The sequence below is a fragment of the Mycolicibacter acidiphilus genome, from assembly GCF_018455725.1.
In the GTDB taxonomy this organism is placed as follows: domain Bacteria; phylum Actinomycetota; class Actinomycetes; order Mycobacteriales; family Mycobacteriaceae; genus Mycobacterium; species Mycobacterium acidiphilum.
The window spans coordinates 1-99,674 of record NZ_JAHCLR010000020.1 but is presented as its reverse complement, the minus strand read 5'-3'; the positions used below and the strand labels follow the sequence as shown (position 1 = coordinate 99,674).

Here is a 99,674-nt window from a genome sequence, read left to right as displayed (position 1 = left end):
TGTTTGTGAAGGACTACCCCGATCTATATCAACCGCCCGGTAGCCTCTGGCGTGTGAATTCCCGCGAACGTACCCGGGTGGCCGTCGTGTTCGGCGGCCGCAGCAGCGAGCACTCCATTTCCTGCGTCTCGGCGGGCAGCATCCTGCGCAACCTGGACCCGGACCGCTTCGAGGCGGTCGCGGTGGGCATCACCGTTGAAGGCTCCTGGGTGCTGACCGACGGCGACCCGGACGTGTGGGCGATCAGCGGGCGGGAACTTCCGGCGGTGACGTCGGCGTCCGGCACTGAGTTGGCGCTGCCCGCCGACCCGCGGCGGGCCGGCCAACTGGTGGCTTTATCTGCCGGGGAATCGTCCGGGGACGCCGGCGCGGTGCTGAGCTCGGTCGACGTGGTGTTCCCGGTGCTGCACGGCCCGTACGGCGAGGACGGGACGGTGCAGGGTCTGCTCGAACTGGCCGGGGTGCCCTATGTCGGAGCCGGGGTGCTGGCCAGCGCGGCCGGGATGGACAAGGAGTTCACCAAGAAGCTGCTGGTCGCTGAGGGCCTGCCGATCGGACCCTACGCCGTGCTGCGGCCGGCCCAGGAGACGCTGGAACCCGCCGACCGGGAGCGGCTCGGGCTGCCGCTGTTCGTCAAGCCCGCCCGCGGCGGATCCTCGATCGGGGTCAGCCGGGTGGCGAGCTGGGACGAACTGCCCGCCGCCATCGCCGAGGCGCGCCGCCACGACCCGAAGGTGATCGTCGAGGCTGCCATCGTCGGGCGCGAAGTGGAGTGCGGCGTCCTGGAATTCCCGGACGGCACCGTGGCGGCCAGCCCGATCGGGGAGATCCGGGTGGCCGGGGTGGGCGGCCGGGACGACTCGTTCTACGACTTCGCCACCAAGTACCTCGACGACGCGGCCGAACTCGATGTTCCCGCCAAGGTTGATGATGACACCGCGGATGCATTGCGGCAGTTGGCGATCCGGGCGTTCGCCGCGCTCGATTGCCAGGGCCTGGCCCGGGTGGACTTCTTCCTCACCGAGGACGGCCCGGTGATCAACGAGATCAACACCATGCCGGGGTTCACCACGATCTCGATGTACCCGCGGATGTGGGCGGCCAGTGGGATGGACTACCCGACCCTGCTGGCGACGATGATCGACACCGCACTGGCCCGCGGGACCGGCCTGCGCTGATCCACCTGCCGGCTAATGCGGCGGACCGGGCTTGATCGCCGCCGCGGGCATCGTCGTCGCGACCAGCGCGGAAAGCTCCTGGATCGGCGTCGGCCCGGACCCCGGCGGCAGCGTCAGCGCGATGTAGACGGGCCGGTCGACGGCGAACCAGGTGGCGCGGTCGGCTTCCCGGACCGCGAACCACTGCACCTGGTCGACCACTTGGATCGGTGACCCCACGACGAAGTCGGCGGGCCGGTCCAGCCCGCAGCGCAGCACCACCGGTTCGCCGTCACCGGTCCAGGCCGCCGCCCCGTCGGGGGCCGGGGGGAGAAGCGCGCTGCGCTGATAGTCGCCGAGACGCGGCGGCAAGGCGCTCAGCAGCGCATGGCAGGCCGGGTCGTCGGCGTGCGGGGCGGGCACCGCCGCCAGGGCGACCGGTTGCCGTGCCGGCCGGTGTGCGGCCGCGAACGCCACCGCGGTGCCGACCGCCGCGACGGCGAACACCAGGGCGGCGATCAGCACGGCGCGTGATGGTCCGTCCGAACCCGACTCGGGGGCCGTCTCCGGTTCGGTCACTGCCTGGACTCCTTCTACACTCCACGGGTGAGCGGTGACGGGCCCACCCTGGGCCAATTGGGAGAGTTTCCCATGATCGATCGGCTGGTGGCCGGTCGCCGTCAGCCCGACACCACCCTGCTCGGTCCCGGCGACGACGCCGCGGTGGTCGCGGCGGGCGACGGCCGGGTGCTGATCTCCACCGACATGCTGGTGCAGGGCCGGCACTTCCGGCTGGACTGGTCGACGCCGAACGATATCGGCCGCAAGGCCATTGCGCAGAATGCCGCCGACATCGAGGCGATGGGGGCGCGGCCCACGGCGTTCGTCGTCGCGTTCGGTGCTCCGGTCGACACCCCGGCGGCGGCGGTGGGTGCGCTGGCCGACGGGATGTGGGCGGAGGCCGGGCGGTTCGGCGCCGGCATCGTCGGCGGTGACCTGGTGCAGGCGGACCGCTGGGTGGTGTCGGTGACGGTGCTGGGCGACGCATGCGGTCGGCCGCCGGTGCTGCGGTCCGGTGCGCGGGCCGGGGCGACGGTGGCGGTGACCGGGGAGCTGGGGCGCTCGGCGGCCGGATATGAACTGTGGCGTAACGGCATCGACGACTTCGCCGACCTGCGGCAGCGGCACCTGGTGCCGGAGCCGCCCTACGGGCAAGGGGCGGTGGCCGCCGCCGCCGGGGCGCAGGCGATGACCGACGTCTCCGACGGGCTGATCGCCGACCTCGGCCATGTCGCGGTGGCATCGGCGGTGACGATCGATGTGTCCACCGCGGCACTGTCTTCCGACCAGGCGGCGCTGACCGGGCCGGCCGAAGCCACCGGCGTCGACCCGTGGTCGTGGGTGCTCGGCGGGGGAGAAGACCATGCGCTGGTCGCGGCGTTCCCGGGCGCGGTCCCCGCCGGGTGGCGGGTGATCGGGCGGGTGCTCGACGGGCCGGGGCGGGTGCTGGTCGACGGCGTGCCGTGGGCCGGTCGGCAGGGCTGGCAGTCGTTCGACGACTAGTGCCCGATACGTTGGGACGCTATGAGCGCACGACCACTCCCCGAACTCGTCGAGCCGGGCTGGGCTGCGGCGCTTGCGCCGGTCAGCGATCAGGTCGCAGCGATGGGGCGGTTTCTGCGCGATGAGGCGGCCCAGGGGCGCGGCTACCTGCCCGCCGGGCCTAATGTGCTGCGAGCGTTCACGTTTCCCTTCGATCAGGTTCGGGTGCTGATCGTCGGCCAGGACCCCTATCCGACACCCGGCCATGCGGTCGGGCTGAGTTTCTCGGTGGCCCCTGAGGTGCGCCCGCTGCCGCGCAGCCTGGACAACATCTTCGCCGAATACGGCCGGGATCTGGGCTATCCCAAGCCGTCGTGCGGCGATCTCAGTCCCTGGTCGCAGCGCGGGGTGATGCTGCTCAACCGAGTGCTCACGGTCGCGCCGGGCAACGCCGCCTCTCACCGCGGCAAGGGGTGGGAGCCGGTCACCGAGTGCGCGATCCGGGCGCTGGTCGGCCGCGACCGGCCGCTGGTGGCGATCCTGTGGGGCCGCGACGCGCAGACGCTCAAGCCGATGCTGGTCGACGGCGGCTGCGCGGTGATCGAATCCGCCCACCCGTCACCGCTGTCGGCGTCGCGCGGGTTCTTCGGCTCGCGACCGTTCAGCCGGGCCAACGAACTGCTCGGGCAGGCCGGAGCCGAACCGATCGACTGGCGGCTGCCGTAGTCAGGCCATAGTCAGGCGGTGGTCCGCAGCTGCGCCCGGTGCGCAGCCAGAAACGGCTTGATCAGGTCGACGACCAGCCAGTGTCGATCGTTGTCGACGGCGACGACGATGCCCAGGTTCTGCCGGATGCCGCCCACTTCGGCGATGACGGCCGATCCGCGGGTCATCGGGTAGAGGGGCTCGCTCGGGTCGTCGGCGGCGATCACCACCCGGTCGACACCGGCCGGGATGCTCGCCAACTCCGAGGTGGACGCCGGATCGAGCACCCGGCCCGTGACGACGTAGCCGAAGTCGTTGGTCCAGGACGCCGGTGCGCCCCAGACCGAGCGCGCCGATGTGACCAGCCGATCCGTCGCCGGTTCCCCGTCGATCTCGGTGCTGACCGGCAGTGGCCAGTCGGATCGGTGGGTGAGCACGGCCAGTGGTGAGGTCGGCATCGTCCACGGCCGATCGTCGGCCGCGGGCTGCCCGTCGCCGGCTGCGAGGTAGCTGATCTCACCGATCTGGGTCTGCTCGAAGATCTCCTTCGGGACGAACGTCTTCGTCACGAACACCGGGGTGTGCACACCGCGGCCGGCGCAGGGGCCGGCGGTGAGGAAACCCGGCCGGAGTTGCCCGTCCGAACCCGGGAAGTCGATGTAGAAACCGAGCTGACAGGGCGTGACGTCGTAGCCGCCGCCGTCGGAGGTGTCGGCGCCGACCATGATCGGCGCCCCGGGGTGCAGGACCGACACCGGTGCCGTCGCCACCCGAGCCTTGTTGACCGGCGGCGGTAAGGGACCCAGCGTGACCGTCGGGGTGACGTCGGTGTCCGGGTCACCTGCTGCGATCGGGGCGCAACTGAGGACACCCAGCGCGGCCAGTGCGGCGACCAGTGCGCGGGTGGTGAGACGAGATGTCATCTTCGCGGCGGGCGAACCCTAGCCGCGGACGACCTTGCCGGCCTTGATGCACGACGTGCAGGCGTTCAGGCGCTGCTTGTTGCCGCCCGGACGCACCGCGTGCACGACCTGGATGTTCGGGTCCCACCGCCGGCTGGTCCGGCGGTGCGAGTGGGACACCGACTTGCCGAAGCCGGGCCGCTTCCCGCAGATATCGCACACGGCAGCCATATGTGACACTCCTCAAAACGTTTACTTGAGGGCCAACAACCGCAGGGGGTGGCCCGACAACCTGATCAGGATACCCGGCCGGTTGGGGAACCACCAAAACGCCTCCCCAGCACTGTGACGCCACGTGACCTGTGCCGTCGGTGGCAGTGGCTAGGCTTGCTCCCAGCGGAGGTGATGCGAGGAAGGCGGGCCCGGGTGACGCAGCAGGCGGGTGGACCCGAACGTCTGCTGGACGCCGGCGCGCTGCGGGACTGGGCGCACACGTGCGTCGGCGACCTCATCACCCACACCGATGAGATCAACCAGCTCAACGTCTTCCCCGTCGCGGACTCCGACACCGGCACCAACATGCTGTTCACCATGCGTTCGGCGCTGGCCGAGGCCAATACGGAGGCGGCCTCGGGTGAGGTCGCCAACGTCGCCGCGGCACTGTCGGCGGGCGCGCTGCACGGGGCGCGGGGCAACTCCGGCGTGATCCTGTCGCAGATCCTGCGTGGCATCGCCGACGCCGCCGCCGATCAGTCCACCGACATCGACGCGGTCACCCTCGGCTCCGGGCTGCGGCACGGCGTCGACCTGGTCGTCACGTCGATGGGCGGTCAGGAGATCTCCGGCACCATCGTCTCGGTGCTGGCAGCCGCCGCCGACGCTGTCGAACAGTGCGCCGCCGACGGGCTGGCCGCCGCGGTCACCGGTGCCGCCGACGCCGCGGCAGTGGCACTGGAGAAGACGCCCGCCCAGCTGGAGGTGCTCGCCGATGCCGGGGTGGTCGACGCCGGCGGTCGCGGACTGCTGGTGCTGCTCGACGCGCTGCGCAGCACCATCACCGGGCAGCCGGTCAGCCGTCCGGCCTACACACCGGCGCCGCGCCGGCGGACCGCCGAGACGGTCGTCGCCGCACCGGTCCCGCACTTCGAGGTGATGTACCTGCTCGGTGAGTGCGATCCCACCGGTGTCGAGGCACTGCGGGAACGGCTGGGCCAGCTCGGCGAATCCGTGGCGATCGCCACCGCGGGAGTGGTCGGCGGCTACTCGGTGCACGTGCACACCGACGACGCCGGCGCCGCCGTCGAAGCCGGCCTGGAGTTCGGCCGGCCGCGGCGCATCCAGATCTCGGCGCTGGTCGGCGCGGCCGGTCCGGCGCCGGGCAGCTGGGCCCGGGAGCGGGCGGTGCTGGCGGTGGCCGACGGCGACGGCGCGGCCGCACTCTTCGACGGCGAAGGCGCCTGCGTGCTGCGGCCCGACCGGCACACCGTCGACCTGCCCGCCACGATCAGCGCCCAGCAGCTGCTGCGTGCGGTGGTCGACACCGGCGCCGCACAGGTGATGGTGCTGCCCAACGGTTACGTCGCCGCCGAGGAACTGGTCGCGGGCTGCACCGCCGCGATCGGCTGGGGTATCGAAGTGGTGCCGGTGCCGTGCGGGTCGATGGTGCAGGGACTGGCGGCGCTGGCGGTCCACGATCAGGACCGGCCGGTGGTCGACGACGGCTACATGATGACCCGGGCCGCCGGCGCCACCCGGCACGGTTCGGTGCGGATCGCCACCGAGGCCGCGCTGACCTGGGCGGGTTCCTGCCGGCCGGGCGACGGACTGGGCATCGCGGGGGATGAGGTGCTGATCGTTGCCGACAGTGTCGACAAGGCCGCCACCGGTCTGATCGACCTGCTGCTGGCCGCCGGCGGTGAGTTGGTGACGGTGCTGTTCGGCGCCGACATCGACGGTGCGACGGTCGACGGCCTGACCGCCGTGCTGGCCCGGCACGTGCACGATCGGCATCCGGGCTCCGAATTGATGACCTACCGCACCGGGCACCGCGGCGACGCCCTGCTGATCGGAGTCGAGTAGTGGCGGTGACGCTGGCCGACCGGCTGGACTTCATCGTCGGCGCCGATGCCGCCGGCAAGCTCGACGAGGCGCTCGGTATCCGTACCGTCGGTGATCTGCTGCGGCACTACCCGCGCAGCTATGTGGAGGGCACCGGGGTGCGCGGTCCCGCCGACGCCCGCCCCGCCGAGGGCGATCACATCACGGTCGTCGACACGATCAGTTCCGCGGTGGTCAAGGAGATGCAGCGCCGCAAGGGTCAGTACCTCGTGGTCACCGTCGGCAGTGACCAGACCAAGGTCACTGCGACGTTCTTCAACCCCCGGGGTCTGCGCTGGCGGCTCACCAAAGGCACCCGGGTGATGCTGTCCGGGGAGGTGAAGTTGTACCGGGGCGCCGTGCAGCTGACCCATCCGGACTTCCTGGTGCTCAAAGAAGCCGACGACGCATCCCAGCAGCGGAATTTCGGCAGCCAGTCGCTGCGCAACATCGCCAATGCCTCCGAGGCGGTCAGCGGCACGGTGCTGCAGTCGGAGTTCGAACGCAGCTGCTACCCCATCTACGCGGCCACCACCAAAGTGCAGAGCTGGGACATCTTCCGCTGCATCCGGCAGGTTCTCCAGGTGCTCGATCCGGTGCCCGAGACGCTGCCCGAGGCGGTACTGCGCGAGCGCGGGCTGATCGGTGAGGATCAGGCGCTGCGCGACATCCATCTCGCCGAGACGAAGGAGCGCCGCGACCGTGCCCGGGACCGGCTGACGTTCGACGAGGCCGCCGGTCTGCAGTGGGCGCTGGCCGTCCGGCGGCACGGCGAACTGTCCGAGACCGGTCCACCGGCACCGCGCCGTGACGACGGGCTGACGGCGGAGTTGCTGCAGCGGTTGCCGTTCGAGCTCACCGACGGACAGCGCGAGGTGCTCGCGGTGCTGCAGAGCGAACTGGCGGCGACCCGCCCGATGAACCGGCTGCTGCAGGGTGAGGTCGGCTCCGGCAAGACGATCCTGGCGCTGCTGGCGATGCTGCAACTGGTCGATGCGGGCTACCAGTGCGCGCTGCTGGCACCCACCGAAGTCCTTGCGGCCCAGCATGGCCGGTCGATCCGAGACATGCTGGGTCCGCTGGCGCTCGGTGGCCAGCTGGGTGGCGCCGAGAACGCCACCGCGGTCACCCTGCTCACCGGGTCGATGCCGGCGCCGGCCAAGAAGCAGGCGTACGCCGAGATCGCTTGCGGGCAGGCCGGAATCGTCGTCGGCACCCACGCGCTGCTGCAGGATGCCGTCGCGTTCCACCGGCTGGGCATGGTGGTCGTCGATGAGCAGCACCGGTTCGGGGTGGAACAGCGGGATCAGTTGCGCGCCAAGGCCCCCGACGGTGTCACCCCGCACCTGCTGGTGATGACTGCGACCCCGATCCCGCGCACGGTCGCCCTCACCGTGTACGGGGATCTGGAGACCTCCACGCTGCGGGAGCTGCCCCGGGGGCGTCAGCCGATCTCCACCTCGGTCATCTTCGCCGCCGAGAAGCCGGCCTGGGTGGACCGGGCGTGGGCCCGCATCCGGGAGGAGGTGGCCGCCGGCCGCCAGGCCTACGTGGTGGCACCCCGCATCGACGAGACCGAACCGGACGGCAAATCCGGTCAGCCGGCGGAGAACACCCGCCCGTCGGAGACCGCCGTCGGGCTATACCAGCGGCTGCGCGCCGGGGAGTTGTCCGGCCTGCGACTGGGGCTGATGCACGGCCGGCTCTCCGGCGAGGAGAAGGACGCGGTGATGACCGCGTTCCGCGCCGGCGACGTCGACGTGCTGGTCTGCACCACCGTCATCGAAGTCGGCGTCGACGTGCCTAACGCGACCGTCATGCTGATCGCCGACGCCGACTGGTTCGGCATCAGCCAGCTGCACCAGCTGCGCGGCCGTATCGGCCGGGGTGCGCATGCCAGCCTCTGCCTGCTGCTGACGTCGAGCAAGTCGACCTCGCCGGCCGCCCGGAGGCTGAAAGCCGTGGCCGGCTCACTCGACGGGTTCCTGCTGGCGGATTTGGACATGAAGGAGCGTGGTGAGGGAGATGTGCTGGGCCGCAACCAATCCGGCTGGAAGGGTGGGCTGAAGTTGCTGTCGCTGTCCGAGCATGGGGAGGTCATCGAGGCAGCCCGCACGTTCTGCATCGATCTGTTCGCCGCAGATCCCGACGATCCCGGATTGGCGCTGCTGGCGACGCCGTTCAACGACATCGAATACTTGGATAAATCATGAAACCGAGAACGCTGGTCTGGCTGGCGGCAGCGGCGGTGGTGGCCGTGCTGGTCGCCTATCAGGCGGTGTCGACCACCGGACACCGCAGTCGCGACTTGGCCGCGGCGGCCGGTGTCCCGACGGTGCAGCCCGGCACCGACGTGCTGGCCGGCATCACCGTCGTCCCGGAGCGGGTGCGGCGCAACGACTATCACCGGTCGGCATACGGTGACGCCTGGGACGACGACAACGACGCACCCGGCGGCCACAACGGGTGCGACACCCGCGACGACATCCTCAACCGGGACCTCGTCGACATCACCCATGTGTCGACGAAGCGCTGCCCGGAGGCCGTCGCGACCGGAACCCTGCACGACCCGTACACCAACGCCACGGTCGCGTTCACCCGCGGCGCGAAAATCGGTGAGGCAGTGCAGATCGACCACATCGTGCCGCTGGCCTACGCCTGGGACATGGGTGCCTCGGGCTGGCCGTTCCGCAAGCGGCTGCGGTTCGCCAACGATCCCGCCAACCTGCTGGCGGTCGCCGGTCAGGGCAACCAGGACAAGGGCGACGCCCAACCGGCGCTGTGGATGCCGCCGAATAAATCGTTCGACTGCCAGTACGCGATGGCCTACATTGCCGTGGTGCGCGGCTACGGGCTGCGGTTGGACCGGCCGTCCGCCGATGTGCTGCGCCGGGCGGCGGCAACCTGCCCGGCCGGATGATTTGATCGGAGTGTCGATGACGGTCAGATGCGTTGCGGCCTGCGGTGCTTCGTTGATCGTCGCCGCGCTGGCGATCGCGCCGCCCGCCGCTACCGAGCCGCAGTTCCCGGATCTGGGCCGGTTCACGGCGGTGAACGCGGCCGAATACGGGATCCCGATCCCGAGCGACGGGCCGTATCCCGGGGCGCAGACGGGTGTGGCATTCGGCACCCCGTCCGGGCAGAACTGCAGTATCTGGATCAACGTTCGGGGGATGTGGGCCGCCGCGTACTGCAATGGGCCGATTCCAGGACGATCCCAGACGAGTGTCAGCGTCGGGACCACAGCGGCCGGCGAGTTTAGGGATAGCGCCGGTTCCGGAGATGGCCAGTCCACATTGCTGCCGGTCGGCCACAAGATCGAGTTCACCCGCCGTGGCTATGTGGGCACGTGCGCCGCCGACACAGCGATGACGGCCTGTGTCGTCGACTATGACCCGCCCAGTTCGCCTGCTCGGCACGGCTTCGTGCTGGGCCCGCAGGAAAGCTGGACGTTCTGATGACGGACCACTGGGCTACCACCCCGACCCTGTGCGGCGACCATGTGCTGCTGCGGCCCACCGTGCTCGATGACACCCCGGCGTTGGCACGCGCCTACGACGTGGAGACCACCCGCTATTTCCTCTACGGCAGCGAGTCCGGCCCGCCGACCGGGGAGACCGTGCAGCACGCGCTGGGTTCCGGCCGTCAGGTGCTCACCCAGATCGAGACCGCGACCGGTGCGGTGGTCGGCACGACGTCGATCTACAACATGAACGAGGTGCATCGCCGGGTCACCGTCGGCTACACCTGGCTGACGTCGCGGGTCCGCGGGTCGGCCGTCAACTCCGAATCGAAGCTGCTGCTGTTCGACCACTGCTTCGGCACGCTCGGGGCTGTGCGGGTGGAGCTCAACGTCGACGAGCTCAACGAGCGGTCCCGCCGCGCGGTGACCGCTATCGGGGCGACGCAGGAGGGGGCGCTGCGCAAGCACGCCCGTCGCCGCGACGGCAGTTGGCGCACCACGATCGTCTACTCGGTGATCGACGACGACTGGCCGGCGGTGCGGGCCCGGCTGGTGCAGCGGATCAACCGACCGCGGTGAGCCGGAATCTCACGACGCGACACGCCGGCGCGGCGTCGTGGGATTCCGCCTCGGCGGGAGGGGGTGGCTAGGCGCCGGCGTAGGTCAGCGGGTCCTCGCAGACCCGGGTGCCGTCGTTGAGACCGTTGAGTGTCGCCATGTGCTCGTCGGCGAGCTCAAAGTCGAACACGTTGAGGTTGGCCGCGATCCGCTCCGGCTGCGATGAGCGGGGGATCGTCACGTTGCCCAGCTGCAGGCTCCACCGGATCAGCACCTGCGCGGGGGTGCGGCTGTACTCGGCGGCGATGCCCGCCACCGTCGGGTTGTCCAGCAGGCGGCCCTTGGCCAGCGGGCTGTAGGCCTCGGTGACGATGCCGCGCTCGGCGTGGAAGGCCCGCAGTTCGGCCTGGTTGAGCAGCGGGTGCAGTTCGATCTGGTTGACCGCCGGGGTCTCGAAGCTCAGGTCGATCGCGTCGTCGAGATGCTGCTCGGTGAAGTTGCAGACCCCGATCGAGCGGGTCAAGCCCAGCTCCTTGGACTGGATCAGCCCGCCGAAGCTGTCGACGTACATGCCCAGCGCCGGCGCCGGCCAGTGCACCAGGTACAGGTCCACGTACTCCAGGCCGAGGCGCTCCACGCTCGCCTTGCAGGCCTCGATAGCGGCGGTCAGGCCCTGATCGGCGGTGGCCAGCTTGGTGGTGATGAACAGCTCGTCGCGGGGGATCCCCGACGCGGCGACGGCCCGGCCCACCGCGGCCTCATTGCCGTACACCTTGGCGGTGTCGATCAACCGGCAGCCCGCCTCCAGTGCGGCCGACACCGCGCGCTCCGTCTCGGCGTCGGACAACTCCGCCGTCCCGATGCCGAGCGTCGGCATCGTGTTGTCGTCGTTGAGCACGACGGAGGGGATCGGGGTCGGCGTCATCTCACCTGCCTGTGTAGTCGAATATGCGTGGATCGGGGCCCAAGCGGGCGCCATCGTCGAGAGAGGATAGCGCGGCCATCTCCGCGGCACCGAGTTCGAAGTCGAACACTTCGAAGTTGCTAACGATCCGCTCAGGGTGGACCGACTTCGGGATGACGATGTTACCGAGTTGCAGGTGCCACCTGATCAGCACTTGCGCCGGCGTCTTGTCGCAGCCGTGGCGACCGCGGTGACGGCCGGGTCGCTCAGCAGCGAACCCTGCCCCAGCGGCGCCCACGCCTCGGTGGCGATGCCCAGCCGCGCGTGCGTTTCCCGCAGTTCGGCCTGGGTGAACCTGGGGTGCAGTTCGATCTGGTTGACGACGGGCACGATCCCGGTCCCGTCGATGAGCAGCTTGAGGTGCTCGGGCTCGAAATTGCTCACCCCGATCGACCGGATCCGGCCCTGATCGCGCAGGTGGGCGAAGGCCCGGAACGTCTCGACGAACTGATTGCGGCCGGGCAGCGGCCAGTGGATCAGGTAGAGGTCGAGGTAGTCCAGGCCGAGGCGGTCCATGCTGGCGTCGAATGCGCTCAACGTGGATTCGTAGCCCTGGTCGGCGTTCCAGAGTTTGGTGACCAGGTAGATCTCATCGCGCGGCACGTCGCTGGCCCTGATCGCCCGGCCGACTTCGCGCTCGTTGCCGTACAGTGCGGCAGTGTCGATGTGGCGGTATCCGGCCTGCAGCGCCGTGGTCACCGCCTGTTCGGCATCCGCCGGCGGAACCTTGTAGACCCCGAAACCGACGCTGGGGATCGAATTACCGTCGTTGAGCGTGACCGAGCGCAAGTTACTGGGAGCAGCCATGACACGAAGTCTGCCAGGCGGATCTGACCGGGCGGCGACGGCGCGGTTCGCCGACCGGTTGCAGAGCACCGCCGTCAGTGTGGGAATGAAGGTCACCCCGTTTCTGCCGCTGCCGGTGAAGCGGCTGATGACCGGCGGCCGGTCGGTGAGCATCGACGGCAACACCCTCGATCCCACGCTGCAGTTGACGCTCGCCGGGCAGCGGGTGCTGGGCATCGACGGCCTCGTGATCGACGACGACGTCGAGGCCTCCCGGGCACAACTGCGTGAACTGCTGTCCGGATTGGGTGGTGAGGACGTCCACGTCAAGGTCCGCGACGTCACCGTGCCCGGTCCGGCGGGAGACATCGGCGCCCGGCTGTACCGCCCGCCCGGCGGCCGGACCACGGCACTGCTGGTCTTCTATCACGGCGGCGGGTTCGTCATCGGCGACCTGGACGCCTACGACGCGGTGTGCCGGCAGGTCTGCCGGGACGGCGACGTGGCGGTGCTGTCGGTCGATTACCGGCTCGCACCGGAGCATCCGGCTCCGGCGGCCCTCGACGACGCCTACGCGGCGTTCCGCTGGGCGGCTGAGCACGCCGCCGACCTCGGTGCCGTTCCCGGACGCATCGCCGTCGGCGGCGACAGCGCCGGTGGCAACCTGGCTGCGGGGGTGGCGCTGCTGGCCCGTGACGAGGCCCGTCGCCAAGCCCCTGACAAGGGCGCACCGACGCCGATCCTGCAGTGGCTGCTCTACCCGGTCACCGACTGTGCTGCGACCACCCGGTCTCGGACGCTCTACGCCGACGGTTTCGTGCTGACCAAACACGACATCGACTGGTTCACCGCCCAGTACGTCGGTGGCTCCGGTGTCGACCCGACCGACCCTCGGGTGTCGCCGCTGCGGGCGTCGGATCTGTCCGGTCTGCCGCCGGCACTGATCGCCCTGGCCGGTTTCGACCCGCTGCACGACGAGGGGGCGAGCTTCGCGGCGGCGCTGCAGGAGGCCGGGAACGTGGTGGACCTGCGGGTGGCGGGGCCGCTGACGCACGGCTTCGTCAGTCTGGCTGCGCTCGGCGGCGGCAGTGCCACCGCGACGACACAGCTGATATCCGCGTTGCGCGCCCACCTCAGCCGCGGCGCGACGGGCTGAGCCCGACGGTACGCTAGGCGGCGAACCAACCACCGAACACGAGGAACGACGCACCTGTGGCCAGCAAACCCAAACGCCCCGGCGCCTCCGGCTTGAAGGCCGCCGACCAGAAACGTAACGCCGTCATGCAGTTCGGGCTCATCGGGCTCGTGCTGGTGTTCGCGGTCGGCCTGATCGGGTACATCGTGTTCTCCAACACGCACGGGAAGACGGCGGCCAACGCCGGCACCGCGGTCCGGGTGACGTCGGACAAGCTGATCACCCAGGACGGGACCACCGAGCCGAAGGCCGTGGTCTCGTTCTACGAGGACTTCCTCTGCCCGGCCTGCGGGAATGTGGAGCGGGCGTTCGGGCCGACGATCTCGCGGATGATCGACATCGGTGCGATCGCCGCGGATTACCACATGGTGGCGATCCTGGACCGACCTGAGTACGACTACTACTCCAGCCGGGCTGGGGCCGCGGCCTACTGCGTCGCCGACGCGAGCATCGACGCGTTCCGCCGATTCCACACTGCGCTGTACACCAAGCAACTACAGCCGATTGAAGGCGGACCGAGCTACCCCGACAACAACCGCCTGATCGAGACCGCGCGCCAGGCGGGTGTCGTCGGCGACGTTCCGGCCTGCATCAACAGCGGCAAATACCTGAAGATGGTGCGCGGCGCGGCAAAGGCCGGCGGTATCAACGCCACCCCGACGCTGCGGATCAACGGCGCGGACTACCGGCCGTCGACACCCGAGGCGCTGGTCGCCAAGATCAAGGAGATCGTCGGCGACGTGCCGGGGCTGGAAGCGGTCAACCCGCCGGCCGAGGAGTCGTAACCATCACGGCCGCGCTCTCCCCGGAGCAGACCGAGGTGCCCGGCGCCCCGGCCGGCGGCACGCCGGTGTCGGCGGGCGCCGCGTGGCTGGTGCTGCTCGCCGGGGTGATCGGGCTGGCCGCGTCGATCACGCTGACCGTCGAGAAGATCCGGCTGCTCGCCGATTCGGGCTACGTGCCGTCGTGCAACCTGAACCCGGTGCTGTCCTGCGGGTCGGTGATGGCCACCCACCAGGCGTCGGTGGTCGGGTTCCCCAACCCGATCCTGGGCATCGCCGGCTTCACCGTGGTGTTGGTCAGCGGTGTACTCGCGCTGGCGAAAGTGCCACTGCCACGGTGGTATTGGGCAGGCCTGACGGTGGGGGCGGCGATCGGGACGGCCTTCGTGCACTGGCTGATATTCCAGAGCCTGTACCGGATCGGCGCCCTGTGCCCGTACTGCATGGTGGTGTGGTCGGTGACGATTCCGCTGCTGGTGGTGTCCGCATCCATCGCATTCGCACCGGATTCCGGACACAAGAATTTGCAGATTTTGCACCGGTGGCGCTGGACCTTCGTTGCGTTATGGTTCATCGCGTTATTCATGTTGATATTCATCAGGTTTCAGGATTACTGGGTGACGTTGATCTAAGGGGTGGCGTGTGATTTCCAAGGTGCTGGTCGCCAACCGCGGGGAAATCGCGATCCGGGCGTTTCGCGCTGCCTACGAACTAGGCATCGAGACCGTCGCGGTCTATGCCTACGAGGACCGCAACTCGCTGCACCGGCTCAAGGCCGACGAGTCCTATCAGATCGGCGAACCCGGCCACCCGGTGCGCGGCTACCTGTCGGTGGACGCCATCGTCGGTGCAGCGAAGCGTTGCGGTGCCGACGCGATCTACCCCGGTTACGGTTTCCTCTCCGAGAACCCGCGTCTGGCGCAGGCCTGCGCCGAGGCGGGCATCACCTTCGTCGGCCCCAGTGCAGCGGTGCTGGCGTTGGCGGGCAACAAGTCCCACGCCGTCGCGGCCGCCCGCGAGGCCGGCCTGCCGGTGCTGGCGTCGTCGGCGCCGTCGACCTCGGTGGACGAGTTGCTCGCGGCGGCGTCCGGCATGGCGTTCCCGCTGTTCGTCAAAGCGGTCGCCGGCGGCGGCGGCCGCGGCATGCGTCGGGTCGGAGACATCGATGGGCTCGCCGAGGCCATCGAGGCCGCCAGCCGGGAGGCGGAGTCCGCGTTCGGGGATCCGACGGTCTACCTCGAGCAGGCGGTGATCAATCCGCGGCACATCGAGGTGCAGATCCTCGCCGACACCCACGGTGACGTCGTGCACCTCTACGAACGGGACTGCAGCGTCCAGCGCCGGCACCAGAAGGTCGTCGAACTGGCGCCGGCACCCAACCTCGACCCGGCGCTGCGGGACAAGATCTGCGCCGACGCCGTCGCCTTCGCCCGGCAGATCGGCTACAGCTGCGCGGGCACCGTCGAGTTCCTGCTCGACGAGCGCGGTAACTACGTGTTCATCGAGATGAACCCGCGAATCCAGGTGGAGCACACCGTCACCGAGGAGGTGACCGACGTCGACCTGGTCTCGGCCCAGTTGCGGGTCGCGGCGGGGGAGACGCTGGAGGATCTCGGCCTGCGCCAGGAGACCATCGTCGTGCATGGCGCCGCGCTGCAGTGCCGGATCACCACCGAGGATCCGGCCAACGGCTTCCGTCCCGATACCGGTCGGATCACCGCCTACCGCAGTCCCGGCGGCGCCGGCATCCGCCTGGACGGCGGCACCAACCTCGGTGCGGAGATCAGCCCGCACTTCGACTCGATGCTGGTCAAACTGACCTGCCGGGGAAGGGATTTCACCACGGCGGTGAATCGCGCGCGCCGGGCGATCGCCGAGTTCCGGATCCGTGGCGTGTCGACCAACATTCCGTTCCTGCAGGCAGTGCTCGACGACCCCGATTTTCGGGCCGGTCGGGTCACCACGTCGTTCATCGACGAGCGCCCGCAGCTTCTGACGGCGCGCTCGTCGGCCGACCGCGGCACCAAGATCCTCACCTACCTCGCCGACGTCACGGTGAACGCGCCGCACGGATCGCGGCCGTCGAAGGTGCGGCCGCGCGACAAGCTGCCCGCACTGGATCTGACGATCCCGCCGCCGCCGGGATCCAAGCAGCGGCTGATCCAGTTGGCGCCGGAGGGATTCGCGCGCTGGCTGCGGGAGTCACCGGCGGTCGCGGTGACCGAGACGACGTTCCGCGACGCGCACCAGTCGTTGCTGGCGACCCGGCTGCGTACCAGTGGCCTGCTCAACGTGGCGCCCTACATCGCCCGCACCACCCCGCAGTTGCTGTCGATGGAGTGCTGGGGTGGTGCGACCTACGATGTGGCGCTGCGGTTTTTGAAGGAAGACCCGTGGGAGCGGCTGGCCGCACTGCGCGAGGCGATGCCGAACATCTGCCTGCAGATGCTGCTGCGGGGCCGCAACACCGTCGGCTACACCCCGTACCCGGAGTTGGTGACGTCGGCGTTCGTGGCCGAGGCGACTGAGACCGGTATCGACATCTTCCGGGTGTTCGATGCCCTGAACAACGTGGGCTCGATGCGCCCGGCGATCGACGCGGTGCGTGAAACCGGTTCCGCGGTAGCCGAAGTCGCGATGTGCTACACCGGGGATCTGACGAATCCGGCCGAAGACCTCTACACCCTGGACTACTACCTGCGGCTGGCCGAGCAGATCGTCGACGCGGGTGCGCATGTGCTGGCGGTCAAGGACATGGCCGGGCTGCTGCGGCCCGCGGCGGCCACGGCGTTGGTCGGGGCGCTGCGAGCCCGGTTCGATCTGCCGATCCACGTGCACACCCACGACACCCCCGGCGGTCAGCTGGCGACCTACGAGGCGGCCTGGCAGGCCGGGGCGAACGCCGTCGACGGCGCCGCGGCACCGCTGGCCGGCACCACCAGTCAGCCGTCGCTCAGTTCGATCGTCGCCGCCGCGGCGCACACCGACTACGACACCGGACTGTCGCTGGCCGCGGTGTGCGACCTGGAGCCGTACTGGGAGACCGTGCGAAAGGTGTACGCGCCGTTCGAATCCGGGCTCACGGGACCGACCGGTCGGGTCTATCGCCACGAGATTCCCGGCGGGCAGCTGTCCAACCTGCATCAGCAGGCCAAGGCGCTGGGCCTGGCGGACCGGTTCGAACAGATCGAGGACAACTACGCCGGCGCCGACGCGGTGCTGGGCCGGCTGATCAAGGTCACCCCCAGCTCGAAGGTGGTCGGGGATCTGGCGCTGGCCCTGGTCGGGGCCGGGATCAGCGCCGAGGAGTTCGCCGCCGACCCGGCGCGCGTCGACATCCCCGACTCGGTGATCGGTTTCCTGCGCGGCGAACTCGGCGAGCCGGCCGGCGGCTGGCCGGAGCCGTTGCGCACCAAGGCGCTTGAAGGCCGCGGCCCGGCCCGGCCGGTGCAGCCGCTGTCGGCCGAAGACGAGGCGGTGCTCGCGCTGTCCGGGCCGAAGCGGCAGGCCACCTTGAACCGGCTGCTGTTCCCCGGCCCGACAAAGGAATTCGAGGCGCACCGCGAACTCTACGGCGACACGTCGCAGCTGTCGGCGAATCAGTTCCTCTACGGCCTACGGCAGGGGCAGGAGGAGCGGGTCCGGCTGGAGCGCGGCGTGGAACTGCTGATCGGGCTGGAGGCCATCTCCGAGCCCGATGAGCGCGGCATGCGCACGGTGATGTGCATCATCAACGGTCAGTTGCGGCCGGTCGAGGTGCGCGACCGCAGCATCGCCAGCAGCGTTCCGGTGGCCGAGAAGGCCGACCGCAGCAAGCCCGGCCACATCGCCGCACCGTTCGCCGGTGTGGTCAGCGTCGTTGTGGCCGAAGGCGATCAGGTCGCGGCCGGGCAGACCGTCGCCACCATCGAGGCGATGAAGATGGAGGCCGCCATCACCGCCCCGACCGCCGGTACGGTGGCGCGGGTGGCGGTGTCGCAGACCGCCCAGGTCGAGGGTGGCGACCTACTGGTGGTGGTGAGCTGACCCGGATCGTCGGTGGTGCCGCGGGTGGGCGGCGGATCGCCGTGCCGCCGCGCGGAACCCGGCCGACTACCGACCGGGTGCGCGAGGCGCTGTTCAGCGTGCTGGATGCGCGCCTGGACCTCGACGGGATGGCGGTGCTGGACCTGTACGCGGGCTCCGGGGCGCTGGGGCTGGAGGCACTGTCGCGGGGTGCGGGCTCGGCGCTGTTCATCGAATCGGACCGTCGGGCCGCCGATGTGCTGGCCGGCAACATCGCCACGCTGGGGCTGGCCGGGGCGATGCTGCGTCGCGGAACCGTCGCGGCGGTGTTGTCGGGTGAGGTGTCCGAGCCGTTCGACCTGGTGTTCGCCGATCCGCCCTATGAAGTCAGCGCGCGCGACGTCGACGCGCTGCCGGCGCTGTTGAGCACCGGTGGCTGGGTGGGCCCGGGCAGCGTGGTGGTGATCGAACGGGCGGTGTCGAGTCCGGCGGTGGCCTGGCCGGAGGGCTGGGAGGCGTGGCCGCTGCGCAAGTACGGGGACACCCGGTTGGAGTTGGCCGAGGTCGGCTGAGGCTGCTGCTAGCGTCGTCGGTTATGAGTGGCGCGGTGTGTCCTGGTTCGTTCGACCCGGTGACGCTGGGGCACGTCGACATCCTGGAGCGCGCCGCCGCCCAGTTCGACGAGGTGGTGGCTGCGGTGCTGGTCAACCCCGCCAAGAAGGGCCTGTTCTCCCTCGAGGAGCGCATCGAACTGCTGGAGGAGTCCACCGCGCACCTGCCCAACGTGCGGGCCGAATCCGGCCGCGGCCTGGTGGTGGACTTCGTCAAGGAGCGCGGCCTGACCGCGATCGTCAAGGGACTGCGTACCGGCACCGACTTCGAATACGAACTGCAGATGGCCCAGATGAACAAGCACATCGCCGGGGTGGACACCTTCTTCGTGGCGACCACCCCGCGGTACTCGTTCGTGTCGTCGTCGCTGGCCAAAGAGGTCGCGTCGATGGGTGGGGACGTCTCGGACCTCCTGCCGGAACCGGTGAACGTGAGGTTGGCGGCGAAACTGCGCGGATAAGCGCATGGCAGGGCATGTACAGTGTGTACATGCCTGCCGTCTGGTTCAACAGCGTGACGGAGGGTCGCGCGAACCTGCGGAACCTCCTTGACGCCGCAGCGCACGGCTTTCCGGCAGGGCTTCGTCGCGACCGGGACGGTTTTGCAGTGCTCGACGCGAAGCGACTCCGGGCGCTACTCGCCACCCAGGCACGCCGCCCGGAGGTGATCGCCGAGGCCGATGGCTGGTCGGTGCTCATCCCCGACACCCCGGTAGCCGCCGACGGTGCGACGCTTGCGGAGGCGGTGGCCGAGATGGTCGATGCGTTGCGCGAGTACGCCGCCGACTGGATCGACCACCTGTCGACGGCCTCCAACCATGCGGACAACTGGTGGCTCGTTCAATTGACCGCTCTGTCCGATGACCGCGAATTGGCCGACTGGCTGACCGCCGGACAACTCGCATCGCAGTCATGAGTTGGCCGGCTCCGACGCGAGCCGACCACGACAAGTTCTGCCGCGTCGAGGGTTGGACGCGAGTCCGCGATGCCGCTGGACGTACCGGAACACATCACGTCACTTACGAATTCGTCCTGCCCGACGGCCGGATTCTCCGCACGCGGATCTCACATCCGCCGAACCGGACCGGCTACGGCGCGCGGATCTGGGCCCACATTCTGCGCGATCAACTGTGTGTCGACGAAGCCACGTTCTGGGCGGCGGTGCGTGATGGGGCGGTCCCGATGCGCAGTCGCGCCACCCTGCAGGCTGACCCACTTCCCACTGAAGTGGCTGTGCTGCTGGTGAACCGAGTTGGCCTGACCCGCGAGCAGGTGGCGGCGATGTCACGTGCGGAGGCCATCGAGCAGCTGAATCGGTTCTGGAGCGAGGGAGGTTGACCGCGTCTGGCGTCGCGTGTCCGACGGTCAGAAGACGATCGTCTCGCCCGCCACCCGCAGCACCCTGTCCTGGCAGTGCCACTGCACCGCCCGGGACAGCACGGCCCGTTCCACGTCGGCGCCCAACCGCACCAGATCGGTGACACTGTGCGTGTGGTCGACGCGCACCACATCCTGCTCGATGATCGGCCCCTCGTCGAGCACCTCGGTGACGTAATGCGCCGTCGCGCCAATGAGTTTCACGCCCCGATCCCGGGCCCGCTGGTACGGCGCCGCACCGATGAACGCCGGCAGGAACGAGTGGTGGATGTTGATCAGCGGCACTCCGAGCGCATCGATGAAGTCGCCGGTGATGATCTGCATATAGCGGGCCAGCACCACGAGATCGACGTTGCCGCACAGCAGTTGGAGTTGACGCTGCTCGGCCTCGGCCCGGATGTCCTTGTTGGCCGGGATGTGGAAGAACGGCACCCCGAATGGGCGGACCTGCTCGGCCAGGTCGGCGTGATTGGAGATCACCATCGCGACCGTCATCTCCAACTCGCCGCGTCGGTTGCGCCACAGCAAATCCAGCAGGCAGTGGTCCGTCTTGGAGACCATGATCGCCACCCGCTTGGGTTTGGCGGCCTCGGCGAACCGGTAGTCCATGCCGAACTTCTCGGCCACCGTAGCGCCGAACCGCTGCTGCAGATCGTCGACCGCGGCCGTCAGACCCGGCAGGTGAAAGATCGCCCGCTGCACGAACGTGCCGTCCTCCGGGGCGGTCGAGTGCTGGTCCAGCGAGACGATGTTGGCACCGGCGTCGGCCAGAAACGCGCTGACCGCGGCGATGATGCCGTGGCTGTCGGGGCAGCGCAGCAGCAACCGGCCGATGTCGGCCGTCGGGTGCCGGTCGGGCGCGTGCGGATAGCTCTGCTGCGCCGACGCCGTTGCCGGGGAGCGTGTCATGGTCGTCCTTCGCTGCTCGGGATCCGGGATACCACCGGGTCAGGGTACTCAAATCCCGACACACCGGGCCGCAAAACGCAGTCACACGCGTAACACAAGGCACACTGGCAACAACAACTAGGGCTGGAGGGTGTCGCCGTGTACCGAGTGTTCGAAGCGCTTGACGAGCTGGGGTCGATTGTCGAAGAAGCGCGCGGTGTGCCGATGACCGCCGGCTGCGTGGTGCCCCGCGGTGACGTGCTGGAGCTGATCGACGACATCCGCGACGCGATCCCGGGTGAGCTCGACGACGCCCAGGACGTCCTCGATGCCCGCGACTCGGTGCTGCGGGAAGCCAAGGACCACGCCGAATCGATGGTCAGCACCGCAACCAGCGAATCCGAGTCGATGGTCGGCCACGCCCGCGCGGAAGCCGACCGGCTGCTCGCCGACGCCAAGTCGCAGGCCGACCGGATGGTGGCCGAGGCCCGCGGGCACAGCGAACGCATGCTGACCGAAGCCCGCGAAGAGGCCGCCCGGCTCACCGCAAGCGCCAAGCGCGAGTTCGAGACCGCGACCAGTCGCGCCCAGGCCGAGTGCGACCGGTTGGTCGAGAACGGCAACGTCGCCTACGAGAAGGCGGTGCAGGAGGGCATCAAGGAGCAGCAGCGCCTGGTGTCCGCCAACGAGGTGGTCGTGTCGGCGAAAGCGGAGTCCACCCGGCTGATCGACTCGGCGCACGCCGAGGCCGACCGGATGCGCGGCGAGTGCGACATCTACGTCGACGCCAAGCTCGCCGAGTTCGAGGATTTCCTCAACGGCACGCTGCGCTCGATCAACCGCGGACGTCACCAGTTGCGCACCGCCGCCGGCACGCACGACTACGCAACCCGCTGACTCCGGGCCCGCCGGGCCACCCGCACCGTAGACTGCCTGGCATGGCGAGGCACCCGGACACCGCACCCAAGGCGTCCCCGCGACATCCGCGTTCGCCGTTCGTCATCGACGTGTCCAGGCTGGGGCGGCGTCCCGGCGCGATGATCTCGGTCCATGAGCAGCGCACGAGCCCGACGGGCATCGGGCTGGATCTGGTCGCGATCCCGCCGGGGGCCGCAGTGGACCTGGATCTGCGGGTGGAGTCGGTCTCCGAGGGCGTGCTGGTCACCGGGACGGTGGCGGCGCCGACCGTCGGTGAGTGCTCGCGGTGCCTGAACCCGCTGACCGGTGAGATCGACGTCGACCTCACCGAGCTGTTCGCCTACCCGGACAGCACCACCGACGCCACCACCGACGACGAGATGGGCCGGGTCAGTGACGACGCGGTCGACCTGGAGCAGGCGATCGTCGACGCCGTCGGACTGACCCTGCCACTGGTGCCGCTGTGCCGACCGGACTGCCCCGGACTCTGCCCGGACTGCGGGATCGCGCTCGCCGACGCCGAACCCGATCATCACCACGACAAGATCGACCCGCGCTGGGCCAAGCTGGTCGGGATGGCCGGTCCGCAGGCAGCCGACGACGGTGACCGGTGAGTCGGCCACGACAACCCGTACTCGACGCGCTCGGGGTGGATCTGCCCGAGGAGTTGCTCACCCTGGCCGTCACCCACCGCAGCTACGCCTACGAACACGGCGGCCTGCCCACCAACGAACGACTGGAATTCCTCGGGGACGCGGTGTTGGGGCTGACCATCACCGACGAACTGTTCCACCGGCACCCGGACCGGCCCGAGGGCGACCTGGCCAAGCTGCGCTCCAGCGTCGTCAACACCCAGGCACTGGCCGACGTGGCGCGCGGGCTCACCGACGACGGACTCGGTGCGCATCTGCTGCTGGGCCGCGGTGAAAGCAACAGCGGCGGCGCCGACAAGTCCAGCATCCTGGCCGACGGGATGGAGTCACTGCTGGGCGCGGTGTACCTGCAGCACGGCATCGACGCCGCACGCGAGGTGATCCTGCGGCTGTTCGGCCCGCTGCTCGACACCGTGGCCACCCTGGGCGCCGGCCTGGACTGGAAGACCAGCCTGCAGGAGCTCACCGCCGACCGGGGCATCGGGGTTCCGGCGTACCGGGTCAGTTCCACCGGCCCCGACCACGACCGGGAATTCACCGCCGCCGTCGTCGTATCCGACGTCGAATACGGCTCCGGTGTCGGCCGAACCAAGAAAGAGGCCGAACAGAAGGCGGCGGCCGCCGCATGGAAGGCACTGACGGCGCTCGACCCGCAGGGCGACACCCCGCGCGGGTGAGCTCGCATGCCCGAACTTCCCGAAGTCGAGGTGGTGCGTCGCGGCCTGGACGCCCATGTGGTGGGCCGGACCATCACCGCGGTGCGGGTGCACCACCCCCGGGCGGTACGCCGGCACGAGGCCGGCGCGGCTGATCTGACCGGCCGGCTGCTGGGGGCGCGGATCACCGGCACCGACCGGCGCGGCAAGTACCTCTGGCTGCTGCTGAGCACCGGCGAGGCGCTGGTGGTGCATCTCGGGATGAGCGGGCAGATGCTGATCGGTCCGGCGCCCAACCCCAACCATCTGCGGATCGCGATGCTGCTCGACGACGACACCACGGTCAGCTTCGTCGACCAGCGTACGTTCGGCGGATGGCAGCTCACCGACCTGGTGACGGTGGACGGCAGCGTGGTGCCGGAGCCGGTGGCGCACCTGGCCCGCGACCCGCTGGATCCGGGGTTCGACGCCGAGGCGGTGGTGAATGTGTTGCGGCGCAAGGATTCCGAGATCAAACGTCAACTGCTGGATCAGACCGTGGTGTCCGGGATCGGCAACATCTACGCCGACGAAGCGCTGTGGCGGGCCGGGATTCGTGGCACCCGGATCGCGTCGTCGCTGAGCCGGCCGAAGCTGCGCGCGCTGCTGGCGGCGGCCGCCGAGGTGATGACCGGCGCGCTGTCGGTCGGTGGCACCTCGTTCGACGCGCTCTACGTCAACGTCAACGGTGAGTCCGGGTACTTCAGCCGGTCGCTGGACGCCTACGGTCGCGAAGACCAGCCGTGCCGGCGCTGCGGAACCCTGATCCGGCGGGCGAAGTTCATGAACCGCTCGTCGTTCTACTGCCCGAAGTGCCAGCTCTGACCCCGCACTTCTTCCCGTGACCGTGCATAACTCTCCGGCCCCACCTGGGGTTTTGGCGGTCAACCCTGCACGCTCACCGGAGGGGTCAGTGGCGCCGGCCGAAGTACTCCAGGGCGCGGGCTTTGGTGGCCGCGTCGGCCTTGGCCGGTGATCCGCTGTCGAACGGCGGCTGCGGGTCGTATTCGATCATCAACTGGGCGGCGCGGGCGGCGTCGGCGTCCACCAGCAGTTCGACCAGGCGCAGCGCCATGTCGATCCCGCTGGACACTCCGGCCGCGGTGATGATCCGCTGCGGCAGATGCTCGACCACCCGGTCCGGTGTGTAGCGGGCACCCAGCGAGTTCAGCAGATCGGCGGCGCGCCAGTGCGTGGCCGCCGTCAGCCCGTCCAGCAATCCCGCGGCGGCCAGCACCAGCGCGCCGGTGCACACCGATGTGGTGAATGCGGTGTGGGCGTGGGCGTTTCGCACCCAGTCGAGGACCTCGTCGTCTTCAAGCAGTGCCCGGGTGCCGTGCCCGCCGGGGAAGACGACGACGTCGGGCCGGGGCAGTTCGGCGAAGGCGGCGTCGCAGACCATCCCGAGCATCGCGTTGTCGCTGCGCACCTCGCCGCGCCGGTGGCCGACGAACGTGACGTCGATGTCCGGGATCCGCTGCAGCACCTCATACGGCCCGACCGCATCCAGTGCGGTGTAGCGCGGAAACAGTGGGATCACGACGTGCATGACGCAGACCGTACGCGCCCATAAAACCAGGAAGCCAGTGAACTGGCTTGCATGAAGACGACGCTGGAACTCCCCGACGACCTGATGCGTGCCATCAAGGTCCGGGCGGCGCAGCAGGACCGCAAGATCAAGGACGTCGTGACCGAACTGCTGCGCCGTGCGCTGTCACAGCCGGAGAGCGCCGCGACGGCCGCGGCCCCGCGTCGGGTGCGACTCCCACTCGTGCAGTGCGATACCGCGTTCGGGTCGGACATGACACCGGACCGCGTCGCCGCCGTTCTGCTCGGCGAGGAGGCGGATTGGTCGGGCAGGTCCGGCGATGCTGCTGTGTGACACCAATGTCTGGTTGGCGCTGGCGCTGTCCGGTCACGTCCATCACGGGATCGCACGCGCATGGCTTGACACGGTCGACGAACCCGGCGTCATCCATTTCTGCCGGGCGACCCAGCAGTCGTTGCTGCGGTTGCTGACCAATCGAAGGGTGCTAGGGGCGTATGGAATTCCACCGCTGACCAACGCTGAAGCGTGGGCCGCATACGCCTCCCTCCGCGGTGATGACCGGATTGCGATGACGGACTGCGAACCCGACGGGCTGGAATCGCAGTGGCAGGCCTTCGCAGTCCGGCAGTCGGCCGCGCCGAAAGTCTGGATGGACGCCTATCTCGCCGCGTTCGCACTCACCGGCGGTTTCGAGTTCGTCACCACTGATTCCGATTTCGCTCAGTACCAGGGGCTGAACCTGCGGTTGCTCACTGCCGGGTAGATCGCCGTCCGGTCAGTCGAAAATCTCCCGGCGCAGGATCCCCTGTGGCGCTGTCGGATCGACGAACCATTCCCGGCTGAACATCGTCCCGAACACCTGCGGAGGCAGGTGCTGCACCACTGCGAACAGTCGCGCTGTGGCTCCGTTGATCTGCGAGCGGTGCGCGGCGAGGGCATCCCGTTTCTGACGGGCATAGTCGAACACATCGATCCGGTGGGTGATCGTCGCGCGGGGAGCGTAGGCGGCGCGGACGATCTCCGGCGGATACGGCGGCGGCAGTCGCAGCAGCCGAGCGAAATCAGTCATGCGGCACAGCGTTTCGCGGGGCATGGTCACCTCCAGAACCCGAGGTGTCGCCGCGAGTTCCGCCGCGCGCTTGCCTACGTGATGCACCTGCACGTGATCGCGGTGGAAGTAGCCGCCGTTGGCCTGGTAGGAGAGCAGCAGATCCGCTTCCTCATCGCGGAGGATCGCGGCGAGTCGTTCCGCCGCCTCCTCGACGTCGGCGCGGCCGAACCGGACCCGCCCGGGCGGGTCGGGGTAGAACTCCGGGCCGAAACCACTGTCGGCGTAGCCCAGGCACTCGACCCGATGCGCGCCGAGAATCGCTGTGCTCGAACGTAGTTCATCCAGGCGGTACGGGTCGTCGTCGTGCACCCGGCCATCGGTCGCCACCACCACGACGACCCGGTGGCCCTGAGTCACCAGCCGGGCCAGCGTCCCGCCGGTGAGCACCACCTCGTCGTCGGGGTGGGCGTGGAATGCGACGACGGTGGCCATGGAACTGCAGTATTCCCCGGTCTCATCGTTGCGTCGAGATCCGCGGTAGCGCGGGGGCCACTCGAGGTTTGGCACGGCACCGTCGATCTCGGCGCAGGGTCTGTTCAGGGTAGAAATATCAGCATGACGAAACTGTGGGTCGAACGCACCGGGGTCCGCCGTTACACCGGACACAGCTCACGCGGCGCGCAGGTCCTGGTCGGCAGCGAGGACGTCGACGGCGTGTTCACCCCCGGTGAACTGCTGAAGATCGCCCTGGCCGCGTGCAGCGGGATGTCCAGCGACGCCCCGTTGGCCCGCCGGCTCGGGGACGACTACCCGGCCACCATCCACGTGTCGGGCCCCGCCGACCGGGAGCAGGAGCGCTACCCGCTGCTGGAGGAGACGCTCGAACTGGACCTGTCGAGTCTCACCGAGGCCGAGGCGCAGCGCCTGCTCACCGTGGTGAGCCGGGCCATCGACCAGGTGTGCACGGTGGGCCGCACATTGAAGTCCGGCACCGAGGTGCGTTTCGAGGTGGCCGGACATGAGCGAGCCTGACGCCCGGCTCACCGCCTGGGTGCACGGCCGGGTTCAGGGCGTCGGCTTCCGCTGGTGGACGCGCTCACGCGCCCTGGAACTGGGGCTGACCGGTTACGCGGCGAACCGGCCGGACGGCCGGGTGCAGGTCGTCGCGCAGGGACCGCGGGACGACTGCCAGCGACTCCTCGACCTGCTGCAGGGCGACACCACCCCCGGGCGGGTGGACACCGTCGTTGCCGACTGGTCGCAGACACGAGAACCGATCAGCGGCTTCAGCGAACGTTGACCCCCGGTAGTCTCTGACCTCGTGCACCTCAAGAGTCTGACGTTGAAGGGCTTCAAATCCTTCGCCGCGCCGACGACTCTGCGTTTCGAACCGGGCATCACCGCCGTGGTCGGACCCAACGGCTCCGGCAAATCCAACGTGGTCGACGCCCTGGCCTGGGTGATGGGGGAGCACAGCGCCAAGACCCTGCGCGGCGGGAAGATGGAGGACGTCATCTTCGCCGGTACGTCCTCGCGGGCGCCGCTGGGCCGCGCCGAGGTCACCGTCACCATCGACAACTCCGACCACGCGCTGCCGATCGAATACGCCGAGGTGGCGATCACCCGCCGGATGTTCCGCGACGGCGGCAGCGAATACGAGATCAACGGCTCCAGCTGTCGGCTGATGGACGTCCAGGAGTTGCTGAGCGACTCCGGCATCGGCCGGGAGATGCACGTCATCGTCGGCCAGGGCCGGCTGTCGCAGATCCTCGAGTCCCGCCCCGAGGACCGTCGCGCCTTCATCGAAGAGGCCGCGGGCGTCCTCAAGCACCGCAAACGCAAGGAAAAAGCCGTCCGCAAGCTGGACGCGATGGCAGCCAACCTGGCGCGGCTCACCGACCTCACCACCGAACTGCGCCGTCAGCTCAAACCGCTCGGCCGGCAGGCGGAGGTGGCACGTCGCGCCGCCACCATTCAGGCCGATCTGCGCGACGCCCGGCTGCGGATCACCGCCGACGACCTGGTCAACCGGCAGGCCGAGTTCACCGGCACGACCGACGCCGAGGCGGTGCTGCGCCGCGAACACGACCAGATCACCGAGCGCCTGACGATCGCCGCCGACGAACTCACCGCCCACGAGTCTGCGGTCGCCGCCCTGACCCAGCGGGCCGAGGCCGCCCAGCAGACCTGGTTCAAGCTCTCCGCGCTGGCCGAGCGGGTCAATGCGACGGTGCGGGTCGCCAGCGAACGCGCCCAACTGCTGGATGAGGAGCCGATCACGGCCAGCGGCGTCGACCCGGACGCCCTGGACGCCGAAGCCGAACAGGTCGCCGCCGCCGAGCAGCAACTGCTCGCCGAACTGGACACCGCCCGAGCCCGGCTGGAAGGCGCCCGCGCTGAACTGGCCGACCGGGAGCATCGCGCCGCCGAGGCCGAGAAGGCGCACCTGGCGGCGGTGCGCGCTGAAGCCGACCGTCGCGAGGGCTTGGCGCGGCTGACCGGTCAGGTGGAGACCATGCGCGCCCGAGTCGAGTCCATCGACGGCAGCGTCGCGCAGCTCTCGGAGCGCATCGAGGAGGCCGCGGCCCGCACCCAGGCGGCGCAGGCGGAGTTCGAGACCGTGCAGAGCCGGGTGGCCGAACTCGACCAGGGCGAACTGGGCCTCGACGAACACCATGAGCGCACCGTGGCGACGCTGCGGGTCGCCGATGAGCGGGTCGCGGAACTGCGCGATGCCGAACGCGCCGCCGAACGCCAGGTGGCGTCGCTGCGGGCCCGAATCGAGGCGCTGTCGATGAGCCTGGAGCGCAAGGACGGTGCCGCGTGGCTGGCGGAGAACCACGCTGACGCAGCACTTTTCGGCTCGATCGCAGAACTGGTCAAGGTGCGCTCCGGCTACGAGGCGGCACTGGCGGCGGTGCTCGGCTCGGCCGCGGACGCGCTGACGGCGACAGACTCCGGTGCGGCGCGCTTGGCGCTGACCGCGCTGAAGGACGCCGACGGCGGCCGGGTCGCGATCGTGCTGGGGGACTGGCCGGAAGCGGTTGACCGGAACCACACCGCCCCACTGCCGACCGGGGCGGACTGGGCGCTGGATCTGGTCGACGTGCCCGACCGGCTGCGCGGTGCGATGACCGCGATGCTCTCGGATGTGGCGGTGGTCGTCGACCTGGCTGCGGCGCTGAGTCTGGTGGCCGACCGCCCCGGTATGCGCGCGGTCACCGTTGACGGGGACCTGGTAGGCGCCGGATGGGTGAGCGGGGGCTCCGACCGCAAGCCATCCACCCTGGAGATCAACGGTGCGATCGACAAGGCGCACGCCGAACTGACCGACGCCGACGAGCGGGTCGGCCAGCTCGGTGCGGCGCTCTCCGGCGCGCTGGCCGAGCAGACCGCCCGCCACGATGCCGCCGAGCAGGCTCTGGCCGCGCTCAACGAATCCGATGCGGCGATCGCCGCGACCTACGAGCAGCTGGGCCGGCTCGGCCAGGACGCCCGCTCCGCTGAGGCCGAGTGGCAGCGTCAGCTGCGGCAGCGCGAGGAGCTGGAAGCCGGCCGCACCCAGACCGTCACCGAACTCGGCGACCTGGAGGCGCGGCTGGCGGGCGCCGAGCAGAGCGAGCCGGCCGACGAGGTTCAGCCGGTGGACCGCGCTCAGATCACCGCCGCCGCCGAGGCCGCCCGCGGCATCGAGGTGGAGGCCCGCCTGGCGGTGCGCACCGCCGAGGAACGCGCGAGCGCCGTTCGCGGCCGGGCGGATTCGCTGCGCCGACAGGCCGCCGCCGAACGAGATGCGCGGGTGCGCGCCGCGCAGGCCCGCGCCGCCCGCCAGCAGGCCGCCACCACCGCGGCCGCCGTTGCCGATGCGGGGCGGCTGCTCGCCGAACGGCTGGCACTGGTGGTCGCCGCGGCGTCACGGATCCGCGATGGGCTGGCCGGTGAGCGTCAACAGCGGGCGGCGGCGCTGTCGGCCGTGCGCGACGAGGTGAACTCGATGAGCACCCGCATCACCGCGCTCACCGAGTCGCTGCACCGCGACGAGGTGGCCAAAGCGCAGGCGCAGTTGCGTATCGAGCAGCTCGAAGCGCAGGTGCTCGAACAGTTCGGGATGGCGCCGGCCGACCTGATCGCCGAATACGGCCCCGACGTGGCGCTGCCGCCGACCGAACTGGAGATCGCCGAATACGAGCAGGCCCGCGACCGCGGCGAGCTGGTGATGGCCCCGGCCCCGATGCCGTTCGACCGCGCCACCCAGGAGCGCCGGGCCAAGCGCGCCGAGCGGGAGTTGGTCGAACTCGGTCGGGTGAACCCGCTGGCGTTGGAGGAGTTCGCGGCGCTGGAGGAGCGCTACAACTTCCTGTCCACCCAACTCGAAGACGTCAAGGCCGCCCGCAAGGATCTACTCGACGTGGTCTCCGACGTCGATGCCCGCATCCTGCAGGTGTTCACCGAGGCTTACGCCGATGTGGAGCGTGAGTTCGTCGAGGTGTTCGCGACGCTGTTCCCGGGCGGGGAGGGCCGGTTGCTGCTGACCGACCCCAACGACATGCTGACCACCGGAGTGGAGGTGGAGGCCCGCCCGCCCGGCAAGAAGGTCAAGAGGCTGTCGCTGCTGTCCGGCGGCGAGAAGTCGCTCACCGCGATCGCCATGCTGGTCGCGATCTTCCGGGCCCGCCCGTCGCCGTTCTACATCATGGACGAGGTGGAGGCCGCGCTCGACGACACCAACCTGCGGCGACTGCTGGCGCTCTTCGAGATGCTGCGCGCCAAATCGCAGCTGATCGTCATCACCCACCAGAAGCCGACGATGGAGGTCGCCGACGCGCTCTACGGGGTGAGCATGCAGGGCGACGGCATCACCGCGGTGATCTCGCAGCGCATCCGCGGTGAGAACCTGGCGACTGCTTCGGGCTAGCGGGTCAGTTCGTCGAGGCGGAACCGCATCTGGACCGGCTGGTGGACCTCAGCACAATCTCCGTCGAGCACCGCGACCGACCGGTACACGTCGCCGTCGAGGCGGTAGGCCAGGAACCACTCGCCCGTGGGCGCCTCGGCGTCGACGATCCAGTAGTGCTCGATACCTGCCTTGGCGTATTCGTACAGCTTCATGACGTGATCGGTTCCGCGCGATCCCGGCGACACGATCTCGACGACAAGCACGACGTCGGCGGCGGGAACCCGGCTGGAAGCGTGGTCGAAGGCCCGACTGGAAGCCACCACGATGTCGGGGTGCCGCACACTCGGCGGGAATGACGCGCTTGTCGTGACTTCCATTTCGGGAAGCACCTCCAGTCCGTCGACCAGGTTCGCATCGAGGAGCTGGACAACACGCTTGGAAATGCGCTGGTGCGGTGCCTGCGGGCGCGGTGACATGACGAGGTTCCCCTCACTGAGCTCCCACCGGCGGGTGTGTGCGACCTCAAGTGCATCCCACTGCTCTAGTCCGATCGAGCCGGGCGGCAGGTCTGCCAGTTCGGACATTGCACCTCCTCCCGATGGCAGTTCAAGTAGTTGCAGGTTACGCCCGAAGACGTCTTGGTCGCAGTCTGCCGAGCCCCACCGACAACCCGTGCCCACCGAGCTCCTGAAACAATGGCCGGGTGTCGTCTGAGCAGATGTGGATCGCCGTTGCGGTCATTGCGTTAGCGGTCGTCATCTCTGCGCTGGTATTCGGCCTGGTCCGGTACCGGCGGCGGCGGATCCGGCTCACCGCGCCCGAGCAGGAATCTCTGGACCGCTCCGGCGGCTACACGGCGTCGTCGGGCATTACGTTCAGCCGCGCAGAACCCGGCGTGCCGACGGTCGGCGACGACGCCACCGTCCCGCGGGATTCGCTGAAGCGGCCGATCGAGAACGTCGCGCTGCCCGAACCCGAGACGGTTGTGCCCGCCGAACCGGAGACCGCCCCGGTCGTCGAAGCCGCCCCGGCGGTCGAGGAGATCGCACCCACCGAAGGGCGGCTGGAGCGACTGCGGGGCCGGCTGGCCAAATCCCAGAACGCCCTAGGCCGCAGCATGCTCGGCATGCTCGGCGGCGGCGACCTCGATGAGGACTCCTGGCAGGACGTGGAGGACACCCTGCTCGTCGCCGACCTGGGCCCGGTGGTGACCGAGGCCGTCGTCACCGCGTTGCGCAGCCGGCTGGCCAGCGAGACCGTGCACACCGAGGACGACGCCCGCGCGGTGCTGCGCGACGTGCTGATCAACGAACTGCACCCGGGCATGGACCGCTCGGTGAAGGCGCTGCCGCACGACGATCACCCGTCGGTGCTGCTGGTCGTCGGGGTCAACGGCACCGGCAAGACCACCACCGTGGGCAAACTGGCGCGGGTGCTGGTGGCCGACGGCCGACGGGTGGTGCTGGGCGCCGCGGACACCTTCCGGGCCGCCGCGGCCGACCAGCTGCAGCTGTGGGGGTCGCGGGTCGGCGCCGACGTGGTCCGCGGCGCCGAGGGCGCCGACCCGGCCTCGGTCGCGTTCGACGCGGTCGACGAGGGCATCAAGACCGGATCGGATGTCGTCGTCGTCGACACCGCCGGGCGACTGCACACCAAGACCGGGCTGATGGACGAACTCGGCAAGGTCAAGCGGGTGGTGGAACGCCGGGCAGCCGTCGACGAGGTGCTGCTGGTGCTCGACGCCACCATCGGGCAGAACGGCCTGGCGCAGGCCAAGGTGTTCGCCGACGTCGTCGACATCACCGGGGTGGTGCTGACCAAACTCGACGGAACCGCCAAGGGCGGCATCGTGTTCCGGGTCCAGCAGGAACTGGGGGTGCCGGTCAAACTCGTCGGCCTCGGGGAGGGGCCCGACGACCTCGCGCCGTTCGAGCCGGCCGCGTTCGTCGACGCGCTGCTCGGCTGAGCGGGGGCGCTACCCCCAGGGCTGCGGCGGCGGCAGGCCCGAACCGGGCGGTTCGATGAGGTCGCGGTACTGCGGGCAGATCCGCGATATCGAGTCCACCACCACGATCTGGGCGTCCTCGGTGGACAGCGCGGCGTAGTCGCGCACCGCGGCGATCGACGTGAGCACCTCGTCGTGGCTGGGATTGCGGTTCATCGCGTCGCAGATCTCCCGACCGTACTTGTCGACGTAGGGGCCGGCCGGGCCGGCCGCGGCGGGTCCCGACAGCAGGCCGGCCGCGACGGTGAGTGCTCCCAGAACAGCCGCCGATCCGACTGCCCGGCGTTGGCCTGTGCGCATCGGTCCGTCCCTTCTCCGACCGCGGTCGGTCCTACCCGGCGTCCGCCCCGTCGCCGCGGTGGACGACGTCGTGGAACAGCACGTAACCGGCCAGGCTGCCGAGCAGTCCGGCGCAGTGTTCGGCGAACTGGTCGGCGGTGTAGGGCAACTCCCCGTCGATCCAGCGGTGGAACACTTCGAACAGCCCGCCGACGCCCATCACCGCCGACAGACGGGTCAGGTCGGCGGCGTCGTCGGAGATGTCCAGGTGCAGACGAGCCTGGGTTACGACGAGGTCCGCGAAGCTCGCCATCACCTCGTTGCGCAACTGACGCAGCACGGGGTCGGTGCCGGACTCGACGAACAGGATCCGGCCGAGGCGGGCGTCGTCGTCGATCATCTGCACCAGGGCGCGCAACGGCGCCGGGGTCAGGGTTTCCGGCGTCGAACTCGCCTCTGGAATCGCAGCGACGATGGTGGCCTGCAGGGTGGTGTTGAGCCGTTCGGCGACCGCCCGCAGCAGGGCGCTGCGGTCGGAGAAGTGCTGGTAGAAGTACCGGGAGGTGACGCCGGACTCGGCACACACCGCGGTCACGGTCGTCTCGGCCGCGCCCCGGGTGCCCAGGATCTCGATGGCCGTGTCGAGCAGTCGGGTCCGGCGGAGCGCATCGCGCTCCTGGCCGGTCAGACCGCCGTACACCCGGGTTGTCGTCACGAAATTCAGTCTGGCATCAATCATCTGACTATTGGTAAAGTCAGATTATTGCGTTCGTCCGAGAACCACGCATTCGAGGAGGAGAGTTCAGATGACCGGCACACCGGCGAAGCGAACCGACCAGAACATCACGCTGCGGGCGCGGCGGATGAAATTCACCTTCCCGTCCGGGACCAAACGCCAGCATTTCGTCGACGACGACCTGGTCATGAGCCACTTCACTGCGGTGCTCTCCTCGGTGTTCCCGGAGGGGGAGGACTTCTTCATCCGCTCGGTGCGCAATTACCGGGACCAGATCACCGACCCGAAACTGCAGGAGGCCATCAAGGGCTTCATCGGGCAGGAATCCACCCACAAAACGCAGCACCGGATGCTCAATGAGCGACTGCAGGCGATGGGGTACCCCACCGCGCGCATCGACCGCCACGTGACCTGGCTGCTCGGCAAGGTGGACCGCATCTTCTCCACCGAGATGCGGCTGGCCGGAACGGCGGCCCTGGAGCACTACACCGCCACCTTCGCCGAGATCCTGCTCAACAGTCCGGACTGGCTGAAACTGCTCGACGGCTCCGACGTGCGCGAGATCCTGCTGTGGCACGCGTTCGAGGAGGCCGAACACAAGGCGGTCGCGTTCGACGTGTACGAAGCCGTGCACGGGACCGAGAAATCGCGCGTGCGCGCCATGCGGATCGCCACCACGATCTTCGCCCTGGAGATGATCGTGCTCACCGCGATGTCGCTGGCCGGCGATCGTGCCACCTACAACCCGGTGCGCCTGCTCAAGAGCCTCAACCAGTTCCGCAAATCCCCGCTGTTCAGCCGGGATGCGATCCGGCGCTACCTGTCCTACAACCACCGGGGCTTCCACCCCGACGAGTGGGACAGCTCGGCGACGCTGGAGCACTGGGCCGCCGAACTCACCGACGCCGGCGGCAACCACATGTACGCCAACGGGTGAGCGCCGCGAGCGGATCGGCCAACCACTAGGCTGACGGCGTGTTTGAATCGCTCTCCGACCGGTTGACCTCCGCTCTTTCGGGCCTGCGCAGCAAGGGCCGGCTCACCGACGCCGACATCGACGCCACCGCCCGGGAGATCCGGCTGGCGCTGCTGGAAGCCGACGTGTCACTGCCGGTGGTGCGCGACTTCATCGGCCGGATCAAGGAGCGGGCGAAAGGCGCCGAGGTCTCCGGCGCGCTGAACCCGGCACAGCAGGTCGTCAAGATCGTCAACGAGGAGCTCATCGGCATCCTCGGCGGGCAGACCCGCCAGCTGGCGTTCGCCAAGACCCCGCCGACGGTCATCATGCTCGCCGGTCTGCAGGGTGCTGGTAAGACCACGCTGGCCGGCAAGCTCGCCGTCTGGCTGCGCGGGCAGGGCCACACCCCGCTGCTGGTGGCCTGCGACCTGCAGCGGCCCGGTGCGGTCAACCAGCTGCAGGTGGTCGGCGAGCGGGCTGGCGTGGCGGTGTTCGCCCCGCACCCGGGCACGTCGGCGGCCGGTGACGAACTCGGCGCCGGCGTCGGTGACCCGGTGGCGGTGGCCGCGGCCGGCCTGGCCGAGGCGAAGGCCAAGCACCACGACGTCGTCGTCGTCGACACCGCCGGCCGGCTCGGCATCGACGAGGAGATGATGGCGCAGGCCGCGGCGATCCGCGCCGCGGTCAACCCCGACGAGGTGCTGTTCGTCCTCGACGCGATGATCGGTCAGGACGCCGTCACCACCGCCGACGCCTTCCGCGAGGGTGTCGGTTTCACCGGTGTCGTGCTGACCAAGCTGGACGGTGACGCCCGCGGTGGCGCCGCCCTGTCGGTGCGTGAAGTCACCGGCGCGCCAATCCTTTTCGCGTCCACCGGTGAGAAACTGGAGGACTTCGACGTCTTCCACCCGGACCGGATGGCCAGCCGCATCCTGGGCATGGGTGACGTGCTGAGCCTGATTGAGCAGGCCGAGCAGGTCTTCGACGCGCAGCAGGCCGAGGCCACCGCGATGAAGATCGGCACCGGGGAGCTCACCCTCGAGGACTTCCTCGAGCAGATGCTGATGATCCGCAAGATGGGGCCGATCGGCAACCTGTTGGGCATGCTGCCCGGCGCGGGTCAGATGAAGGACGCGCTGGCCGCTGTCGACGACTCCCACCTGGACCGGCTGCAGGCGATCATCCGCGGCATGACCCCGGGCGAACGGGCCGACCCGAAGATCATCAACGCCTCCCGGCGGCTGCGGATCGCCAACGGTTCCGGGGTTGAGGTGTCCGAGGTGAACCAGTTGGTGGACCGGTTCTTTGAGGCCCGCAAGATGATGTCGTCGATGATGGGCGGCATGGGCCTGCCCGGGCTGGGCCGCAAGAGCGCCACCCGCAAGGCCGCCAAAGCCAAGGGCAAGAAGGGCGGCAAGAAACGTGGCCCGACCCCGCCGAAGGTGCGCAACCCGTTCGGTGGGATGCCGGGTATGCCCGCCGGCTTCCCCGACCTGTCGCAGATGCCGGAGGGGCTCAACGAACTGCCGCCGGGGCTGGCCGACTTCGACCTGTCCAAGCTGAACTTCCCTGGGAAGAAATAACTTTGGTCCTGCATCTGCGGGGCCGCGGGCTGCCCGACGGCGAACCGGTGCAGTACTGGATCGTCGGTGGGCAGATCAGCGTCGAACCGGTCGGCGGAGCCGACACCGTCTTCGACGGTGGCTGGATTCTGCCCGGCCTGGTCGATGCGCACTGCCACGTCGGGATCGGGCCGGATGGGCCGGTCGACCTCGATGAGGCGATCACGCTGGCCGAGGCCGAACGTCGCGCCGGGGTGCTGCTGATCCGAGACCCCGGCTCACCGATCGATACCCGCGAGCTGGATTTGCGTCCCGACCTGCCGCGTATCATCCGCGGCGGCCGGCACCTGGCGAAATCCAAGCGCTACATCCCCGGCTACGCGATCGACGTCGACGACGAGGCGGACCTGCCCGCGGCAGTGGCCGAGCAGGCGCGCCTGGGCGACGGCTGGGTGAAGCTGGTGGGGGACTGGATCGACCGCGGGGTGGGGGATCTGGCGCCGCTGTGGTCGGATGCCGTGCTGGTGGAGGCGATCGCCGCCGCGCACGCCGAAGGGGCTCGGGTCACTGCGCACGTCTTCGGTGAGGATGCGCTGCCCGGGCTGGTCAACGCCGGCATCGACTGCATCGAGCACGGCACCGGCATCACCGATGACATCATCGAGGCGATGCTGGCGCACGGCACCGCGCTGGTGCCGACGCTGATCAACATCGACAACTTCCCGGGCATCGCCGACTCGGCCGCCAAGTACCCGACGTACGCCGCGCATATGAGGGCACTGCACGCCACCAGCCGGCAGCGGATTTCCGCGGCGTGCGAGGCCGGGGTGCCGATCTACGCGGGCAGCGACGCCGGCGGGATGGTCGCGCACGGTCGGGTGGCCGACGAGGTTTTCGCGCTGACCGGGGTGGGTCTCAGCGCCACCGACGCGCTGGGCGCCGCGTGCTGGGACGCCCGGCGCTGGCTGGGCCGACCCGGGCTGGAACACGCCGCGCCGGCCGACCTGGTGTGCTTCGCCGAAGACCCGCGCACCGGCCCCGAGGTGCTGCGGGCGCCGGATCTGGTGATGCTCGGCGGGCGGGTGTACTGACCGGCTCCCCTGGTAGCGCCTCTGAAATTGGTGCCAGGACCGCGGTGTCGGCCGCTTTACGATGAACGGGTGGCACCCACCCTGCGAGTGAATCCACCGGTGTTGCGTGACGTTGCCGCCCGGGAGAGGGCAGTGGCTGCCGCCGTCTCAAACACCGGAGCCAACGAGGCGTTGGCCGATACTGCAGCCGGCCTGTTGGGGTTGCGTAGTGCCGGCGGATGCCACGCTGCCCGGGCGGCGCTGGAACCGGCCAACCGGTCCGTCAGCACGGCCCTGGACGGTCACGCGGACAAGCTCGACGCAGCCGCCCGACAGTACGACGCCACCGACGAGACGTTCGGCCGACGGTTGCAGCAGTCCGGCCGATGACCATCACCATCCCGCAAGTCGAGGCCGCCCATCCCGACGCGTTGACCCAGGGTGCCGCCCAGATGAGTGTGGCCGCAGTGGTCTACCAGGCCCAGATCGAGCGGCAGCGGGCCAACCTGGCCGCGCTGACGGCCGGGTGGCAGGGCGCGGGCGCGGATGCGGCGATCGTCGACGGACAACGAACCCTCGTGCAGATGCAGACCGTGCACGACGCCCTGACTAGGCTGCAGGCTGCTATGGCCGCGGGCGGCGAGCAGCTGACGCAGCTGCGCACGTCGCTGCTGCAGGCAGTCGCGCAGCTGGAGGGCCAAGGCTGGCAGGTCGCCCCCGACGGGGCCGTGTCGGTGCGTCCCGGCAGTCCGCTGGACGTGCTCGCGCGGATCAGCCCGAGCAATGCGCTGACGATCCGCATGCTGGCGACCCGCGAGACCATCACCCTCAAGAGGATGCTCACCGACTTCGACGCCGCCGATCAACGCACCGATCAGACGCTGCGGCAGGCGGTTTCGGCGCTGGACAGTACCCGGGACACCGGGGGTGGCGGGACGCCGGCGCCCGGCGACAAGGCCACACCGCCGACCCCGAGTGAGCTGAAGAGCGAGGCGAATCTAAAGATCCAGCAACAGGATCTGGCCCGGGTCACGTCAGCGGCCGAGAAGCATCATGTCAGCGTCGAGGAGGTCCAGGCGCATCCGGAGCAGTACGGTCTGACCGCCACCGACATCGTGCGCTACCACAATGCGAACGAGGTCCAGAAGGCTCTGAAGCGCTACCGAGACGACGCCATCGGCAGCAATAACGAGCACCCGCCGATTTATCTATTGAAGTACGACCCGGAGGCGTTCGGCGGCAAGGGTTCCGCGGCGATCGCGATCGGCAACCCCGACACCGCGGACAACACCACAGTGAAGGTCTCCGGTCTCACCACGTCCGTGAGGGCCGGGTCTATGGACAACCCCGATCCGGTCAACCTCTACAACGAGACCAGCTTGGCCGACCCCGGCAAGTCGAACGCAGTGGTGATGTGGATGGGGTACGACGCACCGAACGATCAGGCCGTCGCGGTGCCGAACATGGCGCGTCACGGCGCCGAACTGCTGGCCGCCGATGTCAATGCGCTGAGGGCGGACCATCAAGGCACTCCGTCGCATTTGACGGTGATCGGCCATTCCTACGGCTCCACCACGGTTGCCGATGCAGCGGCGAGATATGGCATGCGCGTCGACGACATCGTGCTGATCGGCAGTCCCGGCACCGATCTGGCGAAATCCGCGGCCGATTTTCATCTGCCGCCGGGCGGGCATCTGTATGTCGGGGCAGCGAGCACCGATCCGGTCACCTACTTCGGCCGGGAACACGTCAACGGCCCCGGTCTCGGCCTGGGCAAGGACCCCTCGATCGACGGGTTCGGTTCCACTCGGTTCCACGCCGAGTCATCGCGGCACGACTTCAGCACCGATCACAGTCGATACTTCGAGAAAGGATCGGAGTCCCTCTACAGCATGGCCGACATCGCCTCGGGCCACGGTGATCAGTTGCAGCAGCACGGGATGACCGCCGAGCACCGCGCGGATCACTGGTACACCAAAGCGCCGATCCGAATTCCGGGGACACTGATCCCAATCCCCGGCACGTCGGCCACCCCTCTGGGTCTCGACCAGGCCTTGGATCCGGAGAGAGGCCGGCATGCGCACGACAATCACAGTCATACGAACTAGAGGTAGGAGTATGAGGATTGAGTACTTGCTGGCGGCGCGTGCTCAGTGCGATCGGGGCGTTGGCGCTGGGTGCTGTGATGGCGGGGTGTGGTGATGTGGTGACGAATCCGATGACGCCGCAACAGGCGCGTGCGCAGGTAATCGATGCCGGTAAAGAATTAGTCCAGGACCTGGGATTGCGTGGCTCTCTGGTTGAGACGAGGTTCACCTACGAATCGTGCACCGACAACAACAAAGGCCCGTACCGCGGCAAACTCATGCTGGTCTTCTGGATGCCGGAGGTCGACCGGTCCGGTCCAGCGGACTCGGCGACGTTAACTACCGCGTTGCAGCAGCACGGATGGCAGGGTGACCCTGACTTTCATGCACACGGCGTGACGTTGGAGAAGAACCACGTGGACGCGGTGGTGCATGTGGTCAAGGCTTATCCGCCCCCGGCAGGACACGCGCGCATTGAACTGTACGGGCAATGCCGGGACACCTACGACCACTCGAAGGACCCGTACGACCGCGGTGACGTGATGGCGGAGTTGGAATCGCCCTAACGTTCACCCGGATGGGTTGCGCGCCAAGGAACATCGAGGAGCATGACCGTTGAGTACTCGCTGGAGACGCGTGATCGGGGCTGTTGGCCTGCCGGTGTTTGCCGCGATGTTGGCCGGCTGTGGTGACGCGGTGACGAATCCGATGACGCCGCAACAGGCCCGCGCGCAAGTGATCGATGCCGGTAAGGGTTTGGTTCGGGACCTAGGTCTACAGGGCAGCTTGACGAGGACGACGTTCACCTACGAATCCTGCACTGACAACAACAAAGGCCCGTTCCGCGGCAAACTCGTACTGGTGTTCTGGATGCCGGGGGCCGACAGGTCGAGTCCAGTGGCCCCGACAACGGTGATCTCCGCGTTGCAGCAGCACGGGTGGCAGGGGGATCCTGACTTTCATTCGCACACAACGGCTCTGAGAAAGAACGACGTGGACGCGGAGGTGGACTTCATGTATGTCGTGCCGTTGCGAGCTCACGCGCGTATCACACTCTACGGCCAGTGCCGGGACACCTACGACCACGCGAAGGACCCCTTCGACCGTGGCGACGTCACGGCGGAGTTGGAATCGCCGTAGCGTCCGACCGCAATCCCGCGACCGTGCAGAGTTGACCGGCCCCACCAGGGGAAATGCCGGTCAGCTGTGCACGGCCGGCGATTAAAGCGTGCCGACGCCCGACTGCGGGTTCTGCGCGAAACCCCAGTCCAGCAGGGTGGCGGCCTGATCCCAGTAGGTGGGGCCGCCCTCATGGATCAGGCCGAACATCATCGCGATCACCAGTCGCCGGCCGTCGCGCGCCGCGGCGCCGACGTAGGTCTTGCGGGCGGCATCGGTGAACCCGGTCTTGCCGCCGATCGCGCCAGGGTAGCGGAACAGCAGTTCGTTCATGTTGCTGATCGACTTCTCGCCGGTGTCGGTGGGGAACATCGCCGACGGCTGCGCAGTGATCTGGGCGAACACCGGGTTGGCCATCGCCGCCCGGAAGATCGCGGCCAGGTCGTGCGGGGTGGTGCCGCCCGGACCGCCGGGGCCGTCCAGCCCGGACGGAGTGGACGCATGGGTGGCGGTGGCGCCGACCTCGGCGGCCTTGGCGTTCATCTTGGCCACCGCGGCGTCCGGCCCGCCGAGCATGTCGGCCAGGGTGTTGGCGGCGTCGTTGCCGGACACCAGCAGCACCGCGTCCAGCAACTGGCGGGCGGTGTAGGTGTGGCCGGGTTTGATGCCGACGCAGTTGCACTCCACGTGGGTGTCGGCCGGGGTTGCGACCACGGTGGCGTCCAGCGGCAGCTCATCGAGGGCGGTCAGCGCCAGCAGCACCTTGATCGTGCTGGCCGGCGGGTGCACCGCGTAGCCGTCCCGCTCGGCCAGCACCTGGCCGCTGTCCAGGTCGGCGATGATCCAGGCCGGGGCCGGGCCGTCGGGAATCGGTGCGGAACCGAACGGTTGGGCGACATCGGCTGCGGCCGGGGGAGCGCAGGGGGAGAGCAGGCCGGTCAGCAGCAGGGCGGTGCAGGCGAGGAATCTCCGCATGGCGGTTCAGCCTAGCCAGCCCCGGCCGGTCGTGTTGAATCGAACGATGGTGAGCCAGGCCGAGATCTCCGACCGGTGGCAGATTCAGCAGCTGCTGGTCGACTACAGCACCGCGATCGACACCCGCTGCTTCGATGACCTCGACGCGGTGTTCACCGCGGACGCCTACATCGACTACCGCGCGATGGGCGGCATCGACGGGTACTACCCGCAGGTGAAGGCGTGGCTGGCGCAGGTGCTGCCGAACTTCGTCGGCTACGCGCACATGCTGGGACTGCCGTCGATCCGGGTGGACGGTGACGCGGCCACCGCGCGCACGTTCTGCTTCAACCCGATGGTCTTCGCCACCGAGACCCCCGAGAAACCCGCCACGATGCTGCTCGGGTTCTGGTACGACGACGAGTTCGTCCGCACCGCCGACGGTTGGCGGATGAGTCGCCGGGTGGAGACTAAGTGCTTCGACCGGACCTGACGGCGACGACTCCTGCCGATTTCTGCTGACCGGGGGCCTTCTGGCACAATCGGTGGCTGTCCGCCGCCCGACCACGGTCGTACGGTGCGCCAGACACGCGAGGCAAAACCGGATCCGGGCAAACCCGCCCGCATCGCTGAATTGCAGCGTGATACCCAGGAGTGACTCATGGCTGTCAAGATCAAGCTCACCCGGCTTGGCAAGATCCGCAACCCCCAGTACCGCATCGTCGTCGCCGACGCGCGCACCCGCCGCGACGGCCGCTCGATCGAGGTCATCGGCCGCTACCACCCGAAGGAAGAGCCGAGCCTGATCGAGATCGACACCGAGCGCGCCCAGTACTGGCTGTCCGTGGGCGCGCAGCCCACCGAGCCGGTCGCGAAGCTGCTGAAGATCACCGGTGACTGGCAGAAGTTCAAGGGCCTGCCCGGCGCCGAGGGTCGCCTGAAGGTGAAGCCGGCCAAGCCGAGCAAGCTGGAGCTGTTCAACGCCGCACTGGCCGAGGCCGAGGGCGGCCCGACCACCGAGGCCACCACGCTCAAGAAGAAGAAGGCCCCCAAGAAGGACGAGCCGAAGGCTGACGAGGCCAAGGCCGAGGCCGAGCCCGCCGCCGAGCCGGCTGAGCCGGCCACCGAGAGCTGACACCGCCGATGAGTGCGATGGTGGCGGACGCCGTCGAGCACCTGGTGCGCGGCATCGTCGACAACCCGGACGACGTGCGCGTCGACATGGTGACCAACCGGCGTGGACGCACCGTCGAGGTGCACGTCCACCCCGATGACCTGGGCAAGGTGATCGGCCGCGGCGGCCGTACCGCCACCGCGCTGCGCACCCTCGTTGCCGGCATCGGTGGACGCGGTATCCGCGTGGACGTGGTGGACACCGACCGGTAGCGAGCCGCTCATGGAGCTGACCGTCGGGCGGGTGGTCAAAGCCCACGGCATCGCCGGCGAGGTCGTCGTCGATGTGCGCACCGACGACCCGGAGGACCGGTTCGCGCCCGGCACGGTGCTACGTGCGAAGAAGCGCGGCGAAAAGCCGCGGGACTGCGTGGTCGAGTCGGCGCGCCAGCACGGCGCCCGGCTGCTCGTCCGGTTGGCCGGGGTGACCGACCGGGACGCGGCCGACGCGATCCGGGGCAGCCTGCTGGTGATCGACTCGGCGGATCTGCCGCCGATCGACGAGGACGACACGTTCTACGACCACCAGTTGGAGGGCCTGCGGGTGCGCACCGTGGCGGGGGAGGATCTCGGCACGGTGACCGAGGTGCTGCACACCGGCGCCGGTGAGCTGTTATCGGTTAAACGCACCGGCGGCGGCGAGCTGCTGGTGCCGTTCGTCGCCGCGATCGTCACCTCGGTGTCGCTGGAAGACCGGGTGGTGCAGATCGATCCGCCGGACGGGCTGCTGGACCTGCCATGAGGGTCGATGTCGTCACGATCTTCCCGTCGTACCTCGACCCGATCAGAGAATCGTTGCCGGGCAAGGCAATCGAGTCCGGCCTGGTCGAGCTGGTGATCCATGACCTGCGCAGCTGGACCCACGACGTGCACCGTTCGGTGGACGACACCCCCTACGGGGGCGGGCCCGGGATGGTGATGAAGGCACCGGTGTGGGGTGCGGCGCTCGACGAGATCTGTTCGGACAGCACGGTTCTGGTGGTGCCGACGCCGGCCGGTATGCCGTTCGCCCAGGCGACCGCAGAACGTTGGAGCCGCGAACAGCACCTGGTGTTCGCCTGCGGGCGCTACGAGGGGATCGACCAGCGGGTCGCCGATGACGCCGCCCGCCGGATGCGGGTCGAGGAGGTCTCGATCGGTGACTATGTGCTGGCCGGCGGTGAGGTCGCGACCCTGGTGATGCTGGAGGCCGTGCTGCGGTTATTGCCCGGCGTACTGGGCAATCCGGTGTCGCACGTTGATGATTCGCACTCCGCCGAGCGGGATCACCTGCTGGAGGGGCCCAGCTACACCCGGCCGGCGAACTGGCGTGGCCTGGACGTGCCCGAGGTGCTGCTCTCCGGCGACCACGCGAAGATCAACGCCTGGCGGCACGAGGCCGCGGTGCAGCGCACCCGGGAGCGTCGACCGGACCTGCTGGGCTAGGTGTTCTCCTCCGGCGACCGTGCACAATTGTCCGGCTCCACCAGGGGTTTTCCCGGAGGATTGTGCACGCTCGCACCAGCAAGGGGCAGGGTCTAGATCCGCCCGCCGGGGAAGATGGTCTTGACCGCCTGGGTGATCGTGGTCCGGGCGACGGCGTCGGTGCTGGGCTGCAGCGACTCGATCACCACCACGTAGCGCCGGTCCGGGCCGACCAGGCCGGTCGACAGGTGCATCCAGTTGTTGCCGATGCAGCACATCCAGCCCTGCTTGACCGCCACCGGCTCGTTGTAGAGCCCCTCCGGGATTCCGAACCGCTGCGGGTAGCCGTCGATGCCGTTCGGGGTGGATGCCGCCAGGTCGTTGATCATGATGTCGGCTCGCTCGGCCGGCAGCCCGCCGGAGCCGTTGAGCAGCATGTCGTAGTAGCGGGTCAGATCCGGGGCGGTGCTGATCGTGTTCCACCACGCACCGTTGGATGGCGGCCCGGTTCCGCTCAGGCCGTAACGGCCGGCGACCCGGGTGATGATCGCGTTACCGCCGTTGCGGTTCCAGAACGTCTCCGCGGCGCCGTCGTCGGACGACTGCAGCATGACGTCCAGCGCGGCCCGCTCATCGGTCGACAGGCCCGCCTCCGTCTGGCGGAACAGCAGATCGTCGGCGATGAACAGCTTCGCCACCGACGCCGTCGCGATCGGGCGGGTGTTGCCGTTGGTGACCAGCTGGTGGGTGACCCGGTCGAGCACGGCCACCGAAATGTTCGCACCGGCCGTCGCTGCCTCATCGGTGGCCTGCTTCATCCGCACCTGTAGGCCGTCGAGCACCGCCACCGGCGGTACCGCCGGGGCAAGCGGCGCATCGATCGCGGTGACCACCGGCGTCACGTCAGCCGCCCGGTACTGAGTCGCCCGGACCGGGGAGGCGCCGTAGACCTTTTCGTCGCAGCCGAACACCACGGTCGATATCGCCATCACGATCGTCAGGAGCAGTACCGATGGCCGCACAGCGACGAGACCTCCTCGACATGGATGACGCTGGTAATTGGGTTGCTGGCTCACCACAGTGCCGTCGGCCCGCGGAATACGTTACCGCGTGGACCCACGAATCGTGCAGTTCGACCACTTTCAGAATTACCATGATGCGACGCGTTCCAGTGGTAGCGACCAGCGGTGATTTCCACGATTTCACTGGCCGCGCCCCATCTGGCACAATTAAGCAGTTGTCCGCCGCAGTCGACCCGACGGTTGCGAGGGTGCCCGGCACCGCACGGCGCGACAACATGCCCGAATCCATCGGCTCGGTCACCGTCCGTGCGCACTCAGCTCGCGTACGGACAGGCCTGCAGCCGCGACCCGCGAGGAAGTGTTTTCGCATGAACACGCTGGACATCGTCGACAAGGCGTCGCTGCGCGACGACATCCCGGCCTTCTCACCCGGTGACACGGTCAACGTGCACGTCAAGGTGATCGAGGGCACCAAGGAGCGCATCCAGGTGTTCAAGGGCGCGGTGATCCGCCGGCAGGGCGGCGGCATCCGTGAGACGTTCACGGTCCGCAAGGAGAGCTACGGCGTGGGCGTGGAGCGCACCTTCCCGGTGCACTCGCCCAACATCGACCACATCGACGTCCTGGTGCGCGGTGACGTCCGTCGGGCGAAGCTGTACTACCTGCGCGAGCTGCGCGGCAAGAAGGCCAAGATCAAGGAGAAGCGCTGACGCTCGCCGCGTCAGGGCTCGCCCGGTCGGTTCCGGGCACCGCCGGCGCGGTCACTACCCTGTTCTCGTGACGGAAACCACGGGCTCGCAGCCCGAGAACTCGTCCGATGCGGAGACCTCGCCGGCGGTCGACTCGAGCGTCGCGGAGACCGCGACCGAGCCGAGCGCTGACGAGAAGAAGCGGACCACGCTGCGCGAGTCGGCCACACTGGTCGCGATCGCGCTGGTGCTCTACTACCTGACGTTGACGTTCGTGGCGCGGCCGTATCTGATTCCGTCGGAGTCGATGGAGCCGACGCTGCACGGCTGCCATGGATGTGTCGGCGACCGGATCATGGTTGACAAGATCACCTACCGGTTCGGTTCGCCGCAGCCTGGCGACGTGATCGTCTTCCGCGGGCCGCCGTCGTGGAACAAGAATTACCGGTCGATCCGGTCGGACAACACCGCGGTGCGCTGGGTGCAGAACGCGCTGTCGTTCATCGGTTTCGTGCCGCCGGACGAGAACGATCTGGTCAAGCGCGTCATCGCGGTCGGCGGTCAGACCGTGCAGTGCCGCAACGACACCGGTCTGACCGTGGACGGCAAGGAACTCGACGAGCCGTACCTGAATCCCGCCACGCTGATGGTCGACCCGGTCGTCTACCCGTGCCTGGGCAGCGAGTTCGGCCCGGTGACCGTCCCGGCCGGGCGGCTGTGGGTGATGGGCGACAACCGCACCCACTCCTCGGATTCCCGCGCGCACTGCGACAACACCCCGGAAGGCTATCGGGAGCGCCTGCTGTGCACCGGCGACGACGCCGACGCGGGCACCGTGCCGGTGGACAACGTGATCGGCAAGACCCGGTTCATCGCCTGGCCGCCGTCCCGGTGGGGGCTGGTGCGGGCGATCAACCCGCAGAAGATGTCCGAGCAGGGCCCGTAGCAATGCCCTCGGCCTGGCCGCCGCGCACGGCGATCCGCCGATCGCCGGGGCTGCGCACGCTGGAGTCGGCGCTGTACCGCGGCGGCCTGGGGCCGGTGGCCGGCGTCGACGAGGTCGGGCGGGGCGCCTGTGCCGGACCGCTGGTGGTGGCGGCATGTGTGCTCGGCCCGGGCAGGGCCGCGGTGCTCGAGGCGCTGGACGACTCCAAGAAACTCACCGAGAAGGCGCGCGAAACCCTGTTCCCGCTGATCCGCCGGCACGCGTTGGCCTACCACGTGGTGTTCATCCCGCCGGCCGACGTCGACCGCAGCGGGGTGCACGCGGCCAACATCGAGGGCATGCGCCGGGCGGTGGCCGGGCTGACGGTGCGGCCGGGATACGTGCTCTCCGATGGGTTTCCGGTGCCGGGGCTGCCGATGCCGTCGTTGCCGGTGGTTGGCGGTGACGGCGCCGCGGCCTGCATCGCCGCGGCGAGTGTGCTGGCGAAGGTGAGCCGGGACCGGTTCATGGCGACGCTGGACGCCGACCACCCGGGCTACGGCTTCGCCGACCACAAGGGTTACGGAACGGCGCGACACACCGCGGCGCTGGCGCGGCTCGGGCCGTGCAGCGAACATCGATACTCCTACGCCAACGTGCAGAAGGCGCGGCGCAACCGAGCAGAAGGACGGCTGACCAGATGAGCGCTGAGGATCTCGAGAAGTACGAAACCGAGATGGAGCTCTCGCTGTACCGCGAATACAAGGACATCGTGGGGCAGTTCAGCTACGTCGTGGAGACCGAGCGGCGGTTCTATCTGGCCAACAGCGTCGAGATGGTGCCGCGCAACGCCGACGGCGAGGTGTACTTCGAGTTGCGGCTCTCCGACGCCTGGGTGTGGGACATGTACCGGCCGGCGCGGTTCGTCAAACAGGTGCGGGTGGTCACCTTCAAAGACGTCAACATCGAGGAAGTCGAGAAGCCCGAACTGCGGCTGCCGGAGTAGCCCGAAAAATCGCCGCGCGCACTGGCCGCCGCCGGTCTAGGCTTGGCAGCATGACCGCTGTCGACCGTGCCGTTTCCCGCCGTGAGATCACCGATGCCCTGCTCAAAGCCATGGAGCGCCGCCATGAGGTGCTCGACGTAATCGTCGATTCCGATGATCGCGCGTCCGCGGTGAAGGCGATCGCCGAACTGCTCGGCACCTCGCACCTGGGCTGCGAGGCCGTGATCGGCATGTCGTTGGATCAGCTCACCAAGGATTCCCGTGACCGGATCCGTGCCGAGCTGGAGGATCTGAACAACGAGCTGACGTTCACGCTCGGGGAACGGCCGGCCAGCGTCGGCGAGACACTGGCGCTGCGCCCGTTCACCGGATCCGACGACCGGGACATCTTCGCGCTGCGGACCGAGGACGTCGGCGCCAGCGGCGACGGCTCCGGCTCGCCGGCCCGCGGCCTCGACGACGAGATCCGGGCTGTGCTGGGCCGCATCGACGACGAGGACGCCGCACTGTTCGTCGCGATCGACGGCGGGCAGAAGATCGGGCTGGTGTTCGGTGACCTCAACCACGGCGAGGTGAACGTCCGCATCTGGATCGAACCGCAGCAGCGCAAGAAGGGCTACGGCACCGCCGCGCTGCGCCGGGCCCGCTCGGAGCTGGCGGCCTGTTTCCCCGGTGTGCCGCTGGTGGTTCGGGCACCGGGCGCGCACGCCGGGTAGACCGTCAGCCCGCCGCGGGCGAGCGCGGCACGATGCTCGGCCGCCGAAGCTTCGCGGCGGTGCTGTTGACGCCACGACCGGCCATGGTGCCGAGCATCGACTCCCCGAACATGCCGGGTGGCAGAGCGCCGGAACTCAGCGACGCGGTTGTGGCCCGGGCCGGCGGTACGGCTGCGGCTGTATCGCCGGTCATGGCCGGAACGGTCGCCGCCCAGGCCTGCGGCACCGACAGGGATCCGGCGATCGTGGCACGCCCTATCAGTGCCACCGCCGGTGGCCGTTCCAGCGCCGGTCGTGCAACCGGTGTGGTGCCGAGCCCCAGGAAGGGGCCGACACCCTGGTGCTCGTCGCGCTCGGCGTTGACCGCGATGGCATGGTTTGTCGTCCCGATGGACGCGCCCCCGAATGACGAACTACTGACCGACGCGGCCCCGCTGAGAGAGCTCACCGTGTCGTTGAATACGTCGACCGCGGTGAACGACGCGAGTGGGGCAGCGCTCTGCGCGGCCGCTGCCCCAACCGGGTTGGTGGTGGCCGGCGGCGTGGTGAACGGGGTCAGCGCCGAGGCCGCCGCCGATGCCGCCGCATAACCGTTCATCACGGCGGTGTCTTGTGCCCACATCGCGTCGTACTGCGCCTCGGCGGCGGCGATTGCCGGGCTGTTCTGTCCGAAGAAATTGGTCGTCACCAGCATCAGCCAGTGGATGCGGTTCGCGGTGATCATCGCCGGCGGCACGATCGTGGTATGCGCAGTCTGGTAGGCGCTGGCCGCGGCCTGCGCCTGGATGGCGCTCTGCTCGGCTTGTGCGGCGGTGCTGTGCAGCCATGTCACATAGGGCATGGCGGCCTGCGCCATCATCGTCGACGACGGCCCGCGCCAGCCGTCGGTGGTCAGTCGGGCGACGACGGACAGGTAGGCCGACGCCAGCGAGTTCACCTCCTCGCTGAGCTTCCGCCAGGCGGAGGCCGCGGCCAGCAGCGGACCGCTGCCGGGGCCGCTGTACATCCGTGTGGAATTGATCTCCGGTGAGAGAGTCCCGAAATCCATGAGTGACAACCCTTCTCAAACTTGTGTTGGTCGGATGGCCGCTATCCGGCGGCAGGGGAGCGGACGATGATGGGCTTGCTCTTCTGCCGTGGCCGGTCGGGTCCGTCGCGGGACAGCGTGCCCAGCACCGATTGGCTGAACACACTGCCGGAACTCGGGGGGAGACTGGCCGAAGTGTCGGCGGCGAGTGCGGAAGTGGTCGTCGGCGTCCCCGGCGCGACCGTCGCCCATCGTGTCGGCGCCGACAATTTCCCGACCAGCGCCGCCCGCCCCATTGCAGCGGACGCTGTGCGTGATGCTGTTGCGACCTGTGGCGGCGGACCGGCCGGCATCGGGAGAGCGACGAGGACGCCCTCCTCAGCGGCGGCCCCGCCGGACGCGAGTCTCTCGTTGACGATGAGGATGCCGCGCCCGGAGACCGCACTCGACATCGTCGACATCACCGTGTTGATGACCTTCGTGGCGGAGAACGCCGTGGTGAACAGGACTGATGCCGACAGTGGATTCGTCACCGCAGCCTGGCCGGGCCTAGCCGCCGCGTTGGTGGTCGGCCGGGGTTCGGTGAACGGGGTGAGTTTGCTCGCCGTGGCCGAGGATGCGGAGTAGGTGTACATCGCGAGGGCGTCCTGCGCCCACATCTGCGCGTAGTGCGCTTCGGTGGCCGCGATCGCCGGGGTGTTCTGCCCGAAGAAATTCGTCGCGACCAGGGCTGTCAGCAGGCTGCGATTGGCGGCGATCACCGGCGGTGGCACGGTCATCGTGAACGCCAACTCATGGGCTGCGGCGGCCGCCCTCGCCTGCATCGCGGTCTGCTCGGCGACGATCGCGGTGCTGTGCAGCCAGGTGACATGGGGCGCCGCGGATCGGGCCATCGACACCGACGCCGGACCGTGCCAGTCGTAACCGACGAGGTCGGCGATCACGGAGCCGAATCGTGTTGCGGCGATGGTGAGTTCGGTGGCGAGTGCGCCCCACGCCTCGGCGGCCGCCAGCAGCGGCGCCGCCCCCGGACCGAGATACATCCGGGCAGAGTTGACTTCCGGCGGCAAGGAGCCGAAGTCTGGGAATGGTGACATCTGAGCGCACACCGCCTCTACCGTGAATTCCCCACTGGTAGAAGCCATCAGCCGAGGCGGCGGTTAAGGTGAGCTTCATCACCTGCTGCAGACGGTACCCCGCAGCGAGGTGATCCGCCACAGGTTTTCTCGGTCTCTGTCAGCGCACCCCGCTCGGCGCTGTGGATGGACTCGGGACTGGGGATAACCGACCGGTGAAGCCGTGATCCGGGGCTGATCGGGCAAACCGTTGTCGCCCGTCGTCGCGACACTGGCGCCATGACAACATTGACACCGGCCGAACTGGGCGCATTCGGGGAACAGGTCGCCGTGGATCACCTGATCGCACAGGGCTTTCGGATCCTGGCCCGCAACTGGCGCTGCCGGTACGGGGAACTGGATGCGGTGGCCGTCGACCCGACCGGATCCACCGTGGTCTTCGTCGAGGTGAAGACCCGCAGTGGTGACGGATTCGGCGGCCTGGCGTACGCGGTGACCGAGCGCAAACTGCGACGGCTGCGCCGGCTGGCCGGATTGTGGCTGGCTGGCAGTGCGACCCATGCGCCGCATGTCCGTATCGACGTGATCGGGGTGCGGGTCGGCCGGCGACGGACCCCGGAGATCACTCACCTGGCGGGGGTCGGCTGATGACGCTGGGTAGGGCATTCTCGGTCGCGGTGCGCGGCCTGACCGGTGAGATCGTGGAGATCGAAGCCGACATCAGCGGCGGCCTGCCGGGTGTGCACCTGGTCGGGCTGCCGGACGCGGCGCTGCAGGAGTCACGAGATCGGGTGCGAGCGGCGATCACCAACAGTGACCAGGACTGGCCCCAAACCCGCCTGACGCTGGCGCTTTCACCGGCCACGCTGCCGAAGATGGGTTCGGTCTACGACCTGGCGCTGGCCGTCAGCGTGCTGTCGGCGCACCGCAAGCAGAGCTGGGCGCGGCTGGAGAAGGTCGTGCTGCTCGGTGAGTTGGCACTCGACGGGCGGGTGCGGCCGGTGCGCGGGGTGCTGCCCGCGGTGCTGGCGGCCAAAGACGACGGCTGGCCGGCCGTCGTCGTCCCGATGGACAATCTGGCCGAGGCGAGTCTGGTCGCCGGCGTCGAGGTCCTCGGTGTCGAGACCCTGCGCCAGCTGCTGAGTTGGTTGGGCGGTGGCACTCGACTAGCGGAGCGGGTGAGTGTTGTGCCCCCGGCAGCGGAACCGCCCGCGGAACTGGCGGAGGTGGTAGGGCAGGCCCAGGCGCGTTTCGCGGTCGAAGTCGCCGCAGCCGGCGCACATCACCTGATGCTCACCGGGCCACCGGGAGTCGGCAAAACCATGCTGGCACAGCGGATCCCGGGTCTGCTACCCCCGCTGACCGAGGATGAGTCGCTGGAGGTGACCGCGATCCACTCGGTGGCCGGGCTGCTGTCGGAGGACACCCCGCTGATCACCCGGCCGCCGTTCATCGCCCCGCACCACACCTCCAGCGTGGCGGCCCTGGTCGGCGGTGGTTCCGGTCTGGCCAGACCGGGCGCGGTCAGTCGGGCACACTGCGGGGTGCTGTTCCTCGACGAGTGTGCCGAGATCGGGGTCAGTGCGCTGGAGGCACTGCGGACACCGTTGGAAGACGGCGAGATCCGGTTGGCCCGCCGCGACGGGGTGGCGTGCTATCCGGCGCGGTTCCAGTTGGTGCTGGCGGCGAATCCCTGTCCGTGCGCACCGGCCGATGAGCGGGACTGTGTCTGCAAACCGATGGTCAAACGCCGCTACCTGGGTCGGCTGTCAGGGCCGCTGCTGGACCGGGTGGACCTGCGGGTTCAGATGCACCCGGTGCGGGCCGAGGCGTTCGCAGGCTCTGGTGGTGAGTCGACGGAGGATGTGCGCAGCCGGGTCGCGGCCGCGCGGGCGGCCGCTGTGGACCGGTGGCGGGGCTACGGTGCCCGCACCAACGCCGAGATCAGCGGGCCGCTGCTGCGCCGCCGGTTCCGTCCGGACGCTGCGACCATGGCGCCGCTGCGCACCGCATTGGACCGCGGTCTGCTCTCGATCCGCGGCGTCGACCGCACTCTGCGGGTTGCGTGGACCTTGAGCGACCTAGCCGGCCACACCTCCCCGGGGCCGGATGAGGTTGCGGTTGCGCTGAGTTTCCGGCAGTCGGGTGCCGACGTATGAGCCCGCAATGGTCAACGGCGGAGCTTCATGCGTGGGCCTACCTGTCCCGGGTCGCCGAGCCGCCGTGCCCGGAATTGGCTGCGCTGGTGCGTAGGGTCGGCCCAGTGGAGGCGACCGACCGGGTCCGCCGCGGTCAGGTGGACGACCGGTTGGGCAAGCGCACCGAGGGGCGACGCGAGATCGACCGGGCCGCAGCAGATCTGGAACTGCTCGACCGATGCGGTGGTCGGCTGGTGACCGTCGATGACGACGAGTGGCCGCTGCTGGCATTCGCCGGATTCGACGGTGTGGGGGTGCCGGTGAAACCGGACTGCCACCCGCCGATGGTGCTGTGGGTGCGCGGACCGGCCCGGCTCGACGACACCACCGGGCGGTCGGCGGCCATCGTCGGCACCAGAGCGGCGACCGCCTACGGCGAGCATGTGGCTGCCGACCTGGCCGCCGGTCTGACCGAGCGGGACGCAGCGGTGATCTCCGGGGGCGCCTACGGCATCGACGGTGCGGCGCACCGGGCGTCCCTGGCCTGTGACGGACTGACGGTGGCGGTGCTCGCCGGGGGCATTGACGTCCCTTATCCGGCAGGCCATTCGGCGCTGCTGCACCGAATCGGCGGCAACGGGCTGCTGATCACCGAGTACCCACCGGAAACCCGGCCCGCACGGTCCCGGTTCCTGACCCGCAACCGACTGGTCGCGGCGCTCGCCGGGGCGACAGTGGTCGTGGAGGCGGGGTTGCGCAGTGGTGCGGCGAACACGGCCTCCTGGGCGCGACTGCTGGGCCGGCCGGTCGGTGCGGTGCCGGGACCGGTGACCAGTGCGGCGTCGGCGGGCTGTCACGCACTGCTGCGCGCCGGTGGCGAGTTGGTCACCCGGGCCGACGAGATCATCGAACTCGTCGGTCGGATGGGTGAACTCGCCGATGAACCTGCACACCCCGAAACCCCGCTGGACGGTCTCGACGCGCTCGAACGCCAGGTGTACGAGGCGCTGCCCGGCCGTGGGATGACGACGGTCGATGAGATCGCGGTTGCGGCCGGACTGGCACCGGCGCGGGTGCTGGGGCCGCTGGCGATGCTGGAAGTAGCCGGTCTGGTGCAGCGCTGTGACGGGCGCTGGCGACTCGCCCGCCGCAGCAAGCGGATCGCGCGATGACACCGGCGACATTCCCGTAATGTCTCGCAGTCCGAGATATCCGGGCGTAGGCTCGGCCAAAGCGATGAGGCTCGCTGCACGTGCCATGTTGGCTGATGGCTTCTACCCGTTCGATGACGCACGCGGTTAGAGGACTGGGAGTGGCGCAATGACCATCACCTGGAACCCCGAGGACACCGCCGCATGGGAGGCGGGGAACAACGCCGTCGCGCGTCGCAATCTGATCTGGTCGACGGTGACCACCCACATCGCCTACTCCGTCTGGTCCCTGTGGTCGGTGATGGTGCTGTTCATGCCGGAGGCGGTCTACGGCATCACCACCGGTGACAAACTGCTGCTGACGGCCACCGCGACCCTGATCGGCGGGGCGGTGCGCATCCCCTACGTGGCGGCGACGACACGATTCGGTGCCCGCAACTGGACGGTGATCTCCTCGCTGGTGCTGGTGATCCCCACCGTCGCCACCATCGTGCTGCTGGCCGACCCGGGCCGGCCGCTGTGGATGTACCTGGTGTGCGCGGGGCTGACCGGGCTGGGCGGCGGCAACTATGCGGCATCGCTCGCCGACGTTGAACGCTTCTACCCGCAGCGGCTGAAGGGTCTGGCGCTGGGAGTGGCCGGGGGAATCGGCAACCTCGGGGTGGCAGTGATCCAACTGGTGGGGTTGCTGGTGCTGGCCATCGCCGGTTTTGGTCAACCGTACTGGGTGTGCGCGATCTACCTGGTGCTGCTCGCCGTGGGCGGCGTCGGCGCCGCGCTGCGCATGGACAACCTGGATCGTGGGACGGCCCGGGCGGGTGCGGTCCGGGCGATTCTCGGGCTGCCGGACACCTGGACGATCACGCTGCTGTATTGCGCGACATTCGGTTCGTTCATCGGGTTCGCGTTCGTGTTCGTCCAGGTGCTGCACGTCACCTTCGTCGAGGGCGGGCAGAGCCCCGCGCAGGCCGCCTTGCATGCCGCCGCGATCGCATTCGTCGGGCCACTGCTGGCCGCCGTGTCCCGCGTTTATGGCGGACGGTTGTCCGACCGGTATGGCGGCGGGCGCATCACACTGGCGGTGTTCACCGCGATGATCCTGGCGACCGGGTTGCTGATCGCCGCCAGCGCCTACGACGACCGTACGGTCGGCTGCCTGTCGGCGGTCAACATCGCCGGCTACATCGCCGCATTCCTCGCACTGTTCGTCCTCGCCGGCATGGGCAACGGTTCGGTGACGAAGATGATCCCCTCGATCTTCGACGCCCGCAGTCGCTCACTCGATGGCAGTGCCGAGGACCGCCGGGCCTGGGCGAGTTCCCGGTCCGGCGCACTGATCGGTCTGGCCACCTCGATCGGCGCCCTCGGCGGGGTGGCGATCAACCTGACCCTGCGGCAGGCCTACGCCGTCAGCGGCACCGAGACACCCGCGTTCTGGATCTTCCTGGCGGGCTACGTCGGGGCGGCGCTGCTGACCTATCTGAGTTACGTCCGCCCGAGTGGCGCCGGACCCGGTCGGTAACACCGGAATTTGGAGGGAGTGATGAGCGTGGCTGGTGAATCGTCTTCGGGCCGCAGCGCCGCGTCGTCGCTGGAAGCGCTGCTCGATCAAGGCCCGCGCCAAGGGATCCTGGACCGCCGCGTCGAGGTCGGCCACTGGGCCGGGTCGATACCGGAGGAGATGGCCCAGGTCCCGTCGGTGCGGATCGGTCGCCGCTGGGTCTCCTCGCTGTGGTTGATCCCGATCACCGTGGCCGGTCTGCTGGTCGCGGTGGCGCTCGCACAGCAGTTGCGCCGGTACGGCTGGATGCAGGATTTCATCGCCGCCTACCCGGGAACCCCGGGCACCCCGTCGGCCTTCACCCCGGCGATCCGCACCGGGTTCCCCGCCTGGCTGCGCTGGCAGCATCTGTTCAACATCGTGTTCATGATGTTTCTGATGCGGGCCGGGTTGCAGATTCTGGCCGACCACCCGCGGCTGTATCTCAACCAGGGCTGCCGGCCGGGCAGCGCGTGGCTCCGGATGCGTCCGCCGGTGCCGGCGGACCGCATGGATCAGAACCGGCCCGCGGAGGTGTGGACAGCCAAGGATGATTCGGTGGGCCTGCCGAAATGGCTTGGCATTCCCGGGGTTCGGCACACCGTTGGCCTGGCGCGGTGGTGGCATTTCGGCTTCGATGTGCTGTGGCTGCTCAACGGGGCGGTGTTCTACGTGCTGCTGTTCGTCACGGGGGAGTGGCGGCGGATCGTCCCGCAGTCGTGGGAGGTGCTGCCCAATGCGCTGTCGACCGCCGTGCAGTACCTGTCACTGGACTTCCCCGCAAACGAGGGCTTCACCAACTACAACGGGCTACAGGTGATCGCCTACTTCACCACGGTGTTCATCGCCGCACCGCTGGCGTTCGCCACCGGGCTGCTGCAGGCGCCGTCGATCGCGGCGAGGTTCGGCCTGGATCACGGCCCGTTCAACGAACAGGTCGCCCGCACTGTGCATTTCGCGGTCCTGGTCTGGATGGTGGTGTTCATCGCGATGCACACCGTCATGGTGTTCACCACCGGCCTGGTCGACAACCTCAACCACATCGTGCTGGGAACCGACACCCAATCGTATTGGGCGGTAGTCGTTTACGTGATCGCGATGGTCGTCATCGCCGCGCTGTGGCTGGCCGCCTCACCCGTCACGCTGCGGTACCCGGCGGTGGTCCGCCGAGTCGGGGTGGCGACGATCGGCTGGATCAAGGGACTGATGGAGCGGCCGCATCCGAGCGCGACCTACGCCGAGGCGGACATCTCGCCGTACCTGTGGCCCAACGGGACCCTGCCCGACTCGGAGCGCTACCGGGCGCTGCAGGCCGGTGGCTGGGCGGACTACGCGCTGCGCATCGAAGGCCTGGTGGAGAACCCGGTCAGCCTGACCTACGCGCAACTGCTCGCACTGCCCAAACACGAACAGATCACCGGGCACCATTGCATCCAGGGCTGGACCGGGATCGCCAAGTGGGGTGGGGTGCGGATGTCGGACATCTGCGAGATCGTGCGACCACTGCCGTCGGCGCAGTGGGTGGTGTTCTATTCGTTCGCCGAGGGATCCGGGCCGTCGACGGAGGGCCGGTTCTACGACTGCCACAAGATCGCCCACATGAGTGAGCCGACGACGATCCTGGCCTACGAGATGAACGGCGCCCCGCTCACCGAAGCGCACGGTGCACCGCTGCGACTGCGCAACGAACACGAACTCGGGTTCAAGATGGTCAAGTGGGTCGAGGCCATCGAGTTCGTCGAGAGCTTCGCCCACCTGGGTCTCGGGATGGGTGGCTACAACGAGGACCACGAGTACTACGGCTACCGGATGCCGATCTGACCCGATGACCGGTCGGCGGCGGCTCGTATAGTCGAACAGTCAGCCGATGGGCAGGAGGCAGTGTGGCGGGTCGACCAGTGCATTCGTTCGAAGTCATCCGCACCGAGCGCCGCTCCGCACACCTGATTCGGGTGGTGTTGGGCGGCAACGGGTTCGATACGTTCACCCCGAGCGACTACACCGACTCCTACGTCAAGGTGATCTTCATTCCGCGCGGCGTCGACGTGGCCGGATTGCCCCAGCCACTGACCCAGGACAGTTTCGCGGTACTCCCGGACGAACAGCGGCCGGTGATCCGGACCATGACCGTGCGGCATGCCGACCCGGTCGCCCGCGAGATCAGCCTCGGTGTGTCGGTGCACGGTGACCACGGTGTCATCGGCCCGTGGGCGTCGAACGCCCAACCCGGCCAGCCGGTCTACCTGATGGGGCCGGGCGGGGCCTACGCACCCGATCCGGCGGCCGACTGGCACCTGTTGGCCGGCGACGAAAGCGCGCTGCCGGCTATCGCCGCCGCGCTGGAGGCGTTGCCGGCGGATGCGGTCGGCAAGGCGTTCATCGAGATCGCCGGCCCCGAGTACGAGATCGCCCTGCACGCTCCGCCCGGGGTGCAGGTGAGTTGGATCTACCGCGGCGGACGCGCCGACCTGGTCGGCGCCGACCGCGCCGGTGACAACGCACCGCTGATCGAAGCCGTCACCGGCGCTTCCTGGCTGCCCGGTCAGGTGCAGGTGTTCATCCACGGTGAAGCCCAGGCCGTCATGCACAACCTGCGGCCATACATCCGCAAGCAGCGCGGCGTCGACCCGAAATGGGCGTCGATCTCCGGCTACTGGCGGCGGGGACGCACCGAGGAGAGCTTCAAGCAGTGGAAGCGCGAACTCGCTGCGGCCGAAGCAGTGACGGCGGGCTGACGGGCATGGCATTCGGCGACTACCAGTTCGAGATCTACCTGCAGGGTCTGGCCGGTGTGCTGCCGACGCTGCCGATGACGTATTCGGAACTGGAGGCCAAGGCGGCCGCGGCGATGTCGCCGTCGGTCTGGTCTTACGTCGCCGGGGGCGCCGGTGATGAGCGCACCCAGCGACTCAACGTCGAGGCGTTCGAGCGTTGGGGGCTGATGCCGCGGATGTTCGTCGGTGCCACCGAACGCGACCTGTCCGTGGAGATGTTCGGGATGACACTGCCGTCGCCGGTGTTCCTGGCCCCGATCGGGGTCGCCGGCATCTGCGCGCAGGACGGCCACGGCGACCTCGCCGCGGCGCGGGCCGCGGCGCGCACCGGGGTGCCGATGATGGTCTCCACCCTGACCGCCGACCCGCTGGAGGACGTCGCTGCCGAATTCGGTGACACACCAGGGTTTTTCCAGCTGTACACACCCAAGGATCGGGACCTGGCCGCCAGCCTGGTGACCCGTGCCGAGACGGCCGGCTACCGGGCCATCGTCGTCACCCTGGACACCTGGGTGCCCGGCTGGCGACCGCGAGACCTGGCCACGGCGAACTTCCCGCAGTTGCGCGGGCACTGCCTCGCCAACTACACCAGTGACCCGGTTTTCCGAGCCGGCCTGGCGCAGCCGCCGGAGGACAACCCGCAGGCCGCGACGCTGGCCTGGGTGCAGACTTTCGGTCACTCGCTGACCTGGGACGACCTGCCCTGGCTGCGGTCGCTGACGCGGCTTCCGCTGATCGTCAAAGGCATCTGCCACCCCGACGACGCCCGCCGCGCCCTCGACGTCGGCGTGGACGGCGTCTACTGCTCCACGCACGGCGGCCGCCAGGCCAACGGCGGCCTGTCCGCTCTCGACTGCCTGCCCGGCGTGGTCGAGGCCGCCGCCGGCGCGCCGGTGCTGTTCGACTCGGGCATCCGCACCGGCGCCGACATCGTCAAGGCACTGGCGCTAGGCGCAACCGCGGTCGGCATCGGCCGGCCCTACGCCTACGGGCTGGCGCTGGGCGGCGCCGACGGAGTGGTGCACGTGCTGCGCTCGCTGCTGGCCGAAGCCGACCTGATCATGGCCGTCGACGGCTACCGGTCACGCGCCGATCTCATCCCGGACACACTGCGGCGCGTCACCTGAACCCGCGGCGGGCGTCTGCCACGGTGAAACCGTGGAGGCGATCCTCGCGCAGTTCGACGACTACCTGGCCCTGGAGTGCGGCCGGTCCGCGCACACCCGGCGGGCCTACCTCGGCGACCTCCGCTCGCTGTCGGCGTTCCTCGCCGAGCGCGGGCAACACGGCCAGTACGGCTTGGAGGGCCTGAACCTGTCACTGCTGCGCAGTTGGCTGGCCACCCAGGCCGGTGCCGGTGCGGCCCGCAGCACGCTGGCCCGACGCACGTCGACGGTGAAGACGTTCACCGCCTGGGCTGCGCGACGCGGGCTGCTCACCTCGGACCCGGGTACCCGGCTGCGGCTCCCCAAACCGCAGCGGATCCTGCCGGCGGTGCTGCGCCGAGACCAGGCGCTCGAAGCTATGAACGCCGCGGAATCCGGTGCCCAGCAAGGCGATCCGCTGGCGCTGCGAGACCGGCTGATCGTCGAGATGCTGTATGCGACCGGGATCCGGGTCAGTGAGCTGTGCGGGCTCGACATCGACGACGTGGACACCTCACGTCAGGTGCTGCGCGTGCTCGGCAAGGGCGACAAGCAGCGGACCGTGCCGTTCGGCGGGCCCGCGGTGACGGCGCTGCGCTCCTGGCTGACCGGTGGACGGCCGGAACTCGCCACCGTCGAATCCGGACCGGCGCTGCTGCTGGGCGCCCGCGGGCGCCGGATCGACCCCCGGCAGGCGCGCACGGTCGTGCACCAGACGCTGACCGCGGTGCCCGGCGCGCCGGATATCGGCCCGCACGGGCTGCGGCACAGCGCCGCCACCCACCTGCTCGAAGGCGGGGCGGACCTGCGGATCGTGCAGGAACTGCTGGGGCACTCCAGCCTGGCCACCACCCAGCTGTACACCCACGTCAGTGTCGCCCGGCTGCGTGCGGTGCATGACCAGGCACACCCGCGGGCTTAGCTCAGCAACTCACCAATTGCCGCGAGATCGATGGCGAGCGGGAATGGTGCATCGGTGGCATAGGTGTGGACGACTCCGCCGTCGTCGACGTACCCCGAGGCTCCGGTCCGATGGCAGGCCCGCAGGCTGACCGCGCCGGCCGGCTCCAGATCAACGATCCAGTAGTAAGGGATTCCCGCGTCGGCGTACTCCGCGCGCTTGATCATGTAGTCGGTGCGGCGGGAGCCGGGTGAGACGATCTCGATGACCAGTATCGTCTCCGCTGCAAACAGCAGCCCGCCTTCGGTATCCACCCGAATCACAGCAGACCGCTCGACCACCACCAGATCTGGACGGCGTGACGTCCCAGGGCGATCCGCCCGATCCAGCTGCAAGTCGATGTCGATGTCTTGGATCACCACGAAGCGTGCCGGAAGCTGAGTTTTGAGCTGGTCACGCAGCACACCGGAGGCGATCATGTGACGGGGTGACGGCGACGGCGACATGACGAGGTTGCCCTCCTGTAGCTCCCAGCGGCACTGATCGTCCTCGCCGAGTGCGGCATACTCGGCCACGGTCAACAACCGGCCGGGCGGTTCTACCAGGGCCGTCATCGCCAACTCGCTGTTCGGCGCATGGTGCCAGTCTCGCACGGCAACGCCGAACGCGTCTTCGTCAGAACGCTTCCTGTGTGGCGATGATCAGGGCGATGGTGGGAACGACCGATGCGATAAGCCAGAAGTACCCGATGATCAGGCCCGCCGGTGCCATCCCGCCGCCTTGCTCACCGGTCCGGCGGATCTGGGAGCGAGCGACATGCCCGAAGACGACCCCGAGTAGCGGCATGAGAAATGAACAGATCAGCGACGTGATCGCCATCGAGTTGGTGCCGGAGCCGGGTGCGGCCATACCCACCGCACGGTCCGCGGTGACCGGTCGACCGCCCTGGGGGCACCCGACAACGGGATAGGCGGCCGGCCTTCGGTGATATAGCCGCTCGCCATGACTGGAGTCGGCGCCGGGTTCGAGAGGAGCCCACTCCGCCGTGCGCTCGTGCTGCCTGCCTATCTGCGGGGCCCTTGATATCCCGGAGGAACCTGCTGAGTAGGCGCCGGCAGCCTGCTGGGCGGATATCCAGCCGGGTTGAGTGGCTGGCTGAAGCCCGGATATCCGATGCCGGGGTTGATCGGGGGACCGAAGGCCAGATAACCGGCTTGCGCCCAAGGCGCCACGGCACGGTTGTGATTCTTGCGAACGTACACGCAAATGATTGCTGACACCATGACCACGACTGTCAGGACTGGAACAGCGCACCAGCGGCGAAGCAGGTACAAAAGTGCGACCAAGCCGTTGTCATCGTAGTACCAGGAATCGTCGAAGGTACTGTCGAGAGCCGCGAAACAGACAAGGCCGACGAATGGTGCCAGGGTCGCAATTAGGGTGTACGGAGTTGGTGGCACGAAGGTCTGCTGGCTCCAAGATCGAGCTCCCAGTACCTCGCGCGTGATCATGCCGACGGAGCCGGCAATCACCAGGATGGAAACGATCAGCAACACCTCATTGCCCCTATAGCGGACGTGTGGATGCAGCGGATCGAAATGGTCCAGATTCGCCCAAATTGCAGCGATCGGGACAGGCAGTGTAGCGGTCAGAATGAACGGCCAGGCAGGCTTGATCTTCGGCTGTGACGCAGCCGGCCATCTGCCAGGTTGTTGGGGATAATTGTGGTATCCAGCCATGTAGGGACCGGTCATTGGCACCTCCGAGTTGTACGGCGAGCCTAAAATTTCCGTGGGTTCGCCCGATATCCTCCGAACGACTGACACCCGATTCCGATAGTCCCGGAGGCGGGATTCTCACCCGCCCAGCGGCTTGAGCCGGATCGGCGTGGCGGCCAGCAGCCCCAGTGGATCGACGTAGTCGGCACGGGAGGACGGACCCCACATCGCACCCCAGTGCAGGCAGGAGTCGCACCCTGGATGCCCGGCGGTCAGCCGGCCGATCAGCGCGCCGGCACCGACCCGCTGCCCGACCCGGACCACCGCCTCGACCGGTTCGTAGCTGGTGTGCAGGCCGCCGGGATGCGCCAGTGACACCACCGGGCGTCCGGCCAGCAGGCCCGCGAACACCACCGACCCGTCGGCCGCGGCGTAGACCGGTTGCCCCGGCGTCCCGGCCAGATCTACGCCCCGATGCCCGCGCTGCCAGTTCGGGGTCGGGGCGTCAAACACCCGCAGCACGGCTGGACGCGGCCGCAACGGCCAATCCAGCCGGTCGGTGCCGGCATGGGCGGATACGGGCCAGAACAAGCTCGCGACCAGAATCAACACCGCCGCACGCATCCATCGAGTTCAGCGTCGGATGGGGAATCCGGCCAGTCACCGCTGTGGACAAAGCACCTGGTTCATGGGGCGGTCCCAGCTTCGCCTCTCCTTCGTCGAGGCTCGCTAAACCACCCGCCTGCACGGTGTAAACTGCTACCCGCAGTCTGCGTATGCGGGCTGACTTCGCGTGTCTGCAGCACAACCGGATGCCGGACGGTCCCTCTTGAAGGGCTCGGCATCTCCGCAGACACCAGGGCCCGGCCTCACCCGATGCCGGGCGTCAACCGACACAATTTAAGGACATGGCTGACTATGGCCGTCGTTACCATGAAGCAGCTGCTCGACAGCGGCGCTCACTTCGGGCATCAGACCCGACGCTGGAACCCCAAGATGAAGCGGTTCATCTTCACCGACCGCAACGGCATCTACATCATCGACCTGCAGCAGACGCTGACCTTCATCGACAAGGCCTACGAGTTCGTCAAGGAGACCGTCGCGCACGGCGGCACCGTCCTGTTCGTCGGCACCAAGAAGCAGGCGCAGGAGTCCGTCGCCGAAGAGGCCACCCGGGTCGGGATGCCGTACGTCAACCAGCGCTGGCTGGGCGGCATGCTCACCAACTTCTCCACCGTGCACAAGCGCCTTCAGCGGATGAAGGAGCTGGAGGCCATGGAGCAGACCGGTGGCTTCGAGGGTCGCACCAAGAAGGAAATCCTGATGCTGACCCGCGAGAAGAACAAGCTGGAGCGCAGCCTCGGCGGTATCCGTGACATGGCCAAGGTGCCCTCGGCCGTCTGGGTCGTCGACACCAACAAGGAGCACATCGCCGTCGGTGAGGCGCGCAAGCTGGGTATCCCGGTCATCGCGATCCTCGACACCAACTGCGACCCGGACCTGGTCGACTACCCGATCCCGGGCAACGACGACGCGATCCGCTCGGCGGCGCTGCTGACCAAGGTGATCGCCTCCGCGGTCGCCGAGGGCCTGCAGGCCCGGTCCGGTGCCGGCAACGGCGCGGGCAAGACCGAGGGCGAGGGCGTCGAGCCGCTGGCCGAGTGGGAGCAGGAGCTGCTGGCCGGCGCCACCACGGCGACGCCGGACGCCACCACCGAGACCACCACCGAAACCGCGTAGGGAGAGCTGGAACATTGGCGAACTACACCGCCGCTGACGTCAAGCGGCTCCGGGAGCTGACCGGCTCCGGGATGATGGACTGCAAGAACGCGCTGGTCGAGACCGACGGCGACTTCGACAAGGCTGTCGAGGTGCTGCGGATCAAGGGTGCCAAGGACGTCGGCAAGCGCGCTGAGCGCGCCACCGCCGAGGGCCTGGTCGTCGCCAAGGACGGCGCCCTGGTCGAGCTGAACTCCGAGACCGACTTCGTCGCCAAGAACGACGAGTTCAAGGCGCTGGCCGACGAGGTCGTGACCGCCGCGGCGGCCGCGAAGACCTCCGACGTCGAGGAGCTCAAGGCGGCGAAGGTCGGCGACCGTACTGTCGGCGAGGCCATCGAGGCGCTGTCGGCCAAGATCGGCGAGAAGCTGGAGTTGCGCCGGGTGGCCTACTTCGACGGCACCGTCGAGGCCTACCTGCACAAGCGGGCCTCCGACCTGCCGCCGGCGGTCGGGGTGCTGGTCGAGTACAGCGGCGACAACGCCGAGGCTGCGCACGCGGTCGCACTGCAGATCGCGGCGCTCAAGGCCAAGTACCTGACCCGCGACGACGTGCCCGCGGACCTGGTGGCCAACGAGCGGCGCATCGCTGAGGAGACCGCCAAGGAAGAGGGCAAGCCCGAGGCTGCGCTGCCGAAGATCGTCGAGGGCCGGGTCACCGGCTTCTTCAAGGACTGCGTGCTGCTGGAGCAGTCGTCGGTGTCCGACTCGAAGAAGACGGTCAAGGCGCTGCTCGACGAGGCCGGTGTGACCGTGACCCGGTTCGTCCGGTTCGAGGTCGGCCAGGCCTGACCCCGCCAGCGATTTCGGCGCGGTTCCTGTCGCTCAGCGGCAGGGACCGCGCCGAAGTCGTTTTGCTAGCGTCGGCGTCATGCGACACGTACACGCTTTCACCGACGACGCCCTGGGTGACGACGACACCGTCGGCCTGGTCGAGCGGTTGGCTGCCGGGACGGTGTCGGCCGCCGAGTTGGTCGATGCGGCGATCGCCCGGACCGAGGCGGTCAACCCGGAACTGAACGGCCTGGCCTACCGGGCCTTCGACCGGGCCCGCGCGGAGGCGACGGCACCGCACGGCGGCTACTTCGCGGGCATCCCGACGTTCGTCAAGGACAACTGCGACGTGGCCGGCATGCCGACCATGCAGGGCACCGACGCCTGGCAGCCGCACCCGATCGAGGCCGACGGCGACTTCGCGCGCCTGTACCGGGCGACCGGGCTGATCCCACTGGGCAAAACCCAGCTCTCGGAGTTCGGGTTCAGCGCGGCCGCTGAACACGCCCGGATCGGGGCGGTGCGCAACCCCTGGGACACCGACTACACCGCGGGCGCCTCGTCGTCCGGGTCGGCGGCGTTCGTCGCGGCCGGAGCGGTGCCGATCGCCCACGCCAACGACGGCGGCGGCTCGATCCGCATCCCCGCCGCCTGCAACGGACTGGTCGGCTTGAAGCCGTCCCGGGGCCGGATCCCGCTGGACAAGGTCATGCACCAGATGCCGGTGCGCATCGTGCACAACGGCGTCGTCACCCGATCGGTCCGGGACACCGCGGCCTTCCTGCGGGAGGCCGAACGTATCCAACCGGCCCCCAAGCTGGCACCGATCGGCGACGTCCGCCGCGCCGGCACGCAGCGGCTGACGGTCGGCGTCCTCACCCGTTCGATCTTCCGCGACGCCAGCCCCGAGGTGTGCGCGCTGACCCTGAAGACCGCAGCGCTGCTGGAGGAACTCGGCCACCGCGTCGAGCACATCGACACACCGCCGATCCCGCGTTCCTTCGCCGACGACTTCCTGGAGTACTGGGGATTCATGGCGACCGTCCTGGTGCACCGCGGACGGCACATGTTCGGCCCGTCCTTCGACCGCAGCAAGCTGGACAACCTCACGATCGGACTCGACCGGCATGCCCGGCGGCACCTCTACCGGCTGCCGCTGGCGACGGCCCGGCTGGCCGCATCCCGGCGCCACACCGCGCGACTGTTCCGGGAGTACGACGTCGTGCTCACCCCGACCACGGCCGACGAGCCGCTGCGGGTCGGCTACCTGGATCCGACCGCCGGCTACCGCCAGATCATCGAGCGGTTGATGGGGTGGGTGGCGTTCACGCCGCTGCAGAACGCCACCGGCGAGCCGGCGATCTCGCTGCCGCTGGCGCAGTCCGCGGCGGGCCTGCCGGTGGGCATGATGTTCAGCTCCCCGATGGGGACCGAGGCCCGATTGCTGGAGCTCGCCTACGAACTCGAGGAGGCACACCCGTGGGCGCGAATCCAGTCCGCTTCGCGCTGATCGGAGTTCGGCGACAGTGGGGCCGGACATCGGCGGCGCGGCGCGGTAGGGCAGGATGAGGGGCGCCGTCGTGGGCAATCGCCCCCGATGGCGCTCTCATGCGAAGAGCCGAGGAGCTTGATGACGGAGTCGACTACTGCTGGCGGGGGCGCGGCCCGAAGCCCCAAATACTCGCGGGTGCTGCTCAAGCTCGGCGGTGAGATGTTCGGCGGCGGCCAGGTGGGGCTGGACCCCGACGTGGTCGCCCAGGTCGCCCGGCAGATCGCCGAGGTGGTCCGCGATGGCGTGCAGGTCGCGGTGGTGATCGGCGGCGGTAACTTCTTCCGCGGCGCGCAGTTGCAGCAGCGCGGCATGGAGCGGATGCGCTCGGACTACATGGGCATGCTCGGCACCGTGATGAACAGCCTTGCGCTGCAAGACTTCCTGGAAAAAGAGGGCATCGACACCCGGGTCCAGACGGCGATCACGATGGGGCAGGTGGCTGAGCCGTACATCCCACTGCGGGCCCAGCGGCATCTGCAGAAGGGCCGGGTGGTGATCTTCGGGGCCGGCATGGGACTGCCGTACTTCTCCACCGACACCACCGCCGCTCAGCGGGCGCTGGAGATCGGTGCCCAGGTGGTGCTGATGGCCAAGGCCGTCGACGGGGTGTTCACCGACGATCCGCGGGCCAACCCGGATGCCGAACTGCTGAGCTCGATCACCCATCGCGAGGTCATCGACCGCGGTTTACGGGTGGCCGATGCCACCGCGTTCAGCCTCTGCATGGACAATGACATGCCGATCTTGGTCTTCAACCTGCTCACCGACGGAAATATCGCGCGGGCGGTCGCAGGTGAGAAGATCGGCACACTGGTCAGCGGCTGACAGGCGACGAAGGGGCGACGCAGATGATCGACGAGGCTCTCTTCGATGCCGAGGAGAAGATGGAAAAGGCCGTGGGCGTGGCCCGCGACGATTTGGCGACGATCCGCACCGGACGGGCCAACCCGGGGATGTTCGCCCGGGTCGTGATCGACTATTACGGGTCGATCACCCCGATCACCCAGCTGGCCAGCATCAACGTGCCGGAGGCGCGGCTGGTGGTGATCAAGCCCTACGAGGCGTCGCAGCTGGGGCCGATCGAGAACGCGATCCGCAACTCCGACCTGGGCCTCAACCCCAGCAACGACGGCTCGCTGATCCGGGTGGCGGTGCCGCAGCTGACCGAGGAGCGCCGCAAGGAGCTGGTGAAGCAGGCCAAGGCCAAGGGTGAGGACGCCAAGGTGACGCTGCGCAACATCCGTCGCAAGACGATGGAGGAGCTGCACCGCATCCGCAAGGACGGCGAGGCCGGCGAGGACGAGGTGGGTCGCGCCGAGAAGGATCTGGACAAGTCCACCCAGGGCTACGTGAGCCAGATCGACGACCTGGTCAAACACAAAGAAGGGGAGTTGCTGGAGGTCTAGTCGGCCACCCAGCAACCACACCCCCTGTGGCAGATCACGACGCCGGAAGCTCGGCTCCCGACGTGCAGAACGGCGAGCAGCCGCCGGGCAAGCAGTCCCGGGCCGGCCGCAACCTGCCGGCCGCGATCACCGTCGGTGCTCTACTGGCCGGCCTGCTGGTGTACACCCTGCTGTTTGCCCCGCGTTTCTGGGTGGTGATCCTGGCGGTCGCGACGCCGATCGCCACCCACGAAGTGACTCGGCGGCTGCGTGAGATCGGCTACGACGTGCCGTTCATCCCGCTGGCCCTCGGCGGGCAGGCGATGCTGTGGCTGTCTCTGCCGTTCGGGGCCAGGGGAGCGCTGGGGGCGTTCGGCGCCACCGCCGTGCTCTGCATGATCTGGCGACTGATCGGGCGGGGCCTGCACCACACCCCGGCCAACTATCTGCGGGACATGTCGGCGACGGTCATGATCGCGGTCTGGGTGCCGCTGTGCATGAGCTTCGCGGCGCTGCTGGTCTACCGCGACGACGGCCCCGGCCGGGTGCTCTGCCTGCTGTTCCCGGTGGTCTTCTCCGACACCGGCGGGTACGCCGTCGGGGTGCTGTTCGGCAAGCACCCGATGGCGCCGGCGATCAGCCCGAAGAAATCCTGGGAGGGTTTCGCCGGGTCACTGGTGCTCGGCATCGCCGCGGCGGTCTTCGCGGTGACGGTGTTCCTGCACCGGCCGTGGTGGGTCGGGCTGCCGCTGGGGCTGCTCCTGGTGCTCACCGGTGTCTTCGGTGATCTGATCGAATCACAGGTCAAGCGCGACATCGGGATCAAGGACATGGGCCGGATGCTGCCCGGCCACGGCGGGCTGATGGACCGGCTCGACGGGCTGCTGCCGTCCGCGGTGATGACCTGGATCGTGCTGACCGTCCTGCCGTGAGTGGTCGGCCGGCGCTCCGACAACGGGCATACTGGTACGGATCATGAAACAGCAGCTGGTGTTCGAAGCGCCCCGCAGGGCCCTGCCGCCACGGCATCTAGCCGACCTCGACGCGGACGGCCTCGCGACGGCCGTCGCGGAATTGGGCCTGCCGGCGTTTCGCGCCAAACAGCTTGCGCAGCAGTACTACGGGCGGCTGATCGCCGATCCCCAGCAGATGACCGACCTGCCGGCGACGGCCCGCGAGTCGGTGGCCGACGCGCTGTTCCCGAAGCTGCTGACCGCGGCCAGCGAGATCGAATGCGACGCCGGCGAGACCCGCAAGACCCTGTGGCGGGCGTTGGATCACACCTCGTTCGAGGCGGTGCTGATGCGCTATCCGCGCCGCAACACCCTGTGCATCTCATCACAGGCGGGCTGCGGCATGGCCTGCGTGTTCTGCGCCACCGGGCAGCAGGGGCTGACCCGGAACCTGTCGACCGCCGAGATCGTGGAGCAGGTGCGGGCGGCCAGCGCCGAATTGCGGGACCGGGATCAGGGCCGGTTGAGCAACATCGTGTTCATGGGCATGGGGGAGCCGCTGGCCAACTACGCCCGGGTGGTGGCGGCGGTGCGGCGCATCACCGCACCGGCCCCGCACGGCTTCGGCATCTCACCGCGCGGGGTGACGGTGTCCACCGTGGGGCTGGCCCCGGCGATCCGCAAACTCGCAGACGAGCAGCTGGGGGTGACGCTGGCGGTGTCGCTGCACACCCCCGACGACGAGCTGCGCGACACGCTGGTGCCGGTGAACACCCGCTGGCAGGTGGCCGAGGTGCTCGATGCGGCACGGTATTTCGCCGATGTCACCGGACGGCGGGTGTCGATCGAGTACGCGCTGATCCGGGACATCAACGACCAACCGTGGCGGGCTGATCTGCTCGGCAAGAAGCTGCACAAGGCGCTGGGCCAGCTGGTGCACGTCAACCTGATCCCGCTGAACCCGACGCCGGGCAGCCAGTGGGATGCCAGCCCCAAGCCGGTGGAACGGGAGTTCGTCCGGCGGGTCCGCGCGCAGGGTGTGTCCTGCACGGTGCGTGACACCCGCGGTCAGGAGATTGCAGCCGCCTGCGGACAGCTCGCCGCCGAACAGGGGTGATTCGAGCTCGGCGGATGAGCTGGAGCGCAGGCGAATCAGGTACCGCCTGCGGGCAGCTCGCCGCCGAACAGGGGTGATTCGAGCTCGGCCGGCTACTTGAGCCAGCCGGCGCGCCGGCCCAGGATGTCGCGCACGATGACGAACAGCGACAGCGCGGCGAACACCAGCAGGAACCAGTCCTCGACGTGGCCGACGTGGTTGCCGCGGAGCATCAGCAGCAGGAAGCCGACGATGCCCAGGCCCACAAGGTGCCAGGTGTGGTGGTTGATCTTGCTCCAACCCCACGCTGCGGACGGCACATCGACGGGGTCAACCTCGGCGTGACGCGCCACCTCGGCACTGGCCACTTCGACTCCTCCTGATTGGACGGGCAACTTGAATGATGATTCTGACATACCCGCCTAAGCCGCGACGGCGACCCGGCCGCCTCACCTTGGTGATGCGATCGGCGATCATCCCGTGAGTCCCAGCGCGGCCAGCACGGCGGCGGTCCCTTCCAGAAGGGTGGCCGGCCCTTCCGGAGTGATTGCCGGGAACGCCCGCAACACCGAAGCGCTGTTCTCGAGTACTCGTGCGGCGTCGATCTTCGTCGCCGGCGACCCGGCTTCCGGTGCGGCGGCGGGTGGGACCGCACCGGAACCGCCCGCGTCCGTCATCCGGTCCGGAGGGATCGGCGTCGACGACGTCGCCGGTTCTGCGCCTGCTTCGACGGTCGGCGTCACCGTGGCGAACAGCAAGCCCGCGGCTACACCGACTGCCAGGGTTGCAGGGGTTCTGGCCAATGGCATGACTCTCCTCGTCTGGGCGCTGCGCTCCGGGCGTAGTCGGCGTGGTCGCCGGGCGGTCGCGGTCGAGTTAAAACCAGTTGCGGAGTCGCCTCAAGCTCCGACGGGGCGGTTGACCAAACCGATACAAGCGTGCCACTTTTCGGTGACAGCACGCCTCTGAACTGGTAGTTTGCTGTGTGTTCGCGTACGACCTGCCGGGTGTGAGATCAACGGCGGGTCTCGACTACCCACTGCGGGGCGGTGCGATCACCCGCCGGTGTCCGAGCGTTCCGGGCCTGCACCCAGGAGTGGGCCGCACGCAGCCTGTGCCGGGAAGGGCACCGCGCCGGGGCACAATGGGCGGGTGACATCAGGCCGGACCAAAGTGCTGATCCTGGGCAGCACAGGGTCGATCGGCACCCAGGCGCTGCAGGTGATCGCGGCCAACCCGGACCGGTTCGAGGTGGTCGGGCTGGCCGCCGGCGGCGGGCGCCCCGAACTACTGGCCGCGCAGTGCGCCGAAACCGGGGTGCGCAACGTCGCCGTCGCCGACGAGCGTGCCGCCGACGCCCTCGACGCCGGCTACCGCGGCGCCGACGGGGTCACCCGCCTGGTCGAGGACACCGAGGCCGATGTGGTGCTCAACGCGCTGGTGGGTGCGCTGGGGCTGCGGCCCACCCTGGCCGCGCTGGCGACCGGCGCGCGCCTGGCACTGGCGAACAAGGAGTCGCTGGTCGCCGGTGGTCCGCTGGTGCTGGCCGCGGCCGCGCCCGGCCAGATCGTCCCGGTGGACTCCGAGCACTCCGCATTGGCTCAGTGCCTGCGGTCCGGCGCGGCCGGCGAGGTCGCCAGGCTGGTGCTGACCGCGTCCGGCGGACCGTTTCGCGGCTACAGCGCCGAAGACCTGCAGCACGTCACCCCCGAGCAGGCCGGCGCCCACCCGACTTGGTCGATGGGGCCGATGAACACGCTGAACTCGGCGTCGCTGGTCAACAAGGGACTCGAGCTCATCGAGACCCACCTGCTGTTCGGCGTCCCCTACGAGCGCATCGACGTCGTCGTGCATCCGCAGTCGATCGTGCACTCGATGGTCACCTTCACCGACGGCTCCACGATCGCCCAGGCGAGCCCGCCGGACATGCGACTGCCGATCGCGCTGGCGCTGGGCTGGCCGGACCGGATCCCCGGCGCCGCCCCGGCCTGCGACTTCAGCACCGCCTCGACCTGGGAATTCGAACCGCTGGACGCCGCGGTGTTCCCCGCCGTCGAACTGGCCCGGCGGGCGGGCCAGGCCGGCGGCTGCACGCCGGCGGTCTACAACACCGCCAACGAAACGGCGGCGGAAGCGTTCCTGGCCGGCCGGATCGGGTTCGGCGACATCGTCGCCGCCATCGCCGACGCGCTGGACGCCGCAGACCAGTGGGCCGCAGAACCCGCTACCGTGGACGAGGTACTCGATGCGCAGCGCTGGGCCCGGGAGCGGGTGAGTCGCGCCGTCGACGCCGCAGGCATGAGAAAGGTCGGAACCCCCCGATGATGTTCGCGATCGGTATCGCGCTGTTTGCGCTGGCCATCCTGGTCTCGGTGGCGCTGCACGAATGCGGCCACATGTGGGTGGCGCTGGCCACCGGCATGAAGGTGCGGCGCTACTTCGTCGGGTTCGGCACCACGCTGTGGTCGACCCGGCGCGGGGAGGTCGAGTACGGCCTCAAGGCGATCCCGGCCGGCGGGTTCTGCGACATCGCCGGCATGACCGCGGTGGAGGAACTCGCGCCCGACGAGGTCGACCGGGCGATGTACAAGCAGAAGACCTGGAAGCGGGTGGCGGTGCTGTTCGCCGGCCCGGGCATGAACTTCGTCATCGGACTGGTGCTGGTCTACGCGATTGCGGTGATCTGGGGGCTGCCGAACCTGCACGCACCGACCACCGCCGTGATCGGTGAGACCGCCTGCGTGGCGCCCGAGGTCGCCAAGGGTGAACTGGGCAAGTGCGACGGGCCCGGGCCGGCCGCGCTCGCCGGTATCCACGCCGGTGACGTGGTGGTCAAGGTCGGCGACACCGCGGTGTCGAATTTCGAGGAGATGGCCGCCGCGGTGCGCAAGCAGCACGGCGTGACCCCGATCGTCGTCGAACGCGACGGCACCGCCATCACCACCTACGTCGACGTCACCACCACTCAGCGCTACATCAGCGGCAAGGACGCGCCCGACGCCGGGCCGTCGGAGGTCGGCGCGATCGGCGTCGCCGCAGCGCAGTTCGGCCCCACCCGCTACAACCCGATCACCGCGGTACCGGCCACCTTCGGCTTCAGCGGCGACCTGTCGGTGCTGCTGGTCAAGTCGCTGGCCGCGATCCCGAACAAGGTCGGGGCGCTGATGCACTCGATCTCCAACCCGCACGAGGAGCGCGACCCGGAGACCCCGATCAGCGTCGTCGGCGCGTCGATCATCGGTGGCGACACCGTGGACCACGGTCTGTGGGTGGCGTTCTGGTTCTTCCTGGCGCAGTTGAACTTCATCCTGGGCGTGCTGAACCTGGTGCCGCTGCTGCCGTTCGATGGCGGGCACATCGCGATCGCGCTGTTCGAGAAGCTGCGCAACATGGTCCGGTCGGCGCGCGGGAAGGTGGCGGCGGCCCCGGTCAACTACCTCAAGCTGATGCCTGCCACCTACGTGGTCCTGGTCGTGGTGGTCGGCTACATGCTGCTGACCGTCACCGCTGACCTGGTCAACCCGATCCGGCTGTTCTGAGCAGTCGACTTCGATTCAGCACGACGAAAGAAGAGAACCGGTGAACACGCCCGACGTAGGGACACTGGCGCCGCGGCGCAAGACCCGTCAGTTGATGGTCGGGAAGGTCGGGGTCGGCAGCGACCACCCGATCTCGGTGCAGTCGATGACGACCACCAAGACCCACGACATCGACGCCACGTTGCAGCAGATCGCGGAGCTGACGGCGACCGGCTGTGACATCGTGCGGGTGGCCTGCCCCCGCCAGGAGGACGCCGACGCGCTGGCGACCATCGCGCGCAAGTCCAAGCTCCCGGTGATCGCCGACATCCACTTCCAGCCGAAGTACATCTTCGCCGCCATCGACGCCGGTTGCGCGGCGGTGCGGGTCAACCCCGGCAACATCAAGGAATTCGACGGCCGGGTCGGGGAGGTCGCCAAGGCGGCCGGTGCTGCCGGCATCCCGATCCGGATCGGCGTCAACGCCGGCTCGCTGGACCGCCGGCTGCTGATCAAATACGGCAAGGCCACCCCGGAGGCGCTGGTGGAGTCGGCGCTGTGGGAGGCGTCGCTGTTCGAGGAGCACGGCTTCGGCGACATCAAGATCAGCGTCAAACACTCCGACCCGGTGGTGATGGTCGCCGCCTACGAGCAACTCGCCGAGCAGTGCGACTACCCGCTGCACCTCGGGGTCACCGAGGCCGGCCCGGAGTTCCAGGGCACGATCAAGTCCGCGGTGGCGTTCGGCGCGCTGCTGTCGCGGGGCATCGGTGACACCATCCGGGTGTCACTGTCGGCGCCGCCGGCCCAGGAGGTCAAGGTCGGCAACCAGATCCTGGAGTCGCTGAACCTGCGGCCCCGCGGCCTGGAGATCGTGTCCTGCCCGTCGTGCGGACGTGCCCAGGTCGACGTCTACAAGCTCGCCAACGAGGTCACCGCCGCGCTCGAGGGCATGGACATCCCGCTGCGGGTGGCGGTGATGGGCTGCGTGGTCAACGGCCCCGGTGAGGCCCGCGAGGCGGACCTGGGTGTCGCGTCCGGCAACGGCAAGGGCCAGATCTTCGTCAAGGGCAAGGTGATCAAGACCGTGCCCGAGGCGCAGATCGTCGAAACCCTGATCGAGGAGGCGCTGCGCCTGGCCGCCGAGATGGGGCACGATACGGAGGGGCTCGGTGGATCGGGCGACGATTCGTCCGCCGTCGCCGTAAGCTGAGCAAAGCCGATTCCGGTCAGTCCCGGCCGTTCGCAGAAAGAGTCACTATGTCGGCTCCACCGGTTCCTCGTCTGGTCGACGAGCGACGTGTCCGGGTGGTGCGCGACCTCGCAGCGGTCTGGCAGGTGCTCGACGCCGACCCGGTCGGTTCGTGCATGGTGGCCGCGCGGGTCGCCGACCACGGTGTGGACCCGCGGCTGATCGGCGGCGAGTTGTGGACGCGGCGCGGCCCCAGTGAGTCACTGTGTTACGCCGGTGCGAACCTGATCCCGCTGCGCGGTGCGCCCGCCGACCTGACCGCGTTCGCCGACAAGGCGGTGAGCACGATCCGGCGCTGCTCGTCGATGGTCGGCCGGGCTGAGCTGGTGCTGCCGATGTGGGAGCGGTTGTCCGCCTACTGGGGGCCGGCCCGCGACGTGCGGGCGGCCCAGCCGCTGATGACGCTGGCCGAGATGCCTAGCTGCCCGATGGACTCCGAGGTGCGCCAGGTGCGTCCCGACGAACTGGACGCCTACCTGGTGGCGGCGGTCGACATGTTCATCGGCGAGGTCGGGGTGGATCCGCGGGTCGGTGACGGCGGGCGGGCCTACCGGCGCCGGGTGGCCAACCTGATCGCGTCCGGGCGGGCCTGGGCGCGGTTCGAGCACGGCGAGGTGATCTTCAAGGCGGAGGTCGGGGCGCAGTCGCCGACCGTCAGCCAGATCCAGGGCGTCTGGGTGCATCCGGATCGCCGCGGCTACGGGCTGGGATCCGGTGGCACCGCGATGCTTTCGGCGGTGATCGTCGGGACCGGGCGCATCGCCAGCCTGTACGTCAACGACTTCAACACGGTGGCGCGTGCCGCCTACGAGCGAGTCGGGTTTGTCCGGGCCGGGACCTTCGCGACCGTCCTGCTCGACTGACAGCCACCGGTTCTGCGCCGAGTTCGGTTCGTGCTGCGCCGATGATCGGCGCCCCTTCGCGAGTCCGATGGCAGATAACGCGGTTGTCTCGGTGCGCCTCCGACGCGGTAACGACCGCAGTCCCTAACATCAGCCTCAATGTCAACTTCAGCCTCATGGTTAACACGAGTCACAGCCCTGCTGGCGCTGGCGGCGGTGATAGTCGGCACGGCGGCCTGCACGCCGCGACCGGAGGGTCCGGGACCCACGGCCGAGCGGTTCTTCGCCGCGCTGGCCACCGGTGACACCGCGACGGCCGCCGACCTCAGCGATGACCCCAGCACCGCGCGCAGTGCGTTGAACGCCGCCTGGGCCGGACTGCAGGCCACGCGACTCGATGCGCAGATCCTCAGCGCGCGCTACGCCGACGACACCGGCAGCGTCGCCTACCGCTACACCTGGCAACTGCCGAAGAACCGGGTCTGGACCTACGACGGGCAGCTCAAGATGGTGCGCAACGAGGGGCGCTGGGCGGTGCGCTGGGCGGCCACCGGCCTGCACCCCAAACTGGGGGAGCACCAGACCTTCGCACTGCGCGCAGACCCGCCGCGGCGCGCCTCGGTCAACGAGGCCGGCGGCAGCGGCGTGCTGGTCCCGGGCTACCTGTACCACTACCAGTTGGACGCTGGCCGGGCCGGCGTCAACCTGATGGGCACCGCCCGCGCGGTGGTCGACGCCCTGCACCCGTTCGACGACACCCTCGGCGACCCGCAGCGGCTGGCCGAGCAGGCCAGCTCGTCGGTGACTCCGCTGGACCTGATCACGCTGCGCAAGCGTGACGACGACCGGGTGTCGCCGGTGATCGGCACCCTGCCGGGTGTGGTCGTCACCAAGCGGGCCGACCTGCTGCCGACCGACGACAACTTCGCGCCCGCCCTGGTCCGCGAGGTGAAGAAATCCGTCGCCGACGAACTCGAGGGCGAGGCCGGCTGGCGGGTGGTGAGCGTCAACCAGAACGGCGTGGACGTCGCGGTGCTGCACGAGGTCGATCCGGCCCCGGCACCGTCGCTGACGATCAGCCTGGACCGCGCGGTGCAGCGCGCGGCGCAGAACGCGGTCAACATGCGCGGCGACAAGGCGATGATGGTGGTGATCAAGGCGTCCACCGGTGAGCTGCTGGCGGTGGCGCAGAACGCCGCGGCCAACGTCGACGGCCTGGCCGCGACCACCGGCCTGTACCCGCCGGGGTCGACGTTCAAGATGGTCACCGCCGGCGCGGCGATCGAACGCGACATGGCGACCCCGAACAGCATGGTGGGCTGCCCCGGTGAACTCGACATCGGCCAGCGCACCATCCCCAACTACGGCGGGTTCGACCTGGGCACGGTGTCGATGGCGCGGGCGTTCGCCAACTCCTGCAACACCACGTTCGCCGAACTGGCCAGCCGGATGCCGCCGCGGGCGCTGACCCAGGAGGCCGCCCGCTACGGCATCGGCGTCGACTATCTCGTGGACGGCATCACCACCGTCACCGGGTCGGTGCCGCCGACGGTGGACCTGGCCGAGCGCACCGAGGACGGCTTCGGCCAGGGCCGGGTGCTGGCCAGCCCGTTCGGTGTCGCGCTGGCCGCCGCGACGGTCGCGGCCGGCAAAACCCCGGTGCCGCAGCTGATCGCGGGCCGGCCGACGGCGGTCAACGGGCAACCCGCGCCGGTGAGTCCGGAGATGCTCGACGGGCTGCGCTCGATGATGAGGTTGACGGTCACCGACGGCACCGCCAAGGAGATCGCGGGCTGCGGTGCGGTGTACGGCAAGACCGGCGAGGCCGAGTTCGCGGGCGGGTCGCATTCCTGGTTCGCCGGGTATCGGGGTGACCTGGCGTTCGCGACGCTGATCGTCGGCGGCGGCAGTTCCACCTACGCGGTCCGGCTGACCAAGGTGATGTTCGATTCGCTGCCGGACGACTTCCTGGCCTGACGCCGGTAGATTGGTGCTGCTATGACGCACCCCGGGGAACTGGCTCAGCTGCGCGTTTCGGACGCCGACCGCAACGGCACCCTGCGCAGGCTGCACAATGCGGTGGCGCTGGGGCTGATCGACATCGCCGAATTCGAGCAGCGGTCGTCGCTGGTCTCGCAGGCCCGGGTGCACGCGGAACTCGACACGCTGGTCAGCGATCTGCCCGGTCCGGGTGCGATCGTCACCTCGGCCACCGACCGGGTGGAGTTGCGCGGCTGGTTCGGGTCGCTGGCCCGGCGCGGTGAATGGATCGTCCCGACACGCCTGGCGCTGGTGCGCCGGGTGGGGTCCTGCGACCTGGATCTGGTGCGGGCCCGGTTCGCCGGCCCGGTGGTGGTCATCGAACTCGACATGAAGCTCGGCTCCGTCGACATCCGATTGCCCGAGGGCGCCAGCGTCTCGATCGACGACGTGCAGATCTACGGCGGCAGCGCTCGCGACCGGCGCAAGAACCCGCCGGCCGAGGGGACCCCGCACGTCGTGCTCACCGGGCGGGTGGTCGGCGGATCGGTGGACATCCGCGGCCCGCGCCGGCGATCCTGGATCAGTCGGCGCGGTTAGCGCCCTACACCCCGACGGACTGCTGTGTTCGCGTATCTACTAACGTATTCAATGAATTACGTAAGAAAATATACACAGCAATCTGACAGATTGTGAAGTGTCAATCGTCAGACAGTCTCTAGGGGAGCCCGTGAGCCAGTCCAAGACCGTTGATCGCCACCTGGCCGGAGCCGGCCTCGCAACCGCCGCGCTGCTCACCGCCGCGGTTCTGCCGATGGCCGTCCCGCCGCGGGGTGTCTACGGCGAGGTGTTGCCCGACGTTGCGCTGACCAGCGCCGTGGACGCCTTCGACCTGACCGGTCTGCTGCAGGCTGAGGTTACCGCCGGCGAAGCGCTGTTCAACAGCGTTGTCGGCTTCCCCGGCGCACTCATCGGTGACGTGGTGAACCCGATCGAGACCGCGATCAACGACGTCACCGCGACGAACTTCGGCGAAGCGTTCAGTGCGGTGGCCGGGATCCCCGTCGGACTGGCCAACACCGTCATCGACTTTCCGATCGGACTGGTCGAGGACGTCTACCGAATGATCGCGACGCTGCCCGGTGAGTACCTGTTCAACTTCGGCACCCCGGACACCACCACGACCCCGGGCACGACTACCACCCCCGGCACGACCACCCCGGACCCGACCACTACGGGTACGACCACCACCGCGGAGCACACGACCCCGGGCACGACCACCGCGCCGGAGCCCACTGCGGGTTCGGCCGAGGCCACGGGCGGCGACTCCCTGGACCCCACCGATTCCGCCGCGCCGTACGCCCTCAACTTCCACGGCCTGCTCAACGCGGACGCGCTCAACCTGGGGCACATGGCCGTCGGGCCCCTGGGTTTCGATGGGTCGACTGCCACCATGGTCGCCGAGACCGATTTCTTCTCCGCCATCGACGACGCCTTCCACGGCGACTTCACGGCAGCCTTCAACGTGCTGGTGGCCGGAATCTAAGGCGAGGATGCGCTGCTGCGGCGGGTGCCGGCGCGTCGATTAGGCTGACGGGATGCCCGTTCGCGCCCCGCTGGCACCAGGTGTGGTCTCTCCGACACTGCCGGTGCCCAAGTCGATCGTCCGTCCGGAGTACGTCGGTCGCCGCACCGCCGCCGAAGGCAGTGAGCCGTGGGTGCAGACCCCGGAGGTCATCGAGAAGATGCGGGTGGCCAGTCGGATCGCGGCCGGCGCCCTGGCCGAGGCCGGGAAAGCCGTCGCGCCGGGAGTCACCACCGACGCGCTGGACCGCATCGCCCACGACTACATGGTCGACCACGGCGCCTACCCGTCGACGCTGGGCTACCGGGGCTTCCCCAAGTCCTGCTGCACGTCGCTCAACGAGGTCATCTGCCACGGCATCCCGGACTCGACGGTGATCGCCGACGGCGACATCGTCAACATCGACGTCACCGCCTTCATCGACGGAGTGCACGGCGACACCAACGCCACGTTCCTGGCCGGTGACGTCAGCGAGGAGCATCGCCTGCTCGTCGAACGCACCGAAGAGGCGACGATGCGCGCGATCAAGGCGGTCAAACCCGGTCGGGCGCTGTCGGTGATCGGCCGGGTCATCGAGTCGTACGCGAACCGGTTCGGCTACAACGTGGTTCGTGATTTCACCGGACACGGGATCGGCACCACCTTCCACAACGGGCTGGTGGTGCTGCACTACGACGCCCCGGAGGTCGACACGATCATCGAACCGGGCATGACGTTCACCATCGAACCGATGATCAACCTCGGCAGCCTGGACTATGAGATCTGGGACGACGATTGGACCGTGGTCACCACCGACGGCAAGTGGACCGCCCAGTTCGAGCACACCCTGGTCGTCACCGACGACGGAGCCGAAATTCTCACCCTGCCGTAACCGGTTTCTCGGCCACCGAACACCCCGCACGGTGAGTCGCTGAGTGAGCGCCGAAAACCGCCCGGTGCGCCCGCGGGAGCGGTAGCGTCACCGGAATGCCTGCGACGATGATGACCATCGACGGGTTCCCGATTCCGGTCGAGGTGGCCGGGCCGGACAACGGCCCCGTCATCGTCGTGCTCGCCGCCGCGCAACACCCGCTGACCGCCTATGACGCCGTCTGCCGGCGGCTGCACACCGCGTCGATGCGCACGATCGTCATCGGCGCCGACCCGCGGCTGACCCCGAAGTCGGTGGTCGGCATCTTGGACTCACTGGACGTGCAGTGCGGGGTGGTGGTCGGCGACCGGACCGGGGCCGACAACGCCTGGGAGTTGGCGGCGACCCGCCCGGACCGGTTCACCGGCTTGGTGGCGATCGACCGCGGCCACCCGCGGGCGCCCGATCTCGCCGGGGTGATCCGCGACGAACGCTGCCCGCCGGTGGAGATCAACACCACCGTGCTGGCCAGTTCGCGGGCGACGACCGCGGTCGCCAACGCCAGCCAGCGGTTCGTCTACGGCGAGTACCGCCTGGTGGTGCTCTCCGGACGGCGCAGCATGCAGGAGTTCACCGCCCAGTTGGCGATGGAGATCGTGCTGCGCGCCAGCACCTGGTGAGCCGCCGGCTGATCTTGTTGCCGGTTTTCCGACGCCCCGGCTCGTACTCCGGCTAAAGTCACATTCGTCACACGCTGTTCTCGACGCCGTCGGGACCGCATGGGGAGTGTGACAGATCCGGTATCCGGGGGGAGCCTGATGTCATCGAGTCGATCCATTCCTGCCGTGCTGCGCGACCACGCCCGGCTGCAGCCAGATGCACCGGCGTTCACGTTCATCGACTACGACGTGGATGCGGCGGGCTACCCGGACACCCTGACCTGGTCGCAGCTCGCCGGCCGTGCCCGGGTGGTCGCCGCGGAGGTGGCCCACTGCACCTCACCCGGTGATCGGGTCGCCCTGCTGGCCCCGCAGGGCCTGGACTACATCGCCGGGTTCTTCGGTGTCCTGGAGGCCGGCGGCATCGTGGTACCGCTGCCGGTGCCGATGCTCGGGCGGCACGACGAGCGGGTGACCGGGGCGCTGACCGACTGTGCGCCGACCGCGGTACTGACCACCTCGACTGCCGTCGCCGACGTCGCCGCCTGCGTCAACGGGCTGCCGGGGCGGGCGCCGGCGATCATCGAGATCGACACGCTCGACCTGGACGGGCCCGCCGACTGGGAACCGGGCCGGATCGCGCCGCACAAGATCGCGCTGCTGCAGTACACCTCGGGATCGACCGGGTCACCGAAGGGCGTGATGGTCTCGCACCGCAACGTCTTCGCCAACATCGACCAGGTGCTCGCCGACTACTTCGACGGGACCGTCCCGGCCGACCTGACCCTGGTGTCCTGGCTGCCCTTCTACCACGACATGGGCCTGCTGCTGGGCATCGTCGGCGCACCGCTGCTCAACGTCCGCACGGTGCTGATGAGCCCGATCGCGTTCCTGCAGAAGCCGGCGCGCTGGGTTCAGCAGCTGGCCGCCAACCCGAGCACGTTCACCGCGGCGCCGAACTTCGCCTTCGAACTGGCCGCCCGCCGCACCGCCGACGACGACATGGCCGGCCTGGACCTCGCCGGTGTGCACACCATCCTCAGCGGCAGCGAACGCATCCACGCCGCGACGCTTCGCCGGTTCTCCGAGCGGTTCGCCCGGTTCGGCCTGCCCGCCAACGCGGTTGCGCCGTCCTACGGGCTCGCCGAGGCGATGGTGTACGTGGCGTCGGCACCGCGCTCGCACCGACCCACGACCGTCCGGCTGAACTACGAGAAGCTGGTGGCCGGCCGGGCCGAAGCCGACCCCGCCGGCCAGGATCTGGTCAGCATCGGTGCGCCGCGCGCCTGCACGGTGCGGATCGTCGACCCGGAATCCCGTCGGGAGCAGCCCGCCGGCGAGGTCGGGGAGATCTGGGTGCACGGCGACAATGTCGCCGACGGCTACTGGCACAACCCGGCGGCGACCGCACGGGTCTTCGGCGCCCAGGTCGTGTCGCCGGCGCCGGGCACGCCGCCGGACCACTGGCTGCGCACCGGCGACCTGGGCGTCAGCCACGATGGCGAACTGTTCGTCATCGGCCGGATCAAGGATCTGCTGATCGTCGACGGTCGCAACCACTATCCCGACGACATCGAAGCGACGGTGCAGGAGATCACCGGCGGTCGGGTCGCGGCGATCCCGGTCGCCGACCGTGGCGGCGAGCGACTGGTCGTCATCGCCGAGCTCAAGAAGCGGGCCGACTCCGACACCGATCGGCTGCGGGCCGTGAAACGCGATGCGACGGCGGCGGTCTCCCGAACGCACGGGGTGCGGATCGCTGACCTGCTGCTGGTCGCACCGGGCTCGCTGCCGATCACCACCAGTGGCAAGATCCGGCGGTCCAGCTGTGTCGACCACTACCGGCACGGTGAGTTCACCCGGTTGGCGCCGGTCGGGGACGAGCTTCAGCAACCTCTGCCCACGCCGTAGGCCCGGTCGGCCTCGGGTACTGTGACAGAGCTCATGTAACCAGGCTCACGGTGACCGGCAGGGGTGCGCAATGACTGGGTCCGCAAGCCTTTCGCTGGCTGATCTGCGGCTACTCGTCGAATCCGGTGACATCGACACCGTGGTGGTGGCGTTCACCGACATGCAGGGCCGCCTGGTCGGCAAAAGGGTTGCCGCACCCCACTTTCTCGACGACGTCGCCGAGCACGGCGTCGAATGCTGCAGCTACCTGCTGGCCGTCGACGTCGAGATGAACACGGTGCCCGGCTACCCGATCGCCGACTGGGGCACCGGCTACGGCGACCTGGTGCTCAAGCCGGACTTCGCCACCCTGCGGCGCATCCCGTGGCAGCCCGGAACCGCCCAACTGCTCGCCGACGCGCACTGGCCGGACGGCAGCCCGGTCACGGTGTCGCCGCGGCAGATCCTCACCGCCCAGGTCGAGCGGCTGGCGCAGCGCGGACTGGTCGCCTACGCGGCAACCGAACTGGAGTTCCTGGTCTTCGAGGACAGCTACCGGCAGGCGTGGGCCACCGGTTACCGCGGTCTGACCCCGGGCACCGACTACAACGCCGACTACGGACTGATGGCCGGCGCCCGGCTGGAACCGCTGCTGCGCGACATCCGAGTGGGCATGACCGCCGTCGGCCTGCGCTGCGAAGGCGTCAAGGGCGAATGCCACACCGGCCAGCAGGAGATCACCTTCCGCTACGAGCAGGCACTGCGCACCTGCGACAACCACAGCGTCTACAAGAACGGCGCCAAGGAGATCGCCGATCAGCACGGCAAGGCGCTGACGTTCATGGCGAAATTCGATGAGCGCGAAGGCAACAGCTGCCACGTGCATCTGTCGCTGCGGGATGCAGACGGCACCGCCGTGTTCGCCGATCCGGATGCGCCGCACGGCATGTCGGCGCTGTTCCGTGCTTTCCTGGCCGGCCTGCTGGACACTCTGCCGGAGCTGACCCTGTGTTACGCACCGAACATCAACTCCTACAAGCGGTTCGTCGGCGGCAGCTTCGCGCCGACGGTGATCGCCTGGGGGCTGGACAACCGGACCTGTGCGCTGCGGATCATCGGCCACGGTGACTCGCTGCGGGTGGAGTGCCGGGTGCCCGGCGGCGACGTCAACCCCTACCTGGCGGTGGCGGCGCTGATCGCCGGCGGCCTGCACGGCATCGACAACGACCTGACACTGCCCGACCCGGTGACCGGTGACGCCTACCGGGGCGACCTGACGCACCTGCCGACCACGCTCGCCGCGGCCGCGACACTGTTCGCAGAATCGACGGTGGCCCGCAAGGCATTCGGTGACGACGTCGTGGAGCACTACCTCAACAATGCGCGGGTCGAACTGGATGCGTTCAACACCGCGGTGACCGACTGGGAGAGAGTGCGGGGATTTGAACGGTTCTGAATCCGGCGGTTCAGCGAGCCTCGACGAAGGAGAGGCGACACTGGGACCGCCGCACGAACCCGCCTCCGTGCGGCCAGTGATCGGCCTCACCACCTACCTGGATCGGGCGCAGAGCGGAGTCTGGGACGTGCGCGCCGGCTTCCTGCCGGCGAACTACCTCGACGGCGTCACCGCTGCCGGCGGCATTGCGATGCTGCTGCCACCGCAGCCGGTGGACGCTGCGACCGCCGCGAGGGTGCTCGACGGGCTGTCCGGCCTGGTGATCACCGGCGGCAAAGACGTCAACCCGGCGGCCTACGGCCAGTCGCCGCACGCCGAGACCGACCAGCCCGACACCGCCCGGGACGCCTGGGAATTCGCCCTGCTGGATGAGGCGCTGCGCCGCGGCCTGCCGGTGCTCGGCATCTGCCGGGGCGCCCAGGTGCTCAACGTGGCGCTCGGTGGAACGCTGCATCAGCATCTGCCGGATGTCCTCGGCAACTGCGGACATCGGGCCGGCAACGCGGTGTTCACCACGATGGACGTTCACACGGTCGCCGGAACCCGAGTGGCGTCGCTGCTCGGGGAATCCGTTGCGGTGCAGTGCTACCACCATCAGGCGATCGACACCGTCGCCTATCGATTGACGGTCAGCGCGCGCGACGACGACGGGGTCATCGAGGCCGTCGAACTGCCCGGGGAGGATTTCGTGGTGGCGGTGCAGTGGCATCCCGAGGAATCGCTGGACGACCTGAGGCTGTTCGACGCGATCGTCGGGGCGGCCCGAGCCTACGGACGGGTGAGCCGATGAGCCACGATCTGATCAACCCGGCGACCGGGGCGGTGTTCACCTCGGTGCAGCACGTCGACGCGGCCGCCGTGGACGACGCGGTGCGGCGCGCGCAGGCCGCGCAGCGGCGGTGGGCGCGGGTCGCGCCGGCCGAGCGGGCCGCGGCGCTGCGGGCGTTCGCCGCTTCCGTCGATGCCCACATCGGTGAACTGGCCGCCCTGGAAGTGACCAACGCCGGGCATCCGGTGTCGGCCGCGGAATGGGAGGCCGGCCACGTCCGTGACGTGCTGCAGTTCTACGCGGGCAGTCCGGAACGGTTGGCGGGCAAGCAGATCCCGGTCGCCAGTGGACTCGACGTGACGTTCCACGAACCGCTCGGCGTGGTCGGCGTGATCACCCCGTGGAACTTCCCGATGCCGATCGCCGTGTGGGGATTCGCGCCGGCCTTGGCCGCCGGCAACGCCGTGCTGATCAAGCCCGCCGAGTGGACGCCGCTGACCACGCTGCGGCTCGGCGAACTGGCCGCCGAGTCCGGGCTGGACCCCGACCTGCTGCAGGTGCTGCCGGGTGCGGGCGCGGTGGTGGGGGAGCGGCTGATCACCCATCCCGGCGTCGCCAAGATCGTGTTCACCGGTTCGACCGTCACCGGCAAGCACGTGCTGGCCACCGCGGCGGCACAGGTCAAGCGGGTCACACTGGAGTTGGGCGGCAAGAGCGCCAACATCGTGTTCGACGACTGCGACCTGGAGCAGGCGGCGGCCACCGCACCCTACGGTGTGTTCGACAACGCCGGTCAGGACTGCTGCGCGCGCAGTCGAATCCTGGTGCAGCGCAACGTGTACGACCGATTCATGGAACTGCTGGAACCGGCGGTGGCCGGGGTGACGGTCGGCGACCCGGCGTCCCGCGATACCGAGATGGGCCCACTGGTGTCGCGCCCGCACTGGGAGAAGGTGGCGTCGTATGTGCCCGATGATGCGCCGGTCGCGTTCCGCGGCACCGCACCGACCGGTGACGGGTTCTGGTTCCCGCCGACCGTGCTCACCCCGAACCGTACCGACCGCAGTGTCACCGAGGAGATCTTCGGCCCGGTGGTGACGGTGCTGCCGTTCGACGACGAAGCCGACGCCATCGCGCTGGCCAACGACACCGCCTACGGGCTGTCCGGTTCGATCTGGACCGAGAACCTGTCCCGCGGGTTGCGGGTGTCGCGTGCGGTGGAAGCCGGGAACCTGTCGGTGAATTCGCATTCGTCGGTGCGATACACCACCCCGTTCGGTGGCTTCAAGCAGTCCGGCCTGGGCCGCGAACTCGGCCCGGACGCCCCACTGGCGTTCACCGAGACCAAGAATGTGTTCATCGCAGTGAAGGAGATGTGAGTGACCGATCTGACTCAGCGGCTGGCCGGGCGGGTTGCCGTGGTGACCGGCGCCGGCGGTGGCATCGGCCTGGCCGCGGCCCGACGGATGCGGTCCGAGGGCGCGCGGATCGTCGTGGGCGATCTGGACCCGGCCGCCGGGGTGGCGGTCGCCGACGAGCTCGACGGTCTGTTCGTGCCGGTCGACGTCTCCGACGAGGCTGCCGTGGACAACCTGTTCGACACGGCCGCAGAGACTTTCGGCTCGGTCGATATCGCATTCAACAACGCCGGGATCTCCCCGCCGGAGGACGACCTGATCGAGACCACCGAACTGCCCGCGTGGCAGCGGGTGCAGGACGTCAACCTGAAATCGGTGTACCTGTGCTGCCGGGCGGCGCTGCGGCACATGGCACCGGCCGGGCGCGGTTCGATCATCAACACCGCATCCTTTGTGGCGGTGATGGGTTCGGCGACCTCGCAGATCTCCTACACCGCGTCCAAGGGCGGGGTGCTGGCGATGTCACGGGAACTGGGCGTGCAGTACGCCCGCCAGGGCATCCGGGTCAACGCACTGTGTCCCGGACCGGTGAACACTCCACTGCTGCAGGAGCTGTTCGCCGCCGATCCCGAGCGCGCCGCCCGGCGACTGGTGCACGTCCCGGTTGGCCGGTTCGCCGAACCGGAGGAGATCGCCGCCGCGGTGGCGTTCCTCGCCAGCGACGACGCATCGTTCATCACCGGGTCGACGTTCCTGGTGGATGGCGGGATCAGCTCGGCGTACGTCACCCCGCTGTGAAAGTCGCCTACGTCTTCACCACCCCGCGAGCCGCCAGTTACAAACTCGGGCAGATGATCCTGCCGCAGTTGGAGGCCGGCGTCCACGGCGTCGACGTGGTCGGCATGTTCTTCTTCGACGACAACGTCTACGCGCTGCGCGCCGGCGACCCGATCGGTGAACGTCTCGCCGCGTGCGCGGCGCGCACCGGCATGCTGCTGATGATCTGCGACAACTGCGCGCTGGAACGCGGGCTGGCACGCGGCGAGCCGCGCTGGTGCGCCGACGGGGTGGGCCGCACCGAACCCGCCGACTGCGAGGCTGTCGGAACTGTCGCCGGGGTGCGGGTCGGCTGTTTCCCCGACCTGTACGCGGCGCTGGCGGCCGACATGCCCGACCAGATCATCAGCCTGTGACGACCGGTCACTCCAACCCGAGCAGCGCGTTCTCCACGACCTCGGCCAGCGCCGGGTGAATCCAGTACTGGCCGCGCGCCATCTCGGGAGCGGTCAGCCCGAAGCTCATCGCCTGGATCAACGGCTGGATCAGTGACGACGCCTGATAGCCCATCAGGTGCGCGCCCAGCAGCCGGCCGGTGCCGCGCTCGGCGATCAGCTTGACGAACCCGACGGTGTCCTCCATCGCCCAGCCGTAGGCGACGTCGCCGTACTCCTGAACCTTCACCGAGATGTCGAATCCCTTTGCGATGGCCTGATTCTCGGTCAGGCCCACCGCGGCGATCTGCGGATCGGTGAACACCGCGAACGGGACATGGCGGTGATCGGTGACCTGCATCGCGTCGGTGTCATCCCACTCGCAGAGCAGATTGTGCTGCACGACCCGCGCCTCGTGGTTGGCGACGTGCTTGAGCTCATACGGCGAGGACACGTCCCCGAGCGCGAAAACACCACGCGCAGAGGTCCGTTGGTGCTGATCGACACTCACCCGGCCGCCGGTGACGTCGATGCCGGCCGCCGCGGCGTCCAGCAGATCCCCGTTGGGAACCCGGCCGGTTGCCACCAGCAGCGCGTCGGCGTGCACCGTCGACCCGTCGTCGAGGTCGATCACCACCCCCGGCCCGTCGTTGCGGGCGCCGACGACGTTGCGGTGCGCGTGCAGCTCCCATTTCGCGCCGGCGAGCTGGGTGAACCGCTGTGCGACGGTCTCGTCGCAGTGCCGCAGCAGGGTCCCGCCGCGGATCACCACCGTCACCCGCGAGCCCAGCGCGGAGAAGACGTGGGCGAACTCCGCGGCGATGAAGCCGCCGCCGACGATCACCAGGTGCTCGGGCAGTTCGGCGATCCGCATCACGTCGTCGCTGGTGTAGTAGCGCACACCGGACTCGGCGATCGCCGGCGGGATCACCGAGCGGGCCCCGGCCGCGATCACCACCTGGCTTGCGGTGAACTCCTCGCCGGCCTCGGTGCGCAGCAGGTAGCGGCCGTCAGGCTGCACCGGGCCGAACCGGGTGTGCGAGGAGTACACGTCGACGTTCGGCAGGCTGCGCCGGTAGTCCTCACCGCCCGCGGCGATCGGGTCGATGCGGCCGAAGACCCGGGACACGATGTCGCTCCAGCGGACGCCGTCGACGTGGGCGTCGACGCCGTAGCGGGCCGCGTCCCGCACCGTCCCGGCGACTTCGGAGGCGTAGACGAACATCTTCGTCGGGATGCACCCCACGTTCAGGCAGGTGCCGCCGAACGTGCCCTGCTCGCAGATCGCCACCCGCTTGGACGCGTACCGGTCATCGAGAATGCTGTTGCCCGAACCGGTTCCGATGATCGCCAGATCGTAGGTCTGCATCCGGTCAGCCTAAATGGCATCGGGGAGGTTAGCCTGAAAACCGTGCCCGGCACCACCACGACGGATGTAGTGCTCGTCGGCGCGGGCATCATGAGCACCACTCTCGGCGCCCTACTGCGCCGGCTGGAGCCGAACTGGTCGATCACCGTCGTCGAGCGCCTCGACGCCGCGGCTGAGGAGAGCAGCGACCCGTGGAACAACGCCGGCACCGGTCACGCCGGGCTGTGCGAGCTGTTCTACACCCCGGAGAACCCGGACGGTTCGATCGACATCGCCAAGGCGGTGCGGGTCAACGAGCAGTTCCAGGTGACCCGGCAGTTCTGGGCGTACGCGGTCGACACCGGGCTGATCGCCGACGCCCGCAGCTTCCTGCACCCGATCCCGCACGTGGCGTTCGGCACCGGTGCCGAACGCGTCGACTACCTGCGCCGGCGGCATCACGCGCTGGCCGCCAACCCGCTGTTCGCCGGCACCGAGTTCATCACCGGCTTCGACGAGTTCGCGTCCCGGCTGCCGCTGATGGCCGCCGGCCGTGCCCCCGATGTGCCGGTGGCACTGGACTTCTCACCGGCGGGCACCGACGTCGACTTCGGAACGCTGGCCAAGCACCTGCTCGGTTACGCGGCGCGCAACGGCACCGCGGTCCGTTTCGGCGAACAGGTGCGCGACCTCAACCGGGAGAGCGACGGCAGTTGGACGCTGCGGCTCGGCAACCGCCGCACCGGACAGCAGACCAGTCTCAACGCCCGATTCGTGTTCGTCGGGGCGGGCGGTGGTGCGCTACCGCTGCTGCAGAAATCCGGGATCGCCGAGGTGCGGGGGTTCGGCGGCTTCCCGATCGGCGGTAAGTTCCTGCGCTGCGGCGACCCGGCGGTCGTCGGGCGGCACCGCGCCAAGGTGTACGGGTCCCCGGCGCCCGGGGCGCCGTCGACGACGGCGGCGCACCTGGACGCCCGGCTGGTCAACGGCACCCCGTGGCTGCTGTTCGGACCGTTCGCCGGCTGGTCGCCGCGGTTCCTCAAACACGGCAGGCCCACCGATCTGCTCGGCTCGATCCGGCCCGACAACCTGGGATCGCTGGCCGGCGCCGCATTGCGCGAACGCACCCTGGTCGGCTACCTGATCGGCCAGTTGCTGCGATCGCCGTCCGGGCGGATCGACGCCCTGCGGGAGTTCGCCCCCACCGCCGCCGAGGCGAACTGGGAGATCATGCGGGCCGGTCAGCGGGTGCAGGTGATCCGCGGCGGCAGACTGGAATTCGACACCAGCATCGTCAGCGCCGCCGACGGCAGCATCGCCGGGCTGCTGGGAGCGTCACCGGGGGCGTCGACCGCCGTCCCGGCCATGCTCGAGGTGCTGGCGCGGTGCTTCGCCGATCGTTTCGACGCCTGGCGGCCCACGCTCACCGAGATGGTGCCGTCGCTGGGGATACGACTCTCCGATGAGCCTGCCCTGTTCGAGGAGGTGTCCGCGTGGGGGAGTCGGGTGCTGGGACTCGACGCGCCCGGCCACGGCTGAACAGTTCGCCCGCCGAGCGCATTAAGGTTGCCGGGTGAGCGAGAACCCTTATCTGGCCGGTTTGCGGCTAGCCGGCCGCAAAGTCGTCGTGGTGGGCGGGGGCAGCGTCGCCCAGCGCCGCCTGCCGTTGCTGATCTCCAGCGGCGCCCGGGTCACGGTGATCGCACGCACCGCCACCCCCGCGGTCGAGGCGCTGCGCGAACAGCAGCCCGGCATCACGCTGGAATCGCGGGAGTACCGCGACGGCGACCTGGCCGACTCCTGGTACGCGATCGCGGCCACCGACGACCCCGAGGTGAACGCCGCCGTCGTCGCGGAGGCGGATCGGCGGCAGATCTTCTGTGTCCGTGCCGATCTCGCCGTCGAGGGCTCGGCGGTCACACCGGCCAGCTTCGCCTACGCCGGCCTGTCGGTCGGCGTGCTGGCCGGTGGTGAGCATCACCGGTCGGCGGTGATCCGCTCGGCCATCCGGGAAGCGCTGCAGTCCGGTGCGATCGGTGATGAAGCCACCCCCGACGATGTGGTGCGCGGCGGGGTCGTCCTGGTCGGCGGCGGCCCCGGCGACCCGGAACTGATCACCGTGCGCGGGCGGCGGATGCTCGCCCACGCCGACGTCGTCGTCGCCGACCGGCTGGCGCCGCCGGAGTTGCTGGCCGAGCTGCCTCCGCACGTGGAGGTCATCGACGCCGCCAAGATCCCCTACGGCCGGGCGATGGCCCAGGACGCGATCAACGCCCTGATGATCGACCGGGCGCGCGCAGGCAAGTTCGTGGTGCGGCTCAAGGGCGGCGATCCGTTCGTCTTCGCCCGCGGCTACGAGGAGGTGCTCGCCTGCGCCGACGCCGGGATTCCGGTGACGGTGGTGCCAGGTGTGACCAGTGCCATAGCAGTGCCTGCCGCGGCCGGTGTTCCGGTCACCCACCGGGCGGTGAATCATGAATTCGTGGTGGTCAGCGGGCATGTCGCGCCCGACAACCCCGAATCGTTAGTGAATTGGGACGCACTCGCGGCAATGCGCGGCACGATCGTGCTGCTGATGGGGATCGAACGCATCGAACAGTTCAGCGCGGTACTGCAAAAAGGCGGTCGACCTGCGGAAACGCCGGTTCTGGTGGTTCAGCACGGCACCACGCCGGCGCAGCACACGCTGCGCGCCACGCTCGCCGACGCGCCCGAGAAAATCCGCGCGGAGGGCATCCGACCTCCTGCAATCGTCGTTATCGGGGCCGTCGCAGGATTTGGGCTTTAGACATCTCTTAAACTTACTGTAGGGTAGCCCGTTATGACTGCTCTCAACGATGCAGGACGGGTGACCACCGAGCTTCCGGCGGGCGCTGACGAAGCGGCGGCCGCAGGACGTTCCGGAACGGCCGTCATCGACCTGATCAGCAGATACGTCTCGCCTTGGCTGCCGTCGCGCCGCTTCATCGCCGCAGTTGTCGCGATCGGCGGGATGCAGTTGCTGGCCACCATGGACAGCACCGTCGCAATCGTCGCGCTTCCTAAGATTCAGGACGACCTGGGGCTTTCCGACGCCGGCCGCAGCTGGGTGATCACCGCCTACGTGCTGACGTTCGGCGGCCTGATGCTGCTCGGCGGTCGGCTCGGCGACACCATCGGCCGCAAGCGCACCTTCATCAGCGGCGTCGGCCTGTTCACCATCGCCTCGGTGCTGTGCGCCGTCGCCTGGGACGCGCCGACGCTGGTGATCGCCCGGCTGCTGCAGGGCGTCGGCTCGGCGATCGCGTCGCCGACCGCGCTGGCGCTGATCGCCACCACGTTCCCGAAGGGGCCGGCCCGTAACGCCGCCACCGCCGTGTTCGGCGCGATGACCGCGATCGGCTCGGTGATGGGCCTGGTGGTCGGCGGCGCGCTGACCGAGGTGTCCTGGCGACTGGCGTTCGCGGTGAACGTGCCGATCGGCCTGCTGATGATCTACCTGGCCCGCACCGCGCTCACCGAGACGCACCGGGAGCGGATGAAACTGGACGCCGCCGGCGCGCTGCTGGCGACGCTGGGCTGCACCGCCATCGTGTTCGCGTTCTCGATCGGCCCGGAGAAGGGCTGGGTGTCGGTGTACACGATCGGCTCCGGCGTGGTCGGGGTGCTCGCGCTGCTGGCGTTCACGCTGGTGGAGCGCACCGCGGAGAACCCGGTGGTGCCGTTCAGCCTGTTCCGGGACCGCAACCGGCTGGCCACGTTCGCCGCGATCTTCCTGGCCGGTGGTGTGCTGTTCACCCTGACCGTGACCATCGGCCTGTACGTGCAGGACCTGATGGGCTACTCGGCGCTGCGCGCAGGTGTCGGCTTCATCCCGTTCGTGATCGGCCTGGGCGTCGGATTGGCTGCCTCATCGCAGCTGGTCCGGCTGTTCCCGCCGCGGGTGCTGGTGATCGCCGGCGGCATCCTGGTGCTGGGCGCGATGATCTACGGGTCGACGCTGGACCGCGGCATGCCGTACTTCCCGAACTTCGTGACGCTGATCGTGGTCGGTGGCCTCGGGATGGGCGTGATCGTGGTGCCGCTGACCCTGTCGGCGATCACCGGGGTCGGCTTCGACCAGATCGGTCCGACGTCCGCGATCGCACTGATGCTGCAGAACCTGGGCGGGCCGGTGGTGCTGGCGATCATCCAGGCCGTCATCACCTCGCGCACGCTGTACCTGGGCGGCACGAACATGCCGGTCAAGACGATGAACGAAACCCAGATCACCGCGCTGGACGCCGCATACACCTACGGTCTGCTCTGGGTGGCCGCGGTGGCCGTGCTGGTCGGCGCGTTCTCGCTGCTGATCGGTTACACCGCCAAGCAGGTCGCGCACGCCCAGGAAGCCCAGGACGCCTTCGGCACCGGACACATGTGAGCCGTCCACCCCGGAATCTCCGGGGTGACCGGCGCCGTCCGGCGTAGGCTCACTTGCCATGGCCGCGCCGGGCAGACCTTCACCGGTCGACTCGTCGTTGTCGTCGCACGTGCTCGGGATCGCGATCGTGGCGATCACCGGCATGCAGTTGATGTCCACGCTGGACGGCACCATCGTGATCGTCGCGCTGCCGCGGATGCAGGCCGACCTCGACCTCTCCGACGCCGCCAAGAGCTGGGTGATCACCGCCTATGTGTTGACCTTCGGAGGTCTGCTGCTGCTCGGTGGCCGGGTCGGCGACGCCATCGGCCAGAAACGGGCCTTCATCAGCGGCGTGGGGGTGTTCACCATCGCCTCGCTGGTCTGCGGGGTCGCCACCGATTCGGCCACGCTGATCGTTGCGCGGGCCGTGCAGGGCACCGGCGCGGCGGTCGCCGCCCCGACCGGCCTGGCGCTGATCGCCACCACCTACACCGTCGGGCACGCCCGGAACCAGGCGATGGCGGTGTCGGCGGCCATGCAGGGGCTGGGCTCGGTGCTCGGGCTGATCCTCGGCGGCGCGCTGACCGTGGTCTCCTGGCGGCTCGCGTTTCTGATCAACATCCCGATCGGGGTCGTCATCGTCGTGATCGGGCTGACCCGGCTGACCGAGACCTACACCGAGCGGCTCAAACTCGACCTGCCCGGCGCGCTGCTGGCCACCGGCGGGTGCACCGCGGCGGTGCTGATCTTCACCCAGGGGCCGTCGCAGGGCTGGTTGAGCCACTGGGTGATCGCCGCCGGGGTGGCCGCGCTGGCGTGCCTGGTCGGATTCCTGGTAGCCGAACGCCGCGCGTCGAACCCGCTGGTGCCGGCCGCGGCGTTCGACAACCCCAGCCGGGTCGCGACGTTCATCGCGTACTTCCTCGCCGGCGGGGTGATGCTCACCGTGAGCGTGATGATCGGCCTGCTGGTGCAGGACGTGCTCGGCTACTCGGCGCTGCGGGCGGGCATCTGCTTCATCCCGTTCGCGCTCGGCATGGGTGCCGGCAACGTGCTCACCACCTGGGTCGCCGCGCTGATCGCGCCCCGCTGGCTGGTGATCGGCGCCGGCAGCCTGGTGGTCGGCGCGATGCTGTTCGGGTCCACACTGGAGCGCGACGTGCCCTACGTCCCGGATCTGGTGACGCTGTTCGTGGTCGGCGGTTTCGGTATCGGGGTGATCTCGGTGGTGCTGCCGCTGTGCGCGGTCGCCGACGTCGGCCCGCGGGAGATCGGCCCGGTCTCGGCGATCACGCTGATGGTCTACAACTTGGGCGGGCCGGTGGTGCTGGTGATCGTCCAGGCCGTGCAGACCTCGCGGACCCTGTACCTGGGCGGCACCACCGGTTCCGTGAAGGACGTGACGCCCGCCCAGCTGGACGCCCTAGGCCACGGCTACACCTATTCACTGCTGTGGGTGGCCGGGATCGCGCTGCTGGTGGGCGCGGCGGCGCTGTTCATCCGGTTCTCCACCGATCAGATCGCCCGCGCCCAGCACACCCGCGAGGCGGTGGAGGCCGGCGAACTGTAGCCGCCCACTCCGGCGAGCGTGAAGTCGCGTTCACGCTCGGGGTCGAGCGTGAACCCAGTCTCACGCTCGGCGGGACGCCGCCCGCCCGGCACGGCGGCCCGGGGCGGCCACGATAGGCTCTGCGGTCGTGATCACCCGGATGTCCCAGCTGTTCCTGCGCACCCTGCGCGACGACCCCGCCGATGCCGAAGTGCCCAGCCACAAGCTGCTGATCCGGGCCGGCTACATCCGGCCGATCGCACCCGGGCTGTACAGCTGGCTGCCGCTCGGCCTGCGGGTGCTGCGCAAGATCGAGGGCATCGTCCGCGAGGAGATGAACGCGATCGGCGCCCAGGAGATCCTGTTCCCGGCGCTGCTGCCGCGCGCGCCGTACGAGACCACCAACCGCTGGACCGAGTACGGCGACACCATGTTCCGGCTGACCGACCGTCGGCGCAACGACTACCTGCTCGGGCCCACCCACGAGGAACTGTTCACGCTGGCGGTCAAGGGGGAGTACAGCTCCTACAAGGACTTCCCGGTGACGCTGTACCAGATCCAGACCAAGTACCGCGACGAGGCGCGGCCGCGGGCCGGCATCCTGCGCGGGCGGGAATTCGTGATGAAGGACTCGTACTCCTTCGACGTCGACGACGCCGGGCTGGCCACCGCCTACGCCGCCCATCGGGCGGCCTACCAGCGGATCTTCGACCGGCTCGCGCTGCGCTACGTCATCGTCGCCGCGACGTCGGGGGCGATGGGCGGGTCGGCGTCCGAGGAGTTCCTGGCAGAGAGCGAGATCGGCGAGGACACCTTCGTACGCTGCCCGGAGTCCGGCTACGCCGCCAACGTCGAAGCCGTTGTCACCGCGCGCCCCGAACCCACCGCGGTCGACGGGCTGCCCGCGGCGACAGTGCACGACACCGGCGACACCCCGACCATCGCCACCCTGGTGGACTGGGCCAATGGTGCGCTGGATCGGACGGTCACCGGCGCCGACACCCTGAAGAACGTGATGGTCAAGGTCCGCGAGCCCGGCGGGGAGTGGGAACTGCTCGGCATCGGGCTGCCCGGCGACCGGGAGGTCGACGACAAACGGCTCGGCGCCGCACTGGAACCGGCCGAGTACACCCTGCTCGACGAAAAGGACTTCGCCGCCAACCCGTTCCTGGTGAAGGGTTACATCGGGCCGAAAGTGCTGGCCGACAACGGGGTTCGCTACCTGGTCGACCCGCGGGTGGTGGACGGTACCGCCTGGATCACCGGCGCCGACGTGACCGGCAAGCACTACGTCGACCTGGTGGCCGGGCGGGACTTCACCGCCGACGGCACCATCGAGGCCGCCGAGGTCCGCGACGGCGATCCGTCACCGGACGGCGCCGGCGAACTGGTCAGCGCGCGTGGCATCGAGATCGGCCACATCTTCTCGCTGGGCCGCAAATACACCGACGCGTTCAGTGCCGACGTACTCGGCGAGGATGGCCGTCCGGTGCGACTGACGATGGGGTCCTACGGCATCGGGGTGTCGCGGCTGGTGGCCGTCATCGCCGAACAGCACCTCGACGAGATCGGGCTGCGCTGGCCGAGTGCTGTCGCCCCGTTCGACGTGCACCTGGTGATCGCCAACAAGGACGAGGCGGCCCGCGCCGGCGCCAATGAACTGGCCGCCGAACTGGACGGCCTCGGGGTGGAGGTGCTGCTCGACGACCGCACCGCCTCACCCGGGGTGAAGTTCAAGGACGCCGAACTGCTCGGCGTGCCGTGGATCGTCGTGCTGGGCCGCGGTTGGGCCGACGGCGTCGTCGAGTTGCGGGACCGGTTCGCCGGCGAGAAGCGCGAACTGGCGGTCGGTGCCGAGTTGGCCGGCCTGATCCGCGACGTGGTGCGCGGCGAAGGTTAGCCGCTCAGTCCTCGCCACCGGGGAACGCAGTGGTGAAGGGCCACCGCCCGGCCGCGCGGTTCCACTGCGCGGCCAGCACCGCGCTCTGACTCAGCGCCGCCGCCGCGAACTCGCGGTCGGTGGGTTCGTCGGCCTGCTCGACCACCGCACGCCAGGCCGCCGCGGCGTCGTTCTCCATCCGGGACGCCAGCCGGACCGCCTCATCGGAGTCGGTCAACGGGGTGGGCAACTGGTAGCCGGCGGCGGGAACCGGAACCGTGATCGAGCGGCCGGTCAGCATCGCGATGGCCCGGTCCCGACGGTCGCGGTGCTGGTGGATCGCGGTGGAGACCAGTTCGTTGAGCTCCGGTGCGGAGTAGGCCGACACCATCCCGTAGCCGTAGATGACCGCGTACTCGGTCTTCAGTGCGGCCCCGAACGCAGCATCGCTGCCGCTCGCCGGGGTGGGCTCGACCGACGTCATGAGCGCCCCGCCAGTGCGACGGTGCCGGCGGCGGTGCAGGCGGCCGCGATCGAGGCCAGCAGCCCCGCCCGATAACCGGACGAGGTGGCGGCCAGTTTGTCGGCGCTCTCCGCGGCGGTGCGCAACGCTGCGGCGACGTCGGCGGCGGTCGGTGCCGGGTCGGCCGGTGCGGTGGTACTGGTGCTGCTGCTGCCGGCGGGCTCCGGCAGCAGCTTGCCGGTGGCCCGGGCGATCTCGGCCTGCAGCGCCCGCGCATGCTGGGCGCGTTCCCGTGAGACCTGGGTCAGGATCGGGCCGAGCCCCGCCGAGTCCGAAGCGGGCAGTGCGGCGCCGGCGGCGGTGGCCAGGGCGCTGTCCTGCTGGGCCTGCTGTCGTTGCGACTCGAGTTCGTTGATCTCCGGTGGCGGCGGTGCCGACCCGCACGCCGGGGTTGCCAGCGCGACCAGTGCGAGCAGTCCGGCACCGGCCAACACTCGTCGCCGGTCGATGGCGGTGAGGGGACCTGGCACCCCCACATCCTGCCATTGCGGACCGCCCCTCGAGTACGCGACATGGCCGGGTGCGGCCCGGCGCCGGTGCGCCGCAGGTGTGTCCGAGGGCATGTCGCGGTTTGCCATAACCGCACTCCGCGACGGCGTATCGTGAGTGACTGACTCCCGGCGGCATCGCCCGCGGGAACGATTGACCGGACAACTCAAGATGAGGAGCTCGCCGTGGCCACCGGGCTACCTTCGCAGACGCAGGTGATCGAGCTGCTCGATCCGGAGTTCGCACGCGCGGGATATGAGATCGAAGACGTCTTCGTCGACACCGGCGTGACACCGCCGCGGATCACGGTGATCGCCGACGGCGACATCCCCCTGGATCTGGACACCGTCGCCGCACTGTCGCGGTCGGCGTCGACGTTGCTCGACGGCCTGGATTTCGATTCGGAGTACATCCTGGAAGTGAGTTCGCCCGGCGTGGGGCGACCACTGACCAGTGCGAAGCATTTTCGGCGCGCCCGCGGCCGCAAGGTCGCGGTGTCGCTGCGCGACGGTGGCGACCTGACCGGCCGGGTGGCCGCGGTCGACGGTGACAGTCTGACGCTGGTGGTGCGGTCTGGACGGGAATGGGTGCGGCGTCAACTGGCGCTGAGCGACGTCACCCAGGCGGTCGTGCAGGTCGAGTTCTCAGCGCCGAGTGAACACGAGATGGAGCTGGTGGACCGGCAGGTCCAGGACGCGGGAACGGAGACCGGCCGATGAATATCGACATGGCTGCACTGCATGCGATCGAGGCGGACAAGGGCATTTCGGTCGACGTGGTGGTGGACACGATCAAGTCCGCCCTGCTCACCGCATACCGGCATACCGAGGGGCATCAGCCCGACGCGGTCATCGACGTCGATCGCAAAACCGGCGCGGTGCGCGTGCTGGCACGCGAGACCGACGCCGACGGCGTGGTGATCAGTGAGTGGGACGACACCCCCGAGGGGTTCGGGCGCATCGCGGCCACCACCGCGCGGCAGGTGATCCTGCAGCGGCTGCGCGACGCGGAGAACGAGAAGGCCTACGGGGAGTTCTCCGCTCGGGAGGGCGACATCGTCGCCGGCGTCGTCCAGCGGGACGCCCGGGAGAACGCCCGCGGTGTGGTGGTCGTGCGGCTGGGCACCGAGGCGAAGGGCTTCGACGGCGTCATCCGGCCGGCCGAGCAGGCCCCCGGCGAAGGCTACGAGCACGGCGACCGGCTGCGCTGCTACGTCATCGGCGTCACCCGCGGGCCCCGCGAACCGCGGATCGAACTGTCCCGCACCCACCCGAACCTGGTGCGCAAACTGTTCGCGCTGGAGGTGCCGGAGATCGCCGACGGATCGGTGGAGATCGTTGCGGTCGCCCGGGAGGCCGGGCATCGCTCGAAGATCGCGGTGGCCTCCCGAGTGCCCGGACTGAACGCGAAGGGCGCCTGCATCGGCCCGATGGGGCAGCGCGTGCGCAACGTGATGAGCGAACTCTCCGGCGAGAAGATCGACATCATCGACTTCGACGACGACCCGGCCCGCTTCGTCGGCAACGCGCTGTCGCCGGCGAAGGTGGTTTCGGTCACGGTGATCGACCAGGCGGCGCGCGCGGCCCGGGTGGTCGTGCCGGACTTCCAGCTGTCGCTGGCGATCGGCAAGGAGGGCCAGAACGCCCGGCTGGCCGCCCGGCTGACCGGTTGGCGCATCGATATCCGCAGCGACGCGCCGGGGGAGGGTGTCGAGGAGGCCGAGCACGGCACCAGTCAGGGGCTGGCGCAGGGCCGCTGACCGAGCCGGCGCCGGATCGCCCGCCGGCGAACGGTGGTTCTGAGCTCGGCTGCGGTATGGGTAGACTGAGCCGTGATCCAACGCGAGACTTCGACAGCTGACTCGCGTACGCACCGCTCCCGGCAGGGACCGGTGCGCACGTGTGTCGGATGCCGGAAACGCGAATTGGCCGTCGAACTGCTTCGAGTGGTCGCTGTGTCAGGGAACGGCAACGTGGCCGTTGATCGGGCGGGCAACCAGCCGGGACGGGGTGCGTGGCTGCACCCGGTGCCGGGATGTCTGCAGTCGGCGGTCCGGCGGCGAGCGTTCACGCGCGCGCTGCGGATCAGCGGTTCCCCGGATGTAACCGGGGTGGAGGAGTACTTCGATCGTCTTGAGATCGGCTCACCGCCCCGGGCAACAGAACAGGTAGCGAAGAACATGAGCACACCGTGAAGTCCCGATGACAATGCGTCATAGCTAAACCCGAGGCGCGGCCCACCACCGCTGTCGCCTCATAGACAGGAGATGTAGTGGCAAAGGCCCGCGTACACGAGTTGGCCAAGGAACTCGGTGTTACCAGCAAGGAAGTCCTCGCTCGGCTGAGCGATCAGGGCGAATTCGTCAAATCCGCGTCGTCGACGGTGGAAGCCCCCGTCGCCCGCCGCCTGCGGGAATCGTTCGGCGGTGGCAAGCCCGCCGCCAAGAGCGAAGAACCGGCCGCCAAGGCCCCCGCCAAGGCTCCGGTGCCCGCCGGTAATGGCGCCCCGGCCAAGGCCGCGGAGGCACCGGCCCCCACCCCGGCCGCCCCGGTTCCCGCGGCGCCGGTTCCGGCACCGCCCACACCGGCCGCGCCGGCGGCAGCGGCGGCCCCCGCCACGCCGGC

General features: G+C 69.2%; 105 protein-coding genes, 1 pseudogene and 2 riboswitches. Of the genes and pseudogenes, 82 read left to right on the top strand and 24 right to left on the bottom strand.

What is annotated here, in order from left to right; genetic code table 11:
* The first annotated feature begins 53 nt into the window (after window positions 1–53).
* Window positions 54–1,178, top strand: a complete 1,125-nt coding sequence (locus KIH27_RS11705) for a D-alanine--D-alanine ligase family protein (RefSeq protein WP_214093115.1) — start codon at window positions 54–56, stop codon at window positions 1,176–1,178.
* 12 nt (window positions 1,179–1,190) lie between these two features.
* Here KIH27_RS11705 and KIH27_RS11700 read toward each other — a convergent pair whose 3' ends face one another.
* Window positions 1,191–1,736 carry a DUF3515 domain-containing protein gene (locus KIH27_RS11700; RefSeq protein WP_214093114.1) on the bottom strand — a complete coding sequence of 182 codons (546 nt, stop codon included), beginning with the start codon at window positions 1,734–1,736 and terminating at the stop codon, window positions 1,191–1,193.
* A gap of 27 nt (window positions 1,737–1,763) precedes the next feature.
* Here KIH27_RS11700 and KIH27_RS11695 point away from each other — a divergent pair, with 27 nt between their 5' ends.
* Together KIH27_RS11695 and KIH27_RS11690 are read left to right on the top strand one after the other, a co-directional pair.
* Window positions 1,764–2,720 carry a thiamine-phosphate kinase gene (locus KIH27_RS11695; RefSeq protein ID WP_307856850.1) on the top strand — a complete coding sequence of 319 codons (957 nt, stop codon included), beginning with the start codon at window positions 1,764–1,766 and terminating at the stop codon, window positions 2,718–2,720.
* A gap of 21 nt (window positions 2,721–2,741) precedes the next feature.
* Entirely contained in the window at window positions 2,742–3,425 is a 684-nt protein-coding gene (locus KIH27_RS11690) for a uracil-DNA glycosylase (RefSeq protein WP_214093113.1), read from the top strand.
* An 11-nt stretch (window positions 3,426–3,436) separates the two neighbouring features.
* Here KIH27_RS11690 and KIH27_RS22555 read toward each other — a convergent pair whose 3' ends face one another.
* Together KIH27_RS22555 and rpmB are read right to left on the bottom strand one after the other, a co-directional pair.
* Entirely contained in the window at window positions 3,437–4,327 is an 891-nt protein-coding gene (locus tag KIH27_RS22555) for a hypothetical protein (RefSeq protein WP_250149959.1), read from the bottom strand.
* An 18-nt stretch (window positions 4,328–4,345) separates the two neighbouring features.
* Entirely contained in the window at window positions 4,346–4,537 is a 192-nt protein-coding gene (rpmB, locus tag KIH27_RS11680) for a 50S ribosomal protein L28 (RefSeq protein WP_214093112.1), read from the bottom strand.
* A gap of 174 nt (window positions 4,538–4,711) precedes the next feature.
* Between rpmB and KIH27_RS11675 the strand changes: the two genes are divergently transcribed.
* Genes KIH27_RS11675 through KIH27_RS11655 form a run of 5 tightly spaced genes read left to right on the top strand, consistent with a single transcriptional unit; the run spans window position 4,712 to window position 10,445 of the window.
* A complete protein-coding gene (locus KIH27_RS11675) occupies window positions 4,712–6,385 on the top strand; it encodes a DAK2 domain-containing protein (RefSeq protein WP_214093111.1) in 1,674 nt (557 codons plus the stop codon).
* Complete coding sequence (gene recG / locus KIH27_RS11670; protein WP_372451354.1) at window positions 6,385–8,616, top strand: ATP-dependent DNA helicase RecG; 2,232 nt, start codon at window positions 6,385–6,387, stop codon at window positions 8,614–8,616. Before KIH27_RS11675 ends, recG begins: the two co-directional genes overlap by 1 nt.
* The gene (locus KIH27_RS11665) at window positions 8,613–9,323 is read left to right on the top strand and encodes an HNH endonuclease family protein (protein WP_214093109.1); all 711 of its coding nucleotides are present in this window, start codon (window positions 8,613–8,615) and stop codon (window positions 9,321–9,323) included. The genes recG and KIH27_RS11665 overlap by 4 nt, the downstream gene beginning before the upstream one ends.
* A 52-nt stretch (window positions 9,324–9,375) precedes the next feature.
* Entirely contained in the window at window positions 9,376–9,861 is a 486-nt protein-coding gene (locus tag KIH27_RS11660) for a hypothetical protein (protein ID WP_250149958.1), read from the top strand.
* Window positions 9,861–10,445 carry a GNAT family N-acetyltransferase gene (locus tag KIH27_RS11655; protein ID WP_214093107.1) on the top strand — a complete coding sequence of 195 codons (585 nt, stop codon included), beginning with the start codon at window positions 9,861–9,863 and terminating at the stop codon, window positions 10,443–10,445. The genes KIH27_RS11660 and KIH27_RS11655 overlap by 1 nt, the downstream gene beginning before the upstream one ends.
* Window positions 10,446–10,512: 67 nt before the next feature.
* Here KIH27_RS11655 and KIH27_RS11650 read toward each other — a convergent pair whose 3' ends face one another.
* Window positions 10,513–11,349, bottom strand: coding sequence for an aldo/keto reductase (locus KIH27_RS11650; RefSeq protein WP_214093106.1), 837 nt, complete (start codon window positions 11,347–11,349; stop codon window positions 10,513–10,515).
* A 1-nt stretch (window position 11,350) separates the two neighbouring features.
* Window positions 11,351–12,195, bottom strand: a pseudogene (locus tag KIH27_RS11645) (aldo/keto reductase).
* Between KIH27_RS11645 and KIH27_RS11640 the strand changes: the two are divergent.
* The 8 genes from KIH27_RS11640 to KIH27_RS11605 are packed head-to-tail and all read left to right on the top strand — an operon-like array spanning window position 12,194 to window position 20,105.
* Complete coding sequence (locus KIH27_RS11640) at window positions 12,194–13,330, top strand: alpha/beta hydrolase (RefSeq protein WP_214093105.1); 1,137 nt, start codon at window positions 12,194–12,196, stop codon at window positions 13,328–13,330. The pseudogene KIH27_RS11645 and the gene KIH27_RS11640 sit on opposite strands and share 2 nt — an antisense overlap.
* 56 nt (window positions 13,331–13,386) lie before the next feature.
* Window positions 13,387–14,154, top strand: a complete 768-nt coding sequence (locus KIH27_RS11635; protein WP_214093104.1) for a DsbA family protein — start codon at window positions 13,387–13,389, stop codon at window positions 14,152–14,154.
* Between the two features lie 2 nt (window positions 14,155–14,156).
* Window positions 14,157–14,783 (top strand): vitamin K epoxide reductase family protein, encoded by a 627-nt coding sequence (locus KIH27_RS11630; protein WP_214093123.1) that lies wholly within the window; start codon window positions 14,157–14,159, stop codon window positions 14,781–14,783.
* Between the two features lie 10 nt (window positions 14,784–14,793).
* Window positions 14,794–18,177, top strand: a complete 3,384-nt coding sequence (locus tag KIH27_RS11625; RefSeq protein ID WP_214093103.1) for a pyruvate carboxylase — start codon at window positions 14,794–14,796, stop codon at window positions 18,175–18,177.
* Window positions 18,174–18,728 carry a 16S rRNA (guanine(966)-N(2))-methyltransferase RsmD gene (rsmD, locus tag KIH27_RS11620; protein ID WP_214093122.1) on the top strand — a complete coding sequence of 185 codons (555 nt, stop codon included), beginning with the start codon at window positions 18,174–18,176 and terminating at the stop codon, window positions 18,726–18,728. The genes KIH27_RS11625 and rsmD overlap by 4 nt, the downstream gene beginning before the upstream one ends.
* Before the next feature lie 23 nt (window positions 18,729–18,751).
* A complete protein-coding gene (gene coaD / locus KIH27_RS11615; RefSeq protein WP_214093102.1) occupies window positions 18,752–19,228 on the top strand; it encodes a pantetheine-phosphate adenylyltransferase in 477 nt (158 codons plus the stop codon).
* Between the two features lie 29 nt (window positions 19,229–19,257).
* On the top strand, window positions 19,258–19,683 hold the full coding sequence (locus tag KIH27_RS11610) for a RelB antitoxin-like protein (protein ID WP_214093101.1): 426 nt from the start codon (window positions 19,258–19,260) through the stop codon (window positions 19,681–19,683).
* On the top strand, window positions 19,680–20,105 hold the full coding sequence (locus KIH27_RS11605) for a cytotoxic translational repressor of toxin-antitoxin stability system (protein WP_214093100.1): 426 nt from the start codon (window positions 19,680–19,682) through the stop codon (window positions 20,103–20,105). Before KIH27_RS11610 ends, KIH27_RS11605 begins: the two co-directional genes overlap by 4 nt.
* Window positions 20,106–20,132: 27 nt before the next feature.
* Here the strand turns inward: KIH27_RS11605 and purU are convergent, their stop codons facing one another.
* Entirely contained in the window at window positions 20,133–21,053 is a 921-nt protein-coding gene (purU, locus tag KIH27_RS11600) for a formyltetrahydrofolate deformylase (RefSeq protein ID WP_250149957.1), read from the bottom strand.
* A gap of 138 nt (window positions 21,054–21,191) precedes the next feature.
* Here purU and sepIVA point away from each other — a divergent pair, with 138 nt between their 5' ends.
* The 4 genes from sepIVA to mutM are packed head-to-tail and all read left to right on the top strand — an operon-like array spanning window position 21,192 to window position 24,123.
* On the top strand, window positions 21,192–21,929 hold the full coding sequence (sepIVA, locus tag KIH27_RS11595) for a cell division protein SepIVA (RefSeq protein ID WP_214093099.1): 738 nt from the start codon (window positions 21,192–21,194) through the stop codon (window positions 21,927–21,929).
* A 41-nt stretch (window positions 21,930–21,970) separates the two neighbouring features.
* Entirely contained in the window at window positions 21,971–22,564 is a 594-nt protein-coding gene (locus KIH27_RS11590; RefSeq protein WP_214093098.1) for a YceD family protein, read from the top strand.
* Complete coding sequence (rnc, locus tag KIH27_RS11585; protein WP_214093097.1) at window positions 22,561–23,280, top strand: ribonuclease III; 720 nt, start codon at window positions 22,561–22,563, stop codon at window positions 23,278–23,280. Before KIH27_RS11590 ends, rnc begins: the two co-directional genes overlap by 4 nt.
* A 6-nt stretch (window positions 23,281–23,286) precedes the next feature.
* Window positions 23,287–24,123, top strand: coding sequence for a bifunctional DNA-formamidopyrimidine glycosylase/DNA-(apurinic or apyrimidinic site) lyase (gene mutM / locus KIH27_RS11580; protein ID WP_214093096.1), 837 nt, complete (start codon window positions 23,287–23,289; stop codon window positions 24,121–24,123).
* A gap of 85 nt (window positions 24,124–24,208) precedes the next feature.
* Here mutM and KIH27_RS11575 read toward each other — a convergent pair whose 3' ends face one another.
* A complete protein-coding gene (locus tag KIH27_RS11575; RefSeq protein ID WP_214093095.1) occupies window positions 24,209–24,847 on the bottom strand; it encodes a DJ-1/PfpI family protein in 639 nt (212 codons plus the stop codon).
* A gap of 51 nt (window positions 24,848–24,898) precedes the next feature.
* Here KIH27_RS11575 and KIH27_RS11570 point away from each other — a divergent pair, with 51 nt between their 5' ends.
* On the top strand, window positions 24,899–25,180 hold the full coding sequence (locus KIH27_RS11570) for an antitoxin (RefSeq protein ID WP_214093094.1): 282 nt from the start codon (window positions 24,899–24,901) through the stop codon (window positions 25,178–25,180).
* Entirely contained in the window at window positions 25,167–25,610 is a 444-nt protein-coding gene (locus KIH27_RS11565) for a type II toxin-antitoxin system VapC family toxin (protein WP_214093093.1), read from the top strand. Before KIH27_RS11570 ends, KIH27_RS11565 begins: the two co-directional genes overlap by 14 nt.
* Window positions 25,611–25,622: 12 nt before the next feature.
* On the opposite strand, the gene KIH27_RS11560 is transcribed toward KIH27_RS11565, so the two are convergent.
* Window positions 25,623–26,390, bottom strand: coding sequence for a PIG-L deacetylase family protein (locus KIH27_RS11560; protein ID WP_214093092.1), 768 nt, complete (start codon window positions 26,388–26,390; stop codon window positions 25,623–25,625).
* Between the two features lie 123 nt (window positions 26,391–26,513).
* Here KIH27_RS11560 and KIH27_RS11555 point away from each other — a divergent pair, with 123 nt between their 5' ends.
* Genes KIH27_RS11555 through smc form a run of 3 tightly spaced genes read left to right on the top strand, consistent with a single transcriptional unit; the run spans window position 26,514 to window position 30,813 of the window.
* Entirely contained in the window at window positions 26,514–26,930 is a 417-nt protein-coding gene (locus KIH27_RS11555) for an OsmC family protein (RefSeq protein ID WP_214093091.1), read from the top strand.
* Window positions 26,917–27,198 carry an acylphosphatase gene (locus KIH27_RS11550; protein ID WP_214093090.1) on the top strand — a complete coding sequence of 94 codons (282 nt, stop codon included), beginning with the start codon at window positions 26,917–26,919 and terminating at the stop codon, window positions 27,196–27,198. The genes KIH27_RS11555 and KIH27_RS11550 overlap by 14 nt, the downstream gene beginning before the upstream one ends.
* Window positions 27,199–27,219: 21 nt before the next feature.
* Window positions 27,220–30,813, top strand: coding sequence for a chromosome segregation protein SMC (gene smc / locus KIH27_RS11545; protein WP_214093089.1), 3,594 nt, complete (start codon window positions 27,220–27,222; stop codon window positions 30,811–30,813).
* Here the strand turns inward: smc and KIH27_RS11540 are convergent.
* Window positions 30,810–31,379 carry a Uma2 family endonuclease gene (locus KIH27_RS11540; RefSeq protein ID WP_214093088.1) on the bottom strand — a complete coding sequence of 190 codons (570 nt, stop codon included), beginning with the start codon at window positions 31,377–31,379 and terminating at the stop codon, window positions 30,810–30,812. The genes smc and KIH27_RS11540 overlap by 4 nt on opposite strands.
* A 134-nt stretch (window positions 31,380–31,513) precedes the next feature.
* Here KIH27_RS11540 and ftsY point away from each other — a divergent pair, with 134 nt between their 5' ends.
* Window positions 31,514–32,761 carry a signal recognition particle-docking protein FtsY gene (ftsY, locus tag KIH27_RS11535; RefSeq protein WP_214093120.1) on the top strand — a complete coding sequence of 416 codons (1,248 nt, stop codon included), beginning with the start codon at window positions 31,514–31,516 and terminating at the stop codon, window positions 32,759–32,761.
* A 9-nt stretch (window positions 32,762–32,770) separates the two neighbouring features.
* Here ftsY and KIH27_RS11530 read toward each other — a convergent pair whose 3' ends face one another.
* Window positions 32,771–33,100 (bottom strand): DUF732 domain-containing protein, encoded by a 330-nt coding sequence (locus tag KIH27_RS11530; RefSeq protein ID WP_214093087.1) that lies wholly within the window; start codon window positions 33,098–33,100, stop codon window positions 32,771–32,773.
* Between the two features lie 31 nt (window positions 33,101–33,131).
* The gene (locus KIH27_RS11525; protein WP_307856849.1) at window positions 33,132–33,794 is read right to left on the bottom strand and encodes a TetR/AcrR family transcriptional regulator; all 663 of its coding nucleotides are present in this window, start codon (window positions 33,792–33,794) and stop codon (window positions 33,132–33,134) included.
* A gap of 148 nt (window positions 33,795–33,942) precedes the next feature.
* On the opposite strand from KIH27_RS11525, the gene KIH27_RS11520 reads away from it, so the two are divergent.
* The 7 genes from KIH27_RS11520 (at window position 33,943) to KIH27_RS11490 (ending at window position 40,632) form a co-directional block, all read left to right on the top strand.
* The gene (locus tag KIH27_RS11520) at window positions 33,943–34,752 is read left to right on the top strand and encodes a metal-dependent hydrolase (RefSeq protein ID WP_250149979.1); all 810 of its coding nucleotides are present in this window, start codon (window positions 33,943–33,945) and stop codon (window positions 34,750–34,752) included.
* A 38-nt stretch (window positions 34,753–34,790) separates the two neighbouring features.
* A complete protein-coding gene (ffh, locus tag KIH27_RS11515; protein ID WP_214093085.1) occupies window positions 34,791–36,356 on the top strand; it encodes a signal recognition particle protein in 1,566 nt (521 codons plus the stop codon).
* Between the two features lie 2 nt (window positions 36,357–36,358).
* On the top strand, window positions 36,359–37,426 hold the full coding sequence (locus KIH27_RS11510; protein WP_214093084.1) for an amidohydrolase family protein: 1,068 nt from the start codon (window positions 36,359–36,361) through the stop codon (window positions 37,424–37,426).
* Window positions 37,427–37,495: 69 nt separating this feature from the next.
* Complete coding sequence (locus tag KIH27_RS11505; protein WP_214093083.1) at window positions 37,496–37,795, top strand: type VII secretion target; 300 nt, start codon at window positions 37,496–37,498, stop codon at window positions 37,793–37,795.
* Window positions 37,792–39,513: an alpha/beta hydrolase gene (locus KIH27_RS11500; RefSeq protein WP_250149955.1), complete on the top strand. Its 1,722-nt coding sequence runs from the start codon at window positions 37,792–37,794 to the stop codon at window positions 39,511–39,513. Before KIH27_RS11505 ends, KIH27_RS11500 begins: the two co-directional genes overlap by 4 nt.
* A gap of 59 nt (window positions 39,514–39,572) precedes the next feature.
* Window positions 39,573–40,058, top strand: a complete 486-nt coding sequence (locus KIH27_RS11495; RefSeq protein WP_214093082.1) for a lipoprotein LppJ family protein — start codon at window positions 39,573–39,575, stop codon at window positions 40,056–40,058.
* Between the two features lie 70 nt (window positions 40,059–40,128).
* Window positions 40,129–40,632 carry a lipoprotein LppJ family protein gene (locus KIH27_RS11490; RefSeq protein ID WP_214093081.1) on the top strand — a complete coding sequence of 168 codons (504 nt, stop codon included), beginning with the start codon at window positions 40,129–40,131 and terminating at the stop codon, window positions 40,630–40,632.
* Between the two features lie 81 nt (window positions 40,633–40,713).
* On the opposite strand, the gene KIH27_RS11485 is transcribed toward KIH27_RS11490, so the two are convergent.
* Complete coding sequence (locus tag KIH27_RS11485) at window positions 40,714–41,586, bottom strand: D-alanyl-D-alanine carboxypeptidase family protein (RefSeq protein ID WP_214093080.1); 873 nt, start codon at window positions 41,584–41,586, stop codon at window positions 40,714–40,716.
* A gap of 46 nt (window positions 41,587–41,632) precedes the next feature.
* Between KIH27_RS11485 and KIH27_RS11480 the strand changes: the two genes are divergently transcribed.
* The 5 genes from KIH27_RS11480 (at window position 41,633) to trmD (ending at window position 44,163) form a co-directional block, all read left to right on the top strand.
* Window positions 41,633–42,058 (top strand): nuclear transport factor 2 family protein, encoded by a 426-nt coding sequence (locus tag KIH27_RS11480; RefSeq protein ID WP_214093079.1) that lies wholly within the window; start codon window positions 41,633–41,635, stop codon window positions 42,056–42,058.
* A 168-nt stretch (window positions 42,059–42,226) separates the two neighbouring features.
* Window positions 42,227–42,700, top strand: coding sequence for a 30S ribosomal protein S16 (gene rpsP, locus KIH27_RS11475; RefSeq protein WP_214093078.1), 474 nt, complete (start codon window positions 42,227–42,229; stop codon window positions 42,698–42,700).
* Between the two features lie 8 nt (window positions 42,701–42,708).
* A complete protein-coding gene (locus KIH27_RS11470) occupies window positions 42,709–42,951 on the top strand; it encodes an RNA-binding protein (RefSeq protein WP_214093077.1) in 243 nt (80 codons plus the stop codon).
* Between the two features lie 10 nt (window positions 42,952–42,961).
* Window positions 42,962–43,480 (top strand): ribosome maturation factor RimM, encoded by a 519-nt coding sequence (gene rimM / locus KIH27_RS11465; RefSeq protein WP_214093076.1) that lies wholly within the window; start codon window positions 42,962–42,964, stop codon window positions 43,478–43,480.
* On the top strand, window positions 43,477–44,163 hold the full coding sequence (gene trmD / locus KIH27_RS11460) for a tRNA (guanosine(37)-N1)-methyltransferase TrmD (RefSeq protein ID WP_214093075.1): 687 nt from the start codon (window positions 43,477–43,479) through the stop codon (window positions 44,161–44,163). Before rimM ends, trmD begins: the two co-directional genes overlap by 4 nt.
* Window positions 44,164–44,255: 92 nt before the next feature.
* Here trmD and KIH27_RS11455 read toward each other — a convergent pair whose 3' ends face one another.
* Window positions 44,256–45,131 (bottom strand): serine hydrolase, encoded by an 876-nt coding sequence (locus tag KIH27_RS11455; protein WP_250149954.1) that lies wholly within the window; start codon window positions 45,129–45,131, stop codon window positions 44,256–44,258.
* A gap of 401 nt (window positions 45,132–45,532) precedes the next feature.
* Here KIH27_RS11455 and rplS point away from each other — a divergent pair, with 401 nt between their 5' ends.
* From rplS to KIH27_RS11430, 5 genes are all read left to right on the top strand, one after another.
* Entirely contained in the window at window positions 45,533–45,874 is a 342-nt protein-coding gene (gene rplS / locus KIH27_RS11450) for a 50S ribosomal protein L19 (protein ID WP_214093073.1), read from the top strand.
* A gap of 67 nt (window positions 45,875–45,941) precedes the next feature.
* On the top strand, window positions 45,942–46,799 hold the full coding sequence (gene lepB / locus KIH27_RS11445) for a signal peptidase I (RefSeq protein WP_214093072.1): 858 nt from the start codon (window positions 45,942–45,944) through the stop codon (window positions 46,797–46,799).
* Window positions 46,800–46,801: 2 nt separating this feature from the next.
* Window positions 46,802–47,482, top strand: a complete 681-nt coding sequence (locus tag KIH27_RS11440) for a ribonuclease HII (protein WP_214093071.1) — start codon at window positions 46,802–46,804, stop codon at window positions 47,480–47,482.
* Entirely contained in the window at window positions 47,479–47,784 is a 306-nt protein-coding gene (locus tag KIH27_RS11435) for a DUF2469 domain-containing protein (RefSeq protein WP_007171389.1), read from the top strand. Before KIH27_RS11440 ends, KIH27_RS11435 begins: the two co-directional genes overlap by 4 nt.
* A 50-nt stretch (window positions 47,785–47,834) precedes the next feature.
* A complete protein-coding gene (locus KIH27_RS11430; RefSeq protein ID WP_214093070.1) occupies window positions 47,835–48,500 on the top strand; it encodes a GNAT family N-acetyltransferase in 666 nt (221 codons plus the stop codon).
* Window positions 48,501–48,504: 4 nt separating this feature from the next.
* On the opposite strand, the gene KIH27_RS11425 is transcribed toward KIH27_RS11430, so the two are convergent.
* Both KIH27_RS11425 and KIH27_RS22995 read right to left on the bottom strand, forming a co-directional pair.
* Window positions 48,505–49,548: a PPE family protein gene (locus KIH27_RS11425; protein WP_214093069.1), complete on the bottom strand. Its 1,044-nt coding sequence runs from the start codon at window positions 49,546–49,548 to the stop codon at window positions 48,505–48,507.
* Between the two features lie 41 nt (window positions 49,549–49,589).
* Window positions 49,590–50,624 carry a PPE family protein gene (locus KIH27_RS22995; protein ID WP_214093068.1) on the bottom strand — a complete coding sequence of 345 codons (1,035 nt, stop codon included), beginning with the start codon at window positions 50,622–50,624 and terminating at the stop codon, window positions 49,590–49,592.
* A gap of 31 nt (window positions 50,625–50,655) precedes the next feature.
* Window positions 50,656–50,716, bottom strand: a riboswitch (Fluoride riboswitch).
* A gap of 166 nt (window positions 50,717–50,882) precedes the next feature.
* On the opposite strand from KIH27_RS22995, the gene KIH27_RS11415 reads away from it, so the two are divergent.
* The 8 genes from KIH27_RS11415 to KIH27_RS11380 all read left to right on the top strand — a co-directional run bounded on the left by KIH27_RS11415 (window position 50,883) and on the right by KIH27_RS11380 (window position 60,273).
* Window positions 50,883–51,251 carry a YraN family protein gene (locus KIH27_RS11415; RefSeq protein WP_214093067.1) on the top strand — a complete coding sequence of 123 codons (369 nt, stop codon included), beginning with the start codon at window positions 50,883–50,885 and terminating at the stop codon, window positions 51,249–51,251.
* Window positions 51,251–52,762: a YifB family Mg chelatase-like AAA ATPase gene (locus KIH27_RS11410; protein WP_214093066.1), complete on the top strand. Its 1,512-nt coding sequence runs from the start codon at window positions 51,251–51,253 to the stop codon at window positions 52,760–52,762. Before KIH27_RS11415 ends, KIH27_RS11410 begins: the two co-directional genes overlap by 1 nt.
* The gene (gene dprA / locus KIH27_RS11405) at window positions 52,759–53,913 is read left to right on the top strand and encodes a DNA-processing protein DprA (RefSeq protein ID WP_214093065.1); all 1,155 of its coding nucleotides are present in this window, start codon (window positions 52,759–52,761) and stop codon (window positions 53,911–53,913) included. The genes KIH27_RS11410 and dprA overlap by 4 nt, the downstream gene beginning before the upstream one ends.
* A 51-nt stretch (window positions 53,914–53,964) precedes the next feature.
* Window positions 53,965–54,025, top strand: a riboswitch (Fluoride riboswitch).
* 36 nt (window positions 54,026–54,061) lie between these two features.
* Window positions 54,062–55,414 (top strand): MFS transporter, encoded by a 1,353-nt coding sequence (locus KIH27_RS11400; protein ID WP_214093064.1) that lies wholly within the window; start codon window positions 54,062–54,064, stop codon window positions 55,412–55,414.
* Between the two features lie 27 nt (window positions 55,415–55,441).
* Window positions 55,442–57,253, top strand: a complete 1,812-nt coding sequence (locus tag KIH27_RS11395) for a molybdopterin-dependent oxidoreductase (protein ID WP_307856848.1) — start codon at window positions 55,442–55,444, stop codon at window positions 57,251–57,253.
* A gap of 62 nt (window positions 57,254–57,315) precedes the next feature.
* Window positions 57,316–58,167, top strand: a complete 852-nt coding sequence (locus tag KIH27_RS11390; protein ID WP_214093062.1) for a siderophore-interacting protein — start codon at window positions 57,316–57,318, stop codon at window positions 58,165–58,167.
* 5 nt (window positions 58,168–58,172) lie between these two features.
* Window positions 58,173–59,333 (top strand): lactate 2-monooxygenase, encoded by a 1,161-nt coding sequence (locus KIH27_RS11385; RefSeq protein WP_214093061.1) that lies wholly within the window; start codon window positions 58,173–58,175, stop codon window positions 59,331–59,333.
* 31 nt (window positions 59,334–59,364) lie between these two features.
* Window positions 59,365–60,273, top strand: a complete 909-nt coding sequence (locus tag KIH27_RS11380) for a tyrosine recombinase XerC (protein WP_214093060.1) — start codon at window positions 59,365–59,367, stop codon at window positions 60,271–60,273.
* Here the strand turns inward: KIH27_RS11380 and KIH27_RS11375 are convergent.
* The 4 genes from KIH27_RS11375 to KIH27_RS11360 form a co-directional block, all read right to left on the bottom strand.
* The gene (locus KIH27_RS11375) at window positions 60,270–60,866 is read right to left on the bottom strand and encodes a Uma2 family endonuclease (protein ID WP_214093059.1); all 597 of its coding nucleotides are present in this window, start codon (window positions 60,864–60,866) and stop codon (window positions 60,270–60,272) included. The genes KIH27_RS11380 and KIH27_RS11375 overlap by 4 nt on opposite strands.
* Window positions 60,867–60,927: 61 nt before the next feature.
* The gene (locus KIH27_RS11370; RefSeq protein ID WP_214093058.1) at window positions 60,928–61,161 is read right to left on the bottom strand and encodes a DUF4190 domain-containing protein; all 234 of its coding nucleotides are present in this window, start codon (window positions 61,159–61,161) and stop codon (window positions 60,928–60,930) included.
* A gap of 155 nt (window positions 61,162–61,316) precedes the next feature.
* A complete protein-coding gene (locus KIH27_RS11365) occupies window positions 61,317–62,006 on the bottom strand; it encodes a hypothetical protein (RefSeq protein WP_214093057.1) in 690 nt (229 codons plus the stop codon).
* A 102-nt stretch (window positions 62,007–62,108) separates the two neighbouring features.
* Window positions 62,109–62,594 (bottom strand): M23 family metallopeptidase, encoded by a 486-nt coding sequence (locus KIH27_RS11360; protein WP_214093056.1) that lies wholly within the window; start codon window positions 62,592–62,594, stop codon window positions 62,109–62,111.
* A 294-nt stretch (window positions 62,595–62,888) separates the two neighbouring features.
* On the opposite strand from KIH27_RS11360, the gene rpsB reads away from it, so the two are divergent.
* The 7 genes from rpsB to rlmN all read left to right on the top strand — a co-directional run bounded on the left by rpsB (window position 62,889) and on the right by rlmN (window position 69,529).
* Window positions 62,889–63,710 (top strand): 30S ribosomal protein S2, encoded by an 822-nt coding sequence (rpsB, locus tag KIH27_RS11355; RefSeq protein WP_214093055.1) that lies wholly within the window; start codon window positions 62,889–62,891, stop codon window positions 63,708–63,710.
* A gap of 14 nt (window positions 63,711–63,724) precedes the next feature.
* Complete coding sequence (gene tsf, locus KIH27_RS11350) at window positions 63,725–64,540, top strand: translation elongation factor Ts (RefSeq protein ID WP_214093054.1); 816 nt, start codon at window positions 63,725–63,727, stop codon at window positions 64,538–64,540.
* A 79-nt stretch (window positions 64,541–64,619) separates the two neighbouring features.
* On the top strand, window positions 64,620–66,032 hold the full coding sequence (locus KIH27_RS11345; protein WP_214093053.1) for an amidase: 1,413 nt from the start codon (window positions 64,620–64,622) through the stop codon (window positions 66,030–66,032).
* 120 nt (window positions 66,033–66,152) lie between these two features.
* On the top strand, window positions 66,153–66,899 hold the full coding sequence (pyrH, locus tag KIH27_RS11340) for a UMP kinase (protein WP_214093052.1): 747 nt from the start codon (window positions 66,153–66,155) through the stop codon (window positions 66,897–66,899).
* A gap of 23 nt (window positions 66,900–66,922) precedes the next feature.
* Window positions 66,923–67,480, top strand: coding sequence for a ribosome recycling factor (gene frr / locus KIH27_RS11335; protein WP_214093051.1), 558 nt, complete (start codon window positions 66,923–66,925; stop codon window positions 67,478–67,480).
* Between the two features lie 26 nt (window positions 67,481–67,506).
* Entirely contained in the window at window positions 67,507–68,391 is an 885-nt protein-coding gene (locus KIH27_RS11330; RefSeq protein WP_214093050.1) for a phosphatidate cytidylyltransferase, read from the top strand.
* Window positions 68,392–68,434: 43 nt separating this feature from the next.
* Window positions 68,435–69,529, top strand: a complete 1,095-nt coding sequence (gene rlmN / locus KIH27_RS11325; protein ID WP_214093049.1) for a dual-specificity RNA methyltransferase RlmN — start codon at window positions 68,435–68,437, stop codon at window positions 69,527–69,529.
* A 92-nt stretch (window positions 69,530–69,621) separates the two neighbouring features.
* Here the strand turns inward: rlmN and KIH27_RS11320 are convergent, their stop codons facing one another.
* Both KIH27_RS11320 and KIH27_RS11315 read right to left on the bottom strand, forming a co-directional pair.
* Window positions 69,622–69,876: a DUF2631 domain-containing protein gene (locus KIH27_RS11320; RefSeq protein WP_214093048.1), complete on the bottom strand. Its 255-nt coding sequence runs from the start codon at window positions 69,874–69,876 to the stop codon at window positions 69,622–69,624.
* Window positions 69,877–69,981: 105 nt separating this feature from the next.
* Window positions 69,982–70,266 (bottom strand): hypothetical protein, encoded by a 285-nt coding sequence (locus tag KIH27_RS11315; protein WP_214093047.1) that lies wholly within the window; start codon window positions 70,264–70,266, stop codon window positions 69,982–69,984.
* Window positions 70,267–70,660: 394 nt separating this feature from the next.
* On the opposite strand from KIH27_RS11315, the gene dxr reads away from it, so the two are divergent.
* The 15 genes from dxr to KIH27_RS11240 all read left to right on the top strand — a co-directional run bounded on the left by dxr (window position 70,661) and on the right by KIH27_RS11240 (window position 86,860).
* Window positions 70,661–71,833 carry a 1-deoxy-D-xylulose-5-phosphate reductoisomerase gene (gene dxr, locus KIH27_RS11310; RefSeq protein ID WP_214093046.1) on the top strand — a complete coding sequence of 391 codons (1,173 nt, stop codon included), beginning with the start codon at window positions 70,661–70,663 and terminating at the stop codon, window positions 71,831–71,833.
* Window positions 71,830–73,047, top strand: a complete 1,218-nt coding sequence (locus KIH27_RS11305; RefSeq protein WP_214093045.1) for a M50 family metallopeptidase — start codon at window positions 71,830–71,832, stop codon at window positions 73,045–73,047. Before dxr ends, KIH27_RS11305 begins: the two co-directional genes overlap by 4 nt.
* 40 nt (window positions 73,048–73,087) lie before the next feature.
* Window positions 73,088–74,239, top strand: a complete 1,152-nt coding sequence (ispG, locus tag KIH27_RS11300) for a flavodoxin-dependent (E)-4-hydroxy-3-methylbut-2-enyl-diphosphate synthase (RefSeq protein ID WP_214093044.1) — start codon at window positions 73,088–73,090, stop codon at window positions 74,237–74,239.
* A gap of 47 nt (window positions 74,240–74,286) precedes the next feature.
* Window positions 74,287–75,141 carry a GNAT family N-acetyltransferase gene (locus tag KIH27_RS11295; protein WP_214093043.1) on the top strand — a complete coding sequence of 285 codons (855 nt, stop codon included), beginning with the start codon at window positions 74,287–74,289 and terminating at the stop codon, window positions 75,139–75,141.
* 138 nt (window positions 75,142–75,279) lie between these two features.
* A complete protein-coding gene (locus KIH27_RS11290; protein WP_214093042.1) occupies window positions 75,280–77,097 on the top strand; it encodes a penicillin-binding transpeptidase domain-containing protein in 1,818 nt (605 codons plus the stop codon).
* A 21-nt stretch (window positions 77,098–77,118) separates the two neighbouring features.
* Window positions 77,119–77,700, top strand: a complete 582-nt coding sequence (locus KIH27_RS11285; RefSeq protein WP_214093041.1) for a DUF1707 SHOCT-like domain-containing protein — start codon at window positions 77,119–77,121, stop codon at window positions 77,698–77,700.
* A 130-nt stretch (window positions 77,701–77,830) separates the two neighbouring features.
* A complete protein-coding gene (locus KIH27_RS11280; protein ID WP_214093040.1) occupies window positions 77,831–78,646 on the top strand; it encodes a hypothetical protein in 816 nt (271 codons plus the stop codon).
* A gap of 52 nt (window positions 78,647–78,698) precedes the next feature.
* Entirely contained in the window at window positions 78,699–79,556 is an 858-nt protein-coding gene (map, locus tag KIH27_RS11275; RefSeq protein WP_214093039.1) for a type I methionyl aminopeptidase, read from the top strand.
* 95 nt (window positions 79,557–79,651) lie between these two features.
* On the top strand, window positions 79,652–80,215 hold the full coding sequence (locus tag KIH27_RS11270) for an alpha/beta fold hydrolase (protein ID WP_214093038.1): 564 nt from the start codon (window positions 79,652–79,654) through the stop codon (window positions 80,213–80,215).
* A gap of 138 nt (window positions 80,216–80,353) precedes the next feature.
* Entirely contained in the window at window positions 80,354–82,105 is a 1,752-nt protein-coding gene (locus KIH27_RS11265) for an AMP-binding protein (RefSeq protein WP_214093037.1), read from the top strand.
* 70 nt (window positions 82,106–82,175) lie between these two features.
* Window positions 82,176–83,540 (top strand): glutamine synthetase family protein, encoded by a 1,365-nt coding sequence (locus KIH27_RS11260; RefSeq protein ID WP_214093036.1) that lies wholly within the window; start codon window positions 82,176–82,178, stop codon window positions 83,538–83,540.
* A 40-nt stretch (window positions 83,541–83,580) separates the two neighbouring features.
* Window positions 83,581–84,330 carry a gamma-glutamyl-gamma-aminobutyrate hydrolase family protein gene (locus KIH27_RS11255; RefSeq protein WP_250149969.1) on the top strand — a complete coding sequence of 250 codons (750 nt, stop codon included), beginning with the start codon at window positions 83,581–83,583 and terminating at the stop codon, window positions 84,328–84,330.
* Entirely contained in the window at window positions 84,327–85,688 is a 1,362-nt protein-coding gene (locus tag KIH27_RS11250) for an aldehyde dehydrogenase family protein (RefSeq protein WP_214093035.1), read from the top strand. The genes KIH27_RS11255 and KIH27_RS11250 overlap by 4 nt, the downstream gene beginning before the upstream one ends.
* Window positions 85,689–86,465 (top strand): 3-oxoacyl-ACP reductase, encoded by a 777-nt coding sequence (locus KIH27_RS11245; RefSeq protein WP_214093034.1) that lies wholly within the window; start codon window positions 85,689–85,691, stop codon window positions 86,463–86,465.
* Window positions 86,462–86,860 carry a SaoD/DsrE family protein gene (locus KIH27_RS11240; RefSeq protein ID WP_214093033.1) on the top strand — a complete coding sequence of 133 codons (399 nt, stop codon included), beginning with the start codon at window positions 86,462–86,464 and terminating at the stop codon, window positions 86,858–86,860. The genes KIH27_RS11245 and KIH27_RS11240 overlap by 4 nt, the downstream gene beginning before the upstream one ends.
* A 7-nt stretch (window positions 86,861–86,867) precedes the next feature.
* Here KIH27_RS11240 and mtr read toward each other — a convergent pair whose 3' ends face one another.
* Complete coding sequence (mtr, locus tag KIH27_RS11235; RefSeq protein ID WP_214093032.1) at window positions 86,868–88,247, bottom strand: mycothione reductase; 1,380 nt, start codon at window positions 88,245–88,247, stop codon at window positions 86,868–86,870.
* 33 nt (window positions 88,248–88,280) lie between these two features.
* On the opposite strand from mtr, the gene mqo reads away from it, so the two are divergent.
* The 5 genes from mqo (at window position 88,281) to KIH27_RS11210 (ending at window position 96,059) form a co-directional block, all read left to right on the top strand.
* Window positions 88,281–89,765 carry a malate dehydrogenase (quinone) gene (gene mqo, locus KIH27_RS11230; RefSeq protein ID WP_214093116.1) on the top strand — a complete coding sequence of 495 codons (1,485 nt, stop codon included), beginning with the start codon at window positions 88,281–88,283 and terminating at the stop codon, window positions 89,763–89,765.
* A gap of 34 nt (window positions 89,766–89,799) precedes the next feature.
* The gene (gene cobA / locus KIH27_RS11225) at window positions 89,800–91,014 is read left to right on the top strand and encodes a uroporphyrinogen-III C-methyltransferase (RefSeq protein WP_214093031.1); all 1,215 of its coding nucleotides are present in this window, start codon (window positions 89,800–89,802) and stop codon (window positions 91,012–91,014) included.
* 33 nt (window positions 91,015–91,047) lie between these two features.
* On the top strand, window positions 91,048–92,628 hold the full coding sequence (locus tag KIH27_RS11220; protein WP_214093030.1) for an MFS transporter: 1,581 nt from the start codon (window positions 91,048–91,050) through the stop codon (window positions 92,626–92,628).
* A 58-nt stretch (window positions 92,629–92,686) separates the two neighbouring features.
* On the top strand, window positions 92,687–94,180 hold the full coding sequence (locus tag KIH27_RS11215) for an MFS transporter (RefSeq protein WP_214093029.1): 1,494 nt from the start codon (window positions 92,687–92,689) through the stop codon (window positions 94,178–94,180).
* A 127-nt stretch (window positions 94,181–94,307) separates the two neighbouring features.
* A complete protein-coding gene (locus tag KIH27_RS11210; RefSeq protein ID WP_214093028.1) occupies window positions 94,308–96,059 on the top strand; it encodes a proline--tRNA ligase in 1,752 nt (583 codons plus the stop codon).
* 4 nt (window positions 96,060–96,063) lie between these two features.
* Here the strand turns inward: KIH27_RS11210 and KIH27_RS11205 are convergent, their stop codons facing one another.
* Window positions 96,064–96,522 (bottom strand): ferritin-like domain-containing protein, encoded by a 459-nt coding sequence (locus tag KIH27_RS11205; protein ID WP_214093027.1) that lies wholly within the window; start codon window positions 96,520–96,522, stop codon window positions 96,064–96,066.
* Entirely contained in the window at window positions 96,519–97,031 is a 513-nt protein-coding gene (locus KIH27_RS11200) for a hypothetical protein (protein WP_214093026.1), read from the bottom strand. The genes KIH27_RS11205 and KIH27_RS11200 overlap by 4 nt, the downstream gene beginning before the upstream one ends.
* Before the next feature lie 204 nt (window positions 97,032–97,235).
* Here KIH27_RS11200 and rimP point away from each other — a divergent pair, with 204 nt between their 5' ends.
* The 4 genes from rimP to KIH27_RS11180 all read left to right on the top strand — a co-directional run.
* Entirely contained in the window at window positions 97,236–97,769 is a 534-nt protein-coding gene (gene rimP / locus KIH27_RS11195; RefSeq protein ID WP_214093025.1) for a ribosome maturation factor RimP, read from the top strand.
* Entirely contained in the window at window positions 97,766–98,809 is a 1,044-nt protein-coding gene (gene nusA / locus KIH27_RS11190) for a transcription termination factor NusA (protein WP_214093024.1), read from the top strand. The genes rimP and nusA overlap by 4 nt, the downstream gene beginning before the upstream one ends.
* Before the next feature lie 72 nt (window positions 98,810–98,881).
* A complete protein-coding gene (locus tag KIH27_RS11185; protein ID WP_214093023.1) occupies window positions 98,882–99,244 on the top strand; it encodes a YlxR family protein in 363 nt (120 codons plus the stop codon).
* A 77-nt stretch (window positions 99,245–99,321) separates the two neighbouring features.
* Window positions 99,322–99,674, top strand: a 353-nt coding sequence (locus KIH27_RS11180; RefSeq protein ID WP_214093022.1) for a translation initiation factor IF-2 N-terminal domain-containing protein, incomplete at its 3' end; no start/stop codon positions are given.

What these genes read in the sequence shown, in the direction of transcription:
- mutM (WP_214093096.1), top strand. Translation starts at nt 23,287, where the DNA reads ATGCCCGAACTTCCCGAAGTCGAGGTGGTGCGTCGCGGCCTGGACGCC.
- KIH27_RS11550 (WP_214093090.1), top strand. Translation starts at nt 26,917, where the DNA reads ATGAGCGAGCCTGACGCCCGGCTCACCGCCTGGGTGCACGGCCGGGTT.
- KIH27_RS11370 (WP_214093058.1), bottom strand. Translation starts at nt 61,161, where the DNA reads ATGGCCGCACCCGGCTCCGGCACCAACTCGATGGCGATCACGTCGCTG.
- KIH27_RS11590 (WP_214093098.1), top strand. Translation starts at nt 21,971, where the DNA reads ATGGCGAGGCACCCGGACACCGCACCCAAGGCGTCCCCGCGACATCCG.
- rpsP (WP_214093078.1), top strand. Translation starts at nt 42,227, where the DNA reads ATGGCTGTCAAGATCAAGCTCACCCGGCTTGGCAAGATCCGCAACCCC.
- rpmB (WP_214093112.1), bottom strand. Translation starts at nt 4,537, where the DNA reads ATGGCTGCCGTGTGCGATATCTGCGGGAAGCGGCCCGGCTTCGGCAAG.
- nusA (WP_214093024.1), top strand. Translation starts at nt 97,766, where the DNA reads ATGAATATCGACATGGCTGCACTGCATGCGATCGAGGCGGACAAGGGC.
- KIH27_RS11480 (WP_214093079.1), top strand. Translation starts at nt 41,633, where the DNA reads ATGGTGAGCCAGGCCGAGATCTCCGACCGGTGGCAGATTCAGCAGCTG.
- KIH27_RS11260 (WP_214093036.1), top strand. Translation starts at nt 82,176, where the DNA reads ATGACTGGGTCCGCAAGCCTTTCGCTGGCTGATCTGCGGCTACTCGTC.
- KIH27_RS11385 (WP_214093061.1), top strand. Translation starts at nt 58,173, where the DNA reads ATGGCATTCGGCGACTACCAGTTCGAGATCTACCTGCAGGGTCTGGCC.
- KIH27_RS11215 (WP_214093029.1), top strand. Translation starts at nt 92,687, where the DNA reads ATGGCCGCGCCGGGCAGACCTTCACCGGTCGACTCGTCGTTGTCGTCG.
- KIH27_RS11250 (WP_214093035.1), top strand. Translation starts at nt 84,327, where the DNA reads ATGAGCCACGATCTGATCAACCCGGCGACCGGGGCGGTGTTCACCTCG.
- KIH27_RS11555 (WP_214093091.1), top strand. Translation starts at nt 26,514, where the DNA reads ATGACGAAACTGTGGGTCGAACGCACCGGGGTCCGCCGTTACACCGGA.
- KIH27_RS11565 (WP_214093093.1), top strand. Translation starts at nt 25,167, where the DNA reads ATGCTGCTGTGTGACACCAATGTCTGGTTGGCGCTGGCGCTGTCCGGT.
- KIH27_RS11365 (WP_214093057.1), bottom strand. Translation starts at nt 62,006, where the DNA reads ATGACCGGTCCCTACATGGCTGGATACCACAATTATCCCCAACAACCT.
- dprA (WP_214093065.1), top strand. Translation starts at nt 52,759, where the DNA reads ATGAGCCCGCAATGGTCAACGGCGGAGCTTCATGCGTGGGCCTACCTG.
- KIH27_RS11415 (WP_214093067.1), top strand. Translation starts at nt 50,883, where the DNA reads ATGACAACATTGACACCGGCCGAACTGGGCGCATTCGGGGAACAGGTC.
- KIH27_RS11655 (WP_214093107.1), top strand. Translation starts at nt 9,861, where the DNA reads ATGACGGACCACTGGGCTACCACCCCGACCCTGTGCGGCGACCATGTG.
- KIH27_RS11500 (WP_250149955.1), top strand. Translation starts at nt 37,792, where the DNA reads ATGACCATCACCATCCCGCAAGTCGAGGCCGCCCATCCCGACGCGTTG.
- KIH27_RS11285 (WP_214093041.1), top strand. Translation starts at nt 77,119, where the DNA reads ATGACGCACCCCGGGGAACTGGCTCAGCTGCGCGTTTCGGACGCCGAC.
- KIH27_RS11690 (WP_214093113.1), top strand. Translation starts at nt 2,742, where the DNA reads ATGAGCGCACGACCACTCCCCGAACTCGTCGAGCCGGGCTGGGCTGCG.
- KIH27_RS11425 (WP_214093069.1), bottom strand. Translation starts at nt 49,548, where the DNA reads ATGGATTTCGGGACTCTCTCACCGGAGATCAATTCCACACGGATGTAC.
- KIH27_RS11290 (WP_214093042.1), top strand. Translation starts at nt 75,280, where the DNA reads ATGTCAACTTCAGCCTCATGGTTAACACGAGTCACAGCCCTGCTGGCG.
- KIH27_RS11605 (WP_214093100.1), top strand. Translation starts at nt 19,680, where the DNA reads ATGAGTTGGCCGGCTCCGACGCGAGCCGACCACGACAAGTTCTGCCGC.
- frr (WP_214093051.1), top strand. Translation starts at nt 66,923, where the DNA reads ATGATCGACGAGGCTCTCTTCGATGCCGAGGAGAAGATGGAAAAGGCC.
- coaD (WP_214093102.1), top strand. Translation starts at nt 18,752, where the DNA reads ATGAGTGGCGCGGTGTGTCCTGGTTCGTTCGACCCGGTGACGCTGGGG.
- KIH27_RS11485 (WP_214093080.1), bottom strand. Translation starts at nt 41,586, where the DNA reads ATGCGGAGATTCCTCGCCTGCACCGCCCTGCTGCTGACCGGCCTGCTC.
- KIH27_RS11470 (WP_214093077.1), top strand. Translation starts at nt 42,709, where the DNA reads ATGAGTGCGATGGTGGCGGACGCCGTCGAGCACCTGGTGCGCGGCATC.
- KIH27_RS11360 (WP_214093056.1), bottom strand. Translation starts at nt 62,594, where the DNA reads ATGCGTGCGGCGGTGTTGATTCTGGTCGCGAGCTTGTTCTGGCCCGTA.
- map (WP_214093039.1), top strand. Translation starts at nt 78,699, where the DNA reads ATGCCCGTTCGCGCCCCGCTGGCACCAGGTGTGGTCTCTCCGACACTG.
- KIH27_RS11560 (WP_214093092.1), bottom strand. Translation starts at nt 26,390, where the DNA reads ATGGCCACCGTCGTCGCATTCCACGCCCACCCCGACGACGAGGTGGTG.
- trmD (WP_214093075.1), top strand. Translation starts at nt 43,477, where the DNA reads ATGAGGGTCGATGTCGTCACGATCTTCCCGTCGTACCTCGACCCGATC.
- KIH27_RS11540 (WP_214093088.1), bottom strand. Translation starts at nt 31,379, where the DNA reads ATGTCCGAACTGGCAGACCTGCCGCCCGGCTCGATCGGACTAGAGCAG.
- pyrH (WP_214093052.1), top strand. Translation starts at nt 66,153, where the DNA reads ATGACGGAGTCGACTACTGCTGGCGGGGGCGCGGCCCGAAGCCCCAAA.
- KIH27_RS11610 (WP_214093101.1), top strand. Translation starts at nt 19,258, where the DNA reads ATGCCTGCCGTCTGGTTCAACAGCGTGACGGAGGGTCGCGCGAACCTG.
- KIH27_RS11400 (WP_214093064.1), top strand. Translation starts at nt 54,062, where the DNA reads ATGACCATCACCTGGAACCCCGAGGACACCGCCGCATGGGAGGCGGGG.
- KIH27_RS11640 (WP_214093105.1), top strand. Translation starts at nt 12,194, where the DNA reads ATGACACGAAGTCTGCCAGGCGGATCTGACCGGGCGGCGACGGCGCGG.
- KIH27_RS11665 (WP_214093109.1), top strand. Translation starts at nt 8,613, where the DNA reads ATGAAACCGAGAACGCTGGTCTGGCTGGCGGCAGCGGCGGTGGTGGCC.
- KIH27_RS11455 (WP_250149954.1), bottom strand. Translation starts at nt 45,131, where the DNA reads ATGGCGATATCGACCGTGGTGTTCGGCTGCGACGAAAAGGTCTACGGC.
- KIH27_RS11650 (WP_214093106.1), bottom strand. Translation starts at nt 11,349, where the DNA reads ATGACGCCGACCCCGATCCCCTCCGTCGTGCTCAACGACGACAACACG.
- KIH27_RS11295 (WP_214093043.1), top strand. Translation starts at nt 74,287, where the DNA reads ATGTCGGCTCCACCGGTTCCTCGTCTGGTCGACGAGCGACGTGTCCGG.
- KIH27_RS11270 (WP_214093038.1), top strand. Translation starts at nt 79,652, where the DNA reads ATGCCTGCGACGATGATGACCATCGACGGGTTCCCGATTCCGGTCGAG.
- rpsB (WP_214093055.1), top strand. Translation starts at nt 62,889, where the DNA reads ATGGCCGTCGTTACCATGAAGCAGCTGCTCGACAGCGGCGCTCACTTC.
- KIH27_RS11410 (WP_214093066.1), top strand. Translation starts at nt 51,251, where the DNA reads ATGACGCTGGGTAGGGCATTCTCGGTCGCGGTGCGCGGCCTGACCGGT.
- KIH27_RS11430 (WP_214093070.1), top strand. Translation starts at nt 47,835, where the DNA reads ATGACCGCTGTCGACCGTGCCGTTTCCCGCCGTGAGATCACCGATGCC.
- KIH27_RS11575 (WP_214093095.1), bottom strand. Translation starts at nt 24,847, where the DNA reads ATGCACGTCGTGATCCCACTGTTTCCGCGCTACACCGCACTGGATGCG.
- KIH27_RS22995 (WP_214093068.1), bottom strand. Translation starts at nt 50,624, where the DNA reads ATGTCACCATTCCCAGACTTCGGCTCCTTGCCGCCGGAAGTCAACTCT.
- KIH27_RS11345 (WP_214093053.1), top strand. Translation starts at nt 64,620, where the DNA reads ATGCGACACGTACACGCTTTCACCGACGACGCCCTGGGTGACGACGAC.
- mtr (WP_214093032.1), bottom strand. Translation starts at nt 88,247, where the DNA reads ATGCAGACCTACGATCTGGCGATCATCGGAACCGGTTCGGGCAACAGC.
- KIH27_RS11675 (WP_214093111.1), top strand. Translation starts at nt 4,712, where the DNA reads ATGCGAGGAAGGCGGGCCCGGGTGACGCAGCAGGCGGGTGGACCCGAA.
- KIH27_RS11435 (WP_007171389.1), top strand. Translation starts at nt 47,479, where the DNA reads ATGAGCGCTGAGGATCTCGAGAAGTACGAAACCGAGATGGAGCTCTCG.
- KIH27_RS11205 (WP_214093027.1), bottom strand. Translation starts at nt 96,522, where the DNA reads ATGACGTCGGTCGAGCCCACCCCGGCGAGCGGCAGCGATGCTGCGTTC.
- KIH27_RS11520 (WP_250149979.1), top strand. Translation starts at nt 33,943, where the DNA reads ATGAAATTCACCTTCCCGTCCGGGACCAAACGCCAGCATTTCGTCGAC.
- KIH27_RS11570 (WP_214093094.1), top strand. Translation starts at nt 24,899, where the DNA reads ATGAAGACGACGCTGGAACTCCCCGACGACCTGATGCGTGCCATCAAG.
- KIH27_RS11265 (WP_214093037.1), top strand. Translation starts at nt 80,354, where the DNA reads ATGTCATCGAGTCGATCCATTCCTGCCGTGCTGCGCGACCACGCCCGG.
- rimM (WP_214093076.1), top strand. Translation starts at nt 42,962, where the DNA reads ATGGAGCTGACCGTCGGGCGGGTGGTCAAAGCCCACGGCATCGCCGGC.
- KIH27_RS11305 (WP_214093045.1), top strand. Translation starts at nt 71,830, where the DNA reads ATGATGTTCGCGATCGGTATCGCGCTGTTTGCGCTGGCCATCCTGGTC.
- KIH27_RS11440 (WP_214093071.1), top strand. Translation starts at nt 46,802, where the DNA reads ATGCCCTCGGCCTGGCCGCCGCGCACGGCGATCCGCCGATCGCCGGGG.
- KIH27_RS22555 (WP_250149959.1), bottom strand. Translation starts at nt 4,327, where the DNA reads ATGACATCTCGTCTCACCACCCGCGCACTGGTCGCCGCACTGGCCGCG.
- KIH27_RS11375 (WP_214093059.1), bottom strand. Translation starts at nt 60,866, where the DNA reads ATGACGGCCCTGGTAGAACCGCCCGGCCGGTTGTTGACCGTGGCCGAG.
- ftsY (WP_214093120.1), top strand. Translation starts at nt 31,514, where the DNA reads ATGTGGATCGCCGTTGCGGTCATTGCGTTAGCGGTCGTCATCTCTGCG.
- rlmN (WP_214093049.1), top strand. Translation starts at nt 68,435, where the DNA reads ATGAAACAGCAGCTGGTGTTCGAAGCGCCCCGCAGGGCCCTGCCGCCA.
- rplS (WP_214093073.1), top strand. Translation starts at nt 45,533, where the DNA reads ATGAACACGCTGGACATCGTCGACAAGGCGTCGCTGCGCGACGACATC.
- KIH27_RS11530 (WP_214093087.1), bottom strand. Translation starts at nt 33,100, where the DNA reads ATGCGCACAGGCCAACGCCGGGCAGTCGGATCGGCGGCTGTTCTGGGA.
- purU (WP_250149957.1), bottom strand. Translation starts at nt 21,053, where the DNA reads ATGACACGCTCCCCGGCAACGGCGTCGGCGCAGCAGAGCTATCCGCAC.
- KIH27_RS11220 (WP_214093030.1), top strand. Translation starts at nt 91,048, where the DNA reads ATGACTGCTCTCAACGATGCAGGACGGGTGACCACCGAGCTTCCGGCG.